The organism is Chthonobacter albigriseus, from assembly GCF_013839445.1.
GTDB classification, from domain to species: domain Bacteria; phylum Pseudomonadota; class Alphaproteobacteria; order Rhizobiales; family Pleomorphomonadaceae; genus Chthonobacter; species Chthonobacter albigriseus.
This window is the reverse complement of record NZ_JACDIT010000001.1, coordinates 1,559,374-1,671,180: the sequence shown is the minus strand read 5'-3', so window position 1 is coordinate 1,671,180 and position 111,807 is coordinate 1,559,374. Positions and strand designations below refer to the sequence as shown.

General features: G+C 68.3%; 105 protein-coding genes and 1 tRNA gene (2 of these 106 cut by a window edge). 45 read left to right on the top strand and 61 right to left on the bottom strand.

Going from position 1 to position 111,807, the window contains the following annotated elements; all coding sequences use genetic code 11:
• From HZ321_RS07570 to rplU, 13 genes are all read right to left on the bottom strand, one after another.
• Positions 1–523, bottom strand: partial view of a divergent polysaccharide deacetylase family protein gene (locus HZ321_RS07570; protein ID WP_181701565.1) — the start only. Its footprint begins 662 nt before the window's first position; only the first 523 of its 1,185 coding nucleotides appear in the window; it begins with the start codon at positions 521–523; its stop codon lies beyond the left edge, outside the window.
• Positions 524–652: 129 nt separating this feature from the next.
• Positions 653–1,990, bottom strand: a complete 1,338-nt coding sequence (locus tag HZ321_RS07565) for a S41 family peptidase (RefSeq protein WP_181701564.1) — start codon at positions 1,988–1,990, stop codon at positions 653–655.
• On the bottom strand, positions 1,987–3,366 hold the full coding sequence (locus HZ321_RS07560) for a murein hydrolase activator EnvC family protein (protein ID WP_181701563.1): 1,380 nt from the start codon (positions 3,364–3,366) through the stop codon (positions 1,987–1,989). The genes HZ321_RS07565 and HZ321_RS07560 overlap by 4 nt, the downstream gene beginning before the upstream one ends.
• A gap of 162 nt (positions 3,367–3,528) precedes the next feature.
• Positions 3,529–4,011 (bottom strand): 23S rRNA (pseudouridine(1915)-N(3))-methyltransferase RlmH, encoded by a 483-nt coding sequence (rlmH, locus tag HZ321_RS07555; protein ID WP_181701562.1) that lies wholly within the window; start codon positions 4,009–4,011, stop codon positions 3,529–3,531.
• A gap of 18 nt (positions 4,012–4,029) precedes the next feature.
• Positions 4,030–4,458: a ribosome silencing factor gene (rsfS, locus tag HZ321_RS07550; RefSeq protein ID WP_181701561.1), complete on the bottom strand. Its 429-nt coding sequence runs from the start codon at positions 4,456–4,458 to the stop codon at positions 4,030–4,032.
• Between the two features lie 140 nt (positions 4,459–4,598).
• Positions 4,599–5,249 (bottom strand): nicotinate-nucleotide adenylyltransferase, encoded by a 651-nt coding sequence (locus HZ321_RS07545; RefSeq protein ID WP_342343820.1) that lies wholly within the window; start codon positions 5,247–5,249, stop codon positions 4,599–4,601.
• Complete coding sequence (locus HZ321_RS07540; protein WP_181701560.1) at positions 5,246–6,532, bottom strand: glutamate-5-semialdehyde dehydrogenase; 1,287 nt, start codon at positions 6,530–6,532, stop codon at positions 5,246–5,248. Before HZ321_RS07540 ends, HZ321_RS07545 begins: the two co-directional genes overlap by 4 nt.
• A gap of 67 nt (positions 6,533–6,599) precedes the next feature.
• Positions 6,600–7,736, bottom strand: a complete 1,137-nt coding sequence (gene proB / locus HZ321_RS07535; protein WP_181701790.1) for a glutamate 5-kinase — start codon at positions 7,734–7,736, stop codon at positions 6,600–6,602.
• Between the two features lie 35 nt (positions 7,737–7,771).
• Entirely contained in the window at positions 7,772–8,818 is a 1,047-nt protein-coding gene (gene obgE / locus HZ321_RS07530) for a GTPase ObgE (protein ID WP_181701559.1), read from the bottom strand.
• 81 nt (positions 8,819–8,899) lie between these two features.
• Complete coding sequence (locus tag HZ321_RS07525) at positions 8,900–9,475, bottom strand: GNAT family N-acetyltransferase (protein WP_181701558.1); 576 nt, start codon at positions 9,473–9,475, stop codon at positions 8,900–8,902.
• A gap of 53 nt (positions 9,476–9,528) precedes the next feature.
• Positions 9,529–10,212, bottom strand: a complete 684-nt coding sequence (locus HZ321_RS07520; protein WP_181701557.1) for a GNAT family N-acetyltransferase — start codon at positions 10,210–10,212, stop codon at positions 9,529–9,531.
• 128 nt (positions 10,213–10,340) lie between these two features.
• Positions 10,341–10,613 (bottom strand): 50S ribosomal protein L27, encoded by a 273-nt coding sequence (gene rpmA, locus HZ321_RS07515; RefSeq protein ID WP_181701556.1) that lies wholly within the window; start codon positions 10,611–10,613, stop codon positions 10,341–10,343.
• 118 nt (positions 10,614–10,731) lie between these two features.
• Entirely contained in the window at positions 10,732–11,046 is a 315-nt protein-coding gene (gene rplU, locus HZ321_RS07510) for a 50S ribosomal protein L21 (RefSeq protein WP_181701555.1), read from the bottom strand.
• Between the two features lie 524 nt (positions 11,047–11,570).
• Here rplU and HZ321_RS07505 point away from each other — a divergent pair.
• Positions 11,571–11,660, top strand: a tRNA-Ser gene (locus tag HZ321_RS07505).
• A 180-nt stretch (positions 11,661–11,840) separates the two neighbouring features.
• Here HZ321_RS07505 and HZ321_RS07500 read toward each other — a convergent pair.
• The 8 genes from HZ321_RS07500 to HZ321_RS07465 form a co-directional block, all read right to left on the bottom strand.
• Positions 11,841–12,521 carry a response regulator gene (locus tag HZ321_RS07500; RefSeq protein WP_181701554.1) on the bottom strand — a complete coding sequence of 227 codons (681 nt, stop codon included), beginning with the start codon at positions 12,519–12,521 and terminating at the stop codon, positions 11,841–11,843.
• Complete coding sequence (locus HZ321_RS07495) at positions 12,518–15,193, bottom strand: sensor histidine kinase (protein WP_181701553.1); 2,676 nt, start codon at positions 15,191–15,193, stop codon at positions 12,518–12,520. Before HZ321_RS07495 ends, HZ321_RS07500 begins: the two co-directional genes overlap by 4 nt.
• Before the next feature lie 4 nt (positions 15,194–15,197).
• Complete coding sequence (gene kdpC / locus HZ321_RS07490) at positions 15,198–15,818, bottom strand: potassium-transporting ATPase subunit KdpC (RefSeq protein WP_181701552.1); 621 nt, start codon at positions 15,816–15,818, stop codon at positions 15,198–15,200.
• A 12-nt stretch (positions 15,819–15,830) separates the two neighbouring features.
• Entirely contained in the window at positions 15,831–17,882 is a 2,052-nt protein-coding gene (kdpB, locus tag HZ321_RS07485; protein ID WP_181701551.1) for a potassium-transporting ATPase subunit KdpB, read from the bottom strand.
• A 25-nt stretch (positions 17,883–17,907) separates the two neighbouring features.
• Positions 17,908–19,617 (bottom strand): potassium-transporting ATPase subunit KdpA, encoded by a 1,710-nt coding sequence (kdpA, locus tag HZ321_RS07480; protein WP_181701550.1) that lies wholly within the window; start codon positions 19,615–19,617, stop codon positions 17,908–17,910.
• A gap of 28 nt (positions 19,618–19,645) precedes the next feature.
• A complete protein-coding gene (gene kdpF / locus HZ321_RS22005; RefSeq protein ID WP_181701789.1) occupies positions 19,646–19,732 on the bottom strand; it encodes a K(+)-transporting ATPase subunit F in 87 nt (28 codons plus the stop codon).
• A 239-nt stretch (positions 19,733–19,971) separates the two neighbouring features.
• A complete protein-coding gene (locus tag HZ321_RS07470; RefSeq protein WP_181701549.1) occupies positions 19,972–20,592 on the bottom strand; it encodes a hypothetical protein in 621 nt (206 codons plus the stop codon).
• 22 nt (positions 20,593–20,614) lie between these two features.
• Positions 20,615–21,187, bottom strand: coding sequence for a histidine phosphatase family protein (locus HZ321_RS07465; RefSeq protein WP_181701548.1), 573 nt, complete (start codon positions 21,185–21,187; stop codon positions 20,615–20,617).
• Positions 21,188–21,291: 104 nt separating this feature from the next.
• Between HZ321_RS07465 and HZ321_RS07460 the strand changes: the two genes are divergently transcribed.
• Positions 21,292–22,032: a response regulator gene (locus HZ321_RS07460; protein WP_181701547.1), complete on the top strand. Its 741-nt coding sequence runs from the start codon at positions 21,292–21,294 to the stop codon at positions 22,030–22,032.
• On the opposite strand, the gene HZ321_RS21920 is transcribed toward HZ321_RS07460, so the two are convergent.
• From HZ321_RS21920 to HZ321_RS07435, 5 genes are all read right to left on the bottom strand, one after another.
• A complete protein-coding gene (locus tag HZ321_RS21920) occupies positions 21,990–24,632 on the bottom strand; it encodes an ATP-binding protein (protein ID WP_181701546.1) in 2,643 nt (880 codons plus the stop codon). The genes HZ321_RS07460 and HZ321_RS21920 overlap by 43 nt on opposite strands.
• Positions 24,633–24,680: 48 nt before the next feature.
• Positions 24,681–25,748, bottom strand: a complete 1,068-nt coding sequence (locus tag HZ321_RS07450; protein WP_181701545.1) for an ABC transporter ATP-binding protein — start codon at positions 25,746–25,748, stop codon at positions 24,681–24,683.
• Positions 25,745–27,910 (bottom strand): ABC transporter permease, encoded by a 2,166-nt coding sequence (locus tag HZ321_RS07445; RefSeq protein WP_181701544.1) that lies wholly within the window; start codon positions 27,908–27,910, stop codon positions 25,745–25,747. The genes HZ321_RS07450 and HZ321_RS07445 overlap by 4 nt, the downstream gene beginning before the upstream one ends.
• 129 nt (positions 27,911–28,039) lie before the next feature.
• Positions 28,040–29,074, bottom strand: coding sequence for an ABC transporter substrate-binding protein (locus HZ321_RS07440; protein WP_181701543.1), 1,035 nt, complete (start codon positions 29,072–29,074; stop codon positions 28,040–28,042).
• 283 nt (positions 29,075–29,357) lie between these two features.
• Positions 29,358–30,182: an inositol monophosphatase family protein gene (locus HZ321_RS07435; RefSeq protein ID WP_181701542.1), complete on the bottom strand. Its 825-nt coding sequence runs from the start codon at positions 30,180–30,182 to the stop codon at positions 29,358–29,360.
• Between the two features lie 161 nt (positions 30,183–30,343).
• Between HZ321_RS07435 and HZ321_RS07430 the strand changes: the two genes are divergently transcribed.
• The gene (locus HZ321_RS07430) at positions 30,344–31,381 is read left to right on the top strand and encodes a LacI family DNA-binding transcriptional regulator (protein WP_181701541.1); all 1,038 of its coding nucleotides are present in this window, start codon (positions 30,344–30,346) and stop codon (positions 31,379–31,381) included.
• Positions 31,382–31,486: 105 nt separating this feature from the next.
• Positions 31,487–32,239 (top strand): TerC family protein, encoded by a 753-nt coding sequence (locus HZ321_RS07425; protein ID WP_181701540.1) that lies wholly within the window; start codon positions 31,487–31,489, stop codon positions 32,237–32,239.
• A 36-nt stretch (positions 32,240–32,275) separates the two neighbouring features.
• On the opposite strand, the gene HZ321_RS07420 is transcribed toward HZ321_RS07425, so the two are convergent.
• The gene (locus tag HZ321_RS07420; RefSeq protein ID WP_181701539.1) at positions 32,276–34,237 is read right to left on the bottom strand and encodes an acetoacetate--CoA ligase; all 1,962 of its coding nucleotides are present in this window, start codon (positions 34,235–34,237) and stop codon (positions 32,276–32,278) included.
• A 209-nt stretch (positions 34,238–34,446) separates the two neighbouring features.
• Between HZ321_RS07420 and HZ321_RS07415 the strand changes: the two genes are divergently transcribed.
• Complete coding sequence (locus HZ321_RS07415; RefSeq protein ID WP_194303997.1) at positions 34,447–35,406, top strand: ATP synthase subunit B family protein; 960 nt, start codon at positions 34,447–34,449, stop codon at positions 35,404–35,406.
• A gap of 41 nt (positions 35,407–35,447) precedes the next feature.
• Here the strand turns inward: HZ321_RS07415 and HZ321_RS07410 are convergent, their stop codons facing one another.
• The 12 genes from HZ321_RS07410 to HZ321_RS07355 all read right to left on the bottom strand — a co-directional run bounded on the left by HZ321_RS07410 (position 35,448) and on the right by HZ321_RS07355 (position 46,326).
• Positions 35,448–36,641 carry a BatD family protein gene (locus HZ321_RS07410; protein WP_181701538.1) on the bottom strand — a complete coding sequence of 398 codons (1,194 nt, stop codon included), beginning with the start codon at positions 36,639–36,641 and terminating at the stop codon, positions 35,448–35,450.
• The gene (locus tag HZ321_RS07405) at positions 36,635–37,249 is read right to left on the bottom strand and encodes a hypothetical protein (protein WP_181701537.1); all 615 of its coding nucleotides are present in this window, start codon (positions 37,247–37,249) and stop codon (positions 36,635–36,637) included. The genes HZ321_RS07410 and HZ321_RS07405 overlap by 7 nt, the downstream gene beginning before the upstream one ends.
• On the bottom strand, positions 37,246–38,130 hold the full coding sequence (locus HZ321_RS07400; protein WP_181701536.1) for a VWA domain-containing protein: 885 nt from the start codon (positions 38,128–38,130) through the stop codon (positions 37,246–37,248). The genes HZ321_RS07405 and HZ321_RS07400 overlap by 4 nt, the downstream gene beginning before the upstream one ends.
• Positions 38,127–39,068, bottom strand: coding sequence for a VWA domain-containing protein (locus HZ321_RS07395; RefSeq protein WP_181701535.1), 942 nt, complete (start codon positions 39,066–39,068; stop codon positions 38,127–38,129). Before HZ321_RS07395 ends, HZ321_RS07400 begins: the two co-directional genes overlap by 4 nt.
• Positions 39,065–39,406 carry a hypothetical protein gene (locus HZ321_RS07390; protein WP_181701534.1) on the bottom strand — a complete coding sequence of 114 codons (342 nt, stop codon included), beginning with the start codon at positions 39,404–39,406 and terminating at the stop codon, positions 39,065–39,067. Before HZ321_RS07390 ends, HZ321_RS07395 begins: the two co-directional genes overlap by 4 nt.
• Entirely contained in the window at positions 39,393–40,232 is an 840-nt protein-coding gene (locus HZ321_RS07385; RefSeq protein WP_181701533.1) for a DUF58 domain-containing protein, read from the bottom strand. The genes HZ321_RS07390 and HZ321_RS07385 overlap by 14 nt, the downstream gene beginning before the upstream one ends.
• On the bottom strand, positions 40,226–41,176 hold the full coding sequence (locus HZ321_RS07380) for an AAA family ATPase (protein WP_181701532.1): 951 nt from the start codon (positions 41,174–41,176) through the stop codon (positions 40,226–40,228). The genes HZ321_RS07385 and HZ321_RS07380 overlap by 7 nt, the downstream gene beginning before the upstream one ends.
• A gap of 98 nt (positions 41,177–41,274) precedes the next feature.
• Positions 41,275–42,603 (bottom strand): histidine kinase, encoded by a 1,329-nt coding sequence (locus HZ321_RS07375; protein ID WP_194303963.1) that lies wholly within the window; start codon positions 42,601–42,603, stop codon positions 41,275–41,277.
• Complete coding sequence (locus HZ321_RS07370) at positions 42,600–43,235, bottom strand: response regulator (protein ID WP_181701531.1); 636 nt, start codon at positions 43,233–43,235, stop codon at positions 42,600–42,602. Before HZ321_RS07370 ends, HZ321_RS07375 begins: the two co-directional genes overlap by 4 nt.
• 107 nt (positions 43,236–43,342) lie before the next feature.
• On the bottom strand, positions 43,343–44,659 hold the full coding sequence (locus HZ321_RS07365; protein ID WP_181701530.1) for a TRAP transporter large permease: 1,317 nt from the start codon (positions 44,657–44,659) through the stop codon (positions 43,343–43,345).
• On the bottom strand, positions 44,652–45,242 hold the full coding sequence (locus HZ321_RS07360) for a TRAP transporter small permease subunit (protein WP_181701529.1): 591 nt from the start codon (positions 45,240–45,242) through the stop codon (positions 44,652–44,654). The genes HZ321_RS07365 and HZ321_RS07360 overlap by 8 nt, the downstream gene beginning before the upstream one ends.
• Before the next feature lie 70 nt (positions 45,243–45,312).
• Positions 45,313–46,326 (bottom strand): TRAP transporter substrate-binding protein, encoded by a 1,014-nt coding sequence (locus HZ321_RS07355; RefSeq protein WP_206682732.1) that lies wholly within the window; start codon positions 46,324–46,326, stop codon positions 45,313–45,315.
• Positions 46,327–46,674: 348 nt separating this feature from the next.
• Between HZ321_RS07355 and HZ321_RS07350 the strand changes: the two genes are divergently transcribed.
• Both HZ321_RS07350 and HZ321_RS07345 read left to right on the top strand, forming a co-directional pair.
• Positions 46,675–47,145, top strand: coding sequence for a DUF4126 family protein (locus HZ321_RS07350; RefSeq protein ID WP_181701528.1), 471 nt, complete (start codon positions 46,675–46,677; stop codon positions 47,143–47,145).
• Positions 47,142–48,518: an FAD-containing oxidoreductase gene (locus HZ321_RS07345; protein ID WP_181701527.1), complete on the top strand. Its 1,377-nt coding sequence runs from the start codon at positions 47,142–47,144 to the stop codon at positions 48,516–48,518. The genes HZ321_RS07350 and HZ321_RS07345 overlap by 4 nt, the downstream gene beginning before the upstream one ends.
• 12 nt (positions 48,519–48,530) lie before the next feature.
• Here the strand turns inward: HZ321_RS07345 and HZ321_RS07340 are convergent, their stop codons facing one another.
• Complete coding sequence (locus tag HZ321_RS07340) at positions 48,531–49,409, bottom strand: GntR family transcriptional regulator (protein WP_181701526.1); 879 nt, start codon at positions 49,407–49,409, stop codon at positions 48,531–48,533.
• Between the two features lie 244 nt (positions 49,410–49,653).
• Here HZ321_RS07340 and HZ321_RS07335 point away from each other — a divergent pair, with 244 nt between their 5' ends.
• From HZ321_RS07335 to HZ321_RS07320, 4 genes are all read left to right on the top strand, one after another.
• Positions 49,654–50,643, top strand: a complete 990-nt coding sequence (locus HZ321_RS07335) for an ABC transporter substrate-binding protein (protein ID WP_181701525.1) — start codon at positions 49,654–49,656, stop codon at positions 50,641–50,643.
• Positions 50,644–50,776: 133 nt separating this feature from the next.
• On the top strand, positions 50,777–52,294 hold the full coding sequence (locus HZ321_RS07330; RefSeq protein WP_181701524.1) for a sugar ABC transporter ATP-binding protein: 1,518 nt from the start codon (positions 50,777–50,779) through the stop codon (positions 52,292–52,294).
• 12 nt (positions 52,295–52,306) lie between these two features.
• Complete coding sequence (locus HZ321_RS07325; RefSeq protein WP_181701523.1) at positions 52,307–53,278, top strand: ABC transporter permease; 972 nt, start codon at positions 52,307–52,309, stop codon at positions 53,276–53,278.
• 22 nt (positions 53,279–53,300) lie between these two features.
• A complete protein-coding gene (locus HZ321_RS07320; RefSeq protein ID WP_181701522.1) occupies positions 53,301–54,317 on the top strand; it encodes a zinc-binding alcohol dehydrogenase family protein in 1,017 nt (338 codons plus the stop codon).
• Between the two features lie 8 nt (positions 54,318–54,325).
• On the opposite strand, the gene HZ321_RS07315 is transcribed toward HZ321_RS07320, so the two are convergent.
• A complete protein-coding gene (locus HZ321_RS07315) occupies positions 54,326–56,716 on the bottom strand; it encodes a transketolase (RefSeq protein WP_181701521.1) in 2,391 nt (796 codons plus the stop codon).
• Between the two features lie 137 nt (positions 56,717–56,853).
• Between HZ321_RS07315 and HZ321_RS07310 the strand changes: the two genes are divergently transcribed.
• From HZ321_RS07310 to HZ321_RS07220, 19 genes are all read left to right on the top strand, one after another.
• On the top strand, positions 56,854–57,315 hold the full coding sequence (locus HZ321_RS07310) for an Lrp/AsnC family transcriptional regulator (RefSeq protein WP_181701520.1): 462 nt from the start codon (positions 56,854–56,856) through the stop codon (positions 57,313–57,315).
• A 241-nt stretch (positions 57,316–57,556) separates the two neighbouring features.
• Positions 57,557–58,864: a sn-glycerol-3-phosphate ABC transporter substrate-binding protein UgpB gene (ugpB, locus tag HZ321_RS07305; protein WP_181701519.1), complete on the top strand. Its 1,308-nt coding sequence runs from the start codon at positions 57,557–57,559 to the stop codon at positions 58,862–58,864.
• A gap of 88 nt (positions 58,865–58,952) precedes the next feature.
• Complete coding sequence (gene ugpA, locus HZ321_RS07300) at positions 58,953–59,840, top strand: sn-glycerol-3-phosphate ABC transporter permease UgpA (RefSeq protein WP_244635611.1); 888 nt, start codon at positions 58,953–58,955, stop codon at positions 59,838–59,840.
• A gap of 12 nt (positions 59,841–59,852) precedes the next feature.
• A complete protein-coding gene (ugpE, locus tag HZ321_RS07295; protein ID WP_181701517.1) occupies positions 59,853–60,701 on the top strand; it encodes a sn-glycerol-3-phosphate ABC transporter permease UgpE in 849 nt (282 codons plus the stop codon).
• Between the two features lie 4 nt (positions 60,702–60,705).
• Entirely contained in the window at positions 60,706–61,782 is a 1,077-nt protein-coding gene (locus HZ321_RS07290; RefSeq protein ID WP_181701516.1) for a sn-glycerol-3-phosphate import ATP-binding protein UgpC, read from the top strand.
• Positions 61,783–61,931: 149 nt separating this feature from the next.
• Entirely contained in the window at positions 61,932–62,624 is a 693-nt protein-coding gene (locus HZ321_RS07285) for a GntR family transcriptional regulator (protein WP_181701515.1), read from the top strand.
• Positions 62,625–62,715: 91 nt separating this feature from the next.
• Complete coding sequence (locus HZ321_RS07280; RefSeq protein WP_181701514.1) at positions 62,716–63,693, top strand: sialic acid TRAP transporter substrate-binding protein SiaP; 978 nt, start codon at positions 62,716–62,718, stop codon at positions 63,691–63,693.
• 67 nt (positions 63,694–63,760) lie between these two features.
• Entirely contained in the window at positions 63,761–64,333 is a 573-nt protein-coding gene (locus tag HZ321_RS07275; protein WP_181701513.1) for a TRAP transporter small permease, read from the top strand.
• A gap of 3 nt (positions 64,334–64,336) precedes the next feature.
• Positions 64,337–65,743 carry a TRAP transporter large permease gene (locus HZ321_RS07270; protein WP_181701512.1) on the top strand — a complete coding sequence of 469 codons (1,407 nt, stop codon included), beginning with the start codon at positions 64,337–64,339 and terminating at the stop codon, positions 65,741–65,743.
• Complete coding sequence (locus HZ321_RS07265) at positions 65,740–66,765, top strand: zinc-binding alcohol dehydrogenase family protein (protein WP_342343819.1); 1,026 nt, start codon at positions 65,740–65,742, stop codon at positions 66,763–66,765. Before HZ321_RS07270 ends, HZ321_RS07265 begins: the two co-directional genes overlap by 4 nt.
• 107 nt (positions 66,766–66,872) lie before the next feature.
• On the top strand, positions 66,873–69,206 hold the full coding sequence (locus HZ321_RS07260) for an alpha-L-rhamnosidase (protein WP_181701511.1): 2,334 nt from the start codon (positions 66,873–66,875) through the stop codon (positions 69,204–69,206).
• Between the two features lie 77 nt (positions 69,207–69,283).
• Complete coding sequence (locus tag HZ321_RS07255; RefSeq protein WP_181701510.1) at positions 69,284–70,054, top strand: creatininase; 771 nt, start codon at positions 69,284–69,286, stop codon at positions 70,052–70,054.
• Between the two features lie 382 nt (positions 70,055–70,436).
• Positions 70,437–70,922 (top strand): nucleoside deaminase, encoded by a 486-nt coding sequence (locus HZ321_RS07250; RefSeq protein WP_181701509.1) that lies wholly within the window; start codon positions 70,437–70,439, stop codon positions 70,920–70,922.
• Between the two features lie 84 nt (positions 70,923–71,006).
• Entirely contained in the window at positions 71,007–72,152 is a 1,146-nt protein-coding gene (locus tag HZ321_RS07245; protein ID WP_181701508.1) for an ABC transporter substrate-binding protein, read from the top strand.
• A gap of 80 nt (positions 72,153–72,232) precedes the next feature.
• Positions 72,233–73,108: an ABC transporter permease gene (locus HZ321_RS07240; protein ID WP_194303961.1), complete on the top strand. Its 876-nt coding sequence runs from the start codon at positions 72,233–72,235 to the stop codon at positions 73,106–73,108.
• Positions 73,105–73,917, top strand: coding sequence for an ABC transporter permease (locus HZ321_RS07235; RefSeq protein WP_181701507.1), 813 nt, complete (start codon positions 73,105–73,107; stop codon positions 73,915–73,917). Before HZ321_RS07240 ends, HZ321_RS07235 begins: the two co-directional genes overlap by 4 nt.
• The gene (locus HZ321_RS07230; protein WP_181701506.1) at positions 73,917–75,008 is read left to right on the top strand and encodes an ABC transporter ATP-binding protein; all 1,092 of its coding nucleotides are present in this window, start codon (positions 73,917–73,919) and stop codon (positions 75,006–75,008) included. Before HZ321_RS07235 ends, HZ321_RS07230 begins: the two co-directional genes overlap by 1 nt.
• 26 nt (positions 75,009–75,034) lie before the next feature.
• Positions 75,035–76,588, top strand: coding sequence for an amidohydrolase family protein (locus HZ321_RS07225; RefSeq protein WP_181701505.1), 1,554 nt, complete (start codon positions 75,035–75,037; stop codon positions 76,586–76,588).
• Complete coding sequence (locus HZ321_RS07220; RefSeq protein WP_181701504.1) at positions 76,564–77,856, top strand: amidohydrolase family protein; 1,293 nt, start codon at positions 76,564–76,566, stop codon at positions 77,854–77,856. Before HZ321_RS07225 ends, HZ321_RS07220 begins: the two co-directional genes overlap by 25 nt.
• Before the next feature lie 32 nt (positions 77,857–77,888).
• On the opposite strand, the gene HZ321_RS07215 is transcribed toward HZ321_RS07220, so the two are convergent.
• Positions 77,889–78,833, bottom strand: a complete 945-nt coding sequence (locus tag HZ321_RS07215; protein ID WP_181701503.1) for a lysylphosphatidylglycerol synthase domain-containing protein — start codon at positions 78,831–78,833, stop codon at positions 77,889–77,891.
• Positions 78,834–79,047: 214 nt separating this feature from the next.
• On the opposite strand from HZ321_RS07215, the gene arsK reads away from it, so the two are divergent.
• Both arsK and HZ321_RS07205 read left to right on the top strand, forming a co-directional pair.
• Positions 79,048–80,307, top strand: a complete 1,260-nt coding sequence (gene arsK / locus HZ321_RS07210; protein WP_342343818.1) for an arsenite efflux MFS transporter ArsK — start codon at positions 79,048–79,050, stop codon at positions 80,305–80,307.
• 68 nt (positions 80,308–80,375) lie between these two features.
• The gene (locus HZ321_RS07205; RefSeq protein ID WP_181701501.1) at positions 80,376–80,633 is read left to right on the top strand and encodes a DUF2171 domain-containing protein; all 258 of its coding nucleotides are present in this window, start codon (positions 80,376–80,378) and stop codon (positions 80,631–80,633) included.
• Positions 80,634–80,668: 35 nt separating this feature from the next.
• Here the strand turns inward: HZ321_RS07205 and HZ321_RS07200 are convergent, their stop codons facing one another.
• The 3 genes from HZ321_RS07200 to HZ321_RS07190 form a co-directional block, all read right to left on the bottom strand.
• Positions 80,669–81,994, bottom strand: coding sequence for a TRAP transporter large permease (locus tag HZ321_RS07200; RefSeq protein WP_181701500.1), 1,326 nt, complete (start codon positions 81,992–81,994; stop codon positions 80,669–80,671).
• Positions 81,995–81,996: 2 nt separating this feature from the next.
• Complete coding sequence (locus HZ321_RS07195) at positions 81,997–82,644, bottom strand: TRAP transporter small permease (protein WP_181701499.1); 648 nt, start codon at positions 82,642–82,644, stop codon at positions 81,997–81,999.
• A 183-nt stretch (positions 82,645–82,827) separates the two neighbouring features.
• On the bottom strand, positions 82,828–83,841 hold the full coding sequence (locus HZ321_RS07190; protein WP_181701498.1) for a TRAP transporter substrate-binding protein: 1,014 nt from the start codon (positions 83,839–83,841) through the stop codon (positions 82,828–82,830).
• Positions 83,842–84,016: 175 nt separating this feature from the next.
• Here HZ321_RS07190 and HZ321_RS07185 point away from each other — a divergent pair, with 175 nt between their 5' ends.
• Both HZ321_RS07185 and HZ321_RS07180 read left to right on the top strand, forming a co-directional pair.
• Positions 84,017–85,960: a sensor histidine kinase gene (locus HZ321_RS07185; protein WP_181701497.1), complete on the top strand. Its 1,944-nt coding sequence runs from the start codon at positions 84,017–84,019 to the stop codon at positions 85,958–85,960.
• Positions 85,957–86,577 (top strand): response regulator transcription factor, encoded by a 621-nt coding sequence (locus HZ321_RS07180; RefSeq protein WP_181701496.1) that lies wholly within the window; start codon positions 85,957–85,959, stop codon positions 86,575–86,577. Before HZ321_RS07185 ends, HZ321_RS07180 begins: the two co-directional genes overlap by 4 nt.
• Positions 86,578–86,584: 7 nt before the next feature.
• Here HZ321_RS07180 and HZ321_RS07175 read toward each other — a convergent pair whose 3' ends face one another.
• The 7 genes from HZ321_RS07175 to HZ321_RS07145 all read right to left on the bottom strand — a co-directional run bounded on the left by HZ321_RS07175 (position 86,585) and on the right by HZ321_RS07145 (position 94,517).
• Positions 86,585–88,288: an ABC transporter ATP-binding protein gene (locus tag HZ321_RS07175; RefSeq protein WP_181701495.1), complete on the bottom strand. Its 1,704-nt coding sequence runs from the start codon at positions 88,286–88,288 to the stop codon at positions 86,585–86,587.
• Positions 88,285–89,229: an acetamidase/formamidase family protein gene (locus HZ321_RS07170; RefSeq protein ID WP_181701494.1), complete on the bottom strand. Its 945-nt coding sequence runs from the start codon at positions 89,227–89,229 to the stop codon at positions 88,285–88,287. The genes HZ321_RS07175 and HZ321_RS07170 overlap by 4 nt, the downstream gene beginning before the upstream one ends.
• A gap of 145 nt (positions 89,230–89,374) precedes the next feature.
• Positions 89,375–90,961, bottom strand: a complete 1,587-nt coding sequence (locus HZ321_RS07165) for an ABC transporter substrate-binding protein (protein ID WP_425305377.1) — start codon at positions 90,959–90,961, stop codon at positions 89,375–89,377.
• Positions 90,962–91,025: 64 nt separating this feature from the next.
• Positions 91,026–91,946, bottom strand: a complete 921-nt coding sequence (locus HZ321_RS07160) for an ABC transporter permease (protein ID WP_181701492.1) — start codon at positions 91,944–91,946, stop codon at positions 91,026–91,028.
• Positions 91,946–92,794 carry an ABC transporter permease gene (locus tag HZ321_RS07155; protein ID WP_181701491.1) on the bottom strand — a complete coding sequence of 283 codons (849 nt, stop codon included), beginning with the start codon at positions 92,792–92,794 and terminating at the stop codon, positions 91,946–91,948. Before HZ321_RS07155 ends, HZ321_RS07160 begins: the two co-directional genes overlap by 1 nt.
• Positions 92,794–93,378, bottom strand: a complete 585-nt coding sequence (locus tag HZ321_RS07150; RefSeq protein ID WP_181701490.1) for an ANTAR domain-containing response regulator — start codon at positions 93,376–93,378, stop codon at positions 92,794–92,796. Before HZ321_RS07150 ends, HZ321_RS07155 begins: the two co-directional genes overlap by 1 nt.
• Complete coding sequence (locus HZ321_RS07145; RefSeq protein ID WP_181701489.1) at positions 93,375–94,517, bottom strand: transporter substrate-binding domain-containing protein; 1,143 nt, start codon at positions 94,515–94,517, stop codon at positions 93,375–93,377. The genes HZ321_RS07150 and HZ321_RS07145 overlap by 4 nt, the downstream gene beginning before the upstream one ends.
• A gap of 288 nt (positions 94,518–94,805) precedes the next feature.
• On the opposite strand from HZ321_RS07145, the gene HZ321_RS07140 reads away from it, so the two are divergent.
• Positions 94,806–95,087 (top strand): DUF427 domain-containing protein, encoded by a 282-nt coding sequence (locus tag HZ321_RS07140; protein WP_181701488.1) that lies wholly within the window; start codon positions 94,806–94,808, stop codon positions 95,085–95,087.
• 6 nt (positions 95,088–95,093) lie between these two features.
• Here the strand turns inward: HZ321_RS07140 and HZ321_RS07135 are convergent, their stop codons facing one another.
• Positions 95,094–95,753: an SGNH/GDSL hydrolase family protein gene (locus HZ321_RS07135; RefSeq protein WP_181701487.1), complete on the bottom strand. Its 660-nt coding sequence runs from the start codon at positions 95,751–95,753 to the stop codon at positions 95,094–95,096.
• A gap of 93 nt (positions 95,754–95,846) precedes the next feature.
• The gene (locus tag HZ321_RS07130; RefSeq protein WP_181701486.1) at positions 95,847–96,086 is read right to left on the bottom strand and encodes a hypothetical protein; all 240 of its coding nucleotides are present in this window, start codon (positions 96,084–96,086) and stop codon (positions 95,847–95,849) included.
• A 251-nt stretch (positions 96,087–96,337) separates the two neighbouring features.
• Here HZ321_RS07130 and HZ321_RS07125 point away from each other — a divergent pair, with 251 nt between their 5' ends.
• Together HZ321_RS07125 and HZ321_RS07120 are read left to right on the top strand one after the other, a co-directional pair.
• Positions 96,338–97,546 carry a hypothetical protein gene (locus HZ321_RS07125; protein ID WP_181701485.1) on the top strand — a complete coding sequence of 403 codons (1,209 nt, stop codon included), beginning with the start codon at positions 96,338–96,340 and terminating at the stop codon, positions 97,544–97,546.
• 496 nt (positions 97,547–98,042) lie between these two features.
• On the top strand, positions 98,043–98,333 hold the full coding sequence (locus HZ321_RS07120) for a hypothetical protein (protein WP_181701484.1): 291 nt from the start codon (positions 98,043–98,045) through the stop codon (positions 98,331–98,333).
• A gap of 84 nt (positions 98,334–98,417) precedes the next feature.
• On the opposite strand, the gene HZ321_RS21490 is transcribed toward HZ321_RS07120, so the two are convergent.
• A complete protein-coding gene (locus HZ321_RS21490; RefSeq protein WP_194303960.1) occupies positions 98,418–99,101 on the bottom strand; it encodes a hypothetical protein in 684 nt (227 codons plus the stop codon).
• A 289-nt stretch (positions 99,102–99,390) separates the two neighbouring features.
• Here HZ321_RS21490 and HZ321_RS07110 point away from each other — a divergent pair, with 289 nt between their 5' ends.
• Positions 99,391–100,203 (top strand): FkbM family methyltransferase, encoded by an 813-nt coding sequence (locus HZ321_RS07110; RefSeq protein WP_181701483.1) that lies wholly within the window; start codon positions 99,391–99,393, stop codon positions 100,201–100,203.
• A gap of 11 nt (positions 100,204–100,214) precedes the next feature.
• Here HZ321_RS07110 and HZ321_RS07105 read toward each other — a convergent pair whose 3' ends face one another.
• The 4 genes from HZ321_RS07105 to HZ321_RS07090 form a co-directional block, all read right to left on the bottom strand.
• Positions 100,215–100,628 carry a hypothetical protein gene (locus HZ321_RS07105; RefSeq protein ID WP_181701482.1) on the bottom strand — a complete coding sequence of 138 codons (414 nt, stop codon included), beginning with the start codon at positions 100,626–100,628 and terminating at the stop codon, positions 100,215–100,217.
• Between the two features lie 134 nt (positions 100,629–100,762).
• Positions 100,763–102,166, bottom strand: coding sequence for a hypothetical protein (locus HZ321_RS07100; protein WP_181701481.1), 1,404 nt, complete (start codon positions 102,164–102,166; stop codon positions 100,763–100,765).
• Between the two features lie 11 nt (positions 102,167–102,177).
• Positions 102,178–103,137 (bottom strand): DUF6384 family protein, encoded by a 960-nt coding sequence (locus tag HZ321_RS07095; protein ID WP_181701480.1) that lies wholly within the window; start codon positions 103,135–103,137, stop codon positions 102,178–102,180.
• Positions 103,130–104,308 carry a cell surface protein gene (locus HZ321_RS07090; protein ID WP_181701479.1) on the bottom strand — a complete coding sequence of 393 codons (1,179 nt, stop codon included), beginning with the start codon at positions 104,306–104,308 and terminating at the stop codon, positions 103,130–103,132. The genes HZ321_RS07095 and HZ321_RS07090 overlap by 8 nt, the downstream gene beginning before the upstream one ends.
• A gap of 236 nt (positions 104,309–104,544) precedes the next feature.
• On the opposite strand from HZ321_RS07090, the gene HZ321_RS07085 reads away from it, so the two are divergent.
• On the top strand, positions 104,545–104,898 hold the full coding sequence (locus tag HZ321_RS07085) for a hypothetical protein (protein ID WP_181701478.1): 354 nt from the start codon (positions 104,545–104,547) through the stop codon (positions 104,896–104,898).
• A gap of 8 nt (positions 104,899–104,906) precedes the next feature.
• Here HZ321_RS07085 and HZ321_RS07080 read toward each other — a convergent pair whose 3' ends face one another.
• Positions 104,907–105,920: a LysR family transcriptional regulator gene (locus tag HZ321_RS07080; RefSeq protein ID WP_181701477.1), complete on the bottom strand. Its 1,014-nt coding sequence runs from the start codon at positions 105,918–105,920 to the stop codon at positions 104,907–104,909.
• A 158-nt stretch (positions 105,921–106,078) separates the two neighbouring features.
• Here HZ321_RS07080 and araD1 point away from each other — a divergent pair, with 158 nt between their 5' ends.
• The 4 genes from araD1 to HZ321_RS07060 all read left to right on the top strand — a co-directional run bounded on the left by araD1 (position 106,079) and on the right by HZ321_RS07060 (position 110,149).
• Positions 106,079–107,074, top strand: coding sequence for an AraD1 family protein (gene araD1 / locus HZ321_RS07075; RefSeq protein ID WP_181701476.1), 996 nt, complete (start codon positions 106,079–106,081; stop codon positions 107,072–107,074).
• Positions 107,075–107,091: 17 nt separating this feature from the next.
• A complete protein-coding gene (locus HZ321_RS07070; RefSeq protein WP_181701475.1) occupies positions 107,092–108,537 on the top strand; it encodes an aldehyde dehydrogenase family protein in 1,446 nt (481 codons plus the stop codon).
• A gap of 232 nt (positions 108,538–108,769) precedes the next feature.
• Positions 108,770–109,030 (top strand): hypothetical protein, encoded by a 261-nt coding sequence (locus HZ321_RS07065; RefSeq protein WP_181701474.1) that lies wholly within the window; start codon positions 108,770–108,772, stop codon positions 109,028–109,030.
• A 102-nt stretch (positions 109,031–109,132) separates the two neighbouring features.
• Positions 109,133–110,149 carry an aldose epimerase family protein gene (locus tag HZ321_RS07060; protein WP_181701473.1) on the top strand — a complete coding sequence of 339 codons (1,017 nt, stop codon included), beginning with the start codon at positions 109,133–109,135 and terminating at the stop codon, positions 110,147–110,149.
• A 12-nt stretch (positions 110,150–110,161) separates the two neighbouring features.
• Here HZ321_RS07060 and HZ321_RS07055 read toward each other — a convergent pair whose 3' ends face one another.
• The gene (locus HZ321_RS07055; protein ID WP_181701472.1) at positions 110,162–110,644 is read right to left on the bottom strand and encodes a response regulator; all 483 of its coding nucleotides are present in this window, start codon (positions 110,642–110,644) and stop codon (positions 110,162–110,164) included.
• Between the two features lie 175 nt (positions 110,645–110,819).
• On the opposite strand from HZ321_RS07055, the gene HZ321_RS07050 reads away from it, so the two are divergent.
• Positions 110,820–111,311: a YciE/YciF ferroxidase family protein gene (locus HZ321_RS07050; RefSeq protein WP_181701471.1), complete on the top strand. Its 492-nt coding sequence runs from the start codon at positions 110,820–110,822 to the stop codon at positions 111,309–111,311.
• A gap of 100 nt (positions 111,312–111,411) precedes the next feature.
• Positions 111,412–111,807, top strand: the 5' portion of a protein-coding gene (gene malQ / locus HZ321_RS07045) for a 4-alpha-glucanotransferase (protein WP_181701470.1). It continues 1,752 nt past the right edge of the window; only the first 396 of its 2,148 coding nucleotides appear in the window; it begins with the start codon at positions 111,412–111,414; its stop codon lies off the right edge, out of view.

The window sequence follows — 111,807 nt, the reverse complement described above, 5'->3', positions numbered from 1 at the left end:
TGCGCGGCGAGGTTCCGACCACGCCGGGCGAGGGCCGGGCATAGGCGTCGATCGGGCGGACCCCAGCGTCGCTGACCCTGGGGATCGGACCGTGCGGCGTCTCCTCGATGAGTTCGGGATCGGCGACGACGGACAGCGCGACGGCCTTGATGGAGGCGCTCGGGGCGGTGACGGTCGTGCCGGCCGCTTCGCCTTCCGCACCGGCGATCGTCTCCTCGCCGGGTGAGCCGCCCGCCTCCTCGCCGGGCAGAGGGTCGGAGCCGATCGGCGGCAGGATCTCGCCGGCGCCGGACTTGACGCCGACCACGGTCATGTCCTTGCGGCCGACCTGCCCGGACCCGGAGGTCTCGATGGCGGAGAGCACCGTCGGCTCGCCGCCGAAGGGATCATCGACGAGGAGAGTCCAAACGACGAGGAGCAGCGCCAGGATGGCCGAGAACGAGCCGGCCACCACGGCGTAGGGCCGTTTCTTCCGGTTCGCGTCGGGTGGCTTGACGCCGAGGGGAGTGGTGAGGTCGCTCATGGCCCGCCGCTAGGTGATTCGCGGCCGATTCTACCCGCAACGGTCCTGCCCATGAATCGAAAGGGGCAGAAAAGAAGAGGCCGGGCCTTTCGGGCCCGGCCTCTCATCCGTATCGGCTCTCGCCAGCCCTCAGTTGGGGATAGCGGCCTTCTCCTGGCTCGGCGGGAAGGCGCTGTTGGCCTGCAGCCCGCGGAGCAGGTCGAAGGCGTAGTTGAGCTGCTTGTCGTCCTTCGGATCGGGCGGAACGTAGGCCTGGGAGCCCGACTCCTCCTTCTCCACATCGGTGTTCTTGAGGTGTCCGCGCAGGGCGGCTTCGCCCTTGGTCTCGGTCACCTTGTCCTGCAGTTCCGGCGGCAGCTCCTGCAGCACCTCGATGTCCGGGGTGACGCCCTTGGCCTGGATGGAGGTGCCGGACGGCGTGTAGTAGCGCGCCGTGGTCAGGCGGATCGCCCCGTTCTGGCCGAGCGGGATGATGGTCTGGACGGAGCCCTTGCCGAAGGACCGGGTGCCGACGATGGTCGCCCGGCGGTGGTCCTGCAGGGCGCCCGACACGATCTCGGAGGCCGAGGCAGACCCGCCGTTGACAAGGACGATGACGGGCTTGGCGCCGGTCAGGTCACCCGAACGGGCGGAGTAGCGACGGGTCTCGTTCTCGTGGCGGCCGCGGGTGGAGACGATTTCCCCCTTGTCCAGGAAGGCGTCGGACACGGCGATCGCCTGGTCCAGGAGGCCGCCCGGGTTGTTGCGCAGATCGAGGACGAAGCCCTTCAGCTTGTCGGCCGGGACGTCCTTCTCGATCCTGTCGATGGCATTCTTCAAGCCTTCGAAGGTCTGCTCGGTGAACTGGGTGACGCGGATGTAGCCGATGTCGCCCTCCACGCGCGAGCGCACCGACTGGATGCGGATCACGTCGCGGACGACCTTGATCTCGATCGGCTTGTCCGAGCCCTGGCGCTGCACCGACAGCATGATCGGCGTGTTGACCGGGCCGCGCATCTTCTCCACGGCCTGCTGCAGGGTCATGCCCTGGACCTGCTCGCCGTCGAGGCCGACGATCAGATCGCCCGCCAGGACGCCGGCCCGCGCCGCGGGCGTGTCGTCGATGGGGGTGACGACCTTGACGATCCCCTCCTCCATGGTGACCTCGATGCCGAGGCCGCCGAACTCGCCCTTCGTCTGGACCTGCATGTCCTGGAAGTTCTTGGGGCTCATGTAGCTGGAGTGCGGATCGAGCGAGGTCAGCATGCCGTTGATGGCCGCCTCGATCAGCGCCGATTCCTCGGGTTCCTCGACATAGTCGGCGCGAATCCGCTCGAACACGTCACCGAACAGGTTGAGCTGCCGGTAGGTGTCCGCGCTGGCCGCGACGGCCGTGCTCAGGCCGGGCAACTGTCCCGTGCCGGAGACGATAGTGACGGCGGCGCCCATGCAGGCGCCGGCCGCGAGAAGCGATAGTTTTCTGATCATCCGCGAACCTTCCGATCCTGCGACGCCGCCCACCACGGGGCTGGGTCGATCGAAGCGCCATCTTTGCGAAACTCGATATAGAGCACCGGCTGCGAAAAGCTCGCGTCCGGGGCCGCCGTACTCGCCAGCCTTTGGTTTCCCATCACGCCGACAGGTTCACCGGCGAGGACGAATTGGCCGAGTTCCACGTCGATCCTTTCCATCCCAGCTAGGACTACATGATATCCGTCGCCGGCGTTCAGGATCAAGAGTTGCCCATAAGAGCGGAAAGGACCGGCAAACACCACCCACCCGTCGCTGATCGACGTCACCCGGGCACCCGCACGGGTCGCGACGGAGACGCCCTGGGTTTGCCCGCCGACGCCGTTGTCGTCGCCGAATTGCTGGATTTCCACGCCTCGAACCGGCAGGGACAGCTGTCCCTTGGCTTCCGTGAAGGCCATGGCCGGTTGCAATCGCCCGGTGTCAGTGGGGGGAGGACGGGCCAAGCGCGCCGCTTCCGCTGCCGCTTCCGCCGCCTTGCGCGCACCCTCCAGGTTCTTCTCCATCGTGCCGATCAACTCTTCGAGAGAGCGTGCCCGATTCGCCAGTTCGCCGGCCTTCACCCGTTCGGACTCCAGCGCAGCGGTCCGCGTTGCGGAGGTGGCGGCCTTCTCGTCGAGGAGGAGCGACAGGCGTTCCTGATCCTCGGCAAAGCGCGACGCTTCGGTGCGCAGACCATCGCGTTCCGCCTCGGCACGCGCGCGCACATCGACAAGGGCTGACAGATCGGCCGCCAGTGCTTCTGCCTCCACGCGCAGTTCAGGCATCACCGCACCGAGCAGGATGGCCGAACGGACCGCTCCGACGGCGTCCTCGGGCTTGACGACAAGCGCCGGAGGCGGACGACGGCCGATCCGCTGGGCGGCTGCCAGCACCTCGGCGAGCACGTCGCGCCGGCCGGCCAGGCGGACGCGTATCGCTGTCTCCTCCGTCACCAGCTTGGCGAGGCGGCTCTCGGTCTCGGTGATCGATCCCTCCAGCGCCTGCACCCGCGCGGCGACCTCGAGAAGCTTGGCGTTCAGCGTGGCGCGGTCGTCCTCCATCGCGGCGATCTCGGCTTCGATCTCGGCCTGTCGGGTGGAGGAGATCTCCATGTCGCGGCGGATGGCCTCCAGTTCGGCCCCCTTCAACGCGCGCTCCGCCTCGATGACGTCGGGGTCGGTCGGATCGCCGCCCGCCGACGGGGAGGGCACCACCACCGTCGCCCCGCCTGGCGCCGTGGTGTCTTGCGGGATCTCCTGGCCGAAAGCCGCGGGCATGACGAGAAGGCCTGCCAGGGCGGTCAGCGCCAGCAGGGGCAACGGTCTGGAGCGGGCACGGTCGGGACGACCCATCGGCGGCGGTTCGGCTTTCACTGTGTGCGTCGACGGTAGCCCGAGACCGCCGGCTTCGCCACACGGTAGCGCGGCCCGGCCCAACGTCCCGCTGAGATCGACGGAGCAAGACGCTAATGCCCGTCCGTTTAAGAATTCGTCAACCTTTCCCGGACCGGTTCGTCAAGCGCGATGGTAGGGATGCCCGCCAAGGATGGTGAGGGCCCGGTAGACCTGCTCGGCGGCTAGGATCCGGACGATCTGATGCGGCCAGGTCATGCGGCCGAAGGAAATCCGCCGGCCGGCCCGGTCGAGCGCGGCGGCGCCGTGGCCGTCCGGCCCGCCGATGAGGAGCACAACAGCGGGGACGGAACGGTCGCGCGCCTCCCCGATCAGGCGGGCGAAGTCGTCGCTGGACGGGGCCTCGCCGCGTTCGTCGAGGGCGATAACAAGGGCGCCGTCGGGAAGGGCGGACAGCAGTTCGGCCGCCTCCTCGTCCTTGCGGGCGTCGGGGCGGGCGGCGCGGCTTTCTCCGATCTCGCGCACCGTCACGGCGGTTATGCCGAGGGCGCGTCCGCTCTTGGCGGCGCGATCCAGATAGCGGTCCGCAAGGTCCCGTTCCGGGCCGGATTTAAGCCGGCCGACGGCATGGATCGCTATCTTCATATCGTCCCTGCCGGCCGGTCAGCCGTGGGCGCGCGCGGGCGCATGGTCGGCCGCCCACATCTTTTCCAGGTTGTAGAACTGGCGGACTTCCGGGCGGAAGACGTGCACGATCACGTCGCCGGTGTCGATCAGCACCCAGTCGCAGGCGGTCAGGCCCTCGACCGTGGCGGTGCCGAAGCCGGCTTCCTTCAGATCCTTCAGGAGATGATCCGCGATGGCGCCGACGTGGCGATGGGACCGGCCCGAGCAGACCACCATGTGGTCGGCGATGGGCGTCTTGCCCGTGATGTCGATCGCGACGGTGTCCTCGGCCTTCGAATCGTCAAGGCTGGTGAGGACGGCGGCCAGAAGGGCCGTCACTGGGGACTCCCCATTGCGCGCGGTCTCAGCGGCAATAGCCGGAGTCTGAGGCGCGCGGAGCACCGCGCCCTCCACGGAAGGAGTCATACTCAGGGGGTGTACCTCTCTCTCGTCTTCAACGGGTGTCGTACCACCTTGAACCACTCCAAGGGAGGCCTACGTCACAACGCCGTGCTTCAAGCGCATCCTCGCGCTTGCCTTAGAATAGGGCCCGATGGGCAACGATTTCAAGACGGTGCGCTCGGAATGGGAGGCGCCCCCGCGTTGGAGCGTGCCGCGCGCAGCATGGTGGACGAGATCGGCACGCGGTGTCCCGTCAGAAATACCCACGCTGGCGCGGCCTGGAACGGCAGGCGGCGCGCGTCGGACTCCGGCAGGCGGCGCTCGGCGAAAGCCCGGGCGGCCGGGGAGGAGAGCGCGCGAAAGGTGGCGCCGGGCCGGTCGACGACCGCGATCGGCATGCGCGAGGCGATCCGCCGCCAGCCGCCCCAACGGTGGAAGGTCGCCCAGTTGTCGGCGCCGATCACCAGCACGAAGCGCAGGTCCGGCCGCAGGCGGGTCAGAGCCTCGACCAGGTCCTCGGTCCAGCGGGTGCCGAGGCGGGCTTCCAGGTCGGTGACGACCACCCGCGGGTGGCGGGCAAAGCGGGCGGCGGCGGCGACGCGGTCGGCGATCGGGGGCAGGCGGCCGACATCCTTCAGCGGGTTGCCGGGGGTCACCAGCCACCACACCCGATCAAGGCCGAGCCGCCGGATGGCGGTGAGGCTGGCGTGGCGGTGGCCTTCGTGCGGCGGGTCGAAGGAGCCGCCGAAAAGGCCGACCGTCATGCCCGGCCGGGCGGGCGGCATGGCCGGGCGGGCGGGTTTCCGAGTCGTCACGGCCGCAGCTGGCCGGTGCCGCGGACGCGGTACTTGAAGCTGGTCAGCTGCTCCACGCCGACCGGGCCCCGCGCATGCATCTTGCCGGTGGCGATGCCGATCTCCGCGCCCATGCCGAACTCGCCGCCGTCGGCGAACTGGGTGGAGGCGTTGTGCATGACGATGGCGCTGTCGATGCCGTTGAGGAAGCGCTCGGCGGCTGCGGCATCCTCGGTGACGATGGATTCGGTGTGGTGGGAGCCGAAGGTCTCGACGTGCTCGATCGCCTCCTCCACGCCGTCCACCAGCTTCACCGCGATGATCGCGTCGAGGTACTCGGTCGACCAGTCGGCATCCACCGCCGGTACCGCATCGGGGTAGAGTGCGCGGATCTCGTTGGTGGCCCGGATCTCGCAACCCCTCGCGGCGAGGGCGGCAAGGATCGGCACGAGGTGGGTGCCCGCCACGGCGCGGTCGACCAGGAGCGTCTCGGCGGAGCCGCAGACGCCGGTGCGGCGCAGCTTGGCGTTGACGGTGATGGCGATCGCCATGTCGAGGTCGGCGGCCTTGTCCACGTAGACGTGGCAGATCCCCTCCAGGTGGGCGAAGACCGGGACCCGCGCCTCGGACTGGACACGGGCGACGAGGCTCTTGCCGCCGCGCGGGACGATGACGTCGATGCACCCGTCCAGGCCGCCCAGCATCAGCCCGACGGCGGCCCTGTCCCTGGTCGGGACGAGCTGGATGGCGTCCTCCGGCAGGCCGGATTCGGCGAGGCCCTCGTGCAGCGCCTCCAGGATGGCGGTGGACGAGGCGTGGCTGTCGGAGCCGCAGCGCAGGATCGCCGCGTTGCCGGCCATCAGCGACAGGCCGCCGGCGTCGGCGGTGACGTTGGGCCGGCTCTCGTAGATGATGCCGATCACGCCGAGCGGGGTGGCGACCCGCTCGATCTTGAGACCGTTCGGCCGCTCCCAGGCCGCAAGTACGCGGCCGACCGGATCGGGGAGCGCCGCGATCTCGTCGAGTGCCTTGGCGATGTCCGCCACGCGTGCCTCGGTCAGCGTGCCGCGGTCGAGGAAGGAGGCCGCCTGGCCGCCGGTCTTCATTTCCGCGATGTCGATGGCGTTGGCCGCCAGGATCTCCGGCGTCCGTCGCCGCACCGCCGCCGCCATCGCCCGCAGCGCGGCCGCCTTCTCGGCGCCGGTTGCGGTCGCAAGCCGGCGGGCGGCAGCCCGGGCGCGCCGGCCGATGTCGCGCATCGTCTCGGCGAGGTGCTCTGCCGTTTCGGGGTTCATGTGCAGCATTACGCGTTCATCCCGTATGCTCGGCCGCTTCGCAGGCCCCGGGGGAGGGGCGGCGCGGCTCTCGTCGTCAGGAAGCCGGTCCGACCTCGCCCTTCAGGACGAGGTCGTCGCGGTGGATCATCTCGGCGCGGCCGGGCAGGCCGAGAATCTCCTCGATGGCTGAGGAGTTGCGGCCGCGGATGCGATCGGCGTCATCGGCGTCGTAGGCGACGAGGCCGCGGGCGATCTCCAGACCGTCCGGGCCGAGAACGCGGACGGCGTCGCCGCGGCCGAAGCGCCCTGCCACGGCAGTAACGCCGGCCGGCAGCAGGCTCCGGCCCTGGCGCAGGGCGCGGACGGCGCCGGCGTCGAGGGTCAAGGTGCCGCGCGGTTCGAGATGACCGGCGATCCAGGCCTTGCGCGCGGTGACCGGGTTGGCCTCGGCATGGAACAGCGTATGGGTGCCGCCGGCGTCGACGGCGGCGAGCGGGTTCAGGATCTTGCCGGAGGCGATGATCATCGCGGTGCCCGCGACGGTCGCCATCTTGCCGGCCTCGATCTTGGTCTTCATGCCGCCGCGCGAGAGCTCGGAGCCGGCAGCGCCCGCCATCGCCTCGATCTCCGGCGTGATGCGATCGACAACGGGGATCAGCCGGGCATCCGGGTCGTCGTTGGGCGGGGCAGTGTAGAGGCCGTCGATGTCCGAAAGCAGGACGAGGAGGTCGGCGCCCATCATGGCGGCAACGCGGGCGGCGAGGCGGTCGTTGTCGCCGTAGCGGATCTCCGAGGTCGCGACCGTGTCGTTCTCGTTGATGACCGGGATCGCCCGCTTCTCCAGGAGGGTGCCGATGGTGGCGCGGCCGTTCAGATAACGGCGGCGCTCCTCGGTGTCGCCGAGCGTCAGCAGGATCTGGCCGGCGGTCAGGCCGTGGGCGCCCAGCGCTTCCGCCCAGGCACGCGCAAGCGCGATCTGGCCGACGGCGGCGGCGGCCTGGCTCTCCTCCAGTTTCAGCCGGCCCTTCGGCAGGCCGAGCACGCCGCGGCCCATGGCGATCGCGCCGGAGGACACCAGCAGAACGTCAGCGCCCCCGGCGGCCAGCCGGGCGACATCCTCGGCGATCGAGGCCATCCAGGCGCGTTTCAGGACACCGGAGCGCCCCTCCACGAGCAGCGCGGAGCCGATCTTCACCACCACCCGGCGGTAGGCGCCGAGCCGTCCGTTCATGGAGGCGAGGGTCGCGGGTTCGCGTTCCATGGTGCTCATGGCTTCCAGGTCTCCGGAGCCGAGACGGGCGAAGCCTCACCCTCCTCCTCTGCGCGATGGCCTTCGATGGTGCGCCACATGGTCTGCAGCGCCTTCTCCACGCCTTCACCTGTCGCGGCCGACAGCTTCAGGGGTTCGCGCCCGGCGACCTTCTTCAACGCCTTGGCCTTGGCCTTCAACGTGTCGGCGTCGACGGTGTCGATCTTGGAGAGCGCGACGATCTCGGGCTTCTCGTCGAGGCCGCCGCCGTAGGCCTCCAGTTCGCCGCGCACGATCCGGTAGGCGTCGGCGACGTCGTCCTGGCCGGCGTCGACGAGGTGCAGAAGCACGCCGCAGCGCTCGACGTGGCCGAGGAAGCGGTCGCCGAGGCCGGTTCCCTCGTGCGCGCCCTCGATCAGGCCGGGGATGTCGGCGAGCACGAACTCGCGGTTGGAGAAACGTACGACGCCCAGACCGGGATGCAGGGTGGTGAAGGGATAGTCGGCGATCTTGGGCTTGGCCGACGTGGTACGGGCAAGGAAGGTAGACTTGCCGGCGTTGGGCAGACCGATCAGGCCGGCGTCTGCGATCAGCTTGAGACGCAGCCAGATCCAGCGCTCCTCGCCCGGCAGGCCCGGGTTGGCGCGGCGAGGGGCCTGGTTCGTCGACGTCTTGAAGTAGGCGTTGCCGAAGCCGCCGTTGCCGCCCTTGGCCAAAAGCAACCGCTGGCCCACCTCGGTCAGGTCGGCGATCAGGGTCTCGCCGTCCTCGTCAAGGATCTCGGTACCCTTGGGCACCTTCAGAACGATGTCCGCGCCCTTGGCGCCGTGCCGGTTGCGGCCCATGCCGTGGACACCGGTCTTCGCCTTGAAGTGCTGCTGGTAACGGTAGTCGATCAGCGTGTTGAGGCCTTCCACGCATTCGGCCCAGACATCGCCGCCGCGGCCGCCGTCGCCACCGTCCGGCCCGCCGAACTCGATGAACTTCTCGCGGCGAAAGGAAACCGCGCCGGCGCCGCCGTCGCCGGAGCGAATGTAGACCTTGGCCTGATCCAGGAACTTCATCGTATCGTCTCTTGGCCGCGACTGCGGCCGGTCGGGTTACTCATGGGACAGAACCGCCGGACGCGCAACGGCCGGCGGAGGTCATGGCCCGACGAGAAAGGAATTGCGGGTGAGCCGGGTGTCGACATGCTCCAGATCACGGCCGAGGGCCTGGCATTCGCGTCGGCTGCGGCCGACGACCTGGAAGCCGAAGCGGCTCTGGATGCGCAACGAGGCGTCGTTGCCGACGAAGGCCCCGCTGGCGATGTCGTCGACCCGCAGGTGCGCGAAGATCCAGGCGAGGGCGGACTGGACGGCCTCGGTCATCAGCCCCTGGCCCCACCAGGTCTTGCCGAGCCAGTAGCCGAACTCGGGCCCCGCGTCGAGACCGTGGATGGCGACCACACCGATCGCCGGCTCCGCCTCGCCAGCGGACTTCGGCACCAGCGCCAGGGTGACCGCGGTGCCGGCGACCGCGGCCAGCCGGACGTGGTCGACGAAGGCGCGGGCTTCCGTCAGGCCGTAGGGGTGAGGTACGCGCGCAAGCCAGCGCGTCACTTCAAGGTCGGCGAGATGGGTGGCCAGCGCCGGCACGTCGGCCGCCGTGATCGGACGCAGAACGAGGCGACGGGTCGGAATCCGCACGTCCAGATAGGGCGCCCGTATCACCTCGACCACGCCTCGCTCTCCCCGTTCCATGGCACCCACCTGCTCCCCGGCCAGCGGCCCCGCTATTCGTCCAATCCGGCCAGCGCGCTGCGGTCGAGACTGCCGAGGCGAAGCGGCTCCCAACGCCTGAGGCTCGCCCAGGTGCGGCGGTCCAGCTGGAACCTGTCGACCGGTACCACCGCATTGAAGAAGGTGGAATGGCCAAGCTCCTGCGCAACCATCTGAAATCCGCACTTTTCGATCAAGCGCCTTCCAGCGGTGTTGGTGACGCGGCAGGTGAACGACAGCTTGTCGTGGCCCTGGTGCAGGAAGGCGAAGTCGATCACCGCATGGGCCGCCTCGGTCGCGTATTCTCGGCCCCACCAGGCCTCGCCCAGCCAGCAGCCGAGGGTCGGCAGCTTGGCTCCGCGCCGGTAGTCCAGAGTCGCGGCGCCGATCGGAACGGGCGCGCTCGCCGGGCTCTTGAGGCAGACCAGATGCTTCTGGCCATCGTCCGGCGCGGCTTCCTCGATCCAGTCGAGCGCATCCTTCAGGCGGTAGGGATGCGGCATGCCGACCAGGTTCTGCGCCACTTTCGCGCTGTCGGCGAGCTCGGCCACCGCCGGCGCGTCGGCCGGCATCGGTGCCCGGAGCACCAGCCGGCGCGTCTCCAGAACGAGGCCATGGAAGGGTCGAGCAAGCGACCGATCGCCGGCCTCGCCGACTATGCTCTCGAATTCGTCGCGTCCGCCAAGATCCTGTGCCATCGGTTGGGTCCTTCGGTCGAGAAACGAAGAGGGGAGGTGGCATCCCACCTCCCCTCGCGACGCTCTCGACCTTGAGCGATCCGCCGGGTCCGTGGGACGCCGGCAGGCCGCTTGAAGACCATTCCGGCTTACTCTGCGGCTGCCATCGTCGTCGGGAGAACGGACACGTAGACTCGTCCGTTCGACTTGGTTGCGAAGGCCACCTTGCCTTCAACGAGGGAGAAGATCGTGTGATCTACGCCGAGGCCGACATTCTGGCCGGGATGCCACTTCGTGCCGCGCTGGCGGACGATGATGTTGCCCGGGATGACGGCTTCGCCGCCGAACTTCTTGACGCCGAGGCGGCGGCCGGCCGTATCGCGGCCGTTGCGGGACGAGCCGCCTGCTTTCTTGTGAGCCATGGAACTACTCCTTCAGTTCGTTCGGTCCGCCGCGGGAGGAGCCGGTTTCAGGCTCGACGCCCGCGCGGGCGCTGTATGCAGTTCATCGTCGCGGCGTTTCCGGCCGCGGTCGAAAGGGTCAGGCGGCGTTGATGCCGGTGATCTTCACAACGGTGAGCAGCTGGCGATGTCCGCGCTTGCGCTTGGAATTCTGCCGGCGCCGCTTCTTGAAGGAGATCACCTTCGGGCCGCGGGTCTGCTCGACGATCTCGGCGGTCACGGTGGCGCCGGCGACGGTCGGCGCACCGACGGACACGCCCGCGTCGCCCGACACCATGAGGACCTCGTCGAAGGTCACGGTGGCGCCGGCATCAGCCTCGAGCTTCTCGATCTGCAACACGTCGTTCGGGGCAACCTTGTATTGCTTGCCGCCGGTCTTGATCACTGCGAACATGGTCGTACCAGTCCTTCTTGGTCGTTCTTGGCCCGGTGCTTTGCGCCCCGTGGCTTGGAATTGCGCAGATACCGACACGTCCTGTGGCGTCGTCGTCGCGCTTGACGCGGACCGGCGAACTTGATGGGCGGAGCGCAGGACGATCCGGCTTGCGGATCGGTTGCATGCGCCCCACAGCTTTCGCGAGCGAAAGCAGGGCCTCGGACAGCGAAGGCAAAGGCGAGAGTCCCGCCCTTATCCACGATGCGGCGCCTTGTACACGCTTCGTGCCCGCGAAGTCAACGCGCGCGGGGCAAAAAGCGCCCGGCAGACCGCCGTTGCTGACAGGACCTGACAGCCACAACCCCACGTCGCCGGGCCGGGCGCGCTGCGCCGACCGGGGCCTGCGCGCCGCCCGGGGATCGCCGCCGCGGCGGCCAGCCTCGCGGCACCGTCTTTTTCCGGCTACGCCCCTTGAACCCACCCCCGACCACGGTTATGGTCCGCGCCGCCTTCAACCGAGTAATACATCACCTCGGCACCGCGGAGAGGTGGCAGAGTGGTTGAATGCACCGCACTCGAAATGCGGCATACTCGCAAGGGTATCGGGGGTTCGAATCCCTCCCTCTCCGCCATTTCTCCGTTGTCCATGCCGGCTGCATTGGGGACGGTTGTTTCGGTCACAGGGGTGACAGCCTCGCGGTGAACGGCGACTTCCGACCTGTGGCGAACACCGCCGTGGCCGGCAGGAAGCGCTGATCGGCCGCGTGCGGTTGCGGGCGTCTCGACTCGATCGGCCCCGGCTGCGCCGGACGTCAGCCGGCATCGGCGAAGCGATACCCCACGCCGGGTTCCGTGAGGATGACCGGGTCCTGTTCGGTCGCGCCGAGCTTCTGCCGGATCTGGCCGACGTAGACCCTCAGATACTGCGTGTCGCCGCCATGGGACGGCCCCCAGACTGCGGTCAGAAGCTGGCGATGTGTCAGCACGGTCCCGGCATTGCGGGCGAGCAGGGCCAGGAGGTCGAACTCCCGGCGCGTCAGGCGGATCTCTTCGCCGTTCCGGGTGACACGGTGGGCTGCGAGATCGATCTCGCAGCAGCCGGTGCGGATCGTCGCCGGTGCCACCCGGCCCGGGCGATGCTTGCGCAAGGCGGCCCTCAAGCGCGCCAGCAGTTCGCCGACGCCGAAGGGCTTGTTGACGAAGTCGTCGGCGCCAAGGTCCAGCGCCTCGATCTTCTCGGCCTCCCGGTCGCGCGCGGAGAGGATCACGACCGGAACGTCGCTCCAGGCACGCAGGCGCTGAAGGACGATCTTGCCGTCGATGTCGGGCAAGCCGAGGTCGAGGATCACCACGTCCGGTGCCTGCCCCGCCGCCAGCGACAGCGCTTCGCGGCCGTCCATCGCCGGCACCACGGCGTAACCCTCCGCCATCAGGGCAGGGCGCAGGAAGCGATGGATCGCCGGTTCGTCGTCGACGAGGAGGACGGTGGTCATGGTGCGATCCGGCGCCGGGGCAGGACGAGGGTGAAACGCGTGCCGCGGCCGTTCGTGACCGGGCTTTCCACGTGCACGGAACCGCCATGGGCTTCCGCGATGCCCTTGGCGATCGCCAGCCCGAGGCCGGAGCCCTCGCCCCCGTCGCCGCGTTCGGCGGAGGCGCGGATGAACTTCTCGAAGACATGCGGCAGAAGGGCGGGATCGATGCCGGGGCCGTCGTCGTCCACGGCGAGGCTCAGGTTCCGGTCGTCCGCCGACGCGGACAGCGCGATCCTCGCCGACGGACCGGCGTAACGCACCGCGTTGCCGACGATATTGCCGAGCGCCTGGTCGAGGAGGATGGGGTCGGCGAAGGCGAGCGGAAGGTCCGGCGTCGTCGTCACGGTGATCGCCTGCGTCGCACCGCGTCGGCGGGCGGCGGCCGCGACCCGTTCCAGGATCTCACCGAGATCCGTCCAGTCCATCCTGATCTCCAGCGCCCCCGCCTCGAGCCGCGTCATAGCGAGCAGGTTCCGGACCATGCCGTCGAGGTGCTCCGCCTCCTCGCGGATCGAGACGAGGAGGTCGGCGCGTTCGGCGGGCGCAAGCCGGTCGCCAAGTTCGGTCAGACTGGTCGCAGCGCCGAGCACGGAGGCGAGCGGTGTACGGAAGTCGTGACTAATCGACGCCAGCAGAATGTTACGGATCCGCTCCGTCTCTGCAGCCATGCGGGTCGCTTCGATCTCGCCTGCGAGCGTCGCGCGATCGAGGGCGACGGCGGTTTGCTCGACGAGGCTGTCGAGGAGGCTCCGGCGCTCGGCGTCGAGGTGAACGCCGTCCGGCGCGTCCTCGATGCCGACCACGCCAATCGGGCCGCGCCCGGCGACGAGAGGCAGGAAGAGCCAGGGCACGTTCGGCAGCGTCCCGGTGTCCGCTCCCGCCGCTTCCTTGTGCTCGAAGGCCCAGCGTGCCGCCATCATGGACGCGGTGTCGAGCCTGTCCTCGGGTGGCCAGGCGGCGGCGACGCCAAGTTCGCCGGCCTGTTCGCGGAGCAGGACGGCGCTGCGGCCGACGATCGCCTGGATCTCCGCAGCGGCCGCTTCGGCGACGGCGTCTGCCGCCGGCAGGGAGGAGAGCTTGCGGGTGAACTCGTAGAGCCGGCGCGTAGCCCTTACCCGCTTTATCGCCGCGCGCGCCTGCTCGCGGGCCCGACCGGCAACCGCTGACGTGACCACCGCGATCAGGAGGAAGATGGCGAGCGCCAGGAGTTCGTGCGGGCGGGCGATCGTGAAGGTGTAGAGCGGGTCGATGAAGAAGAAATTGTAGGTGAGGAAGGACAGCGCCGACGCGTAGATGGCCGGCCAGACGCCCGACCGGACGGCAGGGACGAGGACGGCCGTCAGGAACAACATCGAAATGTTGGGGAGCGCGACCACCTGGGTCAGTCCGTGTCCGACGCCGACGGCGAGCGCCACGCCGACGGTGGCCTCCAGGTAGCCGCGCAGCGGACCTGGATCCGGCAATCGGTCACGCCAACCGCGGCGCGCATCCTCGCCGCGCTCGGAGGTTACGACGTGGACGGCGATTCCGTCGGCCGAACGGACCAGCTCCTCAGGCAGCGAGGGGCGGAACAGCCGGGCGAAAAGCTTGGGGCGGGCCCGGCCGACAACGATCTGAGTGACGTTCTCGAACCGGGCGACACGCAGGATCTCGCCGACGCGGTCGGTCGCGACGAGCGCCCGGGTCTCAGCCCCGAGACTTTCGGCAAGGCGCAGAGCGGCATCGCGCCTCGCCCGGGCCGCGGGGTCGAGATCCGATCCGGGCCTCTCGACGGCGACCGCGAACCAGGATGCGTCCATCAGGTCGGCGAGGCGCTTGGCGTGGCGGACCAGTCGAGCCGCCGCGGCATCGGCGCCCACGCAGACGAGGATGCGCTCGCCCGCTGCCCACGGCCCTTCGATGGCGCCCCCCTGCATGCGTTCGACGAGATCACTGTCGACCCGGGCCGCGACGCGCCGGAGCGCGAGTTCGCGGAGCGCCGTCAAGTTGGACGGTTTGAAGAAGTTCTGGACTGCGCGGGCCGCGGTGTCCTCCACGTAGATCTTGCCGTCGGCGAGTCGCTTCAGGAGCTCGTCCGGCGGCAAGTCGACGAGGACAATGTCGTCCGCCTCCTCGAGCGCGCTGTCCGGAACGGTCTCACGGACGCGGACGCCGGAGATCTTCTGGACGACGTCGTTGAGGCTTTCCAGGTGCTGGACGTTGAGCGTGGTCCAGACGTCGATCCCGGCGTCGAGCAGTTCCCTAACGTCCTGCCAGCGTTTCGGGTGGCGGGAGCTTGGCACGTTGGAATGGGCGTATTCGTCGACGAGGAGAAGCCTCGGCCGTCTTGCCAGTGCCGCATCCACGTCGAACTCCGGGACGAGGCGACCACGATAGGGGATCTGAGCCCGCGGCAGGACCTCCAGTCTTCGAACCAAGGCCTCGGTCTCCCGGCGTCCGTGAGTCTCCACGATGCCGACGACGACCTCCTCCCCGCCCTCAGTGGCAGCTCGCGCAGCCTGCAGCATGGCGAAGGTCTTGCCCACCCCGGGCGCCGCCCCTAGGAACACCCGGAGCTTGCCGCGCCCCTCGCGTTCGGCGAGGGCGAGAAGGGCGTCAGGCGAGGCGCGGGGCGGCGTCGGGGAGGCCATGACGTCAGCGATCGAGGGCGTCGAGAGCGAGGTTGAGGGGGAGCACGTTCACCCGTGGTTCGCCAATCAACCCGAACACGGGGGCTTCGACCGCTCCGGTCACCATAGCTCTCACGTCCGCCTCCGGCAGACCGCGGGCCTTGGCGACCCGGGGCACCTGGATGAGAGCGTAGTCCGGTGAGACGTGCGGGTCGAGGCCGCTGCCCGAAGCGGTGACCGCGTCGGCTGGAAGAGTGCCCGTTACGCCGTCCGCTCTTTGAGCCGCCACGCTCTCTCCGATGCGGTCGGAGAGCTTCTGCGATGTCGGGCCAAGATTGGAACCGGAGGACGCCAGGCCGTCATACCCCGCTCCGGCCGCCGACGGTCGGGGCTGGAAGTATTCCGGCCGCGTGAAGGTCTGCCCGATGAGGGCGGATCCGATCACCGTTGCGTCCCGCGTGACAAGGCTGCCGTTCGCCTCAACGGGGAACACGGCCTGTGCGATCCCGGTCACGGCCAGCGGATAGGCGAAGCCGAGGAGGAGGGTGAAGGCGGCGACGAGCACGATGGCAGGCCTGGCCTGCGCGGTGAGGGTCGAGGGGCCGTCCGGTTGCGCCGATGTTTCGATGCGCTGTGCGAGAGTCATGGGTTCGATCCTTCAGGCGAGGCCCATCGCGGCGATGATCATGTCGATGATCTTGATGCCGACGAAGGGCACGATCAGACCACCGAGGCCGTAGATCGCAAGATTGCGGGAGAGGATGGAAGCGGCGTCCGCTGCCCGATAGGGAACGCCGCGAAGGGCGAGCGGGATCAGCGCGATGATGATCAGCGCGTTGAAGATCACCGCCGAGAGGATCGCGCTCTCCGGCGTCGCGAGGCCCATAACGTTGAGGACGCCGAGTTCCGGGATCGCGGCGACGAACAGCGCCGGGATGATCGCGAAATACTTGGCGACGTCGTTGGCGATCGAGAAGGTGGTCAGCGAACCGCGCGTCATCAGAAGCTGCTTGCCGATGCCGACGATCTCGATGAGCTTCGTCGGATCGCTGTCGAGGTCGACCATGTTGCCGGCCTCGCGGGCGGCCTGGGTGCCGGACTGCATCGCGACGCCGACGTCGGCCTGGGCGAGGGCGGGAGCGTCGTTGGTGCCGTCGCCGCACATGGCGACCAGACGTCCCTTGGCCTGTTCGGCGCGGATGTAAGCCAGCTTGTCCTGCGGCGTCGCCTCCGCGATGAAGTCGTCGACGCCGGCTTCCGACGCGATGGCTGCCGCCGTGACCGGGTTGTCGCCGGTCACCATCACGGTGCGGATGCCCATCCGCCGGAGTTCGGCGAAACGGGCCTTGATGTCGGGCTTCACGACGTCCTTGAGGTGGATGACGCCGAGGATTCGTCCATCCTCCGCAAGGCCGAGCGGCGTGCCGCCGGACCGGGCGATCCGCTCCACCGCCTGGGCGAAGGCCGGCGGTTCAGTGACCGCGGACCGGCCCTCCGCGACGAAGCGTCGGACGGCATCCACCGCGCCTTTGCGGACGCGGCGCGTCCCGATGTCCACGCCCGACAGCCGGGTCGCGGCCGAGAAGTCGATGAAGGCAGCTCCCTCCGGCCGGGCCTGCGGCGTCGCGACGCCGTAGTGCTCGGCGACCAGCTTGACGATCGACTTGCCCTCGGCGGTATCGTCCGCGAGGCTCGCCAGCAGCGCCGCCTCCGCCGCCTGCCTTTCGGTGACGCCCGGCATGGCGATGATCTCTGATGCCATGCGGTTGCCGAAGGTGATCGTACCCGTCTTGTCCAGGAGCAGGGTATCCACGTCGCCGGCCGCTTCGACCGCGCGGCCGGACATGGCCATCACGTTGAACCGGATGAGCCGGTCCATGCCGGCGATGCCGATGGCGGAGAGAAGCCCGCCAATTGTGGTCGGGATCAGCGTGACGAGGAGGGCGACGAGGATCGGCACGGAGACGGCCGCACCGGAATAGGCCCCGAGCCCGGACAGGGTCACGACGGCGATCAGGAAGATCAGCGTCATGCCGACGAGGAGGATGGTGAGGGCGATCTCGTTCGGCGTCTTCTGCCGTTCGGCGCCTTCCACGAGCGCGATCATGCGGTCCAGAAAGGACGAGCCCGGCGCGGCCGTGATGCGCACGACGATCCAGTCGGAGAGGACGGTGGTGCCTCCCGTGACGCCTGAGCGGTCGCCGCCGGCTTCGCGGATGACGGGCGCGGACTCGCCCGTCACGGCCGCCTCGTTTACCGAGGCGATGCCCTCCACGATCTCGCCGTCGCCGGGAATGAGGTCGCCGGCCTCGACGATCACGTGGTCGCCCACGTCCAGGTCAAGGGCGGAAACCGTGCTCCAGAGGTTGCGGTCGCCTTCGTGGAGCAAACGCTTGGCGAGCGTGTCGGTGCGCGCCTTGCGCAGGCTGTCGGCCTGCGCCCGGCCGCGGCCCTCGGCGATCGCTTCGGCGAAGTTGGCGAAGAGCACTGTGAACCACAGCCAGGCGGTGATCTGCCCGGTGAAGAGCACCGGACCGCCGGTGGCGAGGTCGCGGACGAACAGGATCGTGACGAGCGCGGCGACCACCTCGGTGACGAAGATCACCGGGTTCTTCGCGAGTGTCTTCGGGTTGAGCTTCTTGAAGGCGTCGACGGTGGCCCGGCCGACGAGGTCGGCGGATGCGACGGATGCCACGGCTTTGGAGGACATGGGGGGTGAACTCCTTCTGGACCGGTCAGAACAGCGTGCCCGCCTGCATCTCAACGTGCTCGGCGATCGGGCCGAGGGCGAGAGCGGGAAAGAACTGGAGACCGCCGAGGACAAGGATGATGCCGACGAGAAGACCCACGAAGAGCGGCCCGTGGGTCGGGAACGTCCCGGACGACGCAGCAAGCCTCGGCTTGACGACCAGGGAACCGGCGATCGCCATCATCGGGACGATGTAGGCAAACCGGCCGAGGAGCATCGCGACGGCGAGGGTGATGTTGTACCAGGTCGTGTTGCCCGAGAGCGATCCGAAGGCCGACCCGTTGTTGCCCGCCGCCGACGAGTAGGCGTAAAGGATCTCCGACAGCCCGTGCGGGCCCGCATTGCCTGGCCCGGCGAGGCCGGCCGGGATCACCGCGGATACGGCGGAGAAACCAAGGATGGCCGCCGGAAGGACAAGGATGGCGAGCATGGCCATCTTGACCTCCTTCGCCTCGATTTTCTTGCCCAGGTACTCCGGCGTGCGGCCAACCATCAGGCCCGCCACGAAGACCGCCAGGATCGCCACCACCAACATCCCGTAGAGGCCGGAGCCGACGCCGCCGGGCAGGATCTCGCCCAGCTGGATCAACACCATCGGCACCATCCCGCCGAGCGGCGTGAAGGAGCCGTGCATCGCGTTGACAGCGCCGTCGGAGAGGCCGGTCGTGACGGCCGCGAACATGGCGGACATGGCGATCCCGAAGCGGACCTCCTTGCCTTCCATGTTGCCGCCGGCCGGGTCGAGCCCTGCGCCAGCGAGCAGCGGTGTGCCGGCGCTTTCGGCCCAGTAGCAGAGGCCCACGGCGGTCACGAGCAGAATGCCCATGGCGGCGAGAACCGCCCGGCCCTGGCGCTTGTCGCCGACGAGCCGGCCGAAGGCGAAGACCAGCGCGGTGGAGACCACCAGCATCTGCCATATGGTCAGCATGTTGGAGAGGGCGTTTGGGTTCTCGAAGGGATGCGCCGCGTTGGCGTTGAAAAAGCCGCCGCCGTTGGTGCCGAGCTGCTTGATGGCGATCTGGCTTGCCACCGGGCCGAGCGCCAGCGTCTGCTGCCCGCCTTCAACGGTGGTCGCCACGACCGATCCGTCCAGCGTCTGCGGCGTGCCGAGCGCCACCTGGATGAGGGCAGTGACCAGGGCGAGCGGAAGAAGGACGTAAAGCGTCGACCGCGTGATATCGGCGAAGACATTGCCCACGGTCGCTGCGCCAGACCGTGAGAAGGCCCGCACCAGCGCAACCGCCAGCGCCATGCCGGTGGCGGCGCTGAGGAAGTTCTGCACCGTGAGCCCGGCCATCTGGCTGAAGTGGCTCATGGTGCTCTCGCCGGCGTAGTTCTGCCAGTTGGTGTTGGTGACGAAGCTGACGGCGGTGTTGAAGGCAAGGTCCGGGGCGAGGCCGCCGAACCCCTGCGGATTGAAGGGCATCACGCCCTGCAGCCTCAGGATGGCGTAGAGCAGCGCGAAGCCGGCCGCGTTGAAGACGAGCATCCCGAGGGTGTAGCCGAGCCAGCCCTGCTCGCGGGCGGGATCGACGCCGGCGGCGCTGTAGAGCCGCCGCTCGATCGGGCCGAGAACGGGGGATAGGACCGTGCGCTCGCCGGCATGCACCTTGGCCATGAACGCCCCGAGCGGAGCGGCTGCGGCAAGGACGAGGCCGAAGACGAGCGCGATCTGAAGCCAGCCGACGAGGGTCATGGCAGTCGCTTTCGAAGAGAAGGGAGGATCAGAATCGCTCGGGCCGGATCAGCACGGCGACGAGATAGAGGGCGAGGGCGGCAGCGACGGCTGCGCCGAGGACGAGGTCGAGCATGGTCGCCTCAGGCCCGGGCCGCCCAGCGGGCGTAGAGCGCCATCAGCGCGAAGAAACCGAGACCGACGGTCAGGTAGACGATATCCAGCATGGATGCCTCCTTGTTCAGGCATCTGATCCACTAGGCCCGAACGGCATAAAGGATCCATGTGGAATTGAAGGGGAGGTACGACACGATCGCCCCATGACCGCTTCCGGCGGCGACCGGCACTCGGGTCGGGCACTCGGGAGAACCCGCCTCAAAGCGGCTTTGGATGAAACTCGACCTGTCGGCGGACAGGTTCCAGCGCGAAAAGGCCAAAGGCCTGGATCACGTCGCCTCTTTCAAGGGTGATGCCGCGCGCGACGCCGGACCCTTTCAGGACGGCCCCCCGCACATCAGGGTCCGGCTCGCGCCAGCTTCCTCCACCGGCGAGACTGCAGTTCTGCATGCGGATCGGTCCAAGCACCTGGGCACCGTCGCCGATCTCGTTGGAGAAGGTCATCGCGCCGCCGCCCAGCAGACGGGCGCCGCAGCCGATCCGAATGGCATGACCGGCCTCGGCCTTGATCGTGAAGCCCCCTTCCTCACCGATCTCGGCTCCTTCGCCGATCTCGACGATGCCGCCGCCAGTGGCGGCCAGCCGGGTGCCCGCGTGGAGCTGCGTTCCGGCCTGGATGTCGATGCGGCTTCCGGCATCGACCGAGACGATCACGCCTGGCCAGAGCACGACACCGGGTGCGAGCCGTGCGCCGGGCGAGACCAGGACGGCGTGCGGCGACGGAACGAGGACGCCCTGCGTCGCGAGCGCCGCGGTTTCGGTGACGCTCAGGAAACCCAAGGCACTGCGCGCGTCGTCTCCGGGCTGCTGTGTCGGCATTCAATCGGTTCCATAAGGCTCGTCAACGCGGCGCGATCGGTCGCCAGTCGTGGATGGGACGGCGGGTGTCCCGCTCGAAGGCGAAGTAGTGGCCCTGGAACGGTTGATCGTGGCGGCGATCGATCGGCCGCGCCGCAAGGTGGCAGCCGAGCAGCGTGCCGACAGCGCCGTGGGCGACGATCGCCACGTCGCCCGGTCCGGCGGCGGCGAGCACGGCATCCACCGCTGCGACGACCCGGGCTTGCGCGTCGATGGCGCGTTCCCAGCCGCGGACGCTTTCCTCCGGCCTTGCGAAGAAGGCGTCGGCCAGAGCCTCGAACTCGGCGGGCGGCACGAAACCGGTCGCGCTGCGGTCGTTCTCGCCCAGCCCCTCGTGGACCGAAACGGGCAGACCCAGGCGACCTGCGAGCAGGCCGGCCGCCTCGATGGCCTTGCACTCCGTGCTCGCGACGACGGTGCGCACCGCGGCGCAGACCTCCCCCGCCACGAAGATCCGCATGCGGGCAAGGCCGGCGGGCGACAGCTGCCAGCGCGGCACCGGGATCGACGGATCGACCGCGACCTCGGGGTGGGTGACGAAGACAACCGTATTCAAGACATGCACCTCGCCGGCCCCCGCCATTGCCGAGTTCGCTTCCGTTGCCGGCCGCGGTGTGGAAGAGTGTCTCAAAAGAAGGCCATAGGCCAGGGAGGAAAGGCGTGCTCGGAGCCAACCCAGCCGCACGCATCGCCATCGTCGAGGACGACCCGGTCGTGCGCGAGACTGTGGCGGATCTCGTCCGAACCGAGGGGTACTCGGCGGTCGCGCTGGGAGACGCGGCCGCGCTCCTGGCTATGCTGGATGGGCCGTATCCGCCCGATCTGATCGTTCTGGACCTGAAGCTGCCGGATCGGGACGGGCTGGGCCTGGCGGGAACGATCCGGGCGACCAGCGATGTGCCGATCATCATGCTGACCGGACGCGGGGGCGACATCGACCGCATTCTCGGGCTGGAGATCGGCGCGGACGACTACGTGGTGAAACCCTTCAACGCCCGCGAACTCCTCGCCCGCATCAAGGCCGTGCTGCGCCGCCGGGGACGGGAGACGGCGCCGCCGCCCGCAGCCACCCGGCACGGCTATCGCTTCGACGGCCATGTGCTCGACCTCGACGGGCGTCGGCTGATCGCCCCGTCCGGCGATGCGGTGCCGTTGACCGTGGCCGAGTTCGACCTGTTGACCGCCATGGTCCGGTCGAGCGGGCGCGTGCTCAGCCGAGACCAGTTGCTGGACCTGACGCACCGGGCGGGCGGCGATGTGTTCGACCGGACCGTGGACGTTCTCGTACTGCGGCTGCGTCGGAAGATCGAGCCGACGCCCGGATCGCCACGCTACATCCGCACCGAGCGGGGGGTCGGCTATGTGTTCGACGCGGATGTGAAGCCGATCGGTTCGGGCTGATCCTGCAGGGCCGCGGCCAAGGCCGCTGCGAGCCTGTCGCGCCGGAAGGGTTTGTCGAGGACGGTGCCGTCGAGGTCCGCGCCGCGGGGGAAGCCCGAGCAGTAGACGACCGGCAGCCCCGGACAGTGGGCGCGGGCCAGTCCAGCGAGCGCCGGCCCGTCCGGACCCGGGCCGAGGCTGACGTCGGTGAAGAGGAGATCGACGACATCCCGGTCGAGCACCGCCAGCGCGGCCTCCGCGGTGGCGACGTCCGTCACCCGGTAGCCGAGGCTGGCGACCAGCTCGGCGGTCGCGGGCCGCACGCGCGGGTCGTCCTCCACCACGAGGACATGCGCTCCGGAAGGGGGCGGCATCACCCGTGCGAAGGTCTCCGGCTCGGCCTCGGCTTCGGCCGACGCGGCCGGCAGGGTGACGGTCATGACGGTTCCGTTTCCGACCTCGCTGTCGATTGCGATGCTGCCGCCGGACTGGCGCACGAAACCGTAGACCATCGACAGGCCGAGTCCGCTGCCCGCGCCAAATGGCTTGGTGGTGAAGAACGGCTCGAAAGCCCGCGCCGCCACCTCGGGCGCCATGCCCGATCCGGTGTCGCGAACCGAAAGCCGGATCCCACCGTCCGGCGCCGCCTCGGTGGCGATGGTGATCCGGCCGGGCCCGGATATGGAATCGCGCGCGTTGAAGATCAGGTTGATGAGTGCCGTCTCCATGCGCTCGGGGTCGATCATGGCGGGCGGCAGGTCGTCGTCGAGGGACAGCGCGATGTCGATCCCGGCCCCGAGGCCGTAGACCAGGAGGTCCGCGACGTCAGCCACCAGGGTATTGAGATCGGTCGGTTCCGGCTCCAGTGGCTGGCGCCGGGCGAAGGCGAGCAGGCGCTGGGTGGTCGCCCCGCCACTCTCGGCCGCGTCGAGGGCGCGCAGCGCACGGGTGCGCGTTGTGGATCCGAGTTCGGATTCGTCGATGATCATCTGCAGATTGCCGCTGATGGCCGCCAACACGTTGTTGAAGTCATGGGCGATGCCACCGGTGAGTTGGCCGATCGCCTCCATGCGCTGGGCATGACCGAGCTGGCGCTCCATCATCTTGCGGTCGGTGAGGTCGAAAAGGCTGGCGAGCCACTCGCCGTTCGGCATCGCGTTGGTGCGGATCTCGACGACGGTGCCGTCCGGGTAGTGCTGTTCGAGCACGACACTCTGCATGGCCCGGCTGCGGGCGAGGCGCGCGAGGTCGAGCGAGCGGCCTCCAAGGGCGCGGCCGTCGAAGGACCGGGTCTCGACACCGCGGCCGAAGAGATCCTCCAGCAGGTGGTCGAGCGCCGCTCCGGTCTGCACGTGATCGGCGGCCAAGCCGCTCAGGCTGACGAAGCTCGGGTTCCAGGTCTTCAGGCGGCCGTCCCGGTCGAACAGGGCAAGCCCGCCGGTCATGTTGTCGAAGATGGCGGTGAGGCGGGCGGCGTTCTCCGCCTCGCGCCGGGCGAACTCGTCGCGTTCGATCGCCTGGGCGCGAAACACGGCAAAGGCGCGAGCGAGTTCGCCGATCTCGTCGGGCCGCTCGGCGCCAGGCGCTTCCGCGCCGAAGTCGCCCGCGGCGAGGCGCGTGAGCGCGCTCGTCGCCCCGCGCAGATTGGTGACGACGTCGCGCATCAGGGTGCTGGCGGCAACCAGCGCAGCGACAAGACAGAGGCCGGCGAACAGAAGCATCGCCATCTTGCCACGGCGCAACGCCTCGGCGGAACGCTCGCCGCGGGCGAGGGCGGCCTGCTCCACCGTGGCGGCAAGGCCCCTCACCATGGAGGTGAGATGGGTGGAGGAGGTATCCACGGCGGCCAGGAAGATGCGGATCCGCAGGTTGGCGCTGATCTCCAGGCGCCGGGCGGCGAAGAGGTCGCCAAGGGCCTGGATAGCGGTGTCCATGGCAGCGAGCGCCGACGGGTCCGTACCCGGACCGGCTTCCATGGCGAGGCGACGGTAGTTGGCGGCCGAACGCACGAAGTCGGCCCGGGCGTCGTCGACGGAGGGGGTGTCGGCGGCGATCATCCCGGCTCGCGCCGCGGAGAGAGCCCGGCGGGCGGCCTCGACTGCGCGGGACGCCCGACCGGGATCCGGCAAGGAGGGCAGCAATGCTTCCGCTTCGACCAGCCGGTCGCTCAGTTCGACCAGGGCGAGCCGGTGCTCGCCGAGGCGGCGACGGGCGTCCAGCCCCTCACCGGTGACCGCGATGAGATTGACGACGATGCCCTCGAGCCTGTCGGCAAGGCGGACGATCGAAGGAACGCGCGCCGGTGAAACCGGGTCCTTGGTGGACCGAAGCGACGCCGCGAGCGCCATGAACTCCGCCAGACGCGCCTCCAGATCCTTGCGGCCTTCAGCCAGGGCCTGCGGCGTCCTCACGTCGGCGATGGTTGGCGCCTTGGCCGCCAGGCTGGCGCTGCGTTCGGCGAGCGTCATAACCTGGCGAAGGTCTGCCATGCTCTCTGCTTGAGCGGTCTCCAGGGTGCTCTCAGTGGAGGTGAAGCCCACCCAGCCGACCGTGCCGACGGCCAGGGTCAGCGCGACAAGCGCGCCCAGCGTCAGCATGAGCCGACGGTAGATGCTGTTCACGCCCGTCGTCCCCTGGCGCATGATCAACCTCGCCGCTTGCTGCGGCCGTCACCGGCCAACCAGCGCGATCCCTCGGGGATCGAAGCGCACGTGCGCCAGGGATCCCGTGGACACGGCCCGCGACACGTCCTGGTCCACGGCGAAGAGTTCGCCGACCGCGCTGTCGAGAGCATATTCCATGTGCGAGCCCAGATACGTGGCCTTCCGCACCGTGACTTCCAGCGTGGCGTCCGATGCCACGGGCTCGACCCGGATCGCCTGCGGCCGGACGGCCACGACCACGTCGCCCGTCGCGATTCCCGGGGCCTGGACGTCGAGGGTCATCGCGCCGACCCGGACGGTGGCGGTGGGCCCGTCACGGCCGGTGACCACGCCGTCGATCAGGTTGGCGCCTCCGATGAAGTCGGCTACGAAGCGGTCGGCGGGACGCTGATAGAGGTCGCGCGGCGAGCCCTCCTGCGCGATGACCGCCCGGTTCATGACGATGATCCGGTCGGAGACGGCGAGCGCCTCCTCCTGGTCGTGGGTGACGTAGACCGAAGTGAGGCCGAGCGAGCGCTGGAGGTCGCGGATGTCGTCGCGCATGCGCCGGCGGAGCTTGGCGTCGAGGTTCGACAGGGGTTCGTCGAAGAGCAGCACCTCCGGTTCGAGCACGAGCGCCCGGGCCACGGCCACACGCTGCTGCTGACCCCCGGAAAGCTCGCTCGGCAGCCGCTTTTCGTAGCCGGCGAGGCCGACGAGGCGGAGCCCTTCCGAACTGCGCGCCTCCCGCTCGGACCGGGAGAGGGGGGATACCTCCAGGCCGAAGCCGACGTTCTCCAGCACGGTCATGTGCGGGAACAGAGCGTAGCTCTGAAACACCATGGTCACGTTGCGGTCGGTCGCCGGCAAGCGGGTCACGTCCTTGCCACCGATCATGATGGTGCCTGAGGACGCGCTCTCCAGGCCGGCGATCATGCGCAACGTGGTGGTCTTGCCGCAGCCCGACGGGCCGAGAAGCGTCACGAGCGTGCCGGGATCGACGACGAAACTGACGTTGTCGACCGCCACCACGGCCCCGTAGCGTCGGGAGACGTTGCGGAACTCGACGCCGCCGGGTTTGGGAGCGATGGTCATGCGGTCACCTTGAAGGGCTTGAGGTCGGCGCTCGAGCGGCGAGACAGCCGCCGTTCGCCCACGATCCACTGGATGAAGAGAATTCCGAGGCCCATCAGGACGATCAGGACCGAGGAATAGGCGATGGCGAGTCCGAAGTCGCCTGCCTCGACGCGGCCGACGATGTAGGAGGTCGCGAGGTCGTGGCGGGCGGAAACCAGGAAGATCACCGCCGACACGGAGGTGATCGCCCGCACGAAGGAGTAGACGAGCGCGGCGACGATCGCCGGCCGTAGGAGAGGGATGATCACCCGGCGCACCGTTCGCGCACTGCCCGAGCGCAAGGTCAACGCGCATTCGTCGAGGCTGCGGTCGATCTGGCTCATCGCCGCGACGCCCGCCCGGATCGACACGGGCATGTTGCGGAAGATGAAGCAGAGCACGAGGATCACCGCCGTGCCCGTCAGTTCCACCGGCGGCTCGTTGTAGGCCAGGATGTAGCTGACGCCGATGACGGTGCCGGGAATTGCGAAGCTCAGCAGCGTCATGAACTCGAAGGCGCCTTGGCCCGCGAAGCGTTGGCGAACGAGGAGATAGGCCGTCAGAAGGCCCATCCCTGCGGTCAACGGCGCGGAGACCGCGGCGATCTCGAGGGTGGTGAACAGCGAGTTCCAGGCCCGTCCGGTCCACTGCAGGCCATGCTCGCCCCAGGCCAGACCGAAGCCGGTCTCGTAGTGGCGCAGCGTGAAACTGTTGTCGCGGCCCCAGTTGACCACGAAGCCGCCGAACAGGATGAGCACGTAGAGCAGGAAGGTGAAGGCTGCCCAGGGAAGGGCGACGGCGTAGATCGACGCCTTCAACCAACCGGGCAGCGCCGCCGGCAGGCCGGCATCGCCCTTGCCGGACATGGTGGTGTAGCTGCGGCGGCCGAGCCACAGGCGCTGCGCCATGAACGCGCCGATGCAGAGCGAAAGCAGCACGATCGCCAGTGCCGCCGCCCGGCCTGGATCGTGCTGCGCGCCGACGACGGCGTAGAAGATCTTGGTGGAGAGCACCTCGTAGTTGCCGCCGAGGACAAGCGGATTGCCGAAATCGGCGAGGCTTTCGATAAAGCCGATCAGGAAGGCGTTGGCGAGGCCCGGGCGCAGCAACGGCCAGGTCACGCGCCGGAAGGTGCGCCAACGGTCCGCCCTTAGCGTCTGGGCAGCCTCCTCCATCGACGGCGAGATGCCCTGCACGATGCCTACCATGACCAGGAAGGCGATCGGCGTGAAGGCGAGCGCCTGGGTGAGCAGGATGCCGGGCAGGCCGTAGATCCAGCGCGTCGAGGTCAGTCCGAACCAGTCGGAGAGGGCGAGCGTCACCGTGCCGTTGCGGCCGAACAGCAGGATCACCGCAAGGCCGATGACAAAGGGGGGCGTGATGATCGGCAGCACCGTCAGCAGGCGCAGCGCGCGCTTGAACGGGAAATTCGTGCGGGTCGCGACAAGGGCGAAGGCAAGGCCGAGCAGGGTCGTCACGATGCCGGTCAGGGTGGCGACGAAGACGCTGGTCCAGGCGACACCGCAGCGGCCTTCCCCTGCAAGGCAGGCGAGTGACCAGATATCGGCCGCCGTCAGCCGCGCCACGAAAGCGGCCATGCCGGACATGTCGCCGTCCGGCGTCGCGGCACCGGCGAGGATGTGGGCCACGGGAAAGAACACGAAGACGAGAATCGACGAAACGACTAGGCCGATCGCTCCGGTGGTGAAGCGGTCGCCCTTCATGGCGCCCCGGCCGGCGAGCCCGGTCGTCAGCAGGAAAAGCAACGCAAATGCCGTCACCAGGGCCCCGAGGCCCAGTCCCGCCTGTCCCTCGACGGCTCCGAAGGCCTCGTCCAGCGCCGCAAACGCCCAACCGTCCAAGCCCACCAGGAAGCCTTGGGCGAGGAGGGCGACGAGCCCGGCGCATCCGGACGCGACAAGAAGATTGGCGCGACCGATGCCCTCGGCGGCCAACGCCATGGCCGGCAGAACGAGCACCAGCGCGATCGGAACCAGCCAGGGCTCGGCGCCCGTCAAGGACAGCATCAACCCGGACGGCCACGGCACCTCGTGGGCGAAGCGGGAGGACGGAACGTGCCACGGGAGCACGGCGAAGCCGAGCCAGGCCGCGACAAGCCACAGAACGTGACTGCGGTTCATGGGAGCAGATTCCGGGTGAACGGGATGGCGGACCGACCCGCGCGAAACCGGCCGCACCAGGCCGACGGAGCGCGGACCCGCGGACGGAAGGATGCGGCGGCGATCCCCGAGGGGCGCCGCCGCCGATCCTCAGTTCTTGGAGCCGATCTCCGAGTCCCACCGTCCCAGGAGCCGCTTGCGCTCATCGGACGAACCGTACTTCGCGAAGTCGTAGTCGATCAGCTTCACCGTATCGAGGCTGGGTGCCTCCGGCGGGGTCTTCGCGCCGGTGTTCGACGGCACCTGGAAGCTGTTGGCGGTGGCGCCGATCTCCTGGGCCGCCGGCGACAGTGCCCAGTCGTACCACTTCTTCGCAGCGTCCGGGTTGGGACCGCCCTTGATCAGGCTCATGGAGCCGATCTCGTAGCCAGTGCCCTCGCAGGGGGCGACCACCTTGACCGGGAAGCCGCCGACGACCTGTGTGACACCGTCGTGCATGAAGACGATGCCGATCGCGGTCTCTCCCCGGGCGGCGGCGGTCGCCGGAGCGGCGCCCGACTTGGTGTACTGGTTCACATTGGCGTTGAGCTGGGCGAGATAGTCGAAGGCCGGTTGCTCACCCAGCAACTGCACCAGGGTCGCAAGAGCCGTGTAGGAGGTGCCCGACGAGTTCGGGTTGGCGATCTGGATCTCGCCCTTGTATTCCGGTTTCACCAGATCGGCCCAGCAGGCCGGCTCGGGCAGCTTCTTCTCCGCGACGATCTCGGTGTTGTAGACGAAGCCGAGCGCTCCGGCGTAGATGCCGACGGTGCGGCTCTTCGAGCTTTCCGCCTGCTGCCGGGCCCACGGCTGCAATTCGGCCAGACGGGGAGACTGGTACTCCTCCGTCAGGCCTTCCTCGGCGGCCTGCAGATGCGGGTCGCCGGTGCCGCCCCACCAGACGTCGCCCTTGGGGTTGCCGGACTCGGCCTGGATCTGGGCAAAGGTCTCACCGGAGCTCTTGCGGGTCATCGCCACGTCGATGCCGGTTTCGGCAGTGAACGCGTTGACCATGGCTTGGCACCACTCCTCCTGCACACTGCAGTAGAGCGTGAGCGACTCGGCGGCAGCCTGCCCCGACCCCGCCCAGAACGCGGAAACCGCCGCGGCGGCCATGAGGGTGCGGTTGAAGCGGTTCGATCTCATGTCGTTCTCCCTTGAGTGCCGTCCGACCCTGGTGCATCCCGGTCCGGTTTCGGCCCATCTCCTCCAGGTCCGGCCTCCTCCGAAGCGCGGACTGGAAGCGAGGTTCTCCGCCTCTTGTAAACTCAGGATTTCAGGAGACCGGTGACGGCTGTAACTCTGTTAACAACCGGGGGAGAAGGATCGCCCGCCGTTCCGGGTGCCGAACGAAGCCACATCGAGCGAACGGATGCGACGCAAGACGTCGGCCCGGTGCTAGAAACGCGGGCGGAGGACGATCGGGAGATCAGGCGGCCCGGTCGACGGTCGCGTCCGGCGCGAGCGGGATCCCCGTCGCCGCCGAAACGCTCGCTGCCAGCGCAGGCGTGACGGCGAGAACGGGATTGCCGGATGCAAGGCCCGACCCGTTCGCCAGGAAGTCGTTCACCCTCCCTCCGGCCTCGGCGACGAGCAGCAATCCGGCAAGGCAATCCCAGGGGTTCATGTGCAGTTCGGCGTAGCCGTCCTGGCGACCGTCCGCCACATAGGCAAGGCCGAGCGCGCCGGAGCCGGCACGGCGGACGTTAGCGCCGAGCGCGAGCAGATCGCCGGCCACGTCCAGATAGGCGGTGTTGGGGATTCGGGTCGACCAACCGAGCTCGATGCTCGCCGCCTGGAAATCGCGGGTGTCGGCGACGGCGATCGGCGCGCCGTTCAGCGAAGCGCCCGCCCCGCGCCGGGCGAGCCACAGCTCCTCCAGGGCAGGATTGTAGATCGCCCCCAGTTCTGTCACGCCGTCGCCGACGAAGGCGAGCGAGATGCAGAAGTGGGGTATCCCGCGGGCGAAGTTCGCCGTCCCGTCGATCGGATCGGCAACCCAGACATTCCCGGCCGGTCCGCCACCCTCCTCCTCGCCGATGAAGCCGTCACCGGGATGGAGCGCAGCCAGTTCCCGGCGCAGCAGTCGCTCGACCGCCGCATCGGTCTCGGTCAGGTAGTCCTGCGGGCCCTTCATCGCGGTCGGGACCGACTTCGCCTTGCGGAAGCCCTCCAGGGCCAGGATGCCCGCCTGGCGCATGACGCCCTGCAGGCTGACGAAACGGCTGTCCAGGTCGGTCGAGGTCGAAGTCATGGGATAGCTCCAGTCTGACTTCATCTTTGCACAGCTGTGCAGATCGATACAAGGTGCGAATCCGCGCGCGTGACCGGCCAACTCCGTACCATTCGCTTGACGTCCACGATTGATGCCGGGCATGCTGTGAACAGCATTGCACTTCAGAAGACGAGGTTTGGATGACGGCCGTGGTGAGACGGAAGCCCACGGTGAACGCCCAGAAGGTTGCGGAAAAGGCCGGTGTTTCCCGATCCGCGGTGTCGCGGACCTTCACCGACGGGGCAAGCGTTTCGCCGGAGACGCGCGACAAGGTGCTGCGTGCGGCGGCGGCACTCGGCTACCACGTCAACCACCTCGCACGGGGGCTGATCCGGAACGAGAGCGGAATCGTTTGCCTGATCGCCTCCGGCATCGGCACGCCGCTCCAGGCGGCCATGCTCGACGGGCTGACGCTGGCACTGCAGGACGCCGGCCGGATCGCCATGGTGCTGAACTGTGCCGGCGATCCGGTGTCGGTGGAGCATGCCCTGCGGATGACGCTCAACTACCGGGCGGAGGCCAGCGTGATCCTTTCCGGTTCGCCGCCGGCATCGATCGTGACGACGTGCCTGGACAATGGTCAGAGGCTTGTGCTGTTGAACCGCTCCGAGCAGATCGAAGGCGTCGGAACGGTGTCGATCGACAACGAAGGCGCAGCGCGGGACGCCGCCGCCATGTTGGCGCGGGCCGGCTGCCGGCGGATCGCCGTCGTGTCATCGACAGCGGGAACCGCTAGCCTCGTCGCGCGTGAGGAGGCCTTCATTCGGGAAGCCACCAAGCTGGGCCTGGAGACCCTGCCGCACCGCGCGGGACCGACCAGCTACGCCTCCGGCGCGGCGAGTGCGCGCGCGCTGCTCGCCGGCGCCGACCGGCCGGACGCCGCCTTCTGCGTGACCGATCTCCTCGCACTCGGGTTCATGGATGCTGCCCGTCATGACCTCGGCCTGCGCATTCCCGAGGCTTTCAGCGTGGTGGGTTTCGACGACATCGAACAGGCCGGCTGGGCGTCCTACGAACTGACCACATTCCGCCAGCCGGTATCTGAACTGGTCTCCTGCATCATGGGGCAGATCGGCAGTTCGACGGAGGGCGTTGGACCCGTTCCATCCCGCCTTGTCAAAGCGGAGCCGATCTGGCGGCGGTCCGTTCGGGTCAGCCCGGCACTCAAAGACGCTTAAAGCCGGCGGCAACCGTGGAGGATCTTTCGGGAGGGTCACTTTGTTGTCGACCATGCCTTGCGGGATCTGCGATAACCGCACCTCTTCTTCCGAAAGCAGGTATGGATGGACTACATCAGTTCTCTGGCCGTGGATCCGACTGTCTGGATCGCCCTTGCCACTCTGATCGTGATGGAGGTGGTGCTCGGCATCGACAACCTGATCTTCATCTCGATCCTGACCAACAAGCTTCCCGAAGGTCAGCGTGAACGCGGCCGCCGCGTGGGTATCGGGCTCGCGCTCATCCTGCGGCTCGGGCTGCTGGGGACCGTCGCATGGATCGTTCAGCTGACGGAACCGGTCTTCACCGTGTTCGGGCAGCCGTTCTCCTGGAAGGACATGATCCTCATCGCAGGCGGGCTCTTCCTGGTGTGGAAGGCGACCAAGGAGATCCACCATAACGTCGATCCGGACCCCGAAGGCGACCTGTTCGACGCCAAGGCGGCTGGCATCACGTTCGGGGCGGCGGTCACGCAGATCCTCATCCTGGATCTGGTGTTCTCGATCGACAGCATCATCACGGCCGTGGGCATGACGGAGCACATTCCGGTCATGGTCATCGCCGTCCTGACCGCGGTGGCGGTGATGCTGCTCGCGGCCAATCCGCTCGCCAACTTCATCCAGGCCAATCCGACCGTCGTGATGCTGGCGCTCGGGTTTCTCCTCCTGATTGGCACCACGCTGATCGCGGAGGGCTTCGGCGTGCATGTTCCGAAGGGCTACATCTACGCGGCGATGGCTTTCTCGGCGCTCGTCGAGGGGCTGAACATCGTCGCGCGCCGGCGGAAAAAGAAAGCGCCGCACCGGCCCGGCCACTAGGAAACACGGAGGCCGGCTGGCCGGACGCCGCTTCGTCTAGGAGAGCTCCGGCAGGTCCCTGAACAGGTCCAGCGCCTCGGGGTTGGCGAGAGCCTCCTTGTTGCTGACGGGCCGACCATGCACCACGTCGCGCACGGCGAGTTCGGTGATCTTGCCGGACTTGGTGCGCGGAATGTCGGCGACGGCGAGGATCTTCGCGGGGACGTGCCGGGGGGAGGCGCCGGTACGGATCCTTTCCCGGATCCGGCGGTCGAGATCGGCGTCGAGCACAGCGCCGGTCCGAAGACGGACGAAGAGGACGACGCGGACGTCGCCGTCGAACTCCTGCCCGATCGCGAGCGCCTCCACCACCTCGGGGACCTGCTCCACCTGGGCGTAGATCTCGGCGGTGCCGATGCGCACGCCGCCGGGGTTCAGCGTGGCGTCCGATCGTCCATGGATGATGAAGCCGCCATGCACCGTCAACTCCGCGAAGTCGCCATGGCACCATACGCCTTCGAAGCGCTCGAAGTAGGCGGAGCGGTACCTGGTCTCTCCGGGATCGTTCCAGAACCCGAGCGGCATCGCCGGAAAGGGGTTCACGCAGACGAGTTCACCCTTCACTCCCACGCCCGCCCGCCTGCCGTCCTCCGTCCAGACCTGCACGTCGAGGCCGAGCCCGGGGCCTTGGATCTCGCCCTTGAACACCGGGCGCGTGGGGTCGCCGAGGACGAAGCAGGAGACGATGTCGGTGCCGCCGGACAGCGAGGAGAGGTGGATGTCCGGTTTGATGTGACGGTAGACGAAATCGAAGCTCTCCGGCGACAGGGGCGATCCGGTCGAGCCCATCGCTCGAACGGTGTCGAGCGCGTGCGTCCGCCGCGGGACGAGGCCGGACTTCCGAACCGCGTCGATGTACTTGGCGGAGGTGCCGAAGAAGGTCATGCCTTCGGCGTCCGCGTAGTCGAACAGCGCTTCAGGTCCGGGATGGAACGGCGAGCCGTCGTAGAGCAGCAACGTCGCGCCGACCGCCAATCCTGAGACCAGCCAGTTCCACATCATCCAGCCGAGCGTGGTGAAGTAGAAGATCCGGTCGCCCGGTCGGATGTCGGCGTGAAGGGCATGCTCCTTCAGGTGCTGGAGCAGCACCCCGCCTGCCCGGTGGACGATGCACTTGGGCACGCCGGTCGTGCCGGAGGAAAAGAGGATGTAGAGCGGCTGGTCGAACGGCAACCGCACGAAGTCCAGGAGCTTGGGCCCGAAAGGACGGATGAAATCGGCGAACGTCACCGCGTTCGGCAAGCGGTTTGCGACCTCGCCGGCCGCGCCGAGGATGTCGATCACCACCACGATCCGGACGGTGGGCAGGTGCGGCAGGATCTCCGTCAGCTTGCCGCCGATCGGGATCGATTTGCCGCCGTACCAATAGCCGTCGGCGGTGAGGAGAACCTTCGGCTCGATCTGGCCGAAACGGTCGGTGACGCCGCGCGGACCGAAATCAGGCGAGGCCGACGACCAGACCGCACCCAGCGAGGTTGCCGCCAGCATGGCCGCGACCGCCTCCGGGATGTTCGGTAGCAGGGCGGCCACGCGGTCTCCCACGCCGACGCCTGCGGCCGCGAGCGCCTGTTGAAGTCGGGAGACCAGCGCCGTCAGGTCTCTCCAGGAAAGCCGTCCCGCGGTCTTGTCCTCGGCCCGGAAGACAAGCGCGTCCGCACTGTCCGGGCCTGGCCTGGCGAGCAGGTTCTCCGCAAAGTTCAAGGTCGCGTCCGGGAAGAAGCGGGCTCCCGGCATCCGCTCGCCGTCCACCAGCTTGCGGGGGCCCTTTTCGCCGATCACGCCGCAGACGTCCCAAACGGCTTCCCAGAAGGCGGCCGGTTCCGCCACGGACCATGCATGCAACGCCACGGTATCCGGAAGCGTCCTCCCGGCGCGCTGCTCGCAGACGCCGCGAAAGCGGTTGATCGCCGCCGCTGCCGCCCTGTCGGGCGACGGTGTCCAGAGGGGAGCCGTATCCATTCCTGCAATCCCGATCATAAGCGGCGTTGTCGCCTCGCTTGAAGCCAAGGATAGGGCTCGGCCTGCCCGCACCGCAATCGATCGGCTCACATGGGCCGGAGGAACTGCGGACTGTTGCCCCCGACGACAACCGCTCGGCAGGAACGATCGGAGTCGCCAGATGTTCGAAGACCACTGCACCTAGTCCAAATTCGTCGGGAGACGCTTCCATGACAGCCACGAACCACCCATCGACGCCAAGGACCCTAGGCGACGATGATGCTCCTCACATTTCACCGGTCACCCCGGCCGAGGATGCCCGCTCGATCATGCTCAACAAAGTTTCCTGGGGGGCCGTTCTCGCAGGCGTGGTCGTCAGCCTGGTCACGCATCTCATCCTGAACCTGTTCGGGATCGGGGTCGGGGCAGCCAGCATCGATCCGGTCGGCGGCGACAGCCCTGCCGTCAGCTCGTTCTCCATCGGCGCCGGCATCTGGTGGACGATCGCGGGGATCATCGCATCGCTGGCCGGCGGTTATACGGCAGGCCGACTCGCCGGAAAGCCGAAGGAATCCACAGCCGGCTGGCATGGCCTGACGTCGTGGGCCCTTACCACCCTCGTCATCTTCTACCTGCTGACCTCGACGCTCGGCGGAGTCCTTGGCGGCCTCTACGGAACCGTCTCGAACGCCCTCGGCAATGTCGCCCAGACGGCGGGCGGCGCGGCCCAAACGGCGGTCGAAGCGGCTGCTCCCGGGTTGACCGAAGCCGCAGACCCGTTCTCGGCCATCGAAGACCAGGTTCGCTCGGCAACCGGCGGACAGGATCCGGCGGCCATCCGGGACGCTGCGGTTTCGGCCGTCCGCGCGCTCGTGACCGGGGACGAAGCCCAAGCCGAGCAGGCCCGCGAAACTGCGGCGCAGACTCTGGCGCAGGCCCGTCAGATCCCGGTGGAGCAGGCCAGAACCGAAGTCCAGCAGTACGAGCAGCAGTATCGCCAGACCGTCGAGCAGGCGAAGCAGCAGGCCACCGAAGCGGCCGATACGGCTGCATCTGCGGTTTCCACCGCGGCCCTGTTCTCCGCGATCGCGCTGCTTCTCGGAGCGGTGGCCGGATGGTTCGGCGGGCGTTGGGGCACCGTCGATCCGACGGTGACGGTCGGCTATCTCCGGTCGCGCACCGGACGGTAACCGAAAGCCACTCGTCACGGACGCGCCAGCGACACCGATCGCTAGCGCGTCCGTGGCATTCCGTCTGCGGTCGCCCCGTGGTGACGGAGGATCTCACCCAGATCGGTGGCCGGGTCGAAGCCGATGGCTCCGGACGCGGGACCGAAGAGAGCCGCGTCGAGCTTTGAGGTTTCGCGGCCCGTCACCGGAAGGCCCAGATCTCTCCGGCGGCGCAGATACCGGTCGGCCGCTCGCCTCAGGGCCAGGAGGTCGCCGGTCTGGGCTGCTTGCCGCAGGGCGCGTCGGGTCGGGTCCAGCGGCCACAGACGGCGAACCGTTTTCAGAATCTCCGCCCCCCGGCTCGGGCTTCTGCCGATCAGCAAGGCGGAAAACCCTGCCAGCAGGCCGGCGACGAGGGCCAGGACGGCCATGCCGATCTGCCGGGGCGGCAGAGCGTCGGTCCCGCCGCGGTTCTCGCCGAAGCTGACGTAGCCGAAGGGTATGGCCGGGATCTGTGCAACCCGCATCGTGCGTGCGCCGGTGTCGAACCAGGGAATCTCCACCGCGGGCAGAACGCCCGGTTCGCCCGTCCGCGGGCGGAGGTGCCATTCCCAGACGACGGTGGTGAGAGGTCCCTCCGGTGTCGGCCTGATCTCGCGGATCTCCGGCGCGGTGAAGCTGATCAACCACGGCTCGCGCATGGAGGGGCGTGGCGGCAGTTGCTGCGGAAGTGCTCCGTCCACGCGCAAGGTCACCCGGCGGACCAGCGTCTCGCCGTCACCGAGTTCACCCGGGCGGGCGGAGAGGTCGTCCTCGACTATCAGGGCGCGGGCGGCGAGATGCGGCACTTCGGCAGGGAAGGGCGCGATCGCAAGCGTCACCGCCTCGGCGACGACGTCCAGCGACTCCCGGGCCGCGCTGCCCCCGGTCACGGTCAGGTGGTGGGTGACCGGCCCGATTGCCAGCGGCCCGGCCCGGCGCGGGAAGACGGCGAGGCGTCGCTGGAAGACCCGGACCGTGCGACCGTCGATCCGCTCCTCCGACCAGGCGTCCCGGGAAATCTGCATCCAGTCGTAGGCGTCCGACGAAGGGAACGTCAGTTTCTCCAGGGTGATCAGGCTGGTGTATTCGCCTCGCAGCGTGACCGGGATCATCTCGCCCGCTACGGGCGCTACGGCCGGCACGACAAGGCGCAACGTGTCCGCGCGGGCTCCGCCGGCGACGAGAATGAAGAGGAGGGCGAGGCGGATCACCATGGGTCACCCTCCAGGGGTCGGACGAGACCGAGGCCGGCCCGCCGTTCGTGCTCCTTCTCGAGCCGGAGACGCAGGAACTCGCCGGGATCGTCGGTGATGGTCTCCAGCCAGGCGTCGGTCGCCACGAAGCCTCTAGCCTCGATCGGCTTCTTCCATTCCGGATCCGGCGTGCTGGGCATGCCCTGCGCATTGGTGTCCGTGGAGACCGAGAGGCCGCCGAGACCTGCGATCCGACCCGGGACCACGCCTTCGCCTCGCGTCTTCTCAACCATTCCGTCGACGAGATCGCGGACGCGGCGCGCCTCGGCATCGCCCGGAGTTGCGAAGAGCACGGCGTCGAGGTAGGCGACCGACAGGGAATGTCGGCCCACGGCGGCCAGCGTCAGGGCGCGGTTGAAGGTCTGGCCGCGTCCGGCCCGCTCGAACGCAGCGTCGGCCGCCGCGAAGTCGCCGCTGCGATAGAGGGCCAGACCATGGGCGGCGGGATCATCGAGGATCATCGAAGCGCCGGGCAGGCCGAGGTGGAACGCCAGGCGACCCCAGGCGGCGGGGCCTCCGAGGGCGATGCAGGCGAGACCGGCAAGGGCGACAAGCATCGTCCTGTTCATGCTCGCCTCCGGAACAGGACGGCCAGCGGGACGAGGGCGAAACCCGCGACGAGCGGTCCGAGGTCCCTGAACCGCAGGGCGGCGACGGAAGGATCGCGGCCGAGCGCCCCCGGTCCGGAAAGCCGGTCGAGCACTGCGGCCGGATCGAGTGCCGTGGCGGCGGCGGTGGCATGCGCGGCGAGGCGGTCGGGACCGGCCGCTCCTTCCGCAGTGCTATCGACAGTGAGGACGAACAGGCGAGCGCCCCCGGCAACGAGGCGTTCCGCTTCGGCGACGAAGGCGTCGTCAAGACCACCCCCGTCCGAGATCAGGACGAGATCGGCGTCGCGGTTGCCCGCGAACATCTGGCGGGCCAACGCCAGGGCGGCGGCGGGCCGGCTTCCCTTGCCGGGCATCGTTTCCGGACCGAGAACGGCGATCAGACTCTCAAGCGTCGCCGGATCGGCGGTCGGGGCAGCGGCCTCGTAGGCTTCGCCGGAAAACAGGATCAGCCCCACGGGACGGCCACCTGCCGCCGACAGGACGTCGGCGGCGGCGGCCTGCGCATCGGCCAGCCCCGGGCCGCTCGCGACCGAGGGCGACATGTCGATGGCGACGAGGAGCGCGCCGGACTCGGCGAGGAGCGGCGCGTCGCTCCGCGGAACCGCAGGGCCGGCGAGCCCGACTGTGATCATCGCGGCGGCCGCCACCGGCGCGAAGCCGCCACGGCGCGTCTCTCCCTTGAGATGGCCGAGCGCCCGCATCGCCGCTAGCATGGCCGGCGGCATCACCGTTTCCCAGCCGCCCGCTGACGGCCCGCGCTGCCAGCGCCAGAGCGCCAGGGCGGCCACGACGGGAAGGACCAGCAGCCACCAGGGCCGCAACAGAACGAGGGTGCTCATGGAGCCCTCCGCACGGCGAGGATCAAGGCGAAGGCGAGGGCCGCGCCACCGGGCCACATCCAGAGGTCGCGCCAGACCTGCATCGGTGGGCGGCGCATCGGATTGGGCTCCAGCCGGTCCAGCGAGGCCGCCATCGCGTCGAGGTCGGCCATGGTGCGGACGCGGAAGCTCTCGCCGCCACCGGCTTCAGCCACGGCGCGCAGGGTTGCGGCGTCCACCGCATCGCGGGACATCGGCTGGTTCTCCAGGTCCTCCGGGCCGAGGGCGATGGTGTGCACCCGGATGCCGTGGCGCGCCGCGAGGCCGGCGGCATCGTTCGCGCGGACCTTGCCTGAGGTGTCGACGCCGTCCGACAGAAGGACGACGACCTTGGTGGTCGCATCGCTTTCGGTCAGGCGCTTGGCGGCCAGTCCCAGGCCGTCCGAGATCGCGGTCGAGCGGCCGGAGATGCCGATCTGGGCGGTCTCGATGGCGCCTGCCACGGCAGCGACGTCGAAGGTGGGGGGCTGGGCGACATAGGCCCGGTCGCCGAAGATGACCAGGCCGACGCGGTCGCCCTTGCGGGTCCTGACGAAGCGGGAGGCGACGCGTTTGACCGCGTCGAGGCGGGTCAGCGGCTTGCCGTCGAGGACGAAGTCTTCCTTGACCATGCTGCCGGAGAGGTCGAGCGCCAGGATGATCTCGCGGCCGGACGCGGTGACGAGGTCGGTGGTCACCGGCAAGCGCGGGCCGGCGAGCGACAGGACGAGAGCGATCCAGGCGCCGGCGGCCAACGTGGCGCCGACACGGCCGCCATGCGCTCCGGCTGGCAACGCCGCCGAGAAGGCGCTCTGCGAAACGACCAGGGCGGCGTCGGCGGCGGAGCGGGCCGTCAGGACGCGTCGCGCCAGCCATGGCAGCAGGAAGAGCAGCAGGGCCCAGGGAAATGCGAAGCTCATCGACGTCTCAGCCTCGCCGTCATCGCGGCATGCTCGATCTCCGCGTCGGTGACCGACGGCCAGGGGACGTAGGCGGACGGCCGCAATGGCTCCGGCATCTCGCCCAGCAGCTTCGCCACGGCCAGAACCCGTTCCTGCGGGGCAAGACCGCGGGTCGCACGAACCCGGGCGCGGCGGGACGGCGTGCGCTTGAGGAAGGGGGCGAGGATGGCAGCCAGGATGGCACCGAGGACCAACCCGACGCCGAACAGGGCGAGCAGATCGGCCGCGCCGAGCTCGATCAGCGACGGTGGCAATCGCCCCGCCGGAAGGGCCTGGATCAGCTCAGCCTGTGTCATCGGTGACGATCTCGAGCATGACGTTGAGGGTCCGCAGGTGCCGGGCGAGCGGCACGGGGTCGAAAGCGACCAGCCTCGCTACCCGGCCGAGCGGGCCGCAGCGGATCGGCACCGGCGCGGCAGGCGGCGCGATTTCGGCGGGGTCGAGCGGCAGCAGCAGCGTCACGCGACGCCGACGCGCGAGGCGGGCGAGCGCCGGCTCGTCGGCGGCGGCAATGCTGTCCGCCCCGGCCGCCAGGACCACCTCCGCGCCGGGCGGGGCAAGGCTCGCGGCACGGGTGAGCGCGGCGGCAAGATCCGGGGTCTCCCTTCGGGCCGAGAGCGCGCGGTCGTGCAGGCTCGCCAGCATCCAGGCGATCCGGTTCATGTGCGCGGCGCCTGCGCCGAGCGGCAGGCTGGACACGCCGACCGCGTCGATGCCCATGGCGGAGACGGATGCGCCACGGGCGACAGCCCGCCAGCCACGCTCGGCGACGGCGCGCGCGCCGCGCACCGAGCGCAGGGCGGTCCTGGTGCCCCACAGCATCGCGGGACGGAAGTCCGCGATCAGCAGCACCGTGTCGTCGCGGTCCTCGTGGAAGCTGCGGATGTGCGGCAGACCAGTGCGGGCCGTCGCGGCGGGGTCGATGCGGCGGGCGTCGTCGCCGTCCACGAAGGCCCTGATCTCGCGCAGGTCGATACCCGCTCCGGGCGGTTTGGCGGGCACCGCGCCGGGCCGCCGGGTCGCCGGGCGATGGCGACCCGTGGCAAGGCCGGTCTCCCGCAGTGCGATCAGTTCCGGCGCAGTCAGGCGGATGCCGGGCCGGTCCAGCGGCCCCGTCACCATGGCTCCACGGTCCGCAGGATGTCGGCGACGAGACTTCGGCCGGTCCGCCCTTCGGCGTTGGCCGCCCAGGTGGGGATCAGCCGATGCGCCAGCGCGTCGGGCGCGAGCGCGACGACGTCCTCGGGCAGGCCATAGTCGCGACCCTGCAGCCAGGCTCGAGCCTGGACGGCGGCGGCCAGGGCCAGTGTGCCGCGCGGCGAGATGGCGTGCTCCACCCATTCGGCGACCGCGCCGCCGGGTCGAGAGGCCATCACGAGGCGGACGATGAAGTCCTTGAGCGCCGGCGACAGGTGCACGCCGGCAGCCTCCAGCCGGGCACGGTGGATGGTGTCGACGGACATCGGCTCGGCTTCTGCCGTCGGCGGCGCGATCCGTTCTGCGGCAACCAGATCGAGGATCGCGCGCTCCTGATCGGCGAGCGGCAGGCCGAGCGAGATGTGCAGCAGAAAGCGGTCCATCTGGGCTTCGGGCAGCGGGAAGGTGCCTTCGTGCTCGATCGGATTCTGGGTCGCGACGACCATGAAGGGATCCGGCAGGCGGCGGGTCACGCCGGAGGAGGTCACCTGGCTTTCGGCCATGGCCTCCAAGAGCGCGGACTGCACCTTCGGCGGCGCGCGGTTGATCTCGTCGACGAGCACGAGGGAATGGAAGAGAGGGCCCGGCACGAAGTCGAAGGATCCCGTCTCCGGCCGGTACACCTGGGTGCCGGTGAGGTCGGAAGGCATCAGGTCCGGCGTGCACTGGATCCGCGCATGGCTCCCGGGGAGGTAGGCCGCCAGCCGCTTGACGGCGCGGGTCTTGGCGATGCCGGGCGGTCCTTCGATCAGGACGTGACCTCCGGCGAGGAGAGCGACCAGCAGGCGCTCGACCATCACCTCGTGACCGACGAGGCCGGCGGCGACCTCCGTGCCGAGGCGCGCGATCGGGTGTGCCATGTGATTCATGCGGACGACCTCCTGAGTGTCCGGAGCATGGCTCGCCGCGCCGGCCGACGCCAGAGACGGCATCCCGGAGCAGCCGGGAAGATCACCCGGGTCGCAATCTATTTCGGCAGCCTGGTGACGGCACGCATGCCGTTCTCGGCAGGCTCGAGGGAGAACTGGCCGCCAAGCGCGCCGACCCGCTCCTGGATTCCGAGGAGGCCGAAGCCGTCGCCGGCAGGCGAACCGGCCCGCGTGCCGCCGTCGTCGGTGACGGAGAGGAGGATGTCCTCCGTCACCTCCAGGACGAGCGTGACGGTGGCGGGCGATCCATGCCGGATTGCGTTGGTCAGGCATTCCTGCGCGATGCGATAAAGACTGAGGGCCAGTTCGTCGGAGACCGTATCGAGATCGCCCTTGAGGTCCATCACGAAGCGCACGGACGGCAACCGGTTGCGCCAGTCGGCGACGAGGCGATTCAGCGCCGGGCTGAGGCCGAGCTCGTCGAGATCCGGCGGCCGCAGGCGGGACAACTCCGCCCGGAGGCTATCCATCATCTGGCCGCTGATCTCGGCGATACGCTCGCCGTCACCGGCTGTGCGCTCTCCCGACTGGGAAATCGCCGCGGCGAGTGCGCGGGTCGCGGTCAGGCACTGGCCGAACTCGTCGTGGAGTTCACGGGCAAGCGCGCGGCGCTCGCTCTCCTGCACGGTGAACAGGCGGCGCGTCAGCTCCGTCCGTGCGTCACGGGCGTCCTGCAGGGCGGCCGCGGTTTCGTTCAGCGCCAGGCTGAGCCGGTCGAACTCGGCCACGTGCAGCCGCTGCTGGCGTCGGGAAAAGTCGCCGTGCTGGAGGCGCTCGATCCCCTGCAGAATGGTGCGGAACGGCGCGAGCAGGCGCGCGACCACCAGCCCGGTGAGGATCGCGCCGGCCACGGCCATGCCGATCGCCACGCGCATCAGGTCGCCGGCGCGTTCCCAGGCGCGGGCCGTTATCACCGCGGCATCCGCGAAGGCCGTCACCCGGCCGTCGGAGATGAAGCGCGTCCGCACCGGTACGGTGACAGGGTCGGGCACCAACCCGGTGGCCTGCGAGAGCCAGACGAACCAGTCCGGCACGGCCGTGTCGGAGACGACATAGGGGCCGCACCGGCGGTGGCTCGGCCGATCCTCGCCGCCGAACTCGACGCAGATCCCCGGTGCGATCAGCGTCCAAGCGGGGAATGCCTGCCAATCCCGGAAGACGGGCGTGGGTGCGACGCCGCCGAAGGCGAGGCCGATGAAGTCCGGGCGGGCATCGATCGCCACCGCGACCCGCTGCGCGGTCTGCTCGGCATCGCGCCGCGCCGCACGGGCGGTGTCCCACAGCACCCAGCCCGCCGCGAAGACGACCGTGGCCAACCCGGCCAGCAGCATCCGCAGAACGAGCTGAGGCAGGAGCCCGCGGATCATGGCGCCTCGGCCAGGCCGGCCCGCTGCGCCTTCAGCACGAGATCGGCGTCGCCCGAGGCGTTCAGCTTCGCCCGGATCTGGGACAGGTTGTTCTGGACGGTTTTCGACGACAGTCCGAGGCTGCGGGCGATGGAGCGGCCGTTCATGCCGCGGGCCAGCATCGTCAGGATCTCCCGCTCGCGGGGCGTGAGCGTCGCAACCTCGTCGCCGCTGAGCGAGGTGTGGGCGATCTCCTGCGCCATGTCGGACGACAGCACCCGCCGCCCGGCCATGACCGTGTCGATGGCGCGGACCAGTTCCTCCGGAGGGCTGCTCTTGGAGATGAAGCCGCGGGCGCCCGCGGCGATGGCGCGTTGGGCGAAGATCGCGCCCTGGTGCATGGAGACGACGATGGCGCGCGCCTGGGGATCGCGGGCGAGGATCGCCTCCAGGGCGGGCAGCCCTCCGGTGCCGGGCATCGACAGGTCCATCAGCACGATGTCGGGCGCGTGCTCCAGGAAAGCGGCGAGCGCCGCCCTGCCGTCGCCGGCTTCCGCCACGACCGCCATACCCGGTTGGCCGCCCAGCAGCCGTCGATAACCCTCGCGGACAATCGGATGATCATCGACGAGCAGAATGCGGATCAAGGACATCGCCCGACGATACAGCGACCGCGCGGCCGCACAATGAGCCAAAATGGCTCTCGGCCTGCAGATCCCGACACCGTCCGGGCACGAGCCGGAGCGCGCCGGCCCGCTGCTCAGCGGTACCAGAGAGCCAGCGACGGGAACATGATGACCAGCGCCAGGGCGACCAGCTGCAGACCGATGAACGGAACCAGCGAGCGGAAGATCGTCCCCAGCGAAATGTCGGGCGGGGCCACGCTCTTGAGGTAGAAGGCGGCCGGGCCGAAGGGCGGCGACAGAAATGATACCTGCATGTTGAGCGAGAACAGCACGCCGAACCAGATCGGGTCGTATCCGAGCGAGACGACGATCGGCACGAAGATAGGGATGGTCAGCAGCGCGATGCCCACCCAGTCCAGGAACATCCCCAGCACGCCCAGGATCAGCATCATCACCAGGATGATGACGATCGGGGTGTCCGAGACGCCGAGGAGCAGTTCCTTGATGAAGTCGATGCCGCCCATCAGGTTGTAGACGCCGATGAGGGCGGTGGCCCCGACGCCGATCCAGACGATCATGCCGCAGGTGCGGAGCGTCTGCAGCGCGGCGTCCATCATCATGCGGAACGAGAACTCGCCGCGCAGGATCGTCGACAGCACGACGCCGACGACGCCGATCGCGGACGCCTCGGTCACGGAGGCGATGCCGCCGTAGATCGACCCGAGAACGAAGACAACCACGAGAAGCGGGAGCACGAGCCCCTTGAGGAGCCGCAGCTTCTCGGCCCTGTCCACCTTCACGGTGCGGTCCGGGACGGGGACCTTGTGCGGGGCGATGAGGCCCAGAATCAGCACATAGGCGATGTAGAGCCCGGCGAGCAGCAGGCCGGGCACGAAGGAGGCCGTGAAAAGCTCGCCGATGGAGACGTTGGCGGACAGGCCGTAGATGATCAGCACGATGGAGGGCGGGATCATGGTGCCGAGCGCGCCGCCGGCGCAGACGATGCCGATGGCGAGCCGGCGGTCGTAGCCGAGGCGGAGCATCTGGGGCAAGGCGAGCAGGCCGAGCAGGACGATCTCGCCGCCGATGATGCCGGACATCGCAGCCAGCACCACCGCGACCAGAAGGGTCTGGACACCGACGCCGCCGCGGATCCGGCCGGCGAACAGCCGCATGGCATCGAACAGGTCGCGGGCGATACCCGAGCGGTCGAGCACCGACGCCATCAGCACGAACATCGGCACGGAGACGAAGACGTATTGCGTGAGGAATGAATAGATTCGCGTGGTGACAATGGGCACCGCCATGGGGCCGAACCAGCCGAGCGCGAAGATCAGCGCGACCAGGATGGTCACGAAGGCGAGCTGCATGCCGGTCACGAGGAGCAGCAGCAGCAATCCGAACATGGCGAGGCTGCCGCCGCCGATCCCAAGCGCCTGGAGGTCAAACATCGTCGAACCGCCCCTCTCCGGGGATGCCGTGGTGGGCGTCTATGAACGGGTCGCGACGGATGTGCCACACCGCCTGCAGGAGGAACTGCACGCACATGACGCAGAGGAGGACGAAAAGGGTGCCCTTGACGATGGCAGGCGTCGGCGGATTCCAGGCGCTGCCGCTCGTTTCGATCCGGAACTGGCCGCCGGGCATGTAGAACGCCTTCTGGGCGAGACTGAAGGCTGCCCATGCCATCAGACCGCAGGAGGCCGCACCGATGAGGCTGATGGCGATGTCGAGGATCCGCCGCGTTGCGGGCGACACCCATTCGTAGAGCAGGACGACCCTGATGTGCCGGTCCGTCGCCAGGCAGTAGGCGCCGCCGTAGGCAAAGCAGAGCGCCGTCAGGGCGATCGTCGTCTCGTGCACCCAGTTGGTGGGTGCGTTGAAGACGTAGCGCATCACGACTTCGTAGAAGCTGAAGACCGTGACGAGAAGGAATCCGGCGGCGAAGATCGGCGCGAGCGGCATCAGCGCTGCCGACAACGGATCCTGCGGTTCGTCGGCCGCCACGGGTCGCGGTTGGTCGTCGAGGGTCATCGTGGGGTCTTCTCCGGTGGTCCGGCCGGGCTGGAGGCCCGGCCGGTCGCTTCGGCGACGGGAGAACCGCTCAGAGGCGACCTTCCTGCTTCAGGTAGGCCGTCAGCTTGTCGAAAACCTTCTTGGCGTTCTCGGAGCGCTCGGAGAAGCTCTGCCACTGGTCCTGCGCGATCTGGCGGAACTTCTTCTTCTCCTCCTCAGACCAGCTGTGGATCGTGACATCGCCGCGCTCGCGGAGCTTCTGGGCCACCATCTCGTCGCGCTCGCGGATCCGCTTGGCGAGGTCGTCCGCATAGAAGGTGACCGACTCCGTCATGATCTGCTTCAGATCATCGGGCATGGAGTCCCACTTGGCCTTGTTCATCGAGACTTCGTTGAGCGGCAGCGAGTGGAACCCAGGCCAGATCGGATGCTTGGCGACATCGTGCAGGCCCATGGAGTCGTTGGTGGCGAGGGTGGTGGCGTCGGCGGCACTGATCACACCCTTGTCGAGCGAGGTGAAGACCTCCGACTGCGGCAGGTTGACGGGCGAGGCACCGGCAGCGGCAAAGGCCGACTGCACCATGCCTTCCGGCGCGCGCATCTTGACTCCCTTGAGATCGTCCACACCGTCGATCGGCACCTTGGAGGGGATTGCTTCCGCCGTCTGCGCGGCCGCGCCGATGAACTGCACGCCGTAAGGGTTCAGGATCTCGTTGTAGAGTTCCTTGCCGCCGCCGTCGTCGAAGAAGCCGCGCAGTTCCTCGGCCGTGGAATAGGCGCCCACCGGGTTGCCGATCAGCGCGAAGGCGGGGTCCTTTCCGGTGAAATAGGAGCTGTCGGTGATGTGTCCGTCGAGAATGCCGGCGCCGACGGCGTCCAGGGTCTCGTTGTATTCGACGATCGAGCCGACCGGCAGCATCTGGACGTTGATCCGCCCGCCGGAAACCTCGGAGAGGTGCTTGGCCCAGCCCTGCTGCACTTCGAAGGCGGCTGTGCCGGACGTGTCGCTGCTCTGGAACTTCAGATCATAGGTCTGCTGCGCGAAGGCTGCGGTGGACCCTAGTGCTGCGACGACGGCCGCGGCGAGGAGCCGTTTCATCATGTTCTTTCCTCCCGATTGCGGGCGGAGGTCGGATGGTCGAAGGCGCTCCAACCTCAATCCCGTTCTGCTGTGGGACAGCACCGGACGCCCAATCGACAGCCGTCCGCCACCAAGCCGATCAGCCCATACCGGGCATGCCTGGAGTGTGTTGTCCCAGTGAAACCAGTCCTGTTCTCCCGCCCGCCCAATCGCCTGATGGGGAGAAGGTTCCGTCCAAGGTCGACTGAAATCACGCCAGAGCGGAGACGTGACCGGCTCGCCGCACCGCCAGCTGCCGACGCGGTTCGGCTTGCGATCCATGCATTTTCAACCATAGTTGCGAGGGGGCTTCCAAACGGGCGAAACCAGATGGCATCGATCCTGTTGGCTGCGCTGGTGATCGGCATCAGCGCCGGGCTCCGCGCGTTCACACCCCTGGCAGCCGTCAGCTGGGCCGCGGCGCTCGGCTGGCTGGACCTCGGCGACAGCGCCCTGGCCTTTCTGGGCTTCCGCTGGACACCCTATGTGTTCACCGCACTGGCCCTGGTGGAGTATGTGACCGACCAGCTGCCGTCTACGCCGAGCCGCAAGGTGCCGATGCAGTTCGGGGCCAGGCTGGTCAGCGGTGCGGTTTCCGGCGCGGCGATCGGGATCTCCGGCGGTGTAATCGCCATCGGGCTGATCGCAGGCGTGGTCGGGGCAGTGATCGGCACGCTCGGGGGCGCCGAGGCCCGCAGACGGCTGGTTGCGGCCACCGGCGGGCGCGACCTGCCGATCGCTCTCCTGGAGGATGCGGTCGCCATCGTGCTGGCGCTTGCGGCGGTCGGAGGCTTCTCATGACGGAGCGCTTCGACGCCATCGTGATCGGCGCCGGCCAGGCCGGTCCCCCGCTCGCCGGGCGCTTGACCGACGCGGGCATGACCGTCGCGCTGATCGAGCGCCATCTTGTCGGAGGAACCTGCGTCAACGCGGGCTGCACGCCGACGAAGACGATGATCGCCAGCGCCAAGGCCGCCCACGTCGCCCGCCGGGCTGGCGATTTCGGCGTCGTCCTTCAAGGCGGCGTGACGGTGGACATGCGGGCGGTGAAGGCGCGCAAGGATGCCGTCAGCGGGACTTCGCGGGGCAACCTGGAAACGTGGATCGCGGGGATGGCGGGTTGCACGCTGATCCGCGGCCACGCCCGTTTCGTCGGGCCAAAGACCGTCGATGTGGACGGCACGGCGATCACGGCGGAGCGGATCTTCATCAACGTCGGCGGCCGGGCCGTCGTGCCGGACATGCCGGGGCTGGACCGGGTGCCGCATCTCACGAGCACGTCCATCCTCGACCTCGACGTCCTGCCCGGTCATCTGGTGGTGGTCGGCGGCAGCTATGTAGCGCTCGAGTTCGCGCAGATGTTCCGGCGCTTCGGTAGCGACGTGACGATCCTGGAACGTGGGTCGCGCCTGATCGCGCGGGAGGACGAGGAGATCTCGGACGCGGTGAAGGGCTTCCTGGAGGACGAGGGAATCCGGGTGGTCCTCGGGGCTGAGCCCCTCTCCTTCGAAAAGCGCGGCGCAGCTGTCGCGGTGACCGCCGGCGCCGGATCAGGGGCGCGCACGATCGAAGGCAGCCATGTCCTCGTGGCGGTCGGGCGGCGGCCCAACACCGACGACCTCGGGCTCGACGCGGCGGGTATCCGCAGCGACAGCCGTGGGTTCATCACGGTCGACGACCGCCTGGAGACCAACGTACCCGGTGTGTTCGCCCTCGGCGACTGCAACGGGCGAGGCGCCTTCACCCACACCAGCTACAACGATTTCGAGATCGTGGCGGCCAACCTGCTCGACGGTGGAAACCGGAAGGTCAGCGACCGCATCCCGGCCTACGCACTCTATACAGATCCCCCGCTCGGGCGGGTGGGGATGACGGAGACGGAGGCCCGCCGTGCGGGCCGTCGCATCCTGGTCGGCTCCCGGCCGATGACGCGGGTGAGCCGCGCTGTGGAGAAGGGCGAGACGGACGGGCTGATGAAGGTGGTGGTCGACGCCGAGACCCGGATGATCCTCGGTGGCGCCATTCTCGGGGTCGGCGGCGACGAGGCCATCCACGGGGTGCTCGACGTGATGAACGCCAAGGTGCCCTACACGACCCTGCAGCAAGCGGTGCCGATCCATCCGACCGTGTCGGAGCTCATCCCCACCATCCTCGGCGAGTTGAAGCCGGGCTGACCGTTGGGTCGGTCATACTGTCGAGGCGAGGAGGGTCGCGCGGGCGGACTCCAAGTGTGTTGCGCATGCATCCCGAACCCGCCGGACGTCGCCGCTGCGCAGGGCGGCGATGTAGGCGAGATGCTCGTGGATCGCCTGCTCGTTGCGCTCCCGCTCGTTCTGCTTGTTCCACTGGTAATGGTAGTGAAACACCATGGCGATCACGTCGTAGAAGTCGATGATGAAGCGGTTGCGTGACGCGGCATGGATCAGCCGGTGAAACCGCTCGTCCAGTTCGGAGAAGCCGGCGAAGTGCTGACCGATCGTGTCGAGGAGACCCCGGTGCTCGGCTTCCAGAAGATCGAGCCGCCCCCAAAGCGGATTGTCCTTCGGCAAGGCGGCGAAAGCGAGGGCCGAGCGCATCTCGAACATCTCGCGGACTTCGGCCAGTTCGTCTGCGAAGGCGCGGTTGAAGCCCTTCAGCACCCAGTGGCTGTTGGGCCGCTTTTCGATCAGGCCGAAGCGGCTGAAGCGGATCAGGAACTCGCGGACGCTGGAGGTGGCTACGCCGATCTCCCGGGCGAGCTCGAGTTCGTTGACATGGGTTCCGGCCTTGGCATCCGCTTCGAGGATGCGCTTCATGAAGGTGCGTTCGATGACATTGGAGAGCGGATCGGTCTCGGCCTCGGCGAAGTAGTCGTCGTCGGCCGGGGCGCGCAGGATCGAGCGGCGACGACCCTCGCTGACGACGATGCCCCGTTCGGCAAGCCGGGACAGCACGGCGCGCACGGTCGTCCGGCTGACGCCCAGCGTTCGGCCGAGTGCGGGCTCGGACGTCTCCAGCCCGCCGGCGCTGAGCAGGGCCAGGGTCCGGTTGTAGGCGTTCTTGAAGGTGGTGTTCTGCCTGGCCATTGCGTCCCCGGTGCCGTTTCCGCACGGCGGCGCCCGATACAAGGATAGCATTGACCAAATCTGTCTTGTATCGGTAAAGTACAAAAGTTCATGGGGGCGGTCCCGGTCGTGCCGGGCGCTGCGGAGGAGCAGCGCTTGCATCCCCCGGTGGAATGAACTAGCTTGCCGGGAGCTTGTCTTTTTAACGATAAAAGTCAACAAGCTGCAAGACGCCCCGAAGAGGGCTTTAGGGAGGAAAAACCGAATGAAATCCGTAAGCACCCTGTCGCGCCGCCTGTTCCTTGGCGTTGCCGCGCTGTCGCTCGCCTTCGCCGCTGCTCCGGTCGGACCGGCCGCAGCGCAGGACGTGACGATTCCCATCATCGTCAAGGACACGACCTCCTTCTACTGGCAGATCGTGCTCGCCGGCGCCCGCAAGGCCGGCAAGGACCTCGGCGTCAACGTGCCGGAACTCGGCGCCCAGTCGGAAGCCGACATCAACGGCCAGATCTCGATCCTTGAAAACGCGGTGTCGGGCAACCCGGCTGCCGTCGTGATCTCGCCGACCGAGTTCAAGGCGCTCGGCAAGCCGATCGACGAAGCGGCGAAGTCGGTGAAGATCATCGGCATCGACAGCGGCGCCGACAGCCAGGCCTTCACCTCGTTCCTCACCACGGACAACGTTCAGGGCGGTCGCGTCGCCGCCGACGGTCTCGCCGCTGCGATCACCGAGAAGTACGGCGCGGCCGAGGGCGAAGTGGCTCTGATCACGTCGCTGCCGGGCGTCGGCTCGCTCGATCAGCGTGCCCAGGGCTTCAAGGAGCAGCTGGCGGCCAAGTATCCGGGTCTGAAGCTCGTGGCCGACAAGGTGGCGGACGGCCAGGCGACCACCGGCCTCAACATCATGACCGACCTGATCACCGCCAACCCGAACCTGCGCGGCGTGTTCGCGTCCAACCTGATCATGGCGCAGGGCGCAGGCCAGGCGATCGCCGAGAACAATGCCCAGGACAACATCAAGCTGATCGGCTTCGACAGCGACGACAAGCTGGTCAAGTTCCTCACCGACGGCGTGATCGCCGGCCTGGTGGTTCAGGATCCGTACCGGATGGGCTACGACGGCATCAAGACCGCCCTCGCCGCCTCCAAGGGCGAAGCCGTCGAGAAGTTCGTCGACACGGGCGCCAACCTCGTGACCAAGGCGAACATGGGCGATGAGAAGATCAGCGCCCTGCTGAACCCGAAGCTCGACTGAGCCTTCCGCGACCAGGGCGGTCTCCTCCACTCCGACCGGTCGCCGCCGGGCGGGCCCCAAAGGCCCGGCCGGTCCGGCGTCGGGGAGCAGCGGTGACCGCCGCCCCCTGTCTTTCCGGCCACGGTAACGGCTCATGCTCGATCACCCCGATCCGAAGACGCAGCCGCCGCGCGGCGTGCCTATCCTGGAACTGCGCGGCCTGGAGAAGCGCTACGTCGGCACGCACGCGCTGAAGCCGGCCGATCTGGTCTTCCACGCAGGCGAGATCCACGCCATCGTCGGGGAGAACGGCGCGGGCAAGTCCACGCTGATCAAGCTCCTCACCGGCGTCATCCCGCGCACATCGGGCGAGGTGTTCTGGCAGGGCCAGCCGGTTGCCCTGGCATCTCCCACGGAGGCGATGGCGCTCGGGATCAACGCGGTCCACCAGGAGGTCGTGCTCTGCCGGCACCTGTCCGTGGCCGCCAACATGTTCCTCGGCGAGGAGAAGGTGCGCTACGGCCTGATGCAGCGTCGGCGCATGGAGGCCGACGCGCAGCAGATCCTGCACGACCTCGGCTTCGACCTGCCGGCCGACGTTCTGCTCGGCGACCTCACAATCGGCCAGCAGCAGCTCATCGCGGCGGCGCGCGCGGCGATCCGCGGTACCCGATTCCTCATTTTCGACGAGCCCACCGCCTATCTCACGCGGCGCGAGGCGGCGCAGCTGTTCGCCCTGATCCGCCGGCTGGAGAAGGACGGCGTCACCATCGTCTACATCAGCCACCGCATGGAGGAGGTGTTCGAACTGGCGACGCGCGTCTCGGTGCTGCGCGACGGCACGCTGGTCGGCACCCGCACCATCGGGCAGACGAACGAGACCGAGTTGATCGCCATGATGATCAACCGCTCGATCGAGCAGATCTACCACAAGGAACACTACACGCCGGGCCGCCCGATCCTGGAGACCACGGGGCTCAGCGGGGCCGGGTTCGAGGACATCTCGATCACGGTCCGCGAGGGCGAGATCGTGGGCCTCTACGGCCTGATCGGGGCCGGTCGCAGCGAGTTCGTCACCACGGTGTTCGGCCGCCACAAGCGGAGCGCCGGCACGATCAAGTGGGACGGCAAGCCGGTCGACATCCGTTCGGAGCGCGACGCCATCGACCTCGGCATCGCCCTTGCGCCGGAGAGCCGGCGCGACCAGGGCCTCTGCCTCAACCTGCCGGTCGGGCTCAATCTCAACCTGCCGATCTACGAGCGCCTCAGCAACGGCGGGCTGCTCTATGGCGGAGGCGAGGCGGAAGCGGCGGACCGGCAGATCGCAGGCCTCCGGATCAAGACCCCGACCCGCTCGGCGCTCGCGTCCAGCCTGTCGGGCGGCAACCAGCAGAAGATCGTGGTCGGCAAGTGGCTCAACCACGGCGCCAAGCTGTTCATCTTCGACGAGCCGACCGTGGGCGTCGACGTCGGCACCAAGGCCGAGATCTACCGGTTGTTCTCCGACCTGCTGCGGCAGGGCGCGGGGATCATCCTGATCTCGTCCTACCTGCCGGAAGCCTATGAGCTGTCCGACACGCTGCATGTGTTCCGGCGCGGCCGTCTGGTGTCGAGCCACGGCTACCACAGCGTTTCGCACGAAGAGATCCTGGCCCGGGCCATCGGCGTCTAAGGGGGCAACCGAATGACTGACGTGAACATCAAGACCCAATCGCGCCGACGCGGCCAGATCCAGTTCCTGTTCGGGCTCACCCTGCTCGGGCTGCTTCTCCTGCTTTGGGCGATCCTGGCCTTCGCCACGCCGAACTTCTGGAGCACCAACAACATCTCCAACCTGCTGAGGCAGGGGTCGATGACGGCGATCCTGGCGATCGGCCAGACCTTCGTCATCATCACCGGCGGCATCGACCTGTCGGTCGGCGCCATCGTCGGCTTCACCAGCGTGGTGGCGGCGATGCTGCTGGAAGCCGGCTTCCCGATCTGGGCGGCGTGCCTGATCACGCTCGGCATCGGCGTCGCGATCGGCCTGTTCCACGGCTTCGGCATCGTCCGGCTCGGCCTGCCGCCCTTCATCATCACACTCGCCACCCTGACGTCGCTGCGCGGCATCGGCCTGCTGATGACCAACGGCGCGACGATCTCGATCACCAACGACACGTTCACCGCCTTCTCGCGTGCCGACTTCCTCGGCGTGCCGAGCCTGTTCTGGATGGTGATCCTCGTGGGTGTGCCGTCCTACGTGTTCCTGCACCACAGCCGGTGGGGCCGGTACCTGTTCTCCGTCGGCTCCAATGCGGAGGCGGCGCGGCTTTCCGGCGTCAACGTCCGGCGGATGATCTATCTGGCCTACACGCTGTCGGCGCTCTGCGCGTCCTTCGTGGGGCTGTTGCTGGCCGCACGCATCGGCATCGGCAACGCCACCCAGGCGGAAGGGTGGGAACTCCAGGCGATCGCCTCGTCGGTGATCGGCGGCACGTCGCTGTTCGGCGCCGTCGGCTCCATCCACGGACCGCTGCTCGGCGCGTTCATCCTCGCCACCATCAACAACGGCGCGAACCTCCTCAACGTGAACTCGTTCTGGCAGCGCATCATCACCGGCGTCCTGATCATCGTGATCGTCTACTTCGACCAGCTCCGCCGGCGCGGGCGGTCGTGACGAACCGGAACGGACAAAGCCCATGAAAGCCATCGTCTGCGAAGCGCCCGGCCGGCTCACGCTCGGGGAACGACCCGAGCCGGATGCGCCAGGCCCGGGCTGGGCTCTGGTCGGGGTCAGCACCGTCGGGATCTGTGGAACGGATTACCACATCTACGGTGGCAAGCATCCGTTCCTGCAGTATCCGCGCGTGATGGGGCACGAGGTTTCCGGTCGGGTTCTGGCCGTCGGGGCCGGCGTGGCACTTGCGCCCGGAACGCCGGTGGTGATCAACCCCTATATTTCGTGCGGCACCTGCGGCGCGTGCCGGAAAGGCAAGCCGAACTGCTGCACCCGCATCCAGGTGCTGGGCGTCCACACCGACGGAGCCATGTGCGAGCGAATCCTGGTGCCGGCCGCAAACCTCTATCCGGCGGGCGACATCGGCCTGGAACAGGCCGCCACCGTCGAGTTCCTGGCGATCGGAGCTCATGGAGTCCGCAGGTCGGGGGCCCCCGCCGGGTCTTCCGCCCTGGTGATCGGCGCCGGTCCGATCGGCCTGGGCACGGCTCTCTTCGCCCGCATTGCCGGCCAGCAGGTCACGCTGCTCGACACAAGCGCCGAACGGCTGGCCTTCGCGGCGCAAACCCTCGGCCTGTCGAGCACGCTTCTGGTCGACGACGACCTTGCCGACCGGATTGCCGCGTTGACTGGCGGGGAAGGGTTTGACGTCGTCTACGACGCGACCGGCGCCGCCGCATCCATGCAGGCGGCATTCGGCCATGTGGCGCATGGCGGCGTGCTCGTCCTTCTCAGCGTGGTGCGCGACGACATCACTTTCTCCGACCCGGAATTCCATAAGCGGGAGATGATGGTGATCGCCAGCCGCAACGCGGTCCGCGAAGACTTCGAGCATGTCATGGCGTCCATCCGCAACGGCAGCGTGCCGGTGGATGCAATGATCACGCATCGGACCTCGCTCGATACGGTCGCACGCGATCTTCCGGCGTGGGCCAGCGTCAAGACGGGCCTCATCAAGGCGATTGTCTCGGTCGGTTGACCGCCGGGTCAGGTGACGGCGCGCAGACGGATCGGGCGAGCGGGAAAGAGCGATTCCGCCGCCGCCATGATGGACGACGCATCCAGCCCATAGGCAGCATAGAGATCCGGCACCGTGCCGCTCTGGCCGAAGCTCTCGACGCCAAGCGCTTCCACGCGGTGCCCGTGCACGCCGCCGATCCAGGCCAGCGTCGCCGGGTGGGCGTCTACGACGGTGACGATCGGGCAATGCCGCGGCACGCCGGCGAGCAGGGTCTCGATGTGGCTGCCGGCGGTTCTCCCCGCCCGGCGCAGGCGCCTGGCCTCCGACCAGCCGGCGTAGAGCCGGTCCGCCGACGTCACCGCAAGCAGGCCGACGTCGCGCCGGTCCTCGCCCATCAGGCCCACCGCCTCGATCGCCTCCGGCGCGACAGCGCCTGAGTAGGCGACGATCAGTTCCGGGTTCGGACCCGGACGGCGCATCCAATAGCCGCCGTCGACGACGTCACGCGCAAGGTCCGTGTCGAGCGCGCGGCGCGGCTGCTCCAGCGTGCGGGTGGAGAGCCGCAGGTAGACCGATCCGCCGGCATCGTCCTTCAAGCTGGTACGCGGGTCCGGTTCGCCCGCGCCCTCCCGCTGCATGTAGTCGAGCGCGTGGCGCAGGATCACCGCCAGCTCGTCGGCGAAGGCCGGTTCGAAGGAGGCGAGGCCGGGCTGGGCCATGCCGATCAGCGGCGTAGAGATCGACTGGTGGGCGCCGCCCTCCGGTGCCAGCGTCAGGCCCGACGGCGTCGCCACCACGATGAAGCGGGCGTCCTGATAGCAGGCGTAGTTGAGGGCATCGAGCGACCGGCAGATGAAGGGGTCGTAGAGCGTGCCGATCGGCAGCAGCCGTTCGCCGTTGAGGCTGTGCGACAGGCCGAGCGCGGAGAGCAGCGTCATCAGGTTCATCTCGGCGATGCCGAGCTCGATGTGCTGGCCGCGCGGCGAGAACTCCCACCGGTTGGTGGAGGGGATCTGCTCCTGGCGGAATAGGTCGGCCTGGCTTTCCCGCCCGTAGAGGCCGCGGCGGTTCACCCAAGGTCCGAGGTTGGTGGAGACGGTCACGTCGGGCGATGTCGTGACGATCCTATCGGCAAGCGCGGTGCTGCCCCGGGCGATCTCGTTGAGGATCTGGCCGAAGGCCTGCTGGGTGGAGACCGCGGGCTGCGCCGGGAAATCCAGGGCCAACGGCACGGGTATGGCCGGCGCTGTGGTCCGGCGGACGCCGTCTGCCGCGAACGGCACGTTGGAAAGGAAAGCCTGCAACGCCTCCGGATCCACGGCGAGGCCCTCGAAAGGCTCCCACTCCTGGCCGGGGCGGACGCCCATCCGCCCGCGCAGTGTTTCCATCTGGGCCGGCGTCATCAGGCCGGCGTGATTGTCGCGGTGGCCGGCGAGCGGCAGGCCATGGCCCTTGATCGTATAGGCGATGAAGCACGTTGGCCGGTCGTGCCGGCGCGCGGCTTCGAAGGCTGCGAGCAGCGTCGGCAGGTCGTGTCCGCCGAGGTTGCCCATCAGTGTGGCGAGTTCGTCGTCGCTGCGGCGGCCTAGGAGATCGGCGACGCCCGGTTCAGATCCGATCTCGGCGGACAGGCGCTTGCGCCACGCCGCGCCGCCCTGGAACGTCAGCGCCGAATAGAGCGGGTTCGGACACGCATCGATCCAGGCGCGAAGCCGTTCACCGCCCGGCTCGCGGAAGGCGGCTTCCTGGAGCGAGCCGTATTTCAGGATCACCACGTCCCAGCCGACCGCGTGAAAAGCGCCGTCGAGGCGTTCCCACAGTCCCTCGCGCGACACGGCGTCGAGGCTCTGGCGGTTGTAGTCGACCACCCACCAGGTGTTGCGAAGGCCCTGTTTCCAGCCCTCCAGAAGGGCCTCGAAAATGTTGCCCTCGTCCAGTTCGGCATCGCCGAGCAGCGCCACCATGCGTCCTTCGGGACGATCGGCGGCCCAGCCGTGGGCATGGACGTAGTCCTGGACGAGGCTTGAGAAAAGCGTTTGCGCCACGCCGAGGCCGACGGACCCGGTGGAGAAGTCGACGTCGTCGGTGTCCTTGGTGCGCGAGGGATAGGACTGGGCGCCGCCGAGGGCGCGAAAATCGATGAGCTTCTGCCGGGTCTGGCGACCGAGCAGATACTGGACGGCGTGGTAGGCCGGGCTAGCGTGCGGCTTCACCGCCACCCGGTCTTCGGGACGTAGAGCGGCGAAGTAGAGCGCGGTCAGGATTGTCGCCATCGACGCCGACGAGGCCTGGTGACCGCCGACCTTCAGGCCGTCCGGATTCGGGCGCAGGTGGTTGGCGTTGTGGATCATCCAGGCCGAGAGCCAGAGCACTTTGCGCTCGAGCTCCGCGATCATGTTCAACGCCGCCTGGTCCATGCCGGTCCCTCCGTCACCCGCGTCCTCGCCCTATCATAGGGTGGGTCAAGCGGTGTTTTTGACCAAACGCGGCAGGACGCCGGTGCGTTCTTGGCAGATTCAGCTAAAACAAGGACGAACAGAGGGCGTAGAAGCCAATGGCCTTGGACCGCATCGACGTCAAGATCCTCGAACTGCTGCAGCGGGACGCCCACATGACCGCGCAGGCCATCGCCGACGCCGCAGGGCTGTCACCATCTCCCTGCTTGCGGCGGATCCGCATCCTGGAGGAGAAGGGCATCCTGAAGGGATACGTCGCCCTGGTCGATCAGAAGAGCGTCGGCCTGCCGATCAGCGTGTTCCTCTCGGTCCGCCTGGAGCGGCAGCGCGAGGAGGAGTTGGAGCGATTCTCGGCCGCCATCAACCGCTGGCCGGAGGTCGTGGAATGCTACCTGATGACCGGCCAACGCGACTACCTGCTCCGCGTCGTCGTTCCCGACCTTGAGAGCTACGAGGCCTTCATCAAGACCCGGATGTCCCGCCTGGAAGGCGTCGCCTCCATCGAATCCAGCTTCGCCCTCAGCCAGGTGAAATACACCAACGTCCTGCCGATCCGGTGAGTGGGACGGGCCGAAGCGCCCGCCGCCGGCCGGTCCGGTGGAAAACCGGGAGGTCGCTTGCCGACGTTCACAAACCTATCTAGTTTTCCGCATACATATGTGACAACAATGATCTAGCTCACGTTCGGGCGGAGCGCGCGGTCCTTGGGGGGCGGCGTCGCGCAACCGTCATCGGTGAATGATAGGGCAACCCGCCGGCCGACGGCCGCTGCGGGATGATCAAGACGGGAGGACCCCCCTTATGCTTCTTCGAGCTCTTGCTCACGGCTCGGCCGTGCTTGCGCTGATCGCCGCCCAGGCGCTGCCTGCGGCGGCCGCCACCGAGCTGCAGTGGTGGCACGCCATGACCGGCGCCAACAACGAGGTGGTGGAAACCCTCGCCAAGGAATTCAACGAGAAGCAGGCCGACTACAAGATCGTGCCGGTGTTCAAGGGGACCTATCCGGAGACCCTGAACGCGGGTATCGCCGCCTTCCGGGCCGGCAGCCAGCCTGCCATCATGCAGGTGTTCGACGTCGGAACCGGCGTGATGATGGCGGCCGAGGGCGCGGTCAAGCCGGTCGCCGAGGTTCTGGAAGGCGGCGGCTACGCCTTCGACAAGTCGCAGTACCTGGCCGGCATCGCGGCCTACTACTCGCGGCCGGACGGCACGATGCTGTCCTTCCCCTACAATTCCTCGTCGCCGATCCTCTACTACAACAAGGACGCCTTCCAGAAGGCCGGGCTCGACGCGGAATCGCCGCCGAAGACCTGGCCGGAGGTGTTCGCCGCCGCCCGCAAGATCAAGGAAAGCGGTGCCGCTCCCTGCGGCTACACCTCAACGTGGCTGACCTGGATCCACACGGAGAACTTCGCCGCCTGGAACAACGTCTCCTATGCCACCGAGGAGAACGGTCTTGCCGGCGGTACGCCCGAGCTGAAGATCAACGAGGGCATCTTCGTCGAGCATTTCCAGGCGATCGCCGATCTGGCCAAGGAAGGCGTCTTCCGTTACGGCGGCCGGACGTCTGAAGCCAAGCAGCTGTTCCTCTCCGGCGAATGCGCGATCATGACGGAGTCGTCCGGCGGCCTCGGCGACGTGATCAAGTCCGGGCTCAACTACGGCCTCGGCCAGTTGCCCTACTACGAAGGCAGTGGACCGCAGAACACGATCCCGGGGGGCGCCAGCCTCTGGGTGTTCGGCGGGCTGGACGAGGCGCAGTACAAGGGCGTCGCCGAGTTCTTCAACTTCCTGTCGCAGACCGAGATCCAGGCCCGGCTGCACCAGGTGTCCGGCTACCTGCCGGTGACGATGGCGGCCTACGAGGCGACCAAGGCTTCGGGTTTCTACGAGAAGAACCCCGGCCGTGAGATCCCGATCACACAGATGATGGGCAAGGAGCCGACGGAGAACTCGCGCGGGGTGCGCCTGCCGAACCTGCCGCAGGTCCGCGACATCCTCAACGAGGAGTTCGAGGCCATGCTCAACGGCTCGCAGGACGCCAAGACCGCCCTCGACAAGGGCGTGGAGCGGGCCAACGCGGCGATCCGCGATGCCGTCGGCGGCTGACCGGCCGCATTCTTGACCTGTGATGGAAGGCGGCCCGTCTCCCTGGCGGGCCGCCGCCTCTCGCGCCTCCAGCCGCCGGATCCCCCCTTTGGCCCAACCCCGCGTCGTGTTTCCGAACAAGGTGCTGCCCTATCTGCTGCTGGCGCCGCAGATCGCGCTGACCCTCGTGTTCTTCTTCTGGCCGGCGAGCCAGGCGCTCTACCAGTCGGCCTTGCGGGAGGACGCTTTCGGGCTGAAGACCAGCTTCGTCGGCCTCGCCAACTTCCGCGCCGTATTCGACGACCCGAGCTACCTCAATGCGATGCAGGTCACGGCCGTGTTCAGTCTGGCGACGGCGGCGCTTTCGATGTGCGTCGCGCTGGTGCTGGCGACGTCGGCCGAGCGGATCGTGCGCGGCAAGACATTCTTCCGCACCCTGCTGATCTGGCCGTATGCGGTCGCCCCTGCGGTCGCCGGCATGTTGTGGCTGTTCATGTTCAACCCGGCGATGGGCTCGTTCGCCTACATGCTTCGGCGCGCCGGCTACGACTGGGACCCGCTGCTCAACGGCGATCAGGCGATGGTGCTGGTGGTGGTCGCGGCGTCCTGGAAGCAGATCAGCTACAATTTCCTGTTCTTCGTCGCCGGGCTGCAGGCAATTCCCAAGTCGCTCATCGAGGCGGCGGCGATCGACGGCGCGCGTGGCGCCAAGCGGTTCTGGACCGTGGTGTTCCCGCTCTTGGCGCCGACGTCCTTCTTCCTCTTGGTCGTCAACACGGTCTACGCCTTCTTCGACACCTTCGGGATCATCCACGCCGTGACCGGCGGCGGGCCGGCGAAGGCAACGGAAACGCTGGTCTACAAGGTCTACAATGACGGCTTCGTGAATCTGAACTTCGGCAGTTCGGCCGCCCAGTCGGTGATCCTGATGGTGATCGTGATCGGCCTCACGGCGATCCAGTTCCGCTACGTGGACCGGCGGGTGCACTATGGGTGAGGGCGCTCCGCGATGATCGAGAACCGGCCGCTCTCCACGGCGCTCGCCTATTTCTGGCTCGTCATCGGCGTGCTCGTGGTGGCGTTTCCCATCTGGTACACCTTCGTGGCGTCGACCCAGACGGTGCGCACCATCCTCAGCCCGCCGCTGCCGCTGCTGCCCGGGGACGCCTTCGCCGACAACTACGGGCGCGCGGTGTTCGGCGGGCTCGACCGGATCGGCGGCGTCAGTCTGGGGCGGCTCCTGTTCAATTCCACCGTGGTGGCGCTCGCCATCGCGGTGGGCAAGATCGTGATCTCGATCCTCTCCGCCTTCGCCATCGTGTTCTTCCGTTTTCCCGGGCGGATGGTGTTCTTCTGGATGATCTTCATCACGCTGATGCTGCCGGTGGAGGTCCGCATCCTGCCGACCTACAAGGTGATCGTCGACCTCGGGCTGATCGACACCTACACCGGCCTGACCTTGCCGCTGATGGCCTCGGCCACCGCCACCTTCCTGTTCCGGCAGTTCTTTCTCACCATTCCGCCCGAGCTGGTCGAGGCGGCGCGCGTGGACGCGGCGGGGCCGATGAAGTTCTTCCGCGATATCCTGCTGCCGCTTTCCAAGACGAACATCGCGGCGCTGTTCGTCATCCTCTTCATCTACGGCTGGACGCAGTACCTCTGGCCGCTTCTGGTCACCAACGACAACCAGATGACGACCATCATCATCGCGCTGCGCAAGATGGTCTCGTTCGCCGACGCCGACACGCCCTGGGACATGGTGATGGTGACCTCGATGCTCGCCATCCTGCCGCCGATCCTGGTGGTGGTCCTGATGCAGCGATGGTTCGTCAAGGGCCTCGTCGAGACGGAGAAGTGAGTTCATGGCCGGCATCGTGCTCAGCGACGTCAAGAAGGTCTACCCGGGCGGGGTGGAGGCCGTGCGCGGCATCTCGCTCGACATCGAGGACGGCGAGCTCCTGGTGCTGGTCGGGCCGTCCGGCTGCGGGAAGTCCACGCTGCTGCGGATGATCGCCGGGCTGGAGAGCATCTCGGCGGGGGAGATCTCGATCGGCGGGCGCGTCGTCAACGAACTCGACCCGGCCGACCGCGACATCGCGATGGTGTTCCAGAACTACGCGCTCTATCCGCACATGACGGTGCGGCAGAACCTGGAATACGGGCTGAAGAACCGCGGCACGCCGCGCGCGGAAATCGACCGCCGGGTGGCCGAGGCGGCGCGGGCTCTGGAGATCGGACCGCTGCTCGACCGCAAGCCGCGCCAGCTCTCCGGCGGGCAACGCCAGCGCGTGGCGATGGGGCGGGCGATCGTCCGCGAGCCCGCCGCCTATCTTTTCGACGAGCCGCTTTCCAACTTGGACGCCAAGCTCAGGGTGCAGATGCGCATCGAGATCCGGCGGCTGCAGCGGGCCTTCGCCACGACGAGCGTCTACGTCACGCACGACCAGCTGGAAGCGATGACGCTCGCCGACACGCTCGTCGTGCTGAACGGCGGGCGGATCGAGCAGCGGGGCACGCCGATCGATCTCTACGAGAAGCCGGAGACGGTGTTCGTCGCTGGGTTCATCGGTTCGCCCGGCATGAATCTCCTTTCCGCGGCAAGCACCGGGGCCGGGCTTTCCGTGGCGAACGGGATCGACGTCACCGCATCCCTACCGCTCGACGGTGCCGGCACGATCGGCGTCCGGCCGGAGGACTTCGTGCTCGCCAGGACCGGCGAGGCTGTCACCGGGCTGACCGCGGCGACGACGGTGACCGCGGTCGAACTCGTCGGCGCCGAGAGCTACGTGCACGGGGCGATCGACGGCGGCGGCGACCTCGTCTACCGCATTCCAGGTCGCACCAAGCTCAACGCCGGCGAACGGCTGACAGTCGCCGCGCCCGCCTCGGCGTTGCACGTGTTCGACCGAGAAGGCCGGCGGGTCCGGACCGGCTATTGAACGTTTCCAGGGCCTGGAGTCCCCGGCCGCTGCCCCCGATGAGACTGCTTTCCGACGTTCATACTTGACTGCATCATGCAACTGTAGGAGCCTTTGGACAAATGGTCTGACCAGTCGTGGGGATGGTCGGCAGGGAGGAGATCGACCCCGTGCCCGTCAAGGCCGTCGAACCGCGAAGGCTCTACCGGCAGGTTGCCGACCAGCTTCGCGCCCTGATCGAAAGCGGCGAGTTTGCCCCGGGCGCGCGGCTTCCGTCCGAGCGCGACCTCGCCGAACAGCTCGGCCTGTCCCGCCCGACGGTCCGTGAAGCGCTGATCGCGCTGGAGGTCGAAGGGCTCATCACCATCCGCGTCGGCGCGGGCATCTTTGTGAAGGTCCGGCCACAGCCGGTGCCCCGCATCCGCGAGGCGATCGAGGGTCCGTTCGAGCTCCTGCGGGCCCGCGCCTTCATCGAGGGCGCGGTGGCCGCGGAGGCTGCCCGCCTGGCCGGACCCGACGACGTGGAAGCGCTCGACGACGTTCTGGATCGGATGGAGCATTCGGCTCATCCCTCCGCCGAGACGCTTTCGCTCGACCGGGCTTTCCACACCACGGTTGCCGGCATCCTCGGCAACGCCGTCATGGTCCGCTTCATCGGCGAGCTGTTCGATCAGCGGATCAATCCCTACTTCGCCCGGCTCTCCAGCTATTTCGAGAACCCGGAAACCTGGCGCGCGGCGCTTCTTGAGCACCGCGCCGTCCGCGACGCCATTGCGGCCGGCGACGAGGTCGCCGCCCGGAGCGCCATGCGGTTCCATTTGGAACGGAGCCAAGACCGCTTCTCGCTGAACTTCAGCGAGTAGACCCCGCGTCCCTGGTGACGGACGCGGTCTGAAAAACGAAGGCCGGGGCGTGGGGGCGCCACCGGCCGGGACATCATCGGGAGGAAAGCCTATGCACACCAACAAACTCGCGGCCCTGGTCGGGGCGGCCGCCCTCGTCGTCGTCTCGGCAACGTCGTCCTTCGCGCAGACGGCCCTCAAATGGGCGCACGTCTACGAGACCTCCGAGCCCTTCCACACGGAATCGGTCTGGGCCGCCGAGGAAATCGCCAAGCGCACGGACGGTCGCTACAAGATCGACGTGTTCCCGGCCTCGCAGCTCGGCAAGGAAGCGGACATCAACCAGGGCCTGACGCTCGGGACGGTCGACATCATCATCTCCGGATCGAGCTTCGCCGCGCGCGAGTATGCGCCGATCGGCGTCACCTACTTCCCCTACATCTTCCGGGATGCCAACCACCTGATCGCCTACACCAAGAGCGACGTCTTCAAGAAGCTCGCTGCCGGTTACGAGGAGGCCTCCGGCCATCACATCACCGCGGTCAGCTACTACGGCACGCGGCAGACCACGTCGAACCGTGAGATCAAGGCCTGCGCCGACATGCAGGGCCTAAAGATGCGGGTGCCCGACGTGCCGGCCTATCTCGCCATGCCGCGGGCCTGCGGCGCCAACACCGCGCCGATCGCCTTCGCGGAGGTCTACCTCGCCCTGCAGAACGGCACCGTGGAAGCGCAGGAGAACCCGCTCACCACCATCGAGGCGAAGAAGTTCTTCGAAGTGCAGAAGTACATCGCCCTCACCGGGCACATCGTCGACCACCTCAACACCGTGGTGTCCAGCAATCTCTGGGGCCAGCTCAGCGACGAGGAAAAGGCGATCTTCACCGAGGTGATGCAGGAGGCAGCCGCCCGCACCGCGAAGATCATTGTGGAGCGCGAAGCTGCGCTCGTGCAGGGCTTCAAGGACCGTGGCCTGACCGTCACGGAGGTTGACAAGGCCGACTTCGAGAAGGCCGTGATGGAAAAGGTCTCGATGGAGGAATTCGGCTACGACAAGGCCGACTGGGAAGCGATCCGCGCGATCCAGTGACGAGAGCCGGACCGGGACACGTTGCCCGTCCCGGTCCCCCCTTCCACCCTCGTCCGGATTCCCACCCATGGCCGAAGAGATCCACACGCCGATCACGGCGGAAGAACTGGCGCATGTCTTCGAGGAGGAGACCGCCCCGGTCGACCTCAAGCCCTATGCGATCGAGGATTGGGTGACCCAGGCGCTGTTCTGGGGAATGACGCTCTGCGTCTTCCTGCAGTTCTTCACGCGCTACATCCTCAACAACAGCCTTGCCTGGACCGAGGAGATCGCCATCAACCTCCTGGTGCTGGTGGTGTTCCTCGGCGCGGTGATGTGCGTGCGCCAGTCGCGGCACATCCAGGTCGACGTGCTCTACCACTACCTGTCGCCCCGCTCGGCGCGGATCCTCGCCATCGTCGTCGACGTGGTCCGGATCGCCTTCTTCATCTACGCCACGATCCTGTTCTGGCGCTACGCCGCGGTCGTCCACCGCGAGCGGATGGTGACGGTCAATCTGCCGCGCAACGTCATCTTCTACACGATCTTCGCGGCCTTCCTGCTGATGCTCCTCAGGTCCATCCAGGTCTTCATCCAGAACATGCGGCGCGGCTACTCGGTGCTCGAGCGTCCCGCGGCCTTCGACCAGATCGGGAGCTGAGGCATGCTGCTGCTCATCGGATCCTTCCTCGTCTTCATGCTCATCGGGGTTCCCGTCGCCATCGCGATGGCTGTCGCCTCGGTGCTCTATCTCGTCATCTACGGGGCGGCGCCGGACATCATCGTCGCCCAGCGGATGATCGCCGGCGTGGAGAGCTTTCCGCTGCTCGCGGTGCCGTTCTTCATCCTGGCCGGCAACCTGATGAACATCGCCGGCGTCACCGGCCGGATCTACGCCTTCGCCGTCGCCCTCGTCGGCTGGATGAAAGGCGGGCTCGCGCAGGTCAACATCGTGGGCTCGGTGATCTTCTCCGGCATGTCCGGGACGGCGCTCGCCGACGCCGCCGGCATCGGCACCATCGAGATCAAGGCGATGAAGGACCACGGCTATCCGGTCGAGGCGGCGGTTGGCGTCACCGCGGCGTCGGCGACGCTCGGGCCGATCTTCCCGCCGTCGCTGCCCTTCGTCATCTACGGGATGATGGCCAACGTTTCGATCGGGGCCCTGTTCATGGCCGGCATCCTGCCGGGACTGGTGATGACCTTCCTGATGATGGGGACGGTCGCGGTGTTCGCCTACCGACGGGGTTGGGGATCGGATGCGCCGTTCGAGATGCGCAAGCTCCTGGCCGCCTCCGTCGAGATCGGCGTGGTGCTGGCCTTCCCGGTCGCGGTCTATCTCTTTGTCGCCGCCGGGCTCTCGGTCAACCTTGCCGTCGGGCTTGCCCTCATCGCTCTCATCGCGCTCGACTGGACCTTCGACTTCTCCGCCGTGATGGCGCTGATGACGCCAATCATCCTGATCGGCGGCATGACGCTCGGCTGGTTCACGCCGACCGAGGCGGCGGTTGCGGCGGTGATCTGGTCGCTGTTCCTGGGACTGGTGCGCTACCGCTCGATGACCTTCCGCTCGCTCGCCAAGGCCGGCTTCGACACCATCGAGACGACGGCGTCGGTGCTCTTCATCGTCACCGCGGCGTCGATCTTCGCCTGGCTCCTGACGGTCAGCCAGGCCGCGCAGCTGCTCTCCGACTTCATCTTCTCGCTGACCGACAACAAGTGGGTGTTCCTGATCCTGGTGAACCTCCTGATGCTGTTCGTGGGATGCTTCCTCGACACCATCGCGGCGATCACCATCCTGGTGCCGATCCTGCTGCCGATCGTCCTGAAGCTCGGGATCGACCCGGTGCAGTTCGGCCTGATCATGACCCTCAACCTGATGATCGGGCTGCTGCATCCGCCGCTCGGCATGGTGCTGTTCGTGCTGTCGCGGGTCGCCAAGCTCTCGGTGGAACGCACCACCATGGCGATCCTGCCGTGGCTGGTGCCGCTGTTCGTGGCGCTCCTCATCATCACCTTCGTGCCGGCTGTCAGCCTGTGGCTGCCCACCGCGATGGGGCTGATCAAGTGACAGGGCTCGCCATCTCGGTGCGCCGGCCAGGCGAGCTCGTCGTCGGGGAAGCTCCGATCGAAGAGCCCGGCCCAGGCGCGGTGCTGATGCGGGTGGTGCGGGGCGGCATCTGCGGTTCGGACATCCACATCCTGCACGGCTCCAATCCCTTCGCCGTCTATCCGCGGATCATCGGCCACGAGTTCGCGGGTGTGGTCGAGGCGGTCGGTGAGGGCGTCGAGGGGCTCGCGGCGGGCGATCCCGTTGTCGCCGATCCGGTGGTGGCCTGCGGCCATTGCCGGCCGTGCCGGATCGGGCGTCCCAACGTCTGCGCCAACCTCCAGGTGTTCGGCGTGCACAGGGACGGCGGCTTCCGCAGCCACGTCACGCTGCCGGCGGGCAATGCGGTGCGAGTGCCGGAGAGTCTCTCCTTTGCGGCGGCGGCCATGGCGGAGCCCTTCTCCATCGCCGCCAACGTGCTCGCCAACACGGGGTGCGGTCCGGACGACACGGTTCTCGTCTATGGGGCGGGCACGGTCGGCCTCACCGTGATGCTCGTCGCGCGCATGAAGGGCGCGCGGGTGATCGTGGCCGACATCGACCGGTCGCGGCTCGACCGCGCCGCCGCCCTCGGGGCCGAGCGGGTGATCCATTCGCCGAGCGAACCGGTGCCGGAGGCTGTCGCCGGGGAAGGCGAAGGGCTGGGTCCGAGCCTTGTGATCGACGGCGCCGGAATTCCGAGCCTGCTTTCGGAGGCGGTCCGTGTCGCGGCGCCGGCCGGACGGATCGGGCTGCTCGGCTTTTCCGCCGAGCCTTCGGCCCTGGTGCAGCAGGCGGTGGTAGCGAAGGAGCTTGCGATCCACGGATCGCGGCTGAACGCGCGGCTGATCCGTCAGGTCGTGGAATGGCTCGCCGCAGGCCGGCTCGACGCGGAAGGGCTAGTCACCCAGACCTTCCCGGCCGGCGAAGCCCACGCGGCCTTCGATCTCCTGGAGAACCGGCCCGAACAGACCCTCAAAGTCCAGCTCGCCTTCGACGCCTGATCGGCACGCGAACCGCATTTCGCCGCGTCCCTGCGAACTTTGTTTGGAAAGATTCGCTATCCCTACCGGCAGCGGGCTCGCGTTTCGCCCGGGAGGTTTGTCGGGTCATGAGTTTTCCAGCTGCTCCGAGCCGGCCGGCATCAGCCTGGGTGGCCGATATGATCCGGCCGCTTTCCGACCGGGGCGTCGGCACGGCGGCGAGCTTCGTTTCGCAGCGGTTCCGGCTGCCGTCGGTGGTCGGCTCGGAGGTGCTGCGGATCAGCGCGCACGGCCTCTATCGCTGCTTCATCAACGGAAAGCGCGTGGGCGACGACCTGCTCACACCCGGCTGGACGGCCTATGACAAGCGCCTGAGCTTCCAGACCTACGCGGTCGCCGACCACCTCCTGCCCGGCGACAACCGTATCGAGATCTGGCTGGCGGACGGCTGGTTCCGTTCTCAGATGATGTGGCAGCCGGTGGCGATCCTGAACACGTGGGGCGAGCACATCGCCGCCATCGCGGAGATCCGTAACGGAGAGGGCGCCCTTCTGGTCGCGACCGATCCGACATGGCGCAGCGGCCTGCTGCCCGTGCTGAAATCCGGGATCTACTTCGGCGAGGTCTACGACGCGCGGCGCGAGCGGCTGGTTGAATCCGCGGGGACGGCGGCCATCGCCTTCGATCCGTCGGTGCTGGTGCGTCAGGAGGCCCGGCCGGTGCGCGACCTTTCTGCGCTCGACCCGGTGCGGTCCTGGCCGGTCTCCCGCCGGTCCACCATCCACGACTTCGGCCAGAACGCGTCGGGGACGGTGGCCTTCTCGGTGCGCGGGAAGGCAGGCGCCCGGATCGTGGTCGAGCACGCGGAGATCCTGACCGCCGGGGGCGACCTGGACAACGCGAACTTCCGTTCGGCGGAGAGCCGGGTGGAGTACGTGCTGAAGGGCGAAGGGGAGGAACACTATCGGCCGTTTTTCACCTTCCAGGGCTTCCGCTATGCCCGGGTCACCATCCGCGGGCGGGCGGAGGTCACGGCGATCCGGTTCGTTCCCTTCTCCTCGCTCGGGGAACCCGCGGGCGAACTGGTCACCGGCCATCCCCTCGTCAACCGGCTGGTCGAGAACACCCTCTGGTCGCAGTGGTCGAACTTCATCGAGGTGCCGACCGACTGTCCGCAGCGCGACGAGCGGCTGGGCTGGACCGGCGATGCCCAGGTTTTCGCGGGGGCCGCCTGCCACCTGTTCGACTGCCATGCCTTCCTCGCCAAGTGGCTGCGCGACGTGATGGCCGACCAACGCGCCGACGGCGCGATCCCGCACGTGGTGCCCGATCCGACCCGGCTTCACCCCGAGCACCTGCCGAACTTCGCCGGGAGCACCGGTTGGGGCGATGCGATCACCGTGGTGCCCTGGACGCTCTATCTCCAGTACGGGGATCGCGCGATCCTGGAGGAGGCGCTGCCGGCGATGGTGCGCTGGGTCGACTTCGTCCACGGCATCAGCGATGGGCCGATCGTCCGCCCGCCGCCGGGCTGGCACGACCGAGGCTTCACCTTCGGCGACTGGCTGCAGCCGGCCGGGACGGCCGACCATCCGCTGCCGACCATCGGCACGGACGCAGCGGCGACGATCTATCTCTTCATCTCCGCCACCCTGACGGCCAAGGCTGCCGCGGTGGTCGGCGCGGGCGACGTCGCCGGCCGGATGACCGCCCTTGCGGAAACGGTGCGCGCTGCCTTCCAACGCACCTTCATGGAGCCGTCCGGGCGGCTCATCTACGACGACCAGACCTCCTACGCGCTTGCGATCCTCCATGACCTGATCCCGCCGGGCCTCCTGCCGCGCACGATCGCCTGCTTCAAGGCGAGCATCGCGCGGGCGGGCGGGCGGATCGGCACCGGCTTCATCGGCACGCCGGCGCTGCTGCCGGCCCTCGTCAAGGCGGGGGAAGCGGATCTTGCGGCCGCTGTCCTGCTGCAGGAGGAGGTGCCCGGTTGGCTCTACCAGGTGCGGATGGGCGCGACCACGATCTGGGAGCGTTGGGACGCGATGGGGCCGGACGGAACGCCATACGAGCCCTCGATGAACTCCTACAACCACTATGCCTATGGCGCGGTCTGTCAGTGGCTGTTCGAAGCCGCGGCAGGCATCCGCCCCGACGAGACCGAACCGGGCTACAGACACATCCTGCTGGAACCGGTGGTCATTCCCGCGCTGTCGCCGCTCAAGGCGCGGCGGGATACCGTCGCGGGTCGCATCGGGGTGGATTGGTCGGTGGAGGGCGACCTCGTCCGCTATCGGGCGGAAGTACCGCCCGGCGCAAGGGCGACGCTCGTGCCCGGCCCGGGCACCAGGGACGTGATGCTCGCCGGTATTCCGCTTTCGGGCGACGCCGATCCCGCGGGCCTGCGGATCCGGCTCGGGCCCGGCGTGCACGAAGCAACCTTCCGCCTCGTCCGCTGACCGGAATCCGCCCATCGGCTATGCGGCATGCTTTCTGCTAGAGGCACCGGCCGCAACAAGAAACCGACGGGTGGGATATGAACACGGTGATGATGGGTGAGATGACCTGGCCGGACTACAAGAGCCGGGTGGAAAAGGGCGCAATCGTCCTGGTGCCTTTCGGCTCGACCGAGCAGCACGGCTATCACATGTGCCTCGGCACGGACTCGCTGCTGCCAACGGCAGTCTCCCGGGCGGTCGCCGAGCAGATCGACGCGATCGTCGCGCCGGCGGTGAACTACGGCGCCCGGTCGCAGCCGAAGTCGGGCGGCGGCAACCACTACATCGGCACCACCAGCCTGTCGGGTGTGACGCTCATTCATCTCGTCCGCGACATGATCGTGGAGTTCGCCCGCCACGGCGTGCGGCGGCTGGTGCTGATGAACGGCCACATGGAGAACGGCCCGTTCCTGGCGGAGGGTGTGGACGTGGCGATGCGCGAGCTGAAGCTCGAAGGCATCACCGACATGACCATCCTGAAGCTCGACTACTACGAGTTCACGTCGGAGGAGACGCTGAAGATCGTCTTCCCGGACGGCTTCCCGGGCTGGGCCCTGGAGCACGCCGCGGTGTTCGAGACGTCGCTGATGATGTCGCTGCATCCGGGCATGGTCGATCTCTCCCGCGTCCGCGAGGAACGGCTGGCCAACTTCCCGCCCTACGACATCTACCCGGCCGACCTGGAGGCGATCCCGCCGTCGGGCGCGCTGTCGCCGGCCGGTTCGGCCAGCGTGGAGAAGGGTGAGCGAATGATGAAAGAATATGCAGCGCTGATCCCGCCGGCCATACTGAAGGCATTCGGCCTCTGATTCAGGTCGCCCGTTGGTCACGGACAGCATCAACGGGCGATCCTTCCCCTGCGCGGAGCCGGGGGCACGCAACGGACTGCTCATGGAATAGGCATCAGTACAGTCCTGAACGAACCGCGGCCGGTCCCCTGCGGGATGCGCAAGCGCTGTGGGAGGGACGCGGAGGCAGAAAAACGGCTTTCGGATCAGCGAATTTGCTGAAATCTCCTTTTCAGGACCGTCCTGGGCGGGCTTGCCGGACCGACGGCGCCCGAATGCATAGCTTTACTTAATCGAGCCATTTGAAGACTTCATTGAACTTGCACCCCGCGGGCTTTTCAGCGGGGGGTTGCTGGCATGCTTTCTGCTAGATCCTTCGTCGATACTCATGGGAGCGACAGAGATGGCAGAGGCCGACAAGCTCAAGTTCATGCGCCGCGCGATCGAGATCAGCCGCGACGAGATGCGGGCGAGCAAGGCTGCGCCGTTCGGCTGCGTCATCGTCAAGGACGGCGAGATCGTCGGCGAAGGCGTCAACCGGGTGGTGGAGAACCACGACCCGACCTCCCACGGCGAGGTGGAGGCGATCCGCGATGCCGGCCGCAAGCTCGGTACGTGGGATCTCTCCGGCTGCGAACTCTACACCTCGTGCCAGCCGTGCGAGCTCTGCGTCGCGGCGATGTTCTGGGCCCGCATCACCAAGATGTACTACGCCAGCACGCTGAAGGACGCCGAGGAGGTCTGCGGTTTCGACCTGGAGCCGCTGACCACCCTGGTGCGGCACGACGTGCACGACCGCGCCCTTCTGAAGGCCGAGCCGATGCTCCGGGAGGAGGCGCTCGTCGTCCTCAGGGAGTGGGCGCAGTCACCCGAGTTCACCGCCTTCTAGCCGGCGGCCCGCGATCGCGACGGGCCGCGTGAGGGCGGCCCGGCGTGCCACGAAGACCCAAAAGACAAACCAGAGGGGCAAGTCATGACTGACAAGATCGATATGTTCGCCTTCCTCAGCCGCGGCATCGGCCGCCGCCAGTTCCTGCAGGGCGCCGGTGCGCTCGGCGTCGCCGCCGCCACGGGTCTGCAGTCCGAGCGCGCCTACGCCCAGGAGAAGACGCTGAACCTTCTGTCGTGGCCCGGCCACGCGGATCCGGCGGTGGTGAAGCCGTTCGAGGACAAGTACGGGGTCAAGGTCGTCGCCAAGGAGTATGTCGGCGGCGAGAACATGCTGGCGCTGGTCAACCAGTCGCCCCCGGGCACCTACGACGTTGTCCTGTCGGACGCGGAGTATGTGGTGATGCTGCGCGACGGCGGTTTCATCGAGGAGATGAACCCGGCGGACTACGCGCTCGACACCTTCTTCCCCGAGTTCCAGAAGTTCCCCGGCCACTGGCTGGACGACAAGCTCTACTCGCTGATCATCCGCTTCGGCTACCTCGGCATCGCCTACCGCACGGATGCGCTGACCGCCGAGGACGTCGCCTCCTACAAGATCCTGTGGGACGAGAAGATCAAGGGCGGCGTCGGCTTCTTCGACTGGTACCTGCCGTCGATGGGGTGCCTGTCCTGCTACAACGGCAACAAGTCGCCCTTCGACATCGACGCTGCGGCGTTCGAGAAGCTGAAGGAGACGGTGTTCTCGCTGAAGCCGCAGACCTCGGCCTTCTACTCAATGGCCGACACCTTCGCCTCGCTCACCAACGGCAGCGCCAAGGCGATCCCGGGCGTCGGCGACTGGATCACCCTGCTGCTCGCCAAGGACGGCGTGCCGGTCGACGCGACGGTGCCGGCGGAAGGCGGCATCCAGTGGACGGAGTCCATGTCGATCATGGCCGCGTCGGAGAAGAAGGACCTCGCCAAGGCCTTCATCCAGTACATGACCTCGGCCGAGGGCCAGATGGCCTCCGCGCTGATGCCGGCCTACAACGCCTCGATCCCGAGCAAGGCGGGCTGGGAGAAGCTCAACGCCGACGCTCCGGCTGAAGCCAAGCGCCTGCGCATGACCTTCACAGAGCGCAACGTCATGGACGAGTACAAGGACGGCAAGATCCACATCCGCAAGACGCCGGTCCAGCAGGACATCGACACCTGGAACGAAGTCTGGACCGAGTTCAAGTCGCTCTGATCCTTCGACCTCGCGCATGAGATCCGCGCCGGCTCGCCCGGCGCGGATCCGCTGTCCACGTCTTGTCGCGGAGATCCAGTTTGGACGTCACACCCCCTAAGCGAAGCCGGCCGCGGATCGACCGCTTCGCGGTGTTCTGGGCATCGCCGTCGCTGGTCTGGCAGGTCGCCTTCTTCGTGGCGCCGCTGGTCGTGCTCGTCTGGATGACGTTCTGGCGGGTGAAGAACTTCAAGCTCGAGCAGGATTTCATCCCCGACAACTGGATCCGGATCTTCTCCTCCGGCTTCTTCTACGACGCCTTCCTCTACACCTTCTGGATGGCTCTGGTGGCGGCCGTGCTGATCACGCTGATCGCCTTTCCCGCCGCCTATGCGCTCGCCTTCATCGCCTCGCCGCGGACGCGCACGCTGGCGATCGTGGCGCTGATCACGCCGTTCTTCACCAGCTACCTCGTGCGGATCTACTCCTGGCAGATCATCCTCGCCGAAAAGGGCATCATCAACGGCGTGCTCGGGCTCGCCGGCATTTCGCCCGTCAACATCATCGGCACGTCCACGGCCACGATGGTCGGCTACGTGACGCTGGCGCTGCCGCTGGTGCTGCTGATCCAGCTGTTCTCGCTCTCCATGGTCGATAAGCGGCTGGTGGAGGCGGCCTACAACCTCGGCTGCGGGCCGCTGAAGACCGTGTTCAAGGTGGTGGTACCTTCCGCGCGGGTGGGACTCGTGATCGGCGGCACCTTCGCCTTCCTGTTCGCCTTCGGCGACTACGTGAGCCCGCTGTTCCTCGGCGGGTCCAAGCCGCCGACGCTGTCGATCCTGATCACCGACCAGGTGAAATCCGGCAACAACTGGCCGCGGGCCGCGGTGGTCGCAGTGGTGATGGTCATCACGCTGATGGCGACGCTGACGGTGATGTCCGCTGTCGCCTACCGTCGGCGGGGAGGCGCACGATGAACGCCGCCACCGTCCGCTGGATCCTAATGGGCTACGTGCTCCTGGTCTTCCTGTTCATCCTGGCGCCGATCCTGACGCTGGTCGCCTTCTCCTTCAACGTGGACCGGTTCCCGGCGCTGCCCTGGGGCGGCTTCAGCCTGGCCTGGTACGAGGCGGTGTTCGCCGACGAGACGGTCTCCACCGGCTTCCGCAACACGATGATCGTGGCGGTGACCACCGCGGTCGTCGCGACCTTCATCGGCTTTGCGACGGCCTATGTGGACTACCGCTACCAGTTCACCGGCAAGCGTGCCTATCTCGCGCTCGCCTCGCTGCCGCCGACCGTGCCCGTGGTGATCCTCGGCATTGCCAACCTTTCCTTCATGGCAGCGATCGGGCTCTCCGGCACGCTGACGGCGGTGATCCTGGGCCATGTGGTGATCGCCGCGCCCTATGCGATGGCGCTGATCCGGATCCGACTTGCCGACCTAGACCCGGCGATCGAGCCGGCGGCGTGGAACCTCGGCGCGACGCCTTGGGCGACGATGGGGCAGGTGATCGTGCCGTTCTGCAAGCCAGCGATCCTGTCGTCGCTCGCGATCACGGCGGCGGTCTCGTTCGACGAGTTCATGATCGCCTGGTTCGTGTCCGGCATTCACGAGACGCTGCCGGTGCGGATCCTGGCGATGCTGCAGGGGCAGGTCAGCCCGCGCATCAACGCGGTCGGCAGCCTGGTCTTCCTGGTCACGGTGGCGCTGGTCGTCGTCGCCCAGATCGCGGTGTTTTCCTGGCGGCGCAAGCGGCCGCTCGCAGGGGGTGGGGACGGTTGATGTCGGTACCGATCATGACGCTCGACAAGGTGCGCAAGAGCTATGGCGACAGCGTCGCCGTGCACTCGATCGACCTTGAGATCGCCAAGGGCGAGTTCATCGCGCTGATGGGGCCGTCCGGCTGCGGCAAGACCACCACGCTCCGGATGCTGGCGGGGCTCGACAAGCCGTCCGCCGGCGAGATCCGGATGTGGAGCCGGGTGATGAACGACGTTCCCGCCTGGGAGCGGGACACGCCGATGGTCTGGCAGTCCTACGCGCTGTTTCCGTTCCTCAGCGTGCTGGAGAACGTGGAATTCGGGCTCAAGCAGCGGCGCACGACGGATGCCGTCGGTCGCCGGGCCAAGGCGATGGAGTGGCTGGACCGGCTTGGCATCGCGGGCATGGCCGGGCGCGGCATCGACCAGCTCTCCGGCGGACAGCGGCAGCGCGTCGCGCTCGCCCGGGCACTGGCGCTGGAGCCGGAGGTGCTGCTCCTCGACGAGCCCTTGAGCGCGCTCGATGCGCATCTTCGCGTCAGGATGCAGACCGAGCTCGCCCGCCTGCACGGTGAACTCGGCATCACCTTCGTCTACGTGACGCACACGCAGTCGGAAGCCTTCGCGATGGCGAACCGGATCGTCATCATGAGCGAAGGGCGGGTGCAGCAGATCGGCACGCCGCAGGACATCTACCGCGCGCCGGCCACCCGCTTCGTGGCCGAGTTCATCGGGGCCAGCAACATCCTCTCCGGCACGCTGAAGGAAAGCGGGGCGGGTGGCATCGTGATCGAGAACGCGCTCGGGCGGTTCCGTTCGGCCGGCGCGACGGGGATCGCCGTGGGTCAGGACGCCGCCTTCGTGATCGCGGCCGACAAGATCGCCCTCACGCGCGCCGCCGACCCGGCCGAGCCGGGGCTCGACGCGGTGACCGGAACGGTGGCGGCGGAGGAGTTCATCGGCGCGGTGGTGACCATCCACGTCGATCTCCCCGACGGGCGCAGCATGTTCGTCCAGAAGCAGCAGAACGAGGTCGGCCGCCTCGGGCTGGCGCGCGGGGACGAGGTCCGTCTCGCCTGGCATCCGCAGGACACTTTCGTCATTCCCGGCTGACCTCTCCAACCCAAAGGCACATTTCCATGTCGATCCTCATCAAGGGCGCGACCATCCTGGCCATGGGCGGGACGCACGGCGCCGAACCGTTCACCGGCGACATCCACATCGTGGACGACCGCATCGCCGCCATCGGCCGCAACCTCCAGGTGGCGGCGGACACCGTCATCGACGGCACGGACCGGCTGGTCATGCCGGGGCTCGTCAACGCCCACCTCCATTCGGGCGAGGCGCTCTACAAGGGGCGCTACGACAACATGCCGCTCGAGATCTGGATGCTGCTCGCCTACCCGATCCTCGGAGCGTCGGCGCTGGAGGAGCGGCTGATCTACCTCCGGACCATGCTGGTCGGCGCAGAGTCGTTGCGCACCGGGTCCACCTGCCTCACCGACGACGTGTTCGAGGCACCGCGGCAGGACATCGCCAAGCTCGGCGCGGTGGTCCAGGCCTACCGGGACGTCGGTATCCGGGCGACCGTGTCCGGGCACGTGATCGACAAGAACTTCCTGGACACCATCCCCTTCGCCCGCGAGATGGTGCCGGCCGACCTGCAGGCGGAGGTCGACGCCAACCCGACGCCGACGGTCGACGGCTACATGGCTTTCGCGCGCGAGGCGTTCGACCGCTTCCACGGCCTCGACGGACGGATCCGCTTCATGATGGCGCCGTCGGCCCCGCAGCGCTGCACGCCGGAGCTGATGCTGGCGGTGGATGCCTACGCCCGCGAGACGAAGACACCCTTCCACACCCACATCGTGGAGACGAAGGTACAGGGCGTCACCGGCCCGGTGGACTACGGCAAGACGCTGATCGCCTACATGAAGGACCTCGGCATCCTGCACCCCGGGGTCACCATCGCCCATTCCATCTGGGTGACCGACGCGGACATCGCGATGATGGGCGAGGCGGGCTGCTCCATCGTCCACAACGTGATCTCCAACCAGAAGCTCGGCGCCGGCATCGCGCCGGTGCGCCGGCTGATCGACGCGGGCGTCAACGTCGCGCTCGGCTCGGACGGCATCTCCACCAACGACACGCCTCGGATGTTCGACGTGATGCATGCGGCCGGGCTGATCCACAAGATCGGCACCGCAGACTACGGCCGCTGGGTCACCTCCACGGAAGTGCTCCACGCGGCCACGGTCGCCGGTGCCAAAAGCGCGCTGATCGAGCACGAGGTCGGGCATTTCGCGCCCGGCATGAAGGCGGACATGCTGGTGCTCGACATGCGGACGGCAAACTTCACGCCGCGGCACGACATCCGAAACCACCTCGTCTACGCGGAGAACGGCTCGTCGATCGAAAAGGTGATCGTCAATGGCGAGATCGTCGTGGAGAACGGCAAGTGCCTGAAGATCAACGAGGCGGCCCTGCTCGCCGAGTTGCGCGACCTGATGCCGGAGTTCCAGGCGAGACACACGCAGACCGAGGCGATCAACTGGCGCTTCCTGGAAAGCTTCCACGCGATCCACAAGCGGTGTAACGCCATGGACATCGGCATCCATCGGCTCGGCACGGAGCCGGCCTTCACGTCGGATGCGCAGGAGAGCAAGGGATGGCCGTCGAACTCCTGGTCATAAACGCGACGCTGCCCGACGGCCGGACCGGCCAGGACATCGCCGTCTCCGGCGGGCGCATCCTGGAAATCGCGCCGGGGATCGCGGCGGAGGCGGGCCGGGTCATCGACGCCGGCGGGCTGCTCGTTTCGCCGCCCTTCGTCGACGTGCACTTCCACATGGACGCCACGCTGTCGCTCGGCATCCCGCGGCTCAACCGGTCGGGCACGCTTCTGGAGGGCATCGCACTCTGGGGCGAGCTGAAGCCGCTCCTGACGCCGGAGGCGGTGGCGGAACGGGCGCTGCGCTACTGCGACCTCGCGGTGTCGCAGGGGCTGCTGGCGATCCGCACCCACGTCGACATCTGCGACGACCGGCTGACCGCGGTGGAAGCGCTGCTCCACGTGAAGAGGACGGTCGCGCCCTACATCGACCTGCAACTGGTGGCGTTTCCGCAGGACGGGTACTTCCGCGCGCCGAAGTCGGCGGAGAACCTCCTCCGCGCGCTCGACATGGGCGTCGACGTGGTCGGCGGCATCCCGCATTTCGAGCGGACGATGGCCGACGGCGCGGCGTCAGTGAAGGCGCTCTGCGAGATCGCGGCGGAGCGGGGCCTTCGCGTCGACATGCACTGCGACGAGACCGACGATCCCCTGTCGCGGCAGGTGGAGGCGCTCGCCTACGAAACGCAGCGGCTGGGGCTGCAGGGCCGCGTCGCCGGCTCGCACCTGACGTCGATGCACTCGATGGACAACTACTACGTCTCCAAGCTGATCCCGCTGATGGCGGAGGCGGGTCTCCACGCCATCCCGAACCCGTTGATCAACATCACGCTGCAGGGGCGGCACGACACCTATCCCAAGCGCCGCGGCATGACGCGGGTGCCGGAGCTGAGGGCCGCCGGGGTCAACGTCGCCTTCGGCCAGGATTGCTGCATGGACCCCTGGTACTCGCTCGGCGGGGCGGACATGCTCGACGTCGCGCACATGGGGCTCCACGTCGGCCTGATGACGAGCCGGGAGGCGATGACCTTCTGTTTCGAGGCGGTGACCACCAACCCGGCGCGGGTGATGGGGCTGGAGGGCTACGGCCTTGCCGCCGGCTGCCACGCCGACTTCGTGCTCCTGCAGGCGCGCGACCCGATCGAGGCGATCCGGATGCGGGCGACGCGGCTCGCGGTGGTGCGGCGGGGCAAGGTGATCGCCGAGACGCCGCCCAAGCGGGCCTCGCTCTTCCTCGACGGGCGCCCGGGCATGGTGGATCCGTCCGACTACGCGCCGCCCGTCGGCTGAGGCCGGCATCGCGGATCAAGTCGGCTGACGCTTCAGCCGCTCCGTCCGGCCTGGACGGCCTTCAGCTGATTGCGTTCAAAGATCAGCACGACGCCGATCGAGATCGCGAAGGGGATCAAGAGGTAGAAGGCGCGGAAGATCAGCAGTGCGGCGAGCACGTCCGCCTCGGGGATCTCCGACAGGCCGAGCACGAAGAACAGCTCCAGGATCCCGAGTCCACCGGGCGCATGCGACAGCAGCGCTGCGGAGAAGGACGCGACGAAAATGCCGAGCACGACGATGAACCCTGGGTTCGCTTCGGCCGGCAGGGCGAAGTAGATGATCGCGGCGGCGGCGATGACCTCGATCGGGGCGACCAGGAACTGCAGCGCGACGATCGGCGGGCGGGGGTAGACGATCCGGACCGGGCCGAGGTGGAGCGGGCGCAGATGGAGCAGGCTCGCCAGCACGTAGGCGCCGAGCAGCGCCAGGATGAGCAGCGCGGCCGGGATCGCGACGGAGGCGTCGGCCTCCGGGCTGATGCGGGCGACGATGTCGGGCGCGAGGAGCAGCACAGCCGCCGTCAGGACGGCGATGCCGATGAAGAAGGTGATCGAGCAGAAGGCGACGAGGATGCCGACCTCCGGTCCGGTGAGCCCGCGGGCGGTGTAGGCGCGGTAGCGGACCATGGCCCCGGAGAAGACCGAGGCGCCGATGTTGTGCGAGAGTGCGTAGGTGGTGAAGGATGTCACCGCCACGTACGGCCAGGGCAGGACGCGGCCGAGGTGGCGCAAGGCGAGGCCGTCGTAGGCGGCGAGCGCGAGGTAGGCGACCAGCGCCGAAAGGCCCGACAGCAGCCAGTGCAGGCCGTCGATCGCGCGGAAACTGTCGAGGAGGTCCTCCACCGACAGCGTCCGGATCTCCCGGAAGAGCAGCCAGCCGGAAAACACCGCCGCGGAAACGCCGATCACGGGCCAAACGTAGTCTGCGACCTTCACTAGCCTCTCCTGCCGGCGAACCCATCCCTTTTATAGAACGTCGACCTTGCCGTCATGTTGCTGTCACCTCCGTTGGGGTTAGTCTTTAGAGATCGGCGATGCGTCGCAGCGGCGCTTGACGTTCGGACCGTCGCGAACGCTTGCTGGACGCGGGCGGCGGAGGATGGGACATGGCCAGCGGATGCGTCGGAACAGGGGTGCCGGGGGTGTGCCGGTGAGGCTAGCGCGTCTGTCGGTCGACCTCACGCCCGGGCTGCTGGTCGTGCTCCTCGGGATCACCCAGATCATCGGCTACGGCACGGTCTACTACAGCTTCGCCATCCTGGCCGGGGACATCGCGGCGTCGTTCTCGTGGCCGGTGTCGTCCCTGTTCGGCGCCTTCTCGCTCGCGCTGCTCGTCGGCGGATTCGCGGCGCCGGCCGTCGGCAGGATGGTCGACAGGCACGGCGCCGCGCGGGTGATGACGGTCGGCTCCGCCGCGACCGCGGTCGGGCTGGCGGCGGCCGCGGCAGCACCCGGGCCGATCGCCTTCTGCGCCGCGCTGATTGCGATCCAGACCACCTCGACCCTGGTGCTCTACGACGTCGCCTTCGCGGCCATCGTGCAGAGCGCCGGACCGCAGGCAAGGACGCGGATCACCCACCTGACACTGATCGCCGGCTTCGCCTCGACGCTGTTCTGGCCGCTGTCGAGCTGGCTGCACACGGTGTCCGGCTGGCGTGAGGTGTTCCTGATCTTCGCGGCCTTGAACCTCCTCGTCTGCCTGCCGCTCCATGCGGTGATCGCCTTCGGTCGACCTTCGGAGCCCCAAGGCTCGCCCGGCGATGCGGTGCCGCCGGGTCGGGACGCGCCGGTGGCGGTTGCGCCGCTCTCCCCGGCGGTCGCCCGGCAGCTGTTCGTGCTGGTCACCGTCGGCTTCGCGCTGTCGGGATTCCTGCTCTCGGCCATGCTGGCGCAGATGGTGCCGGCGCTCACCACCATCGGGCTCGGATCGACGGCGCTCGTGGTCTCCACCCTGTTCGGGCCGGCGCAGGTGCTGGTGCGCTTCGTCAACATGATCCTCGGCGCGCGGCGGCACCCGCTCACCGTCACCATCTTCGGCATGGCCATGCTGCCGCTGGCGATCCTGATCCTGGCGGCGAGCGCGCCGTCGACCGCCGGCGCGGTGGCCTTCGCGGTGCTGCTCGGTTTCGGTTCGGGGCTGAAGAGCATCGTTCAGGGCACGCTGCCGCTGGCGCTGTTCGGCAGCGCATCCTACGGCACGCGGCTCGGCATCATGGCTTTCGCGCGCCAGTTCATGGCGGCCGTGGCGCCGTTCGCCTTCGCCTGGCAGATGGAAGTGGCGGGGCCGACGGCGGCGCTGATGACCTTCGCGGCGGTCGGCTGCCTTGGGCTTTCCGCGTTCCTGGAGCTCGCGCGGCGGCGCGCCCGGCTGGAGCCCGCGGAAGCGACGGCCGTCCGGCCGGCCGAATGATCGTGCCGGGAACAATCCGGTCAGGCTGAAGCTTGGGTGGCATCATCCAACGGGCAAGGAGACGCCGCATGGCCGACGCATCGAACATTCGCGAGCACATGGAAGTCATCGGAGCCGACGGGGTCCACGTGGGGACGGTCGACCGGGTCGAGGACGGCCGCATCAAGCTGACCAAGGATGACAGCGGCCAGGGCCGGCACCGGGGACATCACCACTTCATCCCGCTGTCGCTCGTCGCCGATGTCGAGGGCGAGAAGGTCCGGCTTTCCGCAAACGGCGACGTGGCGGTCACCTTCGAGGAGGAAGAGGGCGGTTCGCCGGCCTGACGCCGGAGCCCGCCCCCGCCCGTTTTCGAGCAGCCTCACATCATGCCGAGCAGGCGCGGCAGGAAGAGCGAGATCTCCGGCACGTAGGTCACCAGCACCAGGAAGCCCAGCATGGTCATCAGCCAGGGCATGACGGCGATGGTCAGCTCGGTGATGCCCATCTTGGTGATGCCGGAGGCGACGTAGAGGTTGAGGCCGACCGGGGGATGGCACATGCCGACCTCCATATTGACCACGATCATGATGCCGAAGTGGATGGGGTCGATGCCGAGCTTCACCGCGACGGGGAAGAGGATCGGCGCCATGATCAGCACGATCGACGACGGCTCCATGAAGTTGCCGGCGGCGAGCAGGATGATGTTGACCGCGATCAGGAACATCCACCAGGAAAGGCCGGTGTTGACCATCCACTCGCCGAGCGCCTGCGGGATGTTTTCGTGCGTCATCAGGAAGGAGAACAACACGGCGTTGGTGATGATGTAGAGCAGCATCGCCGACATGTTGGCGGAGGAGAGCAGCACCTTCGGCACGTCGGACAGCGACATGTCGCGGTAGACCCAGACCGCGATGACGAAGGCGTAGACCGCGCTCATCGCCGCCGCCTCGGTCGGCGTGAACACGCCGGTGTAGATGCCGCCGATGACGATGACGATCAGCAGAAGGCCCCAGGCCGCCTTGCGGAAGGCCTGCCAGCGCTGGATCCAGCTCGCCTTCTCCAGGCGCGGGTAGCCGTTCTTCCAGGCGCGGTACCACGTCGTGACGCCGAGCAGGGTCGCCAGCATCAGGCCCGGGATGACGCCGGCCATGAAGAGCTGGCCGACCGAGGCTGAGGAGACGATCTCGCCGTCCGGGCCGGTCACCTGCATGCCGGAGGTGGCGACCGCATACATCACCATGACGATCGACGGCGGGATCAGGATGCCCAGCGCACCGGAGGTGGTGATCACGCCGGCGCCGAAGCGCTTGGGGAAGCCCTGCTTGACCATCGCCGGCAGGATGATCGAGCCGATCGCCACCACGGTGGCGGGGGACGATCCGGACACCGCGGCGAACAGCGCGCAGGCGATCACGCCGGCAAGGCCGAGGCCGCCGTGCCAGTGGCCGACCATGGAGGTGGCGAAGTTGATCATCCGGCGGGCGACGCCGCCGTGGGTCAGGAAGTTGCCGGCCAGGATGAAGAACGGGATCGCCATGATCTCGAACTTCTCGATGCCGGTGAAGAGCTTCAGGGCCACCGTGTCGATCGGCACCGCCGTCATCGTGAACAGGAACACCAGCACGGTGAGGCCGAGGGCGATGGAGATCGGCATGCCCGTCAGCATCAGGCCGACCAGGCCGCCGAAGATGAGGGTCGCGTTCATGGTCAGGCGTCCTTCGGCGTGAGGGGGCTCATGGCGATGGCGGAAGCGGCGGCGTCCTCGTCGACGCCGTCCACGTGGCCGTGGTCGTGGTGGGGCAGTTCGCCGGTGCGGGCGTAGGTCGCCGCGACCTGGAGGAAGCGGAAGCACATCAGGTAGGAGCCGAGCGGGATGGCGAGGTAAACCACCCACATCGGCAGCTCCAGGTCCGGCGAGATGGCGTCGGTGTGGGCCATGTGCCAGACGAAGTTGGCGCCCAGGGTGCCAATGATGCCGGTAAACAGCGCACCGGCCATGAGGCCGAAGAGGATGAAAGCCTTCCGCCGTGTCGGCGACATCTTGTTGATGAGGACGTCGATGCCGACGTGAATGCCGGTGCGCACGCCATAGGCGGCACCGAACTTGGCCATCCAGACGAACAGGATGATGCAGAGCTCCTGGGCCCACACAAGATTGACGGACCGCAGGCCGAAGTAGGCCGACCGGCTCGCCGCCATCAGCCACGGGATGTCGTTGGAGCGGGCCAGGCTGACGACGTCGGCGAAGATGCCGAGCGTGTAGCGGTGGGCGACGGCGACGAAGATGATCAGCGTCGCGACGGCGATCAGCGTGGCGATCAGGATCTCTTCCAGGCGGTCGAGGGCGCGGAGCATGGGAGCGTTCCCGTGGGGTGGATGGGCGATGGGTGCCGCCGCCCCGGCGGGAGGCGCGCGGCGATCGTCCCCTGCCGGACGGGCAGGGAGCGGGTGTCTTCGATCGGTTACGGCGGATCCTCTCCCCGTCCGGCGGGGAGAGGACAGGGTCGGGCGTCCGGGTAGGACGCCCGCCGGCGCGGCTTACTTCACGCCGGTCTCGGCCTGGATCCTGGCAATCAGGTCGGCCCCGATGCGGTCGGCCATTTCCTCGTGCACCGGCAGGAGGGCATCGACCCAGGCCTTGCGCTCCTCGTCGGTCAGCTCGTGGAACTCGGTCTTGCCGGCGTCCTTCATCGCTTGGAGAGCCTTGTCGTTCTCCTCCTTGGCGATGCCGTTGGCGTATTCGGTGGCTTCCGCCATGGCCTTGTCGAGGCCGGCGCGGACGTCCTCGGGCAGTTCGTCCCAGAACTTCTTGTTCACGATCACCGCGTAGCCGAGATAGCCGTGGTTGGAGATCGTCGCGTGCGACTGCACCTCGTGCATCTTCTGGGTGAACATGTTGGACGGCGGGTTCTCTGTGCCGTCGACGACGCCCGTCTGCAGCGCCTGGTAGACCTCGGAGAAGGCCATCACCTGCGGCACGGCGCCGAGCGCCGACATCTCAGCCTCCAGCACCTTGGACGACTGGATGCGCATCTTAAGGCCGAGGAAGTCGTCCGGCGTCGTCACCGGCGAGTTGGCGCTCATGATCTTGAAGCCGTTGTCCCAGAAGGCCAGGCCCGTTATGCCCTTGGCCTCCAGGAGGCCCAGCATCTCCTTGCCGATCGGGCCGGTGGTCACCTTGTGCAGGGCCTCGTAGCTCGGGAACATGTAGGGCAGGTCGAAGACCTCGAATTCCTTGACGCCGAGCGGGCCGAACTTGGCCAGCGAGGGCGCCAGCATCTGCACGGCGCCGAGCTGCAGGGCCTCCAGCTCCTCCTTGTCCTTGTAGAGCTGCGAGTTCGGGTAGACCTCCACTTTCACCTTGCCGCCGGTGTACTGCTCGGCGAGTTCCCTGAACTTCTCCGCGCCCTTGCCCTTGGGGGTGTCCGGCGCCACCACGTGGCTGAACTTGATGACGATCTCCTGGGCCAGCGCGGCGCCGGCGGAAACAGAGAGGGTCAGGGCGAGCGTCAGCGCTCCCATGGCCCGAAGGGCGGTGCGGCGGGTCTTCATCGAGGGTTCCTCCCGTTGGTCCGGCCGCGGCTCTTCCCTTCCGCGGTCCTGTGCTAAGCTTTAGTGAAAGGCGTTCGCCGATATCTATTGTGGATATCCGAAGCGGGCCGGCGGCCGTCGCTGGCCGCCAGGGAGGGCGGGAGCGTTGGAGGAACGCGCCAGATCGTGGCAGGCCATGCCGGCCTTCCGGCGTGGCGACGTGGTGCTCGCCGCCATGCCGGTGATCGCCATCGTGCTGCTCGTGACGCTGCTCGGGCTGCTCCTCTGGATCCTCGACCGCGACGAGAAGGACCTCGTCCGCACCACGCTGATCTCCGACGCGCTTTGGGTGGAGCAGACGCTCCGCTTCCAGCTGACCACCGACGAGGACATCATCACCCGGCTGGCGCTCGACGCGGGCCGACCCGACGCCGACCGCGAGGCGCTGGTCGACCGCCTGCGCATTCATGTGGTGAGCAACCCCGAGGTGATCGCGGTGCGGTGGTACGGCCCGGACGGGACGGCCGTCGCCTCGGTCCCGGCCGGGCGGGCGGATGGTCCGTTGCCGGCGGTGGTGGAGCGGGCGCGCGCGCTCGGGCAGGGATCGGCCCGGCCGGTCTACGGGGACCTTGAAACGATCGCCGACGGCACGCTCACCGTGGACATGGCCCGCCCGGTTGCGGACGGCGGCGTGCTGGTCGCGACCGTCTCGGTGAGCGCCCTGATCGCCCGGCACGTGCCCTGGTGGATCGGCGAGAAATACGCCGTGCGGCTCCTCGACAGCACCGGGCGGGTGCTCGCCGAGAAGAGCAGCGTGGAGCCGGTGGACCCGAGCCTCTTCCACCGCATCGCCTTCGATCCGCCGATCAAAGGGACGTGGCTGGCGATCTCGCCCTACCGGCTGGCGTCGGGCTTTTCCAACAATCTCCTGGTCGGCGCCATCGTCGGGCTGGCGGCGCTGGCGGTCGCCTCGCTGGTCGGACTGCAGCGCCACGTGGCGCGGCGTCGGCGGGCGGAGCAGCAACTGCGGGCGGAGACGGCGTTCCGGCGCTCCATGGAGGACAGTCTGACCGTCGGCCTCAGGGCGCGCGATCTCGACGGGCGGATCCTCTACGTCAACCAGGCCTTCTGCCGGATGGTCGGCTGGAGCGCCGAGGAGCTGGTCGGCCTCGGGCCGCCGATGCCCTATTGGCAACCGGACCAGGTGGAGGAGACGCAGGCCCGCCACGACGCGCTGATCCACGGCGAGCGGCGGCCGAAGAGCTGGGAGACGCGGCTGCGGCGCAAGGACGGCTCCAGTTTCGACGCGCTGCTCTACGAAGCGCCGCTGATCGATGCCGACGGAGTGTTCAGCGGCTGGATGGGCTCGATCATCGACGTGACCGACCGCAAGGTAGCGGCAGAGCTGTCGCGCCGGCAGGCGGAAAGCCTGCAGCGCACCGGCCGCCTGATCACGCTCGGCGAAATGGCCTCCACGCTCGCGCATGAACTCAATCAGCCGCTCGCCGCGATCGCCAGCTACGCGGCGGGGTCGCTCAACGTGCTGCGCGGGCCCGCGCCGGACGCCAGGGCCGTGGAGGCGGCGCTCGAGAAGCTCGCGGTGCAGGCCCAGCGCGCCGGCCAGATCATCCGGCGCATCCAGGATTTCGTCCGCAAGCGTGAGCCGCGCTTCGGTCCGGTGCCGACGGCCGACTTGGTGGCCGAGACGGTCGCCTTCACGGCGGTCGACGCGCGCAACGCCGGCGTCAGGATCGAGACGCGGATCGAGGACGACCTGCCGCCGATCCACGCCGACCGCATCCTGATGGAGCAGGCGCTGATCAACCTGATCCGCAACGGCGCCGAGGCGATGGCCGGCATGCCGGGGGTTGAGCGGGTGCTCACCGTGACGGCTGCGCGGCGCGGCGAGGAGGTGGTGCTCGCGGTCGCCGACCGCGGACCGGGCATCGATCCTGAGGTGGACGGGCGGCTGTTCGACGCGTTCGTCTCCACCAAGGCGGAGGGCATGGGCATGGGGCTGAACATCTGCCGGTCGATCATGGAGCTGCACAAGGGACGGCTGGTCCACGCCCCGCGCGAGGGCGGCGGTACCGTGTTCACCCTGGTGCTTCCCGTCCCGGTTCCCGCGGAGGCCGCATGACCCTTGCCACGCCCCTCCCCAATGCCCTGGTGCATGTGGTCGACGACGACCCGGCGATCCGCGATTCGCTCTCGTTCCTCCTCGGTTCGCGCGGCTTGAGGACGCGCGAGTGGGCGAGCGGCGAAGCCTTCCTGGCCGGCGGACCGTCGGGGCTTGCCTGCGTCGTGCTCGACATGCGGATGGACGGGATCTCGGGCCTTGAGGTGCTGGAGCGGATGCACGCGCTCGGCCGCAGCGAGCCGGTGGTCTTCCTCACTGGGCACGCGGACGTGCCGATTGCGGTGGAGGCGCTCAAGAAGGGTGCCTTCGACTTCGTGGAGAAGCCGTTCAACGACAACGCGCTCGTCGACACGGTGCTGGCCGCGCTTGCCCGGGCGGAGGCGGACCGGAGCGCTCACGAGGGACGCGACCTCGTGGAAAGCCGGCTCTCCGGGCTCACCTCGCGGGAGCGCGAGGTGCTGGACCTTCTCCTCGACGGGCGCCTCAACAAGCAGATCGCCGACGACCTGAAGGTCTCCATGCGCACGGTGGAGGTCCACCGCGCCCGCATCTTCGAGAAGATGGGCGTGCGCAACGCGGTCGAACTGGCGACCCTTCTCACCGCGGGGCGGCGCTAGGAACCCTTCAGCCGGCCGGCGCCATCTGGCGGCCGCGGTTGCGCGGATCGGGGATCGGCACGGCCGCGATCAGCTCGCGGGTGTAGGGGTCGGAGGGGTTCTCGAACACGGCGCGGCGGGTACCCGCCTCCACGATACGGCCGGCCCGCATCACCGCCACGTGGTGGCACATGCGCTCCACCACCGCCATGTCGTGCGAGATGAAGAGGTAGGCGAGGCCCATCGTCTCCTGCAGTTCCAGCATCAGGTCGAGCACGCGGGCGCGGACGGAGACGTCGAGCGCGGCGACGCTTTCGTCGGCGACGATGAGCTTGGGCCGGAGCGCCAATGCACGGGCGATGCAGACGCGCTGGCGCTGTCCGCCGGAGAACTCGTGGGGATAGCGGCTCGCCACATCGGGCGTGAGGCCGACGCGGCGCAGCAGTTCGGCGACCTGGTCACGCCGGTCTGCGGCCGCGCCGATGCCGTGGATGACCAGTGGCTCGGCGATCGCGGCGCCCACCGTCATGCGCGGGTCGAGCGAGGCGTAGGGGTCCTGGAAGATCATCTGGGCCAGCCGGCGTACCGGGCGCATCGCCCGCGGCGACAGGCCGGCGACGGCGGTGCCGTCGATCGAGACCGCGCCGGAGAAGGGCACCAGCCCGAGCACGGCCTTGCCGGTGGTGGACTTGCCCGACCCGCTCTCGCCGACGAGACCCAGCGTGCGGCCGGGCTCGACGGTGAAGGACACTCCGTGCACCGCCGCGACGCCCGCCTTGCGGCCGAACCAGCCGCTGGATCCGCCGTACTCCACGGCGAGGTCGCGGACCTCCAGAACGGGCCGGGTGGAAGCGGCGGGCGGAGCAGCGGGTTCGGCGGTGACACGCGGCGGGCCGTCGGTGCCGGCGCGGGCGCCGAGGCGCGGCACGGCGGCGATCAGTTCGCGCGTGTAGGCCTCGCGCGGGGTTTCGAAGACGTCGACCGCCGGGCCGGTCTCGACGATGCGGCCGGCCTTCATGACTGCGACGCGGTCGGCCATTTCGGCGACGACGCCCATGTCGTGGGTGATCAGCACGATGGAGGTGCCGAACTCGGCCTTCAGCTCGCGCATCAGCCGCAGGATCTGCGCCTGGACCGTGACGTCGAGGGCGGTGGTGGGCTCGTCGGCGATCAGCACCTTCGGCCGGCAGGAAAGGGCCATGCCGATCATCACGCGCTGGCGCATGCCGCCGGAGAGCTCGTGCGGATACTGGGTGAGGCGCCGGGCCGGCTCGGCGATGTGGACGGCGTCCAGCATGGCGAGGGCGGCGCGCCGGGCGTCCGCCTCGCCGATCTCCTGGTGCGTGCGGATCGCCTCGGTCAGCTGGTCGCCGATCCGGATCACCGGGTTCAGCGAGGTCATCGGTTCCTGGAAGATCATCGCGACGTCGCCGCCGCGGACCTGCCGCATCGCCCGGTCGGAGAGCGTGGTCAGTTCGCGGCCCTGCAGCTTGATCGACCCGGCGACGATGCGAAGCGAGGCCTTCGGCAGCAGGCGCATCACCGACAGCGAGGTGACCGACTTGCCCGACCCGGATTCGCCCGCCAGGCACAGCGTCTCGCCGGCGGCGAGCTCGAAGCTGACGCCGTCGAGCACGCGCTTGGCGCCTTCCGGCGTCAGCGCGTCGACGGTCAGGTTGTCGACGCTGAGAACAGGCGGGGCAGGGGCGAGCACGTCGGTCCTTTCGGTCAAGAGAAGACGATCCGGGGGAAGTAGAACGACACCACCCAGTTCGGCATGTCGACGATCTCGGAGATCCTGAGGTCGCCGCAGACGGAGCAGAGCATGTAGGCGTCGACCGGGTTCATGCCGTGGTCGGCGGCGAGCAGGTCGACCATGCGCATCACCGCCTCGCGGGCGCCGGTCATCAGGTCGGGGCCGATGCCGGTGGTGACCTCGTAGCCGGCGGCGTCGAGATGGCGCGTGACCGGGCCTGGCGTGGTGAAGCGGGGGCTCTCCAGCTTCATGCCCTTGACCACCTCCAGCGTCGCCTCGACGTCCATCCGGCTCTCGATGGCGGTGCCGCAGACTTCGCCGTCGCCCTGGGCGGCGTGGGTGTCGCCGATGGAGAACAGCGCGCCCTCCACCTCGATCGGGAGATAGAGCGTGACGCCCTCGGTGATGTCGCGGATATCCAGGTTGCCGCCGACGCGGCGCGGCGGCACGACGGAATGCAGGCCCGGCTCGGCCGGCGCGACGCCGATCGTCCCGGCGAAGGGCTTCAGCGGCACGCGTCCGCCGGGGCCGTAGAGCGACGGCGCCATGCTCTGCGGATCGTATGTCCAGACGTGGATGGCGGGGTCGGTGAACTGGTCTGCGAGGAGGCCGAAGCCGGGGATGTTGGCGGTCCAGCCGATACCGGAGGGCACGAACTTGCGGATGGTCACCTTCAGCGCGTCCCCCGGCTCGGCGCCTTCCACGTAGACCGGCCCGGTGACCGGGTTGACCTTGCCGAAGTCGAGATCGACCACGCTTTGCACCGTTGAGCCCTCGCCGAGCTGGCCGGCGGAGGAGTCTATGCACTCGAAGTGGATGGTCGAGCCGGACTTCGCCACGAGCGCCGGTGCAAAGTCGCGGTTCCAGCCAAAGTTGTGGCTGGCGCGGTGGATCGTGTAGTCGCAAGCGACGCACATGGTCGGTCTCCCCTCGTGCTTTATCGATTGTTCTTGAAGGCGGGAGGGTTGCGACGCCCTCCTCCTGCCTCCCGCGGGGAGGCGCGCCCTGGTGGTCAGGCAATGAGCGGCGGGCGGCGACGAACGCCGCCGCCCGCGCCGTGCCTCACTCCTTCACGAAGATGGCGTCGTAGTTGATGACGCGGGTGGGGTCGATGTAGATCTCGCCCGGTCCGCCCATGCGCTTGGACTTGGCGACGACACGGCGCTCGTTGAACACCGGGATCCACGGCGCGTCGGCCATGATGTCGGTGAAGATCGAGCCCCAGGCCTTGGCGCGCTCCTCGGCCTTGGCCGGGTCGGACATCGAATCGGCTGCGATGGCGCGGGCGTCGATGTCCTTGTTGCAGTACCAGGACCAGTTCCAGCCGCCGGTGGTGGCGCCGGCGCAGCCGAGGATCGGGCCGTAGAAGTTGGAGGGATCCGGGAAGTCCGCGATCCAGGCCATGCCGCCCGACCAGATCATCGGGGCCTCGCCTTCGGTGCCGCCGGCGGCGATCACGTTGGCGTTGGCGAGCGCCTTGATCTCCGCCTTGACGCCGATCGCCGCGAGGTCCTGCTGGATCGCCTGGGCGATGCGCGGGTTGGGGTCAGTGGAGGAGGCGTAGAGCACGGTTTCGAAGCCGTCGGCGAGGCCGGCTTCGGCGAGCAGCGCCTTAGCCTTCTCCACGTCGTAGGCGTAGCCGGTGTAGCTCTTGTCGTAGCCCGGCATCAGCGGCGGCAGCGGCTGGTTGGCCGGCGTGGCGCGGCCGTTGACGATGCGGGTGATGCGCTCCTTGTTGATGGCGTGGTTCAGCGCCTGGCGCACCTTCACGTCGTCGAGCGGCTTCACCTTGACGTTCAGCGTGATGTAGCCGGTCTGCAGCTGGTCGCCGTCGACGATCATGTCGGCCGCATCGGGACCGTCCTTCATCTCCAGGAACTTGGCCGGCGGAATGCCGTCGCCGGCGATGTCGACCTCGCCCTTCTGCAGGCGCAGGAGCGCCACCAGGGGCTCCTGGCCGACCTCGACGGTGAAGCTGTCGATCTTCGGCGTGTCCGGCACGTAGAAGTTCGGGTTCTTCTCGAAGACGAGGCGCTGGCCGATCACCCACTCCTTGAGGGTGAAGGCGCCCGAGCCGACCGGCTGCTTGCCGAAGTCGGCGCCGGCGGCCTCCACGGCCTCCTTGGGTACGATCGAGGCGAAGTTGATGGCCATCACGTGCAGGAAGGTTGCGTCCGGCCGCGACAGCTTGAAGACCACAGTGTAGTCGTCCGGCGTCTCGATCCCGGAGAGGCCCTCGGCGGTGCCGCCGGAGAGCGCGTCGAAGCCGGCGATGGCGCCGAAGAAGCCGGCGCCGGGGCCCTGGGTCTTCGGGTTGACCGCGCGTTCGATGGAGTATTTCACGTCCCCGGCCACCAGTTCGCGGCCGTTGGAGAACTTCACGCCCTTGCGGATCTTGAAGGTGTAGGTCAGGCCGTCGGGGGCGACGTCGAAGCTCTCTGCCAGCGAGGGCACGGGCTCGGCGGTGCCGGGCTTGTAGTCCATCAGACGGGAATAGAGGCTCTTGATCATCGACCAGTTCTGCCAGTCGTAGCCGATGGCCGGGTCGAGCGTGGCGATATCGTCCTTGTAGGTGACGACGATGTCGCCGGCGGCCTGCGCGCCCAGCGGCACGAGGGCGAGGAAGCCGGCGAGGGCGGTGCGTGTCATCCAGTGTCTTGTCATTGTCCTGGTTCCCCTTTTTGACGACTTATCGTTGGGTTCGTCCTTGCCCTCAGCGGGCCCGGATTCTGGGATCGACCAAGGGCGCCACGAGATCGGCGACGAGGTTGCCGGTGACGATCGCGAGGGCCGATGTCAGCGTCACGCCCATGATGATGGGAATGTCGACCTGCTGGATGGCTTGCCAGGCGAGCTGGCCGATGCCGGGCCAGCCGTAGACGGCCTCGACCACCACGACGCCGCTCATGAACTGGCCGATGTCGATGCCGATCATGGCGATGATCGGCAGCAGCGCGTTCGGCAGGGCGTGACGGAAGATGACGCGGGTCTCCGAGAGGCCCTTGGCGCGGGCGGTGCGGACGTAGTCCTGGGCGAGCACGTCGATCATCGCCGAACGCACCATGCGCGCGTACCAGCCGGCACCGAGCACGCCGAGGGTGGTCGCCGGGAGTATCACGTGATTGACCGTGCCGAAGCCCGACATCGGGAACCAGCCCAGCGTGGCGGCGAAGATGTAGAGGAAGAACAGCGCGACCACGAACTGCGGGGCGGAGACGCCGACGAAGGACATGGTCATCACGGCCCGGTCGACGAAGCCGCCGCGGTTGAGCGCGGCGATGATGCCGAAGACGAGGCCCAGCACGACCTCGACGAGGATGCCGCAGGCCATCAGGATCAGCGTGGCCGGAAGCCGGGCGAGGATCAGAGTTTCCACCTCGGTCTTCTGGGTGTAGGAGCGGCCGAGATCGCCCTGGATCAGATTGCCGAGGTAGGTGAGGAACTGGATCGGCAGCGGCTGGTCGAGGCCGAGTTCGCGGCGGATGTTGGCGACCGTCTGCGCCGTGGCCGAGCGGCCGGCGAGCTGGACGGCGGGATCGGCTGGCAGCCAATAGAGCAGCACGAAGGTGACGGCGGCGACGCCGAACAGGATGAGGATGGCGCCGCCGATGCGGCGAAGCAGCAGTTCGGCCATCACATCCTCCCGCGCTGGGTCGGGTCGAGGATGTCGCGGAGCGCGTCGCCGACGAGGTTGAACGACAGGGCGGTCAGGAGGATGGCGATGCCGGGGAAGAACACCAGCCAGGGGGCGGCGGTGAAGTAGCTCTGGCTCTCGAAGATGATGTTGCCCCAGGAAGGTTCGGGCGGCTGCACGCCGATGCCGAGGAAGGAGAGCGTCGCCTCCAGGAGCACCGTGGTGGCAATGCCGAGCGTTCCCCAGACGATGGCGGTGGGCACCAGGTGCGGTGCGATGTGGAGCGCCACGATGCGCAGGTGGCCGGCGCCCAGCGACCGCTCGGCGAGGATGAAGTCGCGCTCCACCAGCCCGCGGGTCTCGGTGTAGACGATGCGGGCGACCTGCACCCAGTTCACCATGGCGATGACCAGCGCGACGATCCAAAGGCTCGGCCGCAGCAATGCTGCGAGCACGATGGCGAGCAGCAGCGCCGGAAAGGCCATCATCAGGTCGGTGAAGCGCATCAGGGCGTTGCCGACCGGGCCGCGCAGATAGCCGGCCAGCATGCCCACGGTGAGGCCGATCAGGACGGCCGTTCCGTTGGCGACGAGGCCGATGATGAGCGAGGTGCGGGCGCCGTAGAGCAGGCGGGAGAGAAGATCGCGGCCGAGCGTGTCGGTGCCGAGCCAGAAGGTGGCGTCCGGCGGAATCGGTGCGCCGTCCAGGGTCAGACCGTCGAACATCTGCTCGTCGGGCGCGAAGGGGGCGAGCAGCGGCGCGCCAAGGGCGGCGATCACCACCAGGAGGACGATCGACAGCCCGAAGACGGCCGAAGGACGGCGCAGGATCTCGCGGAGGATACGCATCAGCCGACCTCCGGCAGGGGCGCGACGCCGGCCAGGATCTCGGCTGCGACCTGTTCCAGCGTCAGCCGGCGGCGCATCGCGGTCCGGCGCAGCGCGCGGTAGGCCTCCGCCTCGTCGAGGCCGCGGGCGTCCTCGATGGTGCGAACGGCGGCGTGGACGAGCGGCCGCAGCCGCACGCGCTCCTCAAGCTGACCGATCCGGGCGGCGTTGCTGCGGCGTTCCGCGTGCACGGCGGCTGCCAGAACCAGCGCCGGGTAGACGGCGGACGCCGCGATCGGCTTGGCGATCACCGCGGTTGCGCCCTGATCCAGCGCCCAGGCAATGCGGCCGGGGGCTTCCGACTGGAGCAGCGCCACGATCGGGACCGGCGTCCGGCCGGCCTCCCAGGGGAACAGGCCGTCCCAGCCCTGGTCGGCGTCGACCAGGATGAGGTCGGCCGGCGTGGCGGCGAGATCAAGCGCCGACCACTGGACGCAGGCGGTGAGGCCGAGCAGGGAGAGCTGGCGGGCCAGCCGGTCGGTACCCTCGTCGGGGCGGTGCAGGACCACGGCGCGCCATCCGGCGAAGACGGGCGGGCGGCTCATGACACGACCCTCAGCGCCGGTCGGTCGATGGATCCGCGCGGGCCGGTCAGGTACGGGTCCGCCGCGATCGCCGGGCGGGAGGCGACGACGTCAAAACCGCCGTCGGCGTTGATCCGGCCAAGGTGGAAGGGAAGGGCGGCGTGGTTGGTGCGCGGATCGATGCGGAGCACGCCGTGCGGGGTGGCGTAGGTGCCGGCGTGGAGGATCGACCGGACCGCGACCGGATCGTCCGTGCCGGCGGCGGCAGCGGCTTCGGCCAGCGTGCGGACGGCAGTATAGGCCCCCTCGAAGAAGGCGGAGACGCGGCGGCTGGCGCCGAAGCGGCCGGCGACCTTCTGCTTGAAGGTGCGGTTCTCCGGCAGGTCCAGGCTGTCGAAGTAGGACGCGGTGGAATACTGGCCGACCGCGCTCGGGCCGATTTCGCCGAGCTCGCACTCCGTCAGGTCGCAGCTGACGACCGGGCAGTTCTCAGGCCGGAAGGCGGGGTCGCGGGCGCCAAGCGCAGCGAAGGCCTTCAGGAAGGCGTAGCTGGACGGGCCGATCAGGTTGTTGAGCACCAGGTCGGGCCGCCGGGCCTCGATGTCGGCGACGATGCGCTCGACCTCGGTGTCCTCCAGCGGCAGATAGCGCTCGCCGAGCACCTCGCCGCCGGACTGGGCGAGCAGTTCGCGGGCGAGCCGGTTCATTTCCCAGCCCCAGACGTAGTTGGCGCCGAGCAGATAGGCGCGCCGGCCGCGACCCGGCAGCAGCTGCTCGAACAGTGGGATCAGGTGCTGGTTGGGGCAAGCGCCGGTGTAGATGACGTTCTCGTTCGCCTCGAAGCCCTCGTAGTTGCAGACGTACCAGAGCAGGCCGTCGTGCTTCTCCACCAGCGGGATCACTTCCTTGCGGGCGAGCGAGGTGATGGTGCCGACGATCTGGCGGCAGCCGGCGTCGCGCAGCATGGCGCGGGCTTCCTCCAGGTACCTCTTCGGCTCGCCGGCGGGATCGCCGAACACCGGCTCGATGCTGACGGGAAGAGAGGCGTCGTCGTTGATCTCCGCGATGGCGAGTTCGGCGCCGTCGCGGCAATCGCGGCCCATCGCCCAGTAGGGCCCGGCCGTCGAGTAGAGGATGCCGACCCTGAACGCCTGACGCATGATCGCCCGCCACCCCTCCAAAAAACGAAAAGCCCCACGACGCGGTGAACCGCCGGCGGCGGTGCGTCATGGGGCGGTGCTGCCCGGTGACCGTTGACGGTCGATGTCGCCAGCGGAGCCATGCTGCCCATCGCTGATGCATGGGTAGAATAAGGGCAGTCGCGGCCTTGTCAATCGCTGCGATGCGTGGTTCCCCCAAGGCGCGGACTTCTGACCGACGGCGCCTTGCCGCAGTCCTCCCGCCCGCTATCTACGCCGACGTCAGGGCGGCACGAAAGGCAATCAACGATGGTCAAGGCGATCTGGAACGGCTCGGTGATCGCCGAGGCGGACGACACCATCGTGGTGGAAGGCAACCACTACTTCCCCCGCGCGGCGGTGAAGGCGGAGTACCTGAAGCCGAGCGATACCACCACGGTGTGTCCGTGGAAGGGGACGGCGCAGTACCACACCCTCTCCGTCGACGGCCAGGAGAACCGGGATGCCGCGTGGTACTACGCCGAGCCGAAGCCCGCGGCGGCCGAGATCCGTGACCGGATCGCCTTCTGGAAGGGCGTAAAGGTTTCCTGAACCCGGTCAGGCGGCGGCGAGGCGGCGCACGGCGTCGGCCATCGCGCGGCCGAGGGCGGCATGCTGGTCCGCATCGAGGTGGACGCCGTCGAGCAGTCGCGTGCGGACGTGGTCGCCGGCGTCGAGGAAAGCCACGCCGGCGCGTTCGGCCGTGTCGCGGATGGCGACGGAGAACCCTGCCGACTTCTCGACACCGCCTGAGAACATGTTGCCGTCGGGAATGTCCATGATCGGCGTCGGCGCGACCAGGAGGATCTTCGGCACCGGCTTGCCGCGGCCTTCGGTCCAGGTCCGCGCCTCGCGGATCAGGCGCTCCAGGGAATCGGCGATGTCCTGTGCGGTGACGGCGAAGCGAGCCTTGAGGTCGTTGGTGCCGAGCATGATGACGAGGATGTCGATTGGGGCATGCGTGCCGAGCACCATCGGCAAGGCCAGGCGGCCGTTCATGTGCGCGCCTTCGATCGGATCGGCGTGGACCGTGGTCCGCCCCGGCAGCCCCTCCTCGATCACACGGAAGCCGGGACCCAGGATCGCGGCCATGACCCCGGGCCAGCGGACGGCGGGACCGTAACGGTTATGAACGCTGTCGGGCGACAGCGGAACCGGCGCCGAACCATGCGTATTGCTGTCGCCGAAGCAGACGACGACGGTCTCTCGTGCGGTCATGACCTCCCCCGGGAAACGCCGGTGGCCGCGGCCGGCCGGCTCTGTCGATCGGGGGGCATCCTAGCCGGGATAACCGGCCGGAGACAGGTGCGTTCAGACGTCGGCCGTACGGCGCGACCGGAAGCCGGGGCCCGAGCCGGGGACGCGGGCGTTCAGCTGGGTGGCGATCCGTTCCACCTTCGCGCGCGCGCCGACCAGGGCGGACCGGTAGCGACCGGGGCGTTCGCCGCGGAACTTGCTGTCGGCCTCGATGCGAGCCAGTTCGGCCAGCGCCTTGTCGAGATCCGCCTGCGAGACTGCCGCTGGTGCGATTGCGTGGATGTCGTCAGCCATTCCTTATTTTCCTCCAGTCCACACCACAAACTCGCGTGGGTCCGTTAGCAAACGCGCGACGACGGATTTGGTGCCGTCGCAACAGATATTTTTTTGTAGATGTATGCGGCACAGACCCGATCGCAATTCAAATCAAGCGTGAAGCGGGCCGTGAACGCTTCCGCAACCCTGCGGTCAACCCAGCTGGAACCGCCGGAATAGACTGCGCCAACGCTTCGTTCGTCCGTCATCGGAAACGCACGGAGAGCAAGATGCGCATCCAGAACACCACCCGTCTGAAAGTCACCGTCTTCGCCGGCGCGATGATGTTCGTCGTCGGCAGCCTCGCCCCCGCCCTCGACGGCGTCGACCTGTTCGGCGCCAGCAAGGCCTTCGCCGAACGCGGCGGCAACGGCGGCGGTGGAGGCGGCAACGGCGGTGGCGGCAACGGCGGCGGCGGCAATGGAGGCGGTGGAGGCGGCAACGGCGGCGGGGGTGGCCATGGAGGCGGCCAGTCCTCCTCGCAGGGCGGCAAGTCGGACCGTTCCGGCGGTACGTCGGGCAGCGCGACCTCCGGCACGTCGTCCAGGAGCAGCCAGGCTTCCGGCCCATCCACCACCAAGTCCGCCAAGTCGACCAAGTCCACGAAGTCGACAAAGACAGCGAAGTCGACCAAGTCGGCGAAGTCGTCCAAGAGCGCGAAGAGCGCCAGGCAGACCGAAGTCGCCGCGGCGACGGTCGACGGCACGACGACGACGTCCAAGAAGAGCCGGAAGGAAAAGGCGCTGGCGGCCCGCCTGGGCGCGCTCAACGCGGCCCATGCCAATCTCAACGCCTACATCAACGCGGCGCCGACCTCCCGGATCGGGCGCATCGCCGCCTATGCGCAGGCCAAGTTCGCCGCCGACGCCATCGCCGGGGATCTCGCCGGACTGGAGACGGCCATCACCGACGCCCAGACGGGGGTAACCACAAGCCGGACGGCCTTCGATACGGCCTATCCGGATCTTGCCGGCAAGAGCCTCACCGACATCCAGGCGGAGATCGATGCCCTCGACGCGCTGGAAGCGCCGACCCCGGAGGATACGCTGAAGCGTGATGCGCTCGCCGCGGCGCTCGCCAGCCCGGAGGCCACCGCCATCGATGCGGCATCCACCGCGCTCAACGATGCTCAGAAGGCGCTCGACGACGCCAAGCTGGCTGCGGAGACGGCGCAAGCCGGCGTCCTCGACGCGCTCAAGGCGGCGGCCAACAAGCCGGGCGAGGTCACCGAGGACGGGGTGGTCCAGGCGGCCGTGGACAAGATGATCGAGCAGAGCGGCTACTATGGCTATCTGGCAGAGCAGGCGGCGCTTGCCGAGCCGCCGGCCGAGGAACCGGTCGACGGCGTGGTGACGGACCCGCTCGACAGCACCGTTACCGATCCCGTGGACGGGGTGATCACCGACCCGCCGCTCCCGCCGGCTCCCGTGACGCCCTGATCGGCGTCAACCCGGACGCCACGCGACATCCTGGACCGCCGGCACTAGGGCCGGCGGTTCCGTCCGTTCAGCCTGGGGGGCGGCGCAACCTCCGGCACAGAGGCAGTCGCTGCGCGTGTCGCCCGGAAGACACACCGGCGAGCGAAGGTCCGCGGACGCAAAATCGCCCCGGAACGGACTGAAACTCTCCGGGTTCAGGTCTCGTAATCCGACCTGTTCTCCCCGTCCGCGGGGGAAACGCGTTAGACCCGTTGATTACCTGGACGTGCCTATATTTCCTTCGACGTGAGAGCCCTGCCGGTCGTCCGGCGGGGCTCTTTTTTGTCTGCGCCTCCGTAATAGAACGGATCGCTGACTAAGGTCTTCACGGGGGTTCCAGGATGATCTTCGACCAGGCCAAACGTCGGCGATCTTTTGCGATGCAACATCGACGTTCCCAACTCGCGAATCACTTCGGAATGTGAGTAGATTTCAGGTGCGGTGGGGAGGCTTTGTAATGAGTATCGCTGGAGACTTCATTGCCCGCGCGGACGCCTTGTCGGTCCGCCTGGAGCAAACGCAATTCTGGTGTGTGGTGCGCGCCCTGTTCGGCTTCCACTTGCGGGCGCCGTCTCTCGGCCGGATGCTCGGGGTGGACACGGGCGCCGCGGTGGCGGTTCTCGTCGCGGATCGGCGGCGCGGCTCTCGGGCCGATCGCGCCCCTTCTGCCATCCGGGCCAATCCCATCTCCGCATTCGCCACGGTTTCGCGACGCGAATCGGCGGGTGGCAAGCCGACCAATTCCTGAGGATCGGTTGAGCTCGGCATGAACCCCGCCCGGAGAACCGGACGGGGCTCGTATTGTTGTCGACGCGCCGCGTCGGGGTGAGGATCAGCCGCCCTGAAGGCGCTTGGCTTCCTCGATCGCCTGCATGCAGGAGGCCTCGTCGCCCTGCGCCTGGAAGGAGCGGGCGCGTTCCAGCGCGGCCATCATGTCGGAGGACCCGGCTGACGTCGCGCCGCCACCGGCGCTCCCGGTCGTCGCGGTGCCCTGGCCGGCGGAGGCTGCCGCCGTCTGGCCACCCTGCTGCTGGGACACGGCGTCCTGCTCGGACGTGGCCACGTCCGCGCTTCCGCCGCCTTGGCCATCGGCGAGCGGCATGGTCGCGCCGTCCTTGGCGACCGAGCCGGCGGCGGCCGTGTCGGTTCCGGCGGTCGCGCCGGCGGCTGCACCCGAGGTGCCGGTCGCACCCGAACCGGACGAGGTCGTGGCGGTCTGGCCGCCCACATCACCCGTGGTTGTCACGCCTTCGGCATTGGTGGTGGTTCCTGCGGCAGGGCCGGTGCTGCCCGACTCTCCTGCGGTCGAAGCGCTCCCCGATGGGGTTTCCAGCGGCGCATGGGTGCCGTCCTTGGAGATTTTCCCGGCTTCGGCGCCGGTAGAGCCACTCACCGCACCAGTAGCCTGATTGCCGCTGGACAGCATTGCGATCTCATCGGCGCAGTTAGCGAAAGCGGGGGCTGTGCCCAGGGTGAGGAGAGCGGCGCTTGCGAAAAGAAGAGCATGTTTCGTCATCTTGATGTTTCCTCCTGGAGAGCTTGCTCACATCCCACCCAACAGCGGTGGACGACCTTCTGTTCCGCGCGATCTGCTTGAAGGTCCCAGATTGGAGAAGCGTGTTCCCGGCAAACCGTCGCGCCAGAACGAAGGAGGGGTCGCAGCAGGCAGAAAGGCGCTGCTTTCGGAGCGGGGTTTCGGTTATGGTGCCGCGCTTGAAAGGGTATATCGATATCTCATGCCGCCCCGCGGATTATCGTCCAGGTTGATCGCTGCCGCTCTCCAGAGACCACTGGAGGCATTCTCCATGGCACGTCGCCGCTCGCAGGCGGCCGTCGGGGGCACGCCGGTCGGCATCGCGACCACCCATTTCGGTCCGGTTCGGTTCGATGTGGACCTCGGCCTGCATCCGATGTCGCGCAAGTTCTACTATCGCACCCACGACATGGACCTGGAGCGGATCTACCGGCGCCATCTCCACCACGGGGGGATCTTTGTCGATGTAGGCGCGGGGCTCGGCTACTGGTCGGCGCTCGCCGCGTCCCTGGTCGGTCCGAACGGACAGGTGCACGCCTTCGAGCCGGTGCCCCAGTTCTACGCCTCCGTCCGGCGGCTGGTCGCGGCCAATCCGACCTACCACATCAAGGCGCAGAACGCGGCGCTCGGCTCGGCTCCAACGGTGCTGCCGATGACCATGGTCCTGCCGACAGCGCCTGCCGAGGGGCGGATCGCGGGAGCCTCGCTGGTGCCCGGCTTCTTTGCCGGCGACCCGCGCCCGAAGGAGACGGCTGACGTCCACGTCGGCGCGTTCGACGATTACGCCGACTGGGCGCGCATCGACCTGGATCGCGTCGGGCTGATCCGGATCGACTCGGGCGGCTTCGAAGCGGAGGTGCTGAACGGCATGACATCCGTGCTGCTGAAGCGCCAGCGGCGGGTGCCGATCCTGGCAACGCTGCACACGGATCCTGCTCGCCACCGATTGCTTGACGGCAGGGCCCTGGTCAAGGCTATGGACAACTTCGCCTATTTGGCGCTGGAGGCGCACTCGCTGAAGCGCATCAGGACCGAGGATCTGAGGCCGCGGGAGACCATCCTGTTCATCCCGATTCCCGGCTGACCATCATCCGGTCAGCGGCGGGACTGCCAGACGGGATGGGTCGGGTCGGCGCGGAAGGCGCGGATCAGTTCGCGCCGGCGGCGGCGCACCCCGGTGGTGGGCAGCGCGAGGCCGACAACCAGAAGAATGCCGATCGCGTTTGCCAGCACGTCCGCGGTTGAAACCGTGTGGCTGCCGATGAAACCTTGCGCCATCTCGCCCAGCACGCCGGCCGCGAAGGCGGCAAGAGCGGCAGCGGCCGCGCGGCGGCCGAACAGGAAGAACAGACCTGCCGTGGCGCTCGCGAAGAAGCCGGCATGAACGAGCTTGTCGAAGGGTTCGTCGACGCCGAGGTTGCCGACGAGTCCGGCAAACAGCCCGATGATGGCCAGCAGGGCGAGGAAGCAGGCGGCGGCGAGCCGTTCGGCGGTCAGGTGGATCGACATGCAGGCCTTCGGGTCCGGATCTCGTCCGCACATCCAAGGCCTTGGCGGTTAACCCGGGGTCAGCGCGGGGCTGCAAATCCGGCCGGAACGGCCCGGAGATCCGGCCACGGTGAACCGATTCCGAGCCGGTCGTCTCAGAATGAACCGCCAGTCCTGAAGCCGCCGCCACCGGAGGAACGGGGCGGCTGCGAACCGCCGCGCGGCATCGACGGAATCCGCAGGCCGCCGCCGAAGCCGCCGCGGTCGAGGCGTGGCGATCGCCGGCGGAAGCCGTCGCCGAGAGCCTCCTCCAGCTTGCCGGACGACAGGGCGCCGCGGATGATCCCCTCGATGACACCGCCAATGACGGCCTCGTTGATGAAGCCGCCGAAGGGGTCGTCGTAGCCGGACTTGCGGAAGGATTCGCCGGAGTGCTCCAGCTCGGTCCGGCGGCCGGCGAGGTCGAGGGAGGTCTTGCGCAGCTCCTCCATCTGGGCGTCGACGCGCACCAGGGCGCGCTCGACGTCGAGGAGCTTCTGGACGATCGCCTCGTCCTCGGGCGTCGGCGTCGCCTGCGCCTCGCGGAACAGGCTGCGCAGGTCCTCGCGGGCGATGGCTGCGGCGAGGCCGTCCAGCGCGCCCTTGACCTCCGGATTGGCGGTTTCGTCGAGGGCGCCTCGGGCTTCGTCGTCGAGTCCGGCCAGGTCGGCCTTGATCTTCTCCACCGCCGCCTCGGCCTCGGCCAGGTGGGCGGCGATCTCCTCGGCCTTCTTCTCCAGCGCCTTGGCGCCGGCGGCTTCGAGCGCGGCGCGTTCGACGGCCTCGCGGGCGGCGACGGCCCCGGGAAGGTCCGCGGCGACGCGGGTGGCGTGCTCGCGCAGGCGCTTGGGGATCTCGTTGAGCATGTAGTAGTTCGGCCGCGCGTGTTCGTAGCCGATCAGCGCGGCGACCTTGCCGTCGAGCCAGCGTGCGAGCGGACCGGCCGAATAGGCGGGGGTGCCGAAGCCGCGGTTCCAGAGATACATGAACAGGCTGTCGGCCTCGTAGGGCTTGCGCTTCTCCTCCCGGTCCGCCTCGGCCTGGGCGGCCTTGCGGTCGGATTCGGCGGCGACGGTCTCGGCGCGGCGAACCGCCTCGTCGGCAGCCTTCCAGGCGGGATCGTCGGCGATGCGGGCCTCCACCTTGGCGCTCAAGGCCTCGATGGCCTCGATGGCTCCGTCGCGGGCCGCGGCGCGCGCTTCGCGATCCTCCTCGGCCGCATCGAGGCGGGCGGAGAGCGCCTTGCGCCTGTCGGCGATCGCATCGACCGCGCCGCGCCGGCGGTCCAGCAGTTCCAGCGCCCGCCGCTCCGCCTGGTCCAGTTCGCCCACCACCTCGTCGCGGGCCAAGGCATCCAGGCGGATCCGGGCGAGCGCGCGGAAGCCCTCCGCCCGCTCGCTGCGCAGGCGGTCGCCCTCGGCGGTGGTTTCGCGCAGCAGGGCGAGAATGCGATCCTCGTCGCGGCGCACGCCCTGGATGGCGCGCTCGATCGAGGTCAGGGCTTCACGGGCCGAGATCATGGGGCAAGGTCCTACCAGGCGGTGATGGCGCCGCCGAGAACGGGCATGGCGTAGGCGACGTCGAGGGAGCCGCGCGGTTTCTCCCCGACGATGTTGTCGTTGACGATGCCGTCCGCCTCCTTGTCGCGGCGCACCCGGTTGAAGGTCGCCTCGCTGACGCGGACGCCCCACATGGCGACGGCGGTGGTCTTGCCGTCCTCCTCGCTGGTGACGGGAAGCTGGAGGACCTCGCCGCCGGGCGTCACCGCCTCGACGAGCAGGTAGTGGTTGCGGGCGCTGGAGTTGACGTCCGGGATGCGCCAGACGGCGGAACTCTCGCCCGGCCGGGATACGATGCGGAGCACGTAGGTGCGCGTCAGCTCGGCGCGCAAGGCGTCGATCGCGGCGACGGCCGTTCGCGTGGCTGCGACGTCACCGCGGGCGAGCGCCGCCCGGGCGTCGGCGATGCGGTCGGCGGCGACCCGCTGGGCGCGGGCGTCGCGGGCTTCGGCGAGCACGGCCGCGGCTGCCGCCTCGAGCGACTTGGGCAGCGTCTCGGTGATCTCGACGCGCGCCGCCTCGGTCGCGGCCTGTTCCGAACTCGTCCGCCAGGACTGCCAGCCCCAGACGCCGGCGCCGAGGACGGCGAGCGCCAGCACCACCCGGGCGACCTTGCCGCGGTTCACCCACGCCTTCGCCAGCGTCAGCGCGAAGCTCTGCCGGGGCGGCTCGTAGGCGAAGCGGCTCTCCTTCAGCGCGCGGATGCCTTCCTCCAGGATCCGGTCGGAGACCTCCAGGCCCTGGCTTTCGTAGAGCTTGCGCAGGCGCTCCTTCAGCTCGGAGTCACGGGCGTCCTGGCTCAGTTCCTTGGCGACGAGCCCCTCCTGGTGGCGGAGCGTGTCGACCACGTCCATCGCCAGCATGAGCTCGTCGAGCCGGCCCGCGGGAGCCCCGCCGCTTGCGCCCGGGCCGGCGGCGGAGACGTCAGCCATCGATCACCAGGGCGTTGCCCTCGGCGGCGAGGCGGGCCATGCGGCGCTTGCCGTCCTCCACCGCGTTGCGGATCTCCTCGGAGTTCTTGGTGGCGAGCTCGCGCATCTCGGAGATGATCTCGGTGGAGCGCTCCTGGAAGTTGACGACGCTGTCGACCAGCTTCTTGACCGCGTCGGCGCGGATGGTGGGGCCGTAGCCGGCCTTCAGCGCCTCCTCCTGGACCTTGCCGCCGATCTCGGCGAGCACCTCGATCGACTTGGAGACGCCCTCCTTCATCTCGTTCAGGGTCTGGGTGGTCTCGTGAAGGCCGAACAGGCCGGTGAAGGAGGCCTTCAGCGCGGTGAGGACGCTCTCGTTGGTGGAGAAGAAGGACACCGCCTGCTGGTAGACGCGCTCCTTGGCGCTGGTCGTCTGCATCAGCCGGGCCATGATGACCTCGGAGGTGTTGTAGCCGATGGTCAGGTTATCGGCGAGATCCTTGGCGATCTGGTAGCGGCCCTCCTCAGTCTGCAGCTTGCGCAGCACCTCGTCGCGCAGCAGCTCCAGGTGAGCCCGCTCGGCGGCGGCGTTGCCGGCGTAGGCGGTGACGGCCTCGGAGGCCTTGGCGAGCTCGGCCTTGGCGGCGTCGAGCTTCTTGTTCGCCGCCTCCAGGATCTCCAGACCGGCGACCTCTGCCTGCTTCAGCGCGCCGCGGAAGTCGCGGTAGGCCTCCAGGATGACGTGCTCGCGCTCGATGTTGGCCTTGGTGTCCTTGGCGACGGCGAGGTAGGTGTCCTTGATGCCGTCGAAGCGGTAGGCGATGTCGCCGCGGGAGATCTTCATCCAGGCGTTGGTGGCGCGCTCGAAGACGTCGATCTTGCCGTCGCCGATCTGGTCGACCATCCCCTTGGCGTCGTCGCGGATCGAGTTGAAGGCCTTGGTGATCTCCTCGTAGCGCTGGCCGATGGCCATCTCGGAGATCTGCTCGCGGACCACCTCGTTGAAGACGCTCATCTGGGTGAGCGTGCGGGTGATGACCGCGATCTTCTCCGGGTGGATGTCGGTAATCTTCTCCAGCAGGCCGACGATCGGCGCCTCTTCCATCGTCTCCGGCACGAGGCCGAGATTGCGCAGGCCCGCCATCGCCCTGTCCAGGTACTGCAGCGGCGTCTTCACGATCGCATCCGACATGGAAACTCCTCCCTCGCCGGCCGCGCGCGGCGGCCTGTCTTCTAGCTATAATCTCCGGATGACGAATGTAATACCGGCCGTGGTCGTTTTGCCATGGGGTGAATCCAATCCAGGCCCTCGGCCCATCCCGGCGCGCTATGAGCGGTGACGCAGGGGCTCGCGAGGGAACGCGAACCTGATCAACTCATTGACGCTTCTGCGAGCGGCGTGTTCCGATGACCGCCCCTGGAGGTGACATGACGCGTTCAGCCCTGTTGATCGGCTTTTTCCTGGCGACATGCCAAGGCGCCGCGGCCGCGCCGCGCTGCGAGACGCTGCCGTGGAGCGTGGCCAAGCCCGCCGACGCCGCCGAGGCCGGCCAGATCCTGGTCGACGGCTACTCGGACCGCTACTGGGCGCTCAGGCTCGACACCGTGAGCAGCCCGGAGCTTCGGGTCACGATCCGCTTCCAGAGGCCCGGCGCGCCGGCCGGCACGCTGGAAATCCGGCCCAAGCAGCTGCTCTACGTCGAGGCCCGCCGGCTGGAGATTCTCCTGGAAGGCGACGGTGCCGCGGGCACCGCCGAGGGCGGCATCGGCTTCTGTGGTTGAGGGCCGGCTCACGCCGGGAAAAGTTCGTCCTCCACGGCGCGGTAGAGCACTTCCGCCGCCGGAGAAAGCGGCCGTCCACGCGCCTTGATCAGGCCGTAGGGCTCCACCGTGATCCGTTCGGTCAGCGGCAGCAGCTTGAAACGGCCGGCGGAGAGCAGCAGTTCGCCCACCTTCAGCGCGATCGGCGCGACCGCGTCGGTCTTGGCGGCCATTGACATCGTCATCAGCAGGGAGGCGGAGTTGACGACGCGCACCGGCGGGGGAACGCCGTGGCGCCGCAGCATCGCCTCCACGCTGCGCCGGAGCAATGAGCCGCGCGGCTGCAGCACCCAGTCGCGATCGTGCAGGTCCTCCGGGCGGACCAGCGGCAGGGCGGCGAGCGGGTGGCTTTCGCGCACCATCAGGCAGGCCTCCTCCTCGCCCACCTCACGGTAGTCGAAAGGGGCGGGGTTCATCCCCGCCGGAATGCGGCCGATGATGAAATCGAGCCGCGAGGCGAGAAGTCGCTCGGAGAGGACGTCGGAGGTGTCCACCTGGACGGTGACCTGCAGGCGGGGGAGCCGGCGGCGGACGCTCTCCAGCGCCGGCACCACGATGTCGACGGCCGGCGCCATCACCGTTCCGACCGAGACGGTTCCCCCTTCGCCCGCCCGCAGCGCGGCAATCTCCTCGCCGGCCTGGCCCAGTTCGGCCAGCACGGTCCGGGTGCGCCGGATCAGAGCCTCGCCGTACCAGGTAGGCTCGACGCCACGCGCGAGCCGGTCGAACAGGGGCACGCCAACGATCTTCTCGATCTCGCCGAGCATCTTGGAGGCTGCCGGCTGAGACAGGTTCAAGGACGCGGCCGCCCGGTGGAGCTTGCGGTGGTCGTCCAACGCCACGAGCAGGTTGAGGTGGCGCAGCTTCAGCGCCGTCCGCAGCAGCCGCTCGCCCGGATTGACGCGTGGGGCGGCGGCGGGGCGGGTCGCCGAACGCACGGCGGCCTCGGCTGCCGCAAGGGGGTCGGTGTCGTCCCTGGCCATGCTTCCTCCCGTCATGTTATGTCGTAATCGATATCACAAACAGCCGAAATGTCATTAGACGGTTATCGTTCGGTCGGTTTTGATGCAGCCTGCCGTACCCGTTCCCCCGGGAGCCGGCAGCGGAAACAACAACAGAACGAGCTTTGAGGAATCGTCCCATGCGTCTTTCCCAGGTCCGAACGCCGGACGGCGTCGCCTGCGTCGCCGCCGTGCTCGACGACGGCCAGGCCGTCATCGTGCCGGGCACCGCGTCGGTCTACGACCTCGCGCTGGCCGCCATCGCAGCCGGAACCGGCCTTCGCGAGGCGGTACTCGCCCGGGTCGGCGCCGGGGCTCCGCCCGTCGATCTGGACGACGCCTACCGCGACGGTCGCCTGCTGACGCCGCTTGCCCACCCGGATCCGGCGCACACCTACATCACCGGCACCGGCCTCACCCACCTCGGCAGCGCGGAGGGGCGGGACAAGATGCACAAGGACGTCGCCGATCCGGCCAAGCAGACCGACAGCATGAAGATGTTCCGGATGGGCCTCGACGGCGGCAAGCCGGCGGCGGGCGAGACGGGCGTGCAGCCGGAATGGTTCTACAAGGGCGACGGCTCCACGGTGGTGGCGCCGGGCGCCGCGCTGCCGTCACCGTCCTTCGCGCTCGACGGCGGCGAGGAACCGGAGATCGTCGGCCTCTACGTGATCGGGCCGGACGGCACGCCCTGGCGGATCGGATATGCCCTCGGCAACGAGTTCTCCGACCACGTGACGGAACGACAGAACTACCTCTTCCTTGCCCATTCCAAGCTCCGGGCCTCGTCCTTCGGGCCGGAGATCCTGGTCGGCGAGCTGCCCGCGCACGTGTCCGGCATCAGCCGCATCTTCCGCGACAACGCGGTGATCTGGCAGAAGCCCTTTGTCTCGGGCGAAGAGAACATGAGCCACACGATCGCCAATCTCGAGCACCATCATTTCAAGTACCAACTGTTCCGGCGGCCGGGCGACGTGCACGTTCACTATTTCGGCACGGCCACGCTCAGCTTCTCGGACGGGGTTGCCACGACCCCGGGCGACGTGTTCGAAATCTCCGCGCCGCCTTTCGGCCTGCCGCTACGCAATGCGTACGGCGTCGTTCCCGCCGGCCAGGCCACCGTGCGCGCGCTTTGAGGAGTTTTGAGACCGCCATGACCGCACCGTTCCGCAACTTCATCGCCGGCGAATGGGTCGCGCCCACCGAGGCTGTGCCCAACGTCAATCCGTCCAACCTCACCGACGTGGTGGGCGAGTACGCCCGCGGCGGCGCGGCGGACGTGGACGCGGCGGTGGCTGCCGCCAAGGCCGCCTTCCCGGCGTGGTCGCGGACTGTTCCCTACGCCCGTCATGAGATCCTGAAGAAGGTCGCGGCGGAGATCTTCGCCCGCAAGGACGAACTCGGCCGCCTGCTCTCCCGCGAAGAGGGCAAGACGCTGGCCGAGGGCATCGGCGAGGTCACCCGCGCCGGCCAGATCTTCGAATTCTTCGCGGCCGAGACCGTACGGCTCGCCGGCGAAACGCTGCCGTCGGTGCGTCCGGGGGTCGGTGTGGAGGTCACCCGCGAGCCGCTCGGCATCGTCGGCATGATCACGCCGTGGAACTTCCCGATCGCCATTCCGGCCTGGAAGATCGCCCCGGCGCTCGCCTACGGCAACTGCATCGTGTTCAAGCCGGCGGAACTGGTGCCGGGTTCGGCGCACGCGCTGGCCGAGATCATCGTGCGGGCGGGCGTCCCGGCCGGGGTGTTCAACCTCGTCATGGGCAAAGGCTCCACCGTCGGACAGCGGCTGCTCGATCATCCCGACATCACCGCGATCACCTTCACCGGCTCGGTGTCGACCGGGCGCAAGGTCGCCGCGGCGGCAATCTCGGGCGAGGTGATGAAGAAGGTGCAGCTGGAGATGGGCGGCAAGAACCCGCTCGTAGTGCTCGACGACGCCGACCTGCCGATCGCGGTGGAGACCGCCGTCAACGGCGCCTTCTTCTCCACCGGCCAGCGCTGCACCGCGTCGTCGCGGATCATCGTGACGGAGGGTATCCACGACCGCTTCGTCGACGCGGTGAAGGGCCGGCTCGCCCAGCTCACGGTGGATGACGCGCTCAAGGCCGGCACCCACATCGGGCCGGTGGTCGACGAGAGCCAGCTCGATCAGGACATGCGCTACATCGAGATCGGACGCGCCGAGGGGGCGACGCTCGCCTACGGCGGCGAGCGGCTGAACCGCGAGAGCGAGGGCTTCTACCTGTCGCCGGCGCTCTTCACCGAAGCGACGCCGGAGATGCGGATCTCGCGTGAAGAGATCTTCGGCCCGGTGGCCGCGGTGATCCGGGTCAAGGACTACGAGGAGGCGCTGGCGGTTTCCAACGACACGCCGTTCGGCCTTTCGTCGGGGATCTGCACCACCAGCCTGAAGCACGCGACCCACTTCAAGCGCAACGCCGACGCCGGGATGGTGATGGTCAACCTGCCGACCGCCGGCGTCGACTTCCACGTCCCGTTCGGCGGGCGCAAGGGTTCGTCCTACGGCCCGCGCGAGCAGGGCAGCTACGCGCGGGAGTTCTTCACCCAGGTGAAGACCGCCTACACGCTGGCCTGATGTCATCCGGGACCGGGGTCGCTGGCGGCGATCCCGGTCGCTCGGGTCGCCGACGTTTTTGCATCCGGTAGCCGGTACACTGCGACTGCACCTCCGGCGTGTAGCCCCCTTTATCAAACGACGATGTCGTTCATCTTATGGTTGAAAAACCCCTGGTGTTTTCGGGACGGGCCCTTGAAGAAGGCTGTGCAGATATGTTCTCTCGCCCTCACTCACCTGAGTATCGAGGCGCATGGACGATCTCATTGCTCTTTTCACGGCGCGGTTGATCGATGCCGGCCCGGTTGTAAGCTTCGTGCTCGCCATGCTTTCCGGCCGCGTCGGCTGGGCGGTGCTGCCGGCGCTGATCATGGCCGGCCTTACCGAGAACCACGTGGCGCAGCACGCGTCGGACTACCAGTTCTCGGTCGCCGGCCTTTTGGCCACCCTGACGATCTACGGGGTGGCTGCCGGGGCTGGCCTGATGATGGCCAAGAAGAACGGCTGGAACTGACCCGAGCGGTCGCGGCTACTCCTGACGGCGCCCGCGCCCGCAGTTTCCGACCATGGCATTCCGGGTACGAGGCACGCCGCCGCAGATTCCGTGGAGGATTCCATGCCCGCCATCACACCCTTCGGCACGCTTTCGGACGGACGCCCGGTCGAGGAGATCCGCCTTGCGGCTCCGGGGATCCGGGCGGCGATCCTCAGCTACGGCGCGATCATCCGCGACCTGGAGGTGGAGACGCCCGCCGGCTGGCAGCGGGTGGTGCTCGGCTATGACAGCCTGCCACCCTACCTGACGGATTCGCCCTACTTCGGCGCCATCGTCGGCCGCTGCGCCAACCGCATCGGGAATGGACGCTTCCCGCTCGACGGTCGCATGGTGCAACTCGACCGCAACGACGGCGGTCGTGCGCATCTGCATGGCGGGGCGGCGGGGTTCGACAAGCGCCTCTGGACGATCAAGTCCTTCGCCGACGATCAGGTCACGCTCCAGCTGGTCTCGCCGGACGGGGAGGAGGGCTATCCCGGTACGGTGACCGCCACCTGCACCTACCGGATCGCGCCGGGCACGATCACCTTCGACCTGTCGGCCGAGACCGACGCGCCGACGCTCGTCAATCTCGCCGGCCACAGCTACTTCAATCTGTCCGGCGGCGGCAGCGTGTTCGACCACGTGCTGACGCTCCACGCGGACCGCTATACGCCGGTCGACGGGTCGCTGATCACGACGGGGCGGATCGTTCCGGTCGAGGGCACGCCCTTCGATTTCCGCCGCCCGAAGCGTATCGGTGATGGGCGGACGGTGCCCTACGACCACAACTTCGTGGTCGGCGACGTGCGTTCGGAAACGCTGCGTCCGGTCGCGCGGCTCCACGCGCCGGAGACCGGCATTACCCTGGAGATCCGCTCCACCGAGCCCGGCGTGCAATTCTATGACGGCAATATGCTGAAGACGGCGGCGGCGCCGACGCTGCTCGGCCGACCGGCGGTGCTCAACGACGCGCTCTGCCTGGAACCGCAGATGTTTCCCAACGCAGCCAACCACCCTGGCTGGCCGAGCCCGGTGCTGCGGCCCGGCGAGACCTATCGGCAGACGACGGAGTATCGCTTCAACGTTCCGGCCTGACGCGAGACGCCGTCAGGCGCTCAAGGCGTCGGGTTCCGCCGTCGGAAGGGCAGCCCGAACCCGGCGGACGAGATCGTCGCCGCGCCAGGGCTTGGCGATGATGCGGTAGGCGGGGATGCTGTTGAGCGCCGCCGCATGGGCGTAGCCCGTAAGGAAGAGCACCGGAAGATCCGGACGTCGGCGCAGCACCTCCTGGCAGACCGAGACCCCGTTCATGCCGGGCATCTCGAAGTCGACCAGCATCAGGTCGATCGCCGCACCCGCCTCCACGAGGGCGAGGGCCGCGCGACCGCAATCGGCCTCTTCGACGCGAAAGCCGTAGCCTTCCAGGGTGGCGGCGGTCAGTTCGCGCACCAGTCCATCGTCATCGACGAGCAGAACCGTCAAAGGCGGGGCGATGGCGGGCTTGGGTTGGGCCGCCTTGTCGGCGGCCGCCCCGATCAGGTCGGCAGGCAGCAGGGCGCGCAGGGCGGCGGTCGCGGTCTCGATGTTCACTGGGAAGCCTCCCGGCCGAGTGAGGCCTCGGCCGTCTGCCGAACAGCCGGCACGACGCTTTGTTCCCGTGTTTCGACGAAATTTCTCCAGGTCCTGCGGATGGCAGAACGGCCCGGAACGAAGGTGAGCCGGCGCCGTTCGTTTGGGTACGACATCACCAAGGGAGACCGGACTGATGGCTGAGACCAATCTCAAGGAACTTTTCCACCACACGCTCAAGGATGTCTATTACGCGGAGAACGCCATCCTGAAGGCGCTGCCGAAGATGTCGCAGGCCGCTGGCGACAAGGCGCTCAAGGAGGCGTTCGACACGCATCTGAAGGAGACGCAGGGCCAGGTGAAGCGGCTCGAGGCGGTGTTCAAGGTGCTCGGCGAAAAGCCGGAAGGCGAGAAGTGCCACGCGCTTGAAGGCCTCACCAAGGAAGCCGACGAGATCGTGGAGAGCTTCCCGGCAGGTCCGGCCCGCGACGCCGGCCTGATCGCCGCGGCACAGGCCGTGGAGCACTACGAGATCTCGCGCTACGGCTCGCTCCGCGCCTGGGCGCAGCAGCTCGAGCTCGACGAGGCGGTCGAGCTCCTGTCGGAGACGCTCGCCGAGGAGGAGGCGACCGACGATCTCCTCTCGCAGCTCGGCGAAGACGTCGTCAATCCGGCGGCAGCAGCCTGACCGTCACAGCGACGAAACGCTCCGCACCCAAAGGTCGGAAGACGACAGAGGCCGTCTCCGACACACTGGGTGCCGGAGCGAATCGCCAGGAACCCATGACGTGACCAGCCTCATCCCGCGCCCCCCACGGTCCGTCGCCGCCGAGCCTGCGCCTCTTGCCGAGCTCGCCGCGCTGCATGGCATCGAGGCGTCGTACCAGGACGCGCGCGGGCACACGGTTGAGACGTCGGACGAGACACGCGTCAGGCTGCTGGCCGCGATGGGGGTCTCCGCCGGAACCGAGGCCGAGGCGCGGATCTCTCTTGCCGCCTTCCGGGAAGCTGTTCTCACCGAGGTGTTGCCGCCGGTGCTGGTGGTCCGGCGGGAGGCGGCCGGCTTCGTCAGCGTCCCGGTCGCCAACGCGGCGGGACGGACGTTCGACTGGCAGGTGACGCTGGAGGACGGCAGCGTCAAGAACGGGCGGGCGACCGCGGAGGGCGGCAAGTTCCGGATCGCG

What these genes read in the sequence shown, in the direction of transcription:
- HZ321_RS07565 (WP_181701564.1), bottom strand. Translation starts at nt 1,990, where the DNA reads ATGATCAGAAAACTATCGCTTCTCGCGGCCGGCGCCTGCATGGGCGCC.
- HZ321_RS07560 (WP_181701563.1), bottom strand. Translation starts at nt 3,366, where the DNA reads ATGGGTCGTCCCGACCGTGCCCGCTCCAGACCGTTGCCCCTGCTGGCG.
- rlmH (WP_181701562.1), bottom strand. Translation starts at nt 4,011, where the DNA reads ATGAAGATAGCGATCCATGCCGTCGGCCGGCTTAAATCCGGCCCGGAA.
- rsfS (WP_181701561.1), bottom strand. Translation starts at nt 4,458, where the DNA reads ATGACTCCTTCCGTGGAGGGCGCGGTGCTCCGCGCGCCTCAGACTCCG.
- HZ321_RS07540 (WP_181701560.1), bottom strand. Translation starts at nt 6,532, where the DNA reads ATGCTGCACATGAACCCCGAAACGGCAGAGCACCTCGCCGAGACGATG.
- proB (WP_181701790.1), bottom strand. Translation starts at nt 7,736, where the DNA reads ATGAACGGACGGCTCGGCGCCTACCGCCGGGTGGTGGTGAAGATCGGC.
- obgE (WP_181701559.1), bottom strand. Translation starts at nt 8,818, where the DNA reads ATGAAGTTCCTGGATCAGGCCAAGGTCTACATTCGCTCCGGCGACGGC.
- HZ321_RS07520 (WP_181701557.1), bottom strand. Translation starts at nt 10,212, where the DNA reads ATGGCACAGGATCTTGGCGGACGCGACGAATTCGAGAGCATAGTCGGC.
- rpmA (WP_181701556.1), bottom strand. Translation starts at nt 10,613, where the DNA reads ATGGCTCACAAGAAAGCAGGCGGCTCGTCCCGCAACGGCCGCGATACG.
- rplU (WP_181701555.1), bottom strand. Translation starts at nt 11,046, where the DNA reads ATGTTCGCAGTGATCAAGACCGGCGGCAAGCAATACAAGGTTGCCCCG.
- HZ321_RS07500 (WP_181701554.1), bottom strand. Translation starts at nt 12,521, where the DNA reads ATGACCACCGTCCTCCTCGTCGACGACGAACCGGCGATCCATCGCTTC.
- HZ321_RS07495 (WP_181701553.1), bottom strand. Translation starts at nt 15,193, where the DNA reads ATGGCCTCCCCGACGCCGCCCCGCGCCTCGCCTGACGCCCTTCTCGCC.
- kdpC (WP_181701552.1), bottom strand. Translation starts at nt 15,818, where the DNA reads ATGACTCTCGCACAGCGCATCGAAACATCGGCGCAACCGGACGGCCCC.
- kdpB (WP_181701551.1), bottom strand. Translation starts at nt 17,882, where the DNA reads ATGTCCTCCAAAGCCGTGGCATCCGTCGCATCCGCCGACCTCGTCGGC.
- kdpA (WP_181701550.1), bottom strand. Translation starts at nt 19,617, where the DNA reads ATGACCCTCGTCGGCTGGCTTCAGATCGCGCTCGTCTTCGGCCTCGTC.
- kdpF (WP_181701789.1), bottom strand. Translation starts at nt 19,732, where the DNA reads ATGCTCGACCTCGTCCTCGGCGCAGCCGTCGCTGCCGCCCTCGCCCTC.
- HZ321_RS07470 (WP_181701549.1), bottom strand. Translation starts at nt 20,592, where the DNA reads ATGCCGACACAGCAGCCCGGAGACGACGCGCGCAGTGCCTTGGGTTTC.
- HZ321_RS07450 (WP_181701545.1), bottom strand. Translation starts at nt 25,748, where the DNA reads ATGACCATCGCTCCCAAACCCGGCGGCGTCGAGTTCCGCAACGTCTCC.
- HZ321_RS07445 (WP_181701544.1), bottom strand. Translation starts at nt 27,910, where the DNA reads ATGAACCGCAGTCACGTTCTGTGGCTTGTCGCGGCCTGGCTCGGCTTC.
- HZ321_RS07440 (WP_181701543.1), bottom strand. Translation starts at nt 29,074, where the DNA reads ATGAGATCGAACCGCTTCAACCGCACCCTCATGGCCGCCGCGGCGGTT.
- HZ321_RS07435 (WP_181701542.1), bottom strand. Translation starts at nt 30,182, where the DNA reads ATGACTTCGACCTCGACCGACCTGGACAGCCGTTTCGTCAGCCTGCAG.
- HZ321_RS07430 (WP_181701541.1), top strand. Translation starts at nt 30,344, where the DNA reads ATGACGGCCGTGGTGAGACGGAAGCCCACGGTGAACGCCCAGAAGGTT.
- HZ321_RS07425 (WP_181701540.1), top strand. Translation starts at nt 31,487, where the DNA reads ATGGACTACATCAGTTCTCTGGCCGTGGATCCGACTGTCTGGATCGCC.
- HZ321_RS07420 (WP_181701539.1), bottom strand. Translation starts at nt 34,237, where the DNA reads ATGGATACGGCTCCCCTCTGGACACCGTCGCCCGACAGGGCGGCAGCG.
- HZ321_RS07415 (WP_194303997.1), top strand. Translation starts at nt 34,447, where the DNA reads ATGACAGCCACGAACCACCCATCGACGCCAAGGACCCTAGGCGACGAT.
- HZ321_RS07410 (WP_181701538.1), bottom strand. Translation starts at nt 36,641, where the DNA reads ATGGTGATCCGCCTCGCCCTCCTCTTCATTCTCGTCGCCGGCGGAGCC.
- HZ321_RS07405 (WP_181701537.1), bottom strand. Translation starts at nt 37,249, where the DNA reads ATGAACAGGACGATGCTTGTCGCCCTTGCCGGTCTCGCCTGCATCGCC.
- HZ321_RS07400 (WP_181701536.1), bottom strand. Translation starts at nt 38,130, where the DNA reads ATGAGCACCCTCGTTCTGTTGCGGCCCTGGTGGCTGCTGGTCCTTCCC.
- HZ321_RS07395 (WP_181701535.1), bottom strand. Translation starts at nt 39,068, where the DNA reads ATGAGCTTCGCATTTCCCTGGGCCCTGCTGCTCTTCCTGCTGCCATGG.
- HZ321_RS07390 (WP_181701534.1), bottom strand. Translation starts at nt 39,406, where the DNA reads ATGACACAGGCTGAGCTGATCCAGGCCCTTCCGGCGGGGCGATTGCCA.
- HZ321_RS07385 (WP_181701533.1), bottom strand. Translation starts at nt 40,232, where the DNA reads ATGGTGACGGGGCCGCTGGACCGGCCCGGCATCCGCCTGACTGCGCCG.
- HZ321_RS07380 (WP_181701532.1), bottom strand. Translation starts at nt 41,176, where the DNA reads ATGAATCACATGGCACACCCGATCGCGCGCCTCGGCACGGAGGTCGCC.
- HZ321_RS07375 (WP_194303963.1), bottom strand. Translation starts at nt 42,603, where the DNA reads ATGATCCGCGGGCTCCTGCCTCAGCTCGTTCTGCGGATGCTGCTGGCC.
- HZ321_RS07370 (WP_181701531.1), bottom strand. Translation starts at nt 43,235, where the DNA reads ATGTCCTTGATCCGCATTCTGCTCGTCGATGATCATCCGATTGTCCGC.
- HZ321_RS07365 (WP_181701530.1), bottom strand. Translation starts at nt 44,659, where the DNA reads ATGTTTGACCTCCAGGCGCTTGGGATCGGCGGCGGCAGCCTCGCCATG.
- HZ321_RS07360 (WP_181701529.1), bottom strand. Translation starts at nt 45,242, where the DNA reads ATGACCCTCGACGACCAACCGCGACCCGTGGCGGCCGACGAACCGCAG.
- HZ321_RS07355 (WP_206682732.1), bottom strand. Translation starts at nt 46,326, where the DNA reads ATGATGAAACGGCTCCTCGCCGCGGCCGTCGTCGCAGCACTAGGGTCC.
- HZ321_RS07350 (WP_181701528.1), top strand. Translation starts at nt 46,675, where the DNA reads ATGGCATCGATCCTGTTGGCTGCGCTGGTGATCGGCATCAGCGCCGGG.
- HZ321_RS07345 (WP_181701527.1), top strand. Translation starts at nt 47,142, where the DNA reads ATGACGGAGCGCTTCGACGCCATCGTGATCGGCGCCGGCCAGGCCGGT.
- HZ321_RS07340 (WP_181701526.1), bottom strand. Translation starts at nt 49,409, where the DNA reads ATGGCCAGGCAGAACACCACCTTCAAGAACGCCTACAACCGGACCCTG.
- HZ321_RS07335 (WP_181701525.1), top strand. Translation starts at nt 49,654, where the DNA reads ATGAAATCCGTAAGCACCCTGTCGCGCCGCCTGTTCCTTGGCGTTGCC.
- HZ321_RS07330 (WP_181701524.1), top strand. Translation starts at nt 50,777, where the DNA reads ATGCTCGATCACCCCGATCCGAAGACGCAGCCGCCGCGCGGCGTGCCT.
- HZ321_RS07325 (WP_181701523.1), top strand. Translation starts at nt 52,307, where the DNA reads ATGACTGACGTGAACATCAAGACCCAATCGCGCCGACGCGGCCAGATC.
- HZ321_RS07320 (WP_181701522.1), top strand. Translation starts at nt 53,301, where the DNA reads ATGAAAGCCATCGTCTGCGAAGCGCCCGGCCGGCTCACGCTCGGGGAA.
- HZ321_RS07315 (WP_181701521.1), bottom strand. Translation starts at nt 56,716, where the DNA reads ATGGACCAGGCGGCGTTGAACATGATCGCGGAGCTCGAGCGCAAAGTG.
- HZ321_RS07310 (WP_181701520.1), top strand. Translation starts at nt 56,854, where the DNA reads ATGGCCTTGGACCGCATCGACGTCAAGATCCTCGAACTGCTGCAGCGG.
- ugpB (WP_181701519.1), top strand. Translation starts at nt 57,557, where the DNA reads ATGCTTCTTCGAGCTCTTGCTCACGGCTCGGCCGTGCTTGCGCTGATC.
- ugpE (WP_181701517.1), top strand. Translation starts at nt 59,853, where the DNA reads ATGATCGAGAACCGGCCGCTCTCCACGGCGCTCGCCTATTTCTGGCTC.
- HZ321_RS07290 (WP_181701516.1), top strand. Translation starts at nt 60,706, where the DNA reads ATGGCCGGCATCGTGCTCAGCGACGTCAAGAAGGTCTACCCGGGCGGG.
- HZ321_RS07280 (WP_181701514.1), top strand. Translation starts at nt 62,716, where the DNA reads ATGCACACCAACAAACTCGCGGCCCTGGTCGGGGCGGCCGCCCTCGTC.
- HZ321_RS07275 (WP_181701513.1), top strand. Translation starts at nt 63,761, where the DNA reads ATGGCCGAAGAGATCCACACGCCGATCACGGCGGAAGAACTGGCGCAT.
- HZ321_RS07270 (WP_181701512.1), top strand. Translation starts at nt 64,337, where the DNA reads ATGCTGCTGCTCATCGGATCCTTCCTCGTCTTCATGCTCATCGGGGTT.
- HZ321_RS07260 (WP_181701511.1), top strand. Translation starts at nt 66,873, where the DNA reads ATGAGTTTTCCAGCTGCTCCGAGCCGGCCGGCATCAGCCTGGGTGGCC.
- HZ321_RS07255 (WP_181701510.1), top strand. Translation starts at nt 69,284, where the DNA reads ATGAACACGGTGATGATGGGTGAGATGACCTGGCCGGACTACAAGAGC.
- HZ321_RS07250 (WP_181701509.1), top strand. Translation starts at nt 70,437, where the DNA reads ATGGCAGAGGCCGACAAGCTCAAGTTCATGCGCCGCGCGATCGAGATC.
- HZ321_RS07245 (WP_181701508.1), top strand. Translation starts at nt 71,007, where the DNA reads ATGACTGACAAGATCGATATGTTCGCCTTCCTCAGCCGCGGCATCGGC.
- HZ321_RS07235 (WP_181701507.1), top strand. Translation starts at nt 73,105, where the DNA reads ATGAACGCCGCCACCGTCCGCTGGATCCTAATGGGCTACGTGCTCCTG.
- HZ321_RS07230 (WP_181701506.1), top strand. Translation starts at nt 73,917, where the DNA reads ATGTCGGTACCGATCATGACGCTCGACAAGGTGCGCAAGAGCTATGGC.
- HZ321_RS07225 (WP_181701505.1), top strand. Translation starts at nt 75,035, where the DNA reads ATGTCGATCCTCATCAAGGGCGCGACCATCCTGGCCATGGGCGGGACG.
- HZ321_RS07220 (WP_181701504.1), top strand. Translation starts at nt 76,564, where the DNA reads ATGGCCGTCGAACTCCTGGTCATAAACGCGACGCTGCCCGACGGCCGG.
- HZ321_RS07205 (WP_181701501.1), top strand. Translation starts at nt 80,376, where the DNA reads ATGGCCGACGCATCGAACATTCGCGAGCACATGGAAGTCATCGGAGCC.
- HZ321_RS07200 (WP_181701500.1), bottom strand. Translation starts at nt 81,994, where the DNA reads ATGAACGCGACCCTCATCTTCGGCGGCCTGGTCGGCCTGATGCTGACG.
- HZ321_RS07195 (WP_181701499.1), bottom strand. Translation starts at nt 82,644, where the DNA reads ATGCTCCGCGCCCTCGACCGCCTGGAAGAGATCCTGATCGCCACGCTG.
- HZ321_RS07190 (WP_181701498.1), bottom strand. Translation starts at nt 83,841, where the DNA reads ATGAAGACCCGCCGCACCGCCCTTCGGGCCATGGGAGCGCTGACGCTC.
- HZ321_RS07185 (WP_181701497.1), top strand. Translation starts at nt 84,017, where the DNA reads ATGCCGGCCTTCCGGCGTGGCGACGTGGTGCTCGCCGCCATGCCGGTG.
- HZ321_RS07180 (WP_181701496.1), top strand. Translation starts at nt 85,957, where the DNA reads ATGACCCTTGCCACGCCCCTCCCCAATGCCCTGGTGCATGTGGTCGAC.
- HZ321_RS07170 (WP_181701494.1), bottom strand. Translation starts at nt 89,229, where the DNA reads ATGTGCGTCGCTTGCGACTACACGATCCACCGCGCCAGCCACAACTTT.
- HZ321_RS07165 (WP_425305377.1), bottom strand. Translation starts at nt 90,961, where the DNA reads ATGACACGCACCGCCCTCGCCGGCTTCCTCGCCCTCGTGCCGCTGGGC.
- HZ321_RS07160 (WP_181701492.1), bottom strand. Translation starts at nt 91,946, where the DNA reads ATGGCCGAACTGCTGCTTCGCCGCATCGGCGGCGCCATCCTCATCCTG.
- HZ321_RS07155 (WP_181701491.1), bottom strand. Translation starts at nt 92,794, where the DNA reads ATGCGTATCCTCCGCGAGATCCTGCGCCGTCCTTCGGCCGTCTTCGGG.
- HZ321_RS07150 (WP_181701490.1), bottom strand. Translation starts at nt 93,378, where the DNA reads ATGAGCCGCCCGCCCGTCTTCGCCGGATGGCGCGCCGTGGTCCTGCAC.
- HZ321_RS07145 (WP_181701489.1), bottom strand. Translation starts at nt 94,517, where the DNA reads ATGCGTCAGGCGTTCAGGGTCGGCATCCTCTACTCGACGGCCGGGCCC.
- HZ321_RS07140 (WP_181701488.1), top strand. Translation starts at nt 94,806, where the DNA reads ATGGTCAAGGCGATCTGGAACGGCTCGGTGATCGCCGAGGCGGACGAC.
- HZ321_RS07135 (WP_181701487.1), bottom strand. Translation starts at nt 95,753, where the DNA reads ATGACCGCACGAGAGACCGTCGTCGTCTGCTTCGGCGACAGCAATACG.
- HZ321_RS07130 (WP_181701486.1), bottom strand. Translation starts at nt 96,086, where the DNA reads ATGGCTGACGACATCCACGCAATCGCACCAGCGGCAGTCTCGCAGGCG.
- HZ321_RS07125 (WP_181701485.1), top strand. Translation starts at nt 96,338, where the DNA reads ATGCGCATCCAGAACACCACCCGTCTGAAAGTCACCGTCTTCGCCGGC.
- HZ321_RS07120 (WP_181701484.1), top strand. Translation starts at nt 98,043, where the DNA reads ATGAGTATCGCTGGAGACTTCATTGCCCGCGCGGACGCCTTGTCGGTC.
- HZ321_RS21490 (WP_194303960.1), bottom strand. Translation starts at nt 99,101, where the DNA reads ATGACGAAACATGCTCTTCTTTTCGCAAGCGCCGCTCTCCTCACCCTG.
- HZ321_RS07110 (WP_181701483.1), top strand. Translation starts at nt 99,391, where the DNA reads ATGGCACGTCGCCGCTCGCAGGCGGCCGTCGGGGGCACGCCGGTCGGC.
- HZ321_RS07105 (WP_181701482.1), bottom strand. Translation starts at nt 100,628, where the DNA reads ATGTCGATCCACCTGACCGCCGAACGGCTCGCCGCCGCCTGCTTCCTC.
- HZ321_RS07100 (WP_181701481.1), bottom strand. Translation starts at nt 102,166, where the DNA reads ATGATCTCGGCCCGTGAAGCCCTGACCTCGATCGAGCGCGCCATCCAG.
- HZ321_RS07095 (WP_181701480.1), bottom strand. Translation starts at nt 103,137, where the DNA reads ATGGCTGACGTCTCCGCCGCCGGCCCGGGCGCAAGCGGCGGGGCTCCC.
- HZ321_RS07090 (WP_181701479.1), bottom strand. Translation starts at nt 104,308, where the DNA reads ATGTCGGATGCGATCGTGAAGACGCCGCTGCAGTACCTGGACAGGGCG.
- HZ321_RS07085 (WP_181701478.1), top strand. Translation starts at nt 104,545, where the DNA reads ATGACGCGTTCAGCCCTGTTGATCGGCTTTTTCCTGGCGACATGCCAA.
- HZ321_RS07080 (WP_181701477.1), bottom strand. Translation starts at nt 105,920, where the DNA reads ATGGCCAGGGACGACACCGACCCCCTTGCGGCAGCCGAGGCCGCCGTG.
- araD1 (WP_181701476.1), top strand. Translation starts at nt 106,079, where the DNA reads ATGCGTCTTTCCCAGGTCCGAACGCCGGACGGCGTCGCCTGCGTCGCC.
- HZ321_RS07070 (WP_181701475.1), top strand. Translation starts at nt 107,092, where the DNA reads ATGACCGCACCGTTCCGCAACTTCATCGCCGGCGAATGGGTCGCGCCC.
- HZ321_RS07065 (WP_181701474.1), top strand. Translation starts at nt 108,770, where the DNA reads ATGGACGATCTCATTGCTCTTTTCACGGCGCGGTTGATCGATGCCGGC.
- HZ321_RS07060 (WP_181701473.1), top strand. Translation starts at nt 109,133, where the DNA reads ATGCCCGCCATCACACCCTTCGGCACGCTTTCGGACGGACGCCCGGTC.
- HZ321_RS07050 (WP_181701471.1), top strand. Translation starts at nt 110,820, where the DNA reads ATGGCTGAGACCAATCTCAAGGAACTTTTCCACCACACGCTCAAGGAT.